Source organism: Nocardia sp. CA-135953 (assembly GCF_050955735.1).
In the GTDB taxonomy this organism is placed as follows: Bacteria; Actinomycetota; Actinomycetes; order Mycobacteriales; family Mycobacteriaceae; genus Nocardia.
Window position 1 is genome coordinate 2,862,914 of the sequence record NZ_CP192082.1, and the last position, 111,471, is coordinate 2,974,384.

The 111,471-nt window shown below is 65.4% G+C and carries 111 protein-coding genes and 3 pseudogenes (1 of these 114 running past the window's edge); 59 read left to right on the forward strand and 55 right to left on the reverse strand.

Annotated features, from left to right (window positions below; all coding sequences use genetic code 11):
- Positions 1–169: 169 nt before the first annotated feature.
- The 6 genes from ACQPXH_RS13035 to ACQPXH_RS13060 all read left to right on the forward strand — a co-directional run bounded on the left by ACQPXH_RS13035 (position 170) and on the right by ACQPXH_RS13060 (position 5,438).
- Entirely contained in the window at positions 170–1,600 is a 1,431-nt protein-coding gene (locus ACQPXH_RS13035; RefSeq protein WP_433602598.1) for an ATP-binding protein, read from the forward strand.
- Positions 1,600–2,028 carry a roadblock/LC7 domain-containing protein gene (locus tag ACQPXH_RS13040; protein ID WP_433602599.1) on the forward strand — a complete coding sequence of 143 codons (429 nt, stop codon included), beginning with the start codon at positions 1,600–1,602 and terminating at the stop codon, positions 2,026–2,028. The genes ACQPXH_RS13035 and ACQPXH_RS13040 overlap by 1 nt, the downstream gene beginning before the upstream one ends.
- Positions 2,025–2,375 (forward strand): DUF742 domain-containing protein, encoded by a 351-nt coding sequence (locus ACQPXH_RS13045; protein WP_063037917.1) that lies wholly within the window; start codon positions 2,025–2,027, stop codon positions 2,373–2,375. Before ACQPXH_RS13040 ends, ACQPXH_RS13045 begins: the two co-directional genes overlap by 4 nt.
- Entirely contained in the window at positions 2,350–2,955 is a 606-nt protein-coding gene (locus ACQPXH_RS13050) for a GTP-binding protein (protein WP_433602600.1), read from the forward strand. Before ACQPXH_RS13045 ends, ACQPXH_RS13050 begins: the two co-directional genes overlap by 26 nt.
- 193 nt (positions 2,956–3,148) lie before the next feature.
- On the forward strand, positions 3,149–4,207 hold the full coding sequence (locus tag ACQPXH_RS13055; protein WP_433602601.1) for a cytochrome P450: 1,059 nt from the start codon (positions 3,149–3,151) through the stop codon (positions 4,205–4,207).
- Positions 4,208–4,220: 13 nt separating this feature from the next.
- Positions 4,221–5,438, forward strand: coding sequence for a cytochrome P450 family protein (locus ACQPXH_RS13060; RefSeq protein ID WP_433602602.1), 1,218 nt, complete (start codon positions 4,221–4,223; stop codon positions 5,436–5,438).
- A 63-nt stretch (positions 5,439–5,501) separates the two neighbouring features.
- Here ACQPXH_RS13060 and ACQPXH_RS13065 read toward each other — a convergent pair whose 3' ends face one another.
- Complete coding sequence (locus ACQPXH_RS13065; protein WP_433602603.1) at positions 5,502–6,446, reverse strand: hypothetical protein; 945 nt, start codon at positions 6,444–6,446, stop codon at positions 5,502–5,504.
- A gap of 108 nt (positions 6,447–6,554) precedes the next feature.
- Here ACQPXH_RS13065 and ACQPXH_RS13070 point away from each other — a divergent pair, with 108 nt between their 5' ends.
- Positions 6,555–6,884 (forward strand): hypothetical protein, encoded by a 330-nt coding sequence (locus ACQPXH_RS13070; protein ID WP_433602604.1) that lies wholly within the window; start codon positions 6,555–6,557, stop codon positions 6,882–6,884.
- Positions 6,885–6,908: 24 nt separating this feature from the next.
- Here ACQPXH_RS13070 and ACQPXH_RS13075 read toward each other — a convergent pair whose 3' ends face one another.
- Both ACQPXH_RS13075 and ACQPXH_RS13080 read right to left on the reverse strand, forming a co-directional pair.
- A complete protein-coding gene (locus tag ACQPXH_RS13075; RefSeq protein WP_433602605.1) occupies positions 6,909–7,100 on the reverse strand; it encodes a hypothetical protein in 192 nt (63 codons plus the stop codon).
- 80 nt (positions 7,101–7,180) lie between these two features.
- On the reverse strand, positions 7,181–8,005 hold the full coding sequence (locus ACQPXH_RS13080; protein ID WP_433602606.1) for a class I SAM-dependent methyltransferase: 825 nt from the start codon (positions 8,003–8,005) through the stop codon (positions 7,181–7,183).
- A 168-nt stretch (positions 8,006–8,173) separates the two neighbouring features.
- Between ACQPXH_RS13080 and ACQPXH_RS13085 the strand changes: the two genes are divergently transcribed.
- Together ACQPXH_RS13085 and ald are read left to right on the forward strand one after the other, a co-directional pair.
- On the forward strand, positions 8,174–8,914 hold the full coding sequence (locus ACQPXH_RS13085; RefSeq protein WP_433602607.1) for a PP2C family protein-serine/threonine phosphatase: 741 nt from the start codon (positions 8,174–8,176) through the stop codon (positions 8,912–8,914).
- Between the two features lie 290 nt (positions 8,915–9,204).
- Complete coding sequence (gene ald, locus ACQPXH_RS13090; protein WP_433602608.1) at positions 9,205–10,311, forward strand: alanine dehydrogenase; 1,107 nt, start codon at positions 9,205–9,207, stop codon at positions 10,309–10,311.
- A gap of 25 nt (positions 10,312–10,336) precedes the next feature.
- On the opposite strand, the gene ACQPXH_RS13095 is transcribed toward ald, so the two are convergent.
- The 5 genes from ACQPXH_RS13095 to ACQPXH_RS13115 form a co-directional block, all read right to left on the reverse strand.
- Complete coding sequence (locus ACQPXH_RS13095; RefSeq protein ID WP_433603432.1) at positions 10,337–10,840, reverse strand: Lrp/AsnC family transcriptional regulator; 504 nt, start codon at positions 10,838–10,840, stop codon at positions 10,337–10,339.
- A gap of 410 nt (positions 10,841–11,250) precedes the next feature.
- The gene (locus ACQPXH_RS13100) at positions 11,251–12,639 is read right to left on the reverse strand and encodes an amidase (RefSeq protein WP_433602609.1); all 1,389 of its coding nucleotides are present in this window, start codon (positions 12,637–12,639) and stop codon (positions 11,251–11,253) included.
- A gap of 187 nt (positions 12,640–12,826) precedes the next feature.
- Positions 12,827–12,922, reverse strand: coding sequence for an RbsD/FucU domain-containing protein (locus tag ACQPXH_RS13105; RefSeq protein ID WP_433602610.1), 96 nt, complete (start codon positions 12,920–12,922; stop codon positions 12,827–12,829).
- Entirely contained in the window at positions 12,915–13,859 is a 945-nt protein-coding gene (locus ACQPXH_RS13110) for a ribokinase (RefSeq protein ID WP_433602611.1), read from the reverse strand. Before ACQPXH_RS13110 ends, ACQPXH_RS13105 begins: the two co-directional genes overlap by 8 nt.
- 52 nt (positions 13,860–13,911) lie before the next feature.
- Positions 13,912–14,136 carry a hypothetical protein gene (locus ACQPXH_RS13115; RefSeq protein WP_433602612.1) on the reverse strand — a complete coding sequence of 75 codons (225 nt, stop codon included), beginning with the start codon at positions 14,134–14,136 and terminating at the stop codon, positions 13,912–13,914.
- Positions 14,137–14,485: 349 nt separating this feature from the next.
- Here ACQPXH_RS13115 and ACQPXH_RS13120 point away from each other — a divergent pair, with 349 nt between their 5' ends.
- Positions 14,486–14,749: a transposase gene (locus ACQPXH_RS13120; protein WP_433602613.1), complete on the forward strand. Its 264-nt coding sequence runs from the start codon at positions 14,486–14,488 to the stop codon at positions 14,747–14,749.
- On the opposite strand, the gene ACQPXH_RS13125 is transcribed toward ACQPXH_RS13120, so the two are convergent.
- The gene (locus tag ACQPXH_RS13125) at positions 14,706–15,110 is read right to left on the reverse strand and encodes a hypothetical protein (protein ID WP_433602614.1); all 405 of its coding nucleotides are present in this window, start codon (positions 15,108–15,110) and stop codon (positions 14,706–14,708) included. The genes ACQPXH_RS13120 and ACQPXH_RS13125 overlap by 44 nt on opposite strands.
- Positions 15,111–15,448: 338 nt before the next feature.
- Between ACQPXH_RS13125 and ACQPXH_RS13130 the strand changes: the two genes are divergently transcribed.
- Positions 15,449–16,117, forward strand: a complete 669-nt coding sequence (locus ACQPXH_RS13130) for a cyclase family protein (RefSeq protein ID WP_433602615.1) — start codon at positions 15,449–15,451, stop codon at positions 16,115–16,117.
- 165 nt (positions 16,118–16,282) lie between these two features.
- Here the strand turns inward: ACQPXH_RS13130 and ACQPXH_RS13135 are convergent, their stop codons facing one another.
- The 3 genes from ACQPXH_RS13135 to pruA form a co-directional block, all read right to left on the reverse strand.
- Positions 16,283–17,716, reverse strand: coding sequence for an amino acid permease (locus ACQPXH_RS13135; RefSeq protein ID WP_433602616.1), 1,434 nt, complete (start codon positions 17,714–17,716; stop codon positions 16,283–16,285).
- Between the two features lie 164 nt (positions 17,717–17,880).
- Positions 17,881–18,840, reverse strand: a complete 960-nt coding sequence (locus ACQPXH_RS13140; protein ID WP_433602617.1) for a proline dehydrogenase family protein — start codon at positions 18,838–18,840, stop codon at positions 17,881–17,883.
- Positions 18,840–20,486, reverse strand: a complete 1,647-nt coding sequence (pruA, locus tag ACQPXH_RS13145) for an L-glutamate gamma-semialdehyde dehydrogenase (protein WP_433602619.1) — start codon at positions 20,484–20,486, stop codon at positions 18,840–18,842. Before pruA ends, ACQPXH_RS13140 begins: the two co-directional genes overlap by 1 nt.
- A gap of 180 nt (positions 20,487–20,666) precedes the next feature.
- Between pruA and ACQPXH_RS13150 the strand changes: the two are divergent.
- Positions 20,667–21,863, forward strand: a pseudogene (locus ACQPXH_RS13150) (PucR family transcriptional regulator); the annotation flags it as partial.
- 83 nt (positions 21,864–21,946) lie between these two features.
- On the forward strand, positions 21,947–22,561 hold the full coding sequence (locus tag ACQPXH_RS13155; RefSeq protein WP_433602620.1) for a dihydrofolate reductase family protein: 615 nt from the start codon (positions 21,947–21,949) through the stop codon (positions 22,559–22,561).
- A gap of 10 nt (positions 22,562–22,571) precedes the next feature.
- Here ACQPXH_RS13155 and ACQPXH_RS13160 read toward each other — a convergent pair whose 3' ends face one another.
- Together ACQPXH_RS13160 and ACQPXH_RS13165 are read right to left on the reverse strand one after the other, a co-directional pair.
- Positions 22,572–24,956: an ATP-binding protein gene (locus ACQPXH_RS13160; protein WP_433602621.1), complete on the reverse strand. Its 2,385-nt coding sequence runs from the start codon at positions 24,954–24,956 to the stop codon at positions 22,572–22,574.
- A gap of 43 nt (positions 24,957–24,999) precedes the next feature.
- Positions 25,000–26,550 carry an amino acid permease gene (locus ACQPXH_RS13165; protein ID WP_433602622.1) on the reverse strand — a complete coding sequence of 517 codons (1,551 nt, stop codon included), beginning with the start codon at positions 26,548–26,550 and terminating at the stop codon, positions 25,000–25,002.
- Positions 26,551–26,721: 171 nt separating this feature from the next.
- On the opposite strand from ACQPXH_RS13165, the gene ACQPXH_RS13170 reads away from it, so the two are divergent.
- Positions 26,722–28,251, forward strand: a complete 1,530-nt coding sequence (locus tag ACQPXH_RS13170; protein ID WP_433603433.1) for a phytoene desaturase family protein — start codon at positions 26,722–26,724, stop codon at positions 28,249–28,251.
- Between the two features lie 625 nt (positions 28,252–28,876).
- On the opposite strand, the gene ACQPXH_RS13175 is transcribed toward ACQPXH_RS13170, so the two are convergent.
- Both ACQPXH_RS13175 and ACQPXH_RS13180 read right to left on the reverse strand, forming a co-directional pair.
- On the reverse strand, positions 28,877–29,209 hold the full coding sequence (locus ACQPXH_RS13175) for a hypothetical protein (RefSeq protein ID WP_433602623.1): 333 nt from the start codon (positions 29,207–29,209) through the stop codon (positions 28,877–28,879).
- Positions 29,210–29,494: 285 nt separating this feature from the next.
- Positions 29,495–30,127: a DNA-directed RNA polymerase subunit beta gene (locus tag ACQPXH_RS13180; protein WP_433602624.1), complete on the reverse strand. Its 633-nt coding sequence runs from the start codon at positions 30,125–30,127 to the stop codon at positions 29,495–29,497.
- Between the two features lie 26 nt (positions 30,128–30,153).
- Between ACQPXH_RS13180 and ACQPXH_RS13185 the strand changes: the two genes are divergently transcribed.
- Positions 30,154–30,576: a helix-turn-helix domain-containing protein gene (locus ACQPXH_RS13185; protein WP_433602625.1), complete on the forward strand. Its 423-nt coding sequence runs from the start codon at positions 30,154–30,156 to the stop codon at positions 30,574–30,576.
- Here the strand turns inward: ACQPXH_RS13185 and ACQPXH_RS13190 are convergent.
- Positions 30,573–31,895 carry a family 1 glycosylhydrolase gene (locus tag ACQPXH_RS13190; RefSeq protein WP_433602626.1) on the reverse strand — a complete coding sequence of 441 codons (1,323 nt, stop codon included), beginning with the start codon at positions 31,893–31,895 and terminating at the stop codon, positions 30,573–30,575. The genes ACQPXH_RS13185 and ACQPXH_RS13190 overlap by 4 nt on opposite strands.
- A 176-nt stretch (positions 31,896–32,071) precedes the next feature.
- Positions 32,072–32,854: an IclR family transcriptional regulator gene (locus tag ACQPXH_RS13195; protein WP_433602627.1), complete on the reverse strand. Its 783-nt coding sequence runs from the start codon at positions 32,852–32,854 to the stop codon at positions 32,072–32,074.
- A gap of 101 nt (positions 32,855–32,955) precedes the next feature.
- Here ACQPXH_RS13195 and hutH point away from each other — a divergent pair, with 101 nt between their 5' ends.
- The 5 genes from hutH to hutI all read left to right on the forward strand — a co-directional run bounded on the left by hutH (position 32,956) and on the right by hutI (position 39,110).
- Entirely contained in the window at positions 32,956–34,518 is a 1,563-nt protein-coding gene (hutH, locus tag ACQPXH_RS13200) for a histidine ammonia-lyase (protein WP_433602628.1), read from the forward strand.
- Between the two features lie 130 nt (positions 34,519–34,648).
- Positions 34,649–36,301, forward strand: a complete 1,653-nt coding sequence (gene hutU, locus ACQPXH_RS13205) for a urocanate hydratase (protein WP_433602629.1) — start codon at positions 34,649–34,651, stop codon at positions 36,299–36,301.
- A gap of 70 nt (positions 36,302–36,371) precedes the next feature.
- Positions 36,372–36,512, forward strand: coding sequence for a hypothetical protein (locus ACQPXH_RS13210; RefSeq protein ID WP_433602630.1), 141 nt, complete (start codon positions 36,372–36,374; stop codon positions 36,510–36,512).
- Between the two features lie 73 nt (positions 36,513–36,585).
- Positions 36,586–37,890 (forward strand): formimidoylglutamate deiminase, encoded by a 1,305-nt coding sequence (locus ACQPXH_RS13215; protein ID WP_433602631.1) that lies wholly within the window; start codon positions 36,586–36,588, stop codon positions 37,888–37,890.
- Positions 37,891–37,940: 50 nt separating this feature from the next.
- Positions 37,941–39,110 (forward strand): imidazolonepropionase, encoded by a 1,170-nt coding sequence (gene hutI / locus ACQPXH_RS13220; RefSeq protein WP_433603434.1) that lies wholly within the window; start codon positions 37,941–37,943, stop codon positions 39,108–39,110.
- 11 nt (positions 39,111–39,121) lie between these two features.
- On the opposite strand, the gene ACQPXH_RS13225 is transcribed toward hutI, so the two are convergent.
- Positions 39,122–39,772: a TetR/AcrR family transcriptional regulator gene (locus ACQPXH_RS13225; RefSeq protein WP_433602632.1), complete on the reverse strand. Its 651-nt coding sequence runs from the start codon at positions 39,770–39,772 to the stop codon at positions 39,122–39,124.
- A 146-nt stretch (positions 39,773–39,918) separates the two neighbouring features.
- On the opposite strand from ACQPXH_RS13225, the gene ACQPXH_RS13230 reads away from it, so the two are divergent.
- Positions 39,919–40,608 (forward strand): hemerythrin domain-containing protein, encoded by a 690-nt coding sequence (locus ACQPXH_RS13230; protein ID WP_433602633.1) that lies wholly within the window; start codon positions 39,919–39,921, stop codon positions 40,606–40,608.
- A 6-nt stretch (positions 40,609–40,614) separates the two neighbouring features.
- Here ACQPXH_RS13230 and ACQPXH_RS13235 read toward each other — a convergent pair whose 3' ends face one another.
- Positions 40,615–41,697, reverse strand: coding sequence for a PQQ-dependent sugar dehydrogenase (locus ACQPXH_RS13235; RefSeq protein ID WP_433602634.1), 1,083 nt, complete (start codon positions 41,695–41,697; stop codon positions 40,615–40,617).
- A gap of 290 nt (positions 41,698–41,987) precedes the next feature.
- Between ACQPXH_RS13235 and ACQPXH_RS13240 the strand changes: the two genes are divergently transcribed.
- The gene (locus ACQPXH_RS13240) at positions 41,988–42,209 is read left to right on the forward strand and encodes a hypothetical protein (RefSeq protein WP_433602635.1); all 222 of its coding nucleotides are present in this window, start codon (positions 41,988–41,990) and stop codon (positions 42,207–42,209) included.
- Here ACQPXH_RS13240 and ACQPXH_RS13245 read toward each other — a convergent pair.
- Positions 42,206–42,574: a DUF1304 domain-containing protein gene (locus tag ACQPXH_RS13245; protein WP_433602636.1), complete on the reverse strand. Its 369-nt coding sequence runs from the start codon at positions 42,572–42,574 to the stop codon at positions 42,206–42,208. The genes ACQPXH_RS13240 and ACQPXH_RS13245 overlap by 4 nt on opposite strands.
- 99 nt (positions 42,575–42,673) lie before the next feature.
- Positions 42,674–44,404, reverse strand: coding sequence for a serine/threonine-protein kinase (locus tag ACQPXH_RS13250; protein ID WP_433602637.1), 1,731 nt, complete (start codon positions 44,402–44,404; stop codon positions 42,674–42,676).
- Positions 44,405–44,884: 480 nt separating this feature from the next.
- Between ACQPXH_RS13250 and ACQPXH_RS13255 the strand changes: the two genes are divergently transcribed.
- The 4 genes from ACQPXH_RS13255 (at position 44,885) to ACQPXH_RS13270 (ending at position 51,818) form a co-directional block, all read left to right on the forward strand.
- A complete protein-coding gene (locus tag ACQPXH_RS13255; RefSeq protein WP_433603435.1) occupies positions 44,885–45,436 on the forward strand; it encodes an LppP/LprE family lipoprotein in 552 nt (183 codons plus the stop codon).
- Positions 45,391–45,783: a hypothetical protein gene (locus ACQPXH_RS13260; protein WP_433602638.1), complete on the forward strand. Its 393-nt coding sequence runs from the start codon at positions 45,391–45,393 to the stop codon at positions 45,781–45,783. Before ACQPXH_RS13255 ends, ACQPXH_RS13260 begins: the two co-directional genes overlap by 46 nt.
- 246 nt (positions 45,784–46,029) lie before the next feature.
- Entirely contained in the window at positions 46,030–48,054 is a 2,025-nt protein-coding gene (locus ACQPXH_RS13265; RefSeq protein WP_433602639.1) for a CocE/NonD family hydrolase, read from the forward strand.
- Positions 48,055–48,371: 317 nt separating this feature from the next.
- A complete protein-coding gene (locus ACQPXH_RS13270; protein WP_433602640.1) occupies positions 48,372–51,818 on the forward strand; it encodes a DNA-directed RNA polymerase subunit beta in 3,447 nt (1,148 codons plus the stop codon).
- On the opposite strand, the gene ACQPXH_RS13275 is transcribed toward ACQPXH_RS13270, so the two are convergent.
- Complete coding sequence (locus ACQPXH_RS13275) at positions 51,807–52,727, reverse strand: LLM class F420-dependent oxidoreductase (protein WP_433602641.1); 921 nt, start codon at positions 52,725–52,727, stop codon at positions 51,807–51,809. The two genes, ACQPXH_RS13270 and ACQPXH_RS13275, sit on opposite strands and share 12 nt — an antisense overlap.
- Before the next feature lie 143 nt (positions 52,728–52,870).
- Between ACQPXH_RS13275 and ACQPXH_RS13280 the strand changes: the two genes are divergently transcribed.
- Together ACQPXH_RS13280 and ACQPXH_RS13285 are read left to right on the forward strand one after the other, a co-directional pair.
- The gene (locus ACQPXH_RS13280) at positions 52,871–53,374 is read left to right on the forward strand and encodes a gluconokinase (RefSeq protein WP_433603436.1); all 504 of its coding nucleotides are present in this window, start codon (positions 52,871–52,873) and stop codon (positions 53,372–53,374) included.
- 368 nt (positions 53,375–53,742) lie between these two features.
- A pseudogene (locus ACQPXH_RS13285) lies at positions 53,743–54,288 on the forward strand (phosphatase PAP2 family protein); the annotation flags it as partial.
- A gap of 17 nt (positions 54,289–54,305) precedes the next feature.
- On the opposite strand, the gene ACQPXH_RS13290 reads toward ACQPXH_RS13285, so the two are convergent.
- Both ACQPXH_RS13290 and ACQPXH_RS13295 read right to left on the reverse strand, forming a co-directional pair.
- On the reverse strand, positions 54,306–55,106 hold the full coding sequence (locus ACQPXH_RS13290; protein ID WP_433602642.1) for a M50 family metallopeptidase: 801 nt from the start codon (positions 55,104–55,106) through the stop codon (positions 54,306–54,308).
- 51 nt (positions 55,107–55,157) lie between these two features.
- Positions 55,158–56,204, reverse strand: a complete 1,047-nt coding sequence (locus ACQPXH_RS13295) for a Gfo/Idh/MocA family oxidoreductase (RefSeq protein WP_433602643.1) — start codon at positions 56,202–56,204, stop codon at positions 55,158–55,160.
- Between the two features lie 91 nt (positions 56,205–56,295).
- Here ACQPXH_RS13295 and ACQPXH_RS13300 point away from each other — a divergent pair, with 91 nt between their 5' ends.
- Both ACQPXH_RS13300 and ACQPXH_RS13305 read left to right on the forward strand, forming a co-directional pair.
- Positions 56,296–56,694, forward strand: coding sequence for an SRPBCC family protein (locus ACQPXH_RS13300; RefSeq protein WP_433602644.1), 399 nt, complete (start codon positions 56,296–56,298; stop codon positions 56,692–56,694).
- Positions 56,687–57,124 carry a MarR family winged helix-turn-helix transcriptional regulator gene (locus tag ACQPXH_RS13305; protein ID WP_433602645.1) on the forward strand — a complete coding sequence of 146 codons (438 nt, stop codon included), beginning with the start codon at positions 56,687–56,689 and terminating at the stop codon, positions 57,122–57,124. The genes ACQPXH_RS13300 and ACQPXH_RS13305 overlap by 8 nt, the downstream gene beginning before the upstream one ends.
- A gap of 5 nt (positions 57,125–57,129) precedes the next feature.
- Here the strand turns inward: ACQPXH_RS13305 and ACQPXH_RS13310 are convergent, their stop codons facing one another.
- The 3 genes from ACQPXH_RS13310 to ACQPXH_RS13320 form a co-directional block, all read right to left on the reverse strand.
- Positions 57,130–57,324 (reverse strand): hypothetical protein, encoded by a 195-nt coding sequence (locus ACQPXH_RS13310; RefSeq protein ID WP_433602646.1) that lies wholly within the window; start codon positions 57,322–57,324, stop codon positions 57,130–57,132.
- A 126-nt stretch (positions 57,325–57,450) separates the two neighbouring features.
- Positions 57,451–58,125: a response regulator gene (locus ACQPXH_RS13315; RefSeq protein ID WP_433602647.1), complete on the reverse strand. Its 675-nt coding sequence runs from the start codon at positions 58,123–58,125 to the stop codon at positions 57,451–57,453.
- Complete coding sequence (locus tag ACQPXH_RS13320; RefSeq protein ID WP_433602648.1) at positions 58,107–59,807, reverse strand: ATP-binding protein; 1,701 nt, start codon at positions 59,805–59,807, stop codon at positions 58,107–58,109. The genes ACQPXH_RS13315 and ACQPXH_RS13320 overlap by 19 nt, the downstream gene beginning before the upstream one ends.
- A 148-nt stretch (positions 59,808–59,955) precedes the next feature.
- Between ACQPXH_RS13320 and ACQPXH_RS13325 the strand changes: the two genes are divergently transcribed.
- From ACQPXH_RS13325 to ACQPXH_RS13335, 3 genes are read left to right on the forward strand one after another with little or no spacing between them, the layout of a single operon-like run.
- On the forward strand, positions 59,956–60,762 hold the full coding sequence (locus ACQPXH_RS13325; RefSeq protein ID WP_433602649.1) for an ABC transporter ATP-binding protein: 807 nt from the start codon (positions 59,956–59,958) through the stop codon (positions 60,760–60,762).
- Positions 60,752–61,639, forward strand: a complete 888-nt coding sequence (locus ACQPXH_RS13330; protein WP_433602650.1) for an ABC transporter permease — start codon at positions 60,752–60,754, stop codon at positions 61,637–61,639. Before ACQPXH_RS13325 ends, ACQPXH_RS13330 begins: the two co-directional genes overlap by 11 nt.
- Positions 61,600–62,694, forward strand: a complete 1,095-nt coding sequence (locus ACQPXH_RS13335; protein ID WP_433602651.1) for an ABC transporter substrate-binding protein — start codon at positions 61,600–61,602, stop codon at positions 62,692–62,694. Before ACQPXH_RS13330 ends, ACQPXH_RS13335 begins: the two co-directional genes overlap by 40 nt.
- Positions 62,695–62,754: 60 nt before the next feature.
- Here the strand turns inward: ACQPXH_RS13335 and ACQPXH_RS13340 are convergent, their stop codons facing one another.
- Positions 62,755–63,519: a siderophore-interacting protein gene (locus ACQPXH_RS13340; RefSeq protein ID WP_433602652.1), complete on the reverse strand. Its 765-nt coding sequence runs from the start codon at positions 63,517–63,519 to the stop codon at positions 62,755–62,757.
- 111 nt (positions 63,520–63,630) lie between these two features.
- Here ACQPXH_RS13340 and ACQPXH_RS13345 point away from each other — a divergent pair, with 111 nt between their 5' ends.
- Positions 63,631–64,458 carry an NADPH-dependent oxidoreductase gene (locus tag ACQPXH_RS13345; protein WP_433602653.1) on the forward strand — a complete coding sequence of 276 codons (828 nt, stop codon included), beginning with the start codon at positions 63,631–63,633 and terminating at the stop codon, positions 64,456–64,458.
- Between the two features lie 97 nt (positions 64,459–64,555).
- A pseudogene (proY, locus tag ACQPXH_RS13350) lies at positions 64,556–64,801 on the forward strand (proline-specific permease ProY); the annotation flags it as partial.
- A 17-nt stretch (positions 64,802–64,818) separates the two neighbouring features.
- Here the strand turns inward: proY and ACQPXH_RS13355 are convergent.
- Entirely contained in the window at positions 64,819–66,204 is a 1,386-nt protein-coding gene (locus ACQPXH_RS13355; protein ID WP_433603437.1) for a flavin monoamine oxidase family protein, read from the reverse strand.
- A gap of 163 nt (positions 66,205–66,367) precedes the next feature.
- On the opposite strand from ACQPXH_RS13355, the gene ACQPXH_RS13360 reads away from it, so the two are divergent.
- The 3 genes from ACQPXH_RS13360 (at position 66,368) to ACQPXH_RS13370 (ending at position 68,824) form a co-directional block, all read left to right on the forward strand.
- Positions 66,368–66,577, forward strand: coding sequence for a hypothetical protein (locus ACQPXH_RS13360; RefSeq protein ID WP_433602654.1), 210 nt, complete (start codon positions 66,368–66,370; stop codon positions 66,575–66,577).
- A complete protein-coding gene (locus ACQPXH_RS13365; protein ID WP_433602655.1) occupies positions 66,574–67,326 on the forward strand; it encodes a hypothetical protein in 753 nt (250 codons plus the stop codon). The genes ACQPXH_RS13360 and ACQPXH_RS13365 overlap by 4 nt, the downstream gene beginning before the upstream one ends.
- A 616-nt stretch (positions 67,327–67,942) precedes the next feature.
- The gene (locus tag ACQPXH_RS13370) at positions 67,943–68,824 is read left to right on the forward strand and encodes an SDR family oxidoreductase (RefSeq protein ID WP_433603438.1); all 882 of its coding nucleotides are present in this window, start codon (positions 67,943–67,945) and stop codon (positions 68,822–68,824) included.
- Positions 68,825–68,836: 12 nt separating this feature from the next.
- Here the strand turns inward: ACQPXH_RS13370 and ACQPXH_RS13375 are convergent, their stop codons facing one another.
- Positions 68,837–69,586, reverse strand: a complete 750-nt coding sequence (locus ACQPXH_RS13375) for an LGFP repeat-containing protein (protein ID WP_433602656.1) — start codon at positions 69,584–69,586, stop codon at positions 68,837–68,839.
- A 158-nt stretch (positions 69,587–69,744) separates the two neighbouring features.
- Between ACQPXH_RS13375 and ACQPXH_RS13380 the strand changes: the two genes are divergently transcribed.
- Positions 69,745–70,761 (forward strand): NADP-dependent oxidoreductase, encoded by a 1,017-nt coding sequence (locus ACQPXH_RS13380; protein WP_433602658.1) that lies wholly within the window; start codon positions 69,745–69,747, stop codon positions 70,759–70,761.
- 15 nt (positions 70,762–70,776) lie between these two features.
- On the opposite strand, the gene ACQPXH_RS13385 is transcribed toward ACQPXH_RS13380, so the two are convergent.
- The 5 genes from ACQPXH_RS13385 to ACQPXH_RS13405 form a co-directional block, all read right to left on the reverse strand.
- The gene (locus ACQPXH_RS13385; RefSeq protein WP_433602659.1) at positions 70,777–71,763 is read right to left on the reverse strand and encodes a zinc-binding dehydrogenase; all 987 of its coding nucleotides are present in this window, start codon (positions 71,761–71,763) and stop codon (positions 70,777–70,779) included.
- A gap of 15 nt (positions 71,764–71,778) precedes the next feature.
- Positions 71,779–72,201, reverse strand: coding sequence for an organic hydroperoxide resistance protein (locus ACQPXH_RS13390; protein WP_433602660.1), 423 nt, complete (start codon positions 72,199–72,201; stop codon positions 71,779–71,781).
- 17 nt (positions 72,202–72,218) lie between these two features.
- Positions 72,219–72,653, reverse strand: a complete 435-nt coding sequence (locus tag ACQPXH_RS13395) for a MarR family winged helix-turn-helix transcriptional regulator (protein WP_433602661.1) — start codon at positions 72,651–72,653, stop codon at positions 72,219–72,221.
- A gap of 81 nt (positions 72,654–72,734) precedes the next feature.
- On the reverse strand, positions 72,735–73,094 hold the full coding sequence (locus ACQPXH_RS13400; protein WP_433602662.1) for a hypothetical protein: 360 nt from the start codon (positions 73,092–73,094) through the stop codon (positions 72,735–72,737).
- 48 nt (positions 73,095–73,142) lie between these two features.
- Positions 73,143–73,991 (reverse strand): SAM-dependent methyltransferase, encoded by an 849-nt coding sequence (locus ACQPXH_RS13405; RefSeq protein ID WP_433602663.1) that lies wholly within the window; start codon positions 73,989–73,991, stop codon positions 73,143–73,145.
- 278 nt (positions 73,992–74,269) lie between these two features.
- Here ACQPXH_RS13405 and ACQPXH_RS13410 point away from each other — a divergent pair, with 278 nt between their 5' ends.
- The 3 genes from ACQPXH_RS13410 (at position 74,270) to ACQPXH_RS13420 (ending at position 76,614) form a co-directional block, all read left to right on the forward strand.
- Positions 74,270–74,545, forward strand: coding sequence for a hypothetical protein (locus ACQPXH_RS13410; RefSeq protein WP_433603439.1), 276 nt, complete (start codon positions 74,270–74,272; stop codon positions 74,543–74,545).
- Positions 74,546–74,630: 85 nt separating this feature from the next.
- Entirely contained in the window at positions 74,631–75,626 is a 996-nt protein-coding gene (locus ACQPXH_RS13415; protein ID WP_433602664.1) for a pyridoxal phosphate-dependent aminotransferase, read from the forward strand.
- A 523-nt stretch (positions 75,627–76,149) separates the two neighbouring features.
- Positions 76,150–76,614 (forward strand): hypothetical protein, encoded by a 465-nt coding sequence (locus tag ACQPXH_RS13420; RefSeq protein ID WP_433602665.1) that lies wholly within the window; start codon positions 76,150–76,152, stop codon positions 76,612–76,614.
- Here the strand turns inward: ACQPXH_RS13420 and ACQPXH_RS13425 are convergent.
- The 8 genes from ACQPXH_RS13425 to ACQPXH_RS13460 all read right to left on the reverse strand — a co-directional run bounded on the left by ACQPXH_RS13425 (position 76,571) and on the right by ACQPXH_RS13460 (position 85,451).
- On the reverse strand, positions 76,571–76,864 hold the full coding sequence (locus tag ACQPXH_RS13425) for a hypothetical protein (protein WP_433602666.1): 294 nt from the start codon (positions 76,862–76,864) through the stop codon (positions 76,571–76,573). The genes ACQPXH_RS13420 and ACQPXH_RS13425 overlap by 44 nt on opposite strands.
- 76 nt (positions 76,865–76,940) lie before the next feature.
- Positions 76,941–78,752: a fatty acid--CoA ligase FadD11 gene (gene fadD11, locus ACQPXH_RS13430; RefSeq protein ID WP_433602667.1), complete on the reverse strand. Its 1,812-nt coding sequence runs from the start codon at positions 78,750–78,752 to the stop codon at positions 76,941–76,943.
- Between the two features lie 12 nt (positions 78,753–78,764).
- Positions 78,765–79,691: an alpha/beta hydrolase gene (locus ACQPXH_RS13435; RefSeq protein WP_433602668.1), complete on the reverse strand. Its 927-nt coding sequence runs from the start codon at positions 79,689–79,691 to the stop codon at positions 78,765–78,767.
- Entirely contained in the window at positions 79,688–80,551 is an 864-nt protein-coding gene (locus ACQPXH_RS13440; protein WP_433602670.1) for a short-chain dehydrogenase/reductase, read from the reverse strand. Before ACQPXH_RS13440 ends, ACQPXH_RS13435 begins: the two co-directional genes overlap by 4 nt.
- The gene (locus ACQPXH_RS13445) at positions 80,548–82,005 is read right to left on the reverse strand and encodes a flavin-containing monooxygenase (RefSeq protein WP_433602671.1); all 1,458 of its coding nucleotides are present in this window, start codon (positions 82,003–82,005) and stop codon (positions 80,548–80,550) included. Before ACQPXH_RS13445 ends, ACQPXH_RS13440 begins: the two co-directional genes overlap by 4 nt.
- Positions 82,006–83,487, reverse strand: a complete 1,482-nt coding sequence (locus tag ACQPXH_RS13450) for an aldehyde dehydrogenase family protein (protein ID WP_433602672.1) — start codon at positions 83,485–83,487, stop codon at positions 82,006–82,008.
- A 30-nt stretch (positions 83,488–83,517) separates the two neighbouring features.
- A complete protein-coding gene (locus ACQPXH_RS13455) occupies positions 83,518–84,558 on the reverse strand; it encodes a PDR/VanB family oxidoreductase (RefSeq protein ID WP_433602673.1) in 1,041 nt (346 codons plus the stop codon).
- Complete coding sequence (locus ACQPXH_RS13460) at positions 84,558–85,451, reverse strand: metal-dependent hydrolase (RefSeq protein ID WP_433602674.1); 894 nt, start codon at positions 85,449–85,451, stop codon at positions 84,558–84,560. The genes ACQPXH_RS13455 and ACQPXH_RS13460 overlap by 1 nt, the downstream gene beginning before the upstream one ends.
- A 98-nt stretch (positions 85,452–85,549) precedes the next feature.
- On the opposite strand from ACQPXH_RS13460, the gene ACQPXH_RS13465 reads away from it, so the two are divergent.
- The gene (locus ACQPXH_RS13465) at positions 85,550–86,170 is read left to right on the forward strand and encodes a TetR/AcrR family transcriptional regulator (protein WP_433602675.1); all 621 of its coding nucleotides are present in this window, start codon (positions 85,550–85,552) and stop codon (positions 86,168–86,170) included.
- Between the two features lie 325 nt (positions 86,171–86,495).
- Here ACQPXH_RS13465 and ACQPXH_RS13470 read toward each other — a convergent pair whose 3' ends face one another.
- Positions 86,496–87,080, reverse strand: a complete 585-nt coding sequence (locus ACQPXH_RS13470; protein WP_433602676.1) for a TetR/AcrR family transcriptional regulator — start codon at positions 87,078–87,080, stop codon at positions 86,496–86,498.
- 96 nt (positions 87,081–87,176) lie between these two features.
- Between ACQPXH_RS13470 and ACQPXH_RS13475 the strand changes: the two genes are divergently transcribed.
- The 7 genes from ACQPXH_RS13475 to ACQPXH_RS13505 all read left to right on the forward strand — a co-directional run bounded on the left by ACQPXH_RS13475 (position 87,177) and on the right by ACQPXH_RS13505 (position 93,437).
- Complete coding sequence (locus ACQPXH_RS13475; protein ID WP_433602677.1) at positions 87,177–88,316, forward strand: acyl-CoA dehydrogenase family protein; 1,140 nt, start codon at positions 87,177–87,179, stop codon at positions 88,314–88,316.
- A 386-nt stretch (positions 88,317–88,702) separates the two neighbouring features.
- Positions 88,703–89,974: a glycosyltransferase 87 family protein gene (locus tag ACQPXH_RS13480; RefSeq protein ID WP_433602678.1), complete on the forward strand. Its 1,272-nt coding sequence runs from the start codon at positions 88,703–88,705 to the stop codon at positions 89,972–89,974.
- A gap of 261 nt (positions 89,975–90,235) precedes the next feature.
- Positions 90,236–90,568, forward strand: a complete 333-nt coding sequence (locus ACQPXH_RS13485) for a hypothetical protein (protein ID WP_433602679.1) — start codon at positions 90,236–90,238, stop codon at positions 90,566–90,568.
- Between the two features lie 66 nt (positions 90,569–90,634).
- Complete coding sequence (gene ppk2, locus ACQPXH_RS13490) at positions 90,635–91,570, forward strand: polyphosphate kinase 2 (RefSeq protein ID WP_433602680.1); 936 nt, start codon at positions 90,635–90,637, stop codon at positions 91,568–91,570.
- 179 nt (positions 91,571–91,749) lie between these two features.
- Positions 91,750–92,403: a hypothetical protein gene (locus tag ACQPXH_RS13495; RefSeq protein ID WP_433602681.1), complete on the forward strand. Its 654-nt coding sequence runs from the start codon at positions 91,750–91,752 to the stop codon at positions 92,401–92,403.
- A 4-nt stretch (positions 92,404–92,407) separates the two neighbouring features.
- Positions 92,408–92,809, forward strand: a complete 402-nt coding sequence (locus ACQPXH_RS13500; protein ID WP_433602682.1) for a hypothetical protein — start codon at positions 92,408–92,410, stop codon at positions 92,807–92,809.
- A gap of 88 nt (positions 92,810–92,897) precedes the next feature.
- On the forward strand, positions 92,898–93,437 hold the full coding sequence (locus tag ACQPXH_RS13505; protein ID WP_433602683.1) for a MarR family winged helix-turn-helix transcriptional regulator: 540 nt from the start codon (positions 92,898–92,900) through the stop codon (positions 93,435–93,437).
- A gap of 20 nt (positions 93,438–93,457) precedes the next feature.
- Here ACQPXH_RS13505 and ACQPXH_RS13510 read toward each other — a convergent pair whose 3' ends face one another.
- The 7 genes from ACQPXH_RS13510 to ACQPXH_RS13540 form a co-directional block, all read right to left on the reverse strand.
- Entirely contained in the window at positions 93,458–93,952 is a 495-nt protein-coding gene (locus ACQPXH_RS13510) for a phosphoribosyltransferase (RefSeq protein WP_433602684.1), read from the reverse strand.
- Positions 93,953–94,090: 138 nt separating this feature from the next.
- Complete coding sequence (locus tag ACQPXH_RS13515) at positions 94,091–96,778, reverse strand: fumarate reductase/succinate dehydrogenase flavoprotein subunit (RefSeq protein WP_433602685.1); 2,688 nt, start codon at positions 96,776–96,778, stop codon at positions 94,091–94,093.
- Positions 96,775–97,581 (reverse strand): ABC transporter ATP-binding protein, encoded by an 807-nt coding sequence (locus ACQPXH_RS13520; RefSeq protein WP_433602686.1) that lies wholly within the window; start codon positions 97,579–97,581, stop codon positions 96,775–96,777. The genes ACQPXH_RS13515 and ACQPXH_RS13520 overlap by 4 nt, the downstream gene beginning before the upstream one ends.
- Positions 97,578–98,471, reverse strand: a complete 894-nt coding sequence (locus tag ACQPXH_RS13525) for an ABC transporter permease (protein WP_433602687.1) — start codon at positions 98,469–98,471, stop codon at positions 97,578–97,580. The genes ACQPXH_RS13520 and ACQPXH_RS13525 overlap by 4 nt, the downstream gene beginning before the upstream one ends.
- Positions 98,468–99,895, reverse strand: a complete 1,428-nt coding sequence (locus ACQPXH_RS13530) for an ABC transporter substrate-binding protein (protein WP_433602688.1) — start codon at positions 99,893–99,895, stop codon at positions 98,468–98,470. The genes ACQPXH_RS13525 and ACQPXH_RS13530 overlap by 4 nt, the downstream gene beginning before the upstream one ends.
- Positions 99,896–99,911: 16 nt before the next feature.
- A complete protein-coding gene (locus ACQPXH_RS13535) occupies positions 99,912–100,139 on the reverse strand; it encodes a 4Fe-4S dicluster domain-containing protein (RefSeq protein WP_040689749.1) in 228 nt (75 codons plus the stop codon).
- Positions 100,139–100,924, reverse strand: coding sequence for a GntR family transcriptional regulator (locus ACQPXH_RS13540; protein ID WP_433602689.1), 786 nt, complete (start codon positions 100,922–100,924; stop codon positions 100,139–100,141). Before ACQPXH_RS13540 ends, ACQPXH_RS13535 begins: the two co-directional genes overlap by 1 nt.
- Before the next feature lie 467 nt (positions 100,925–101,391).
- On the opposite strand from ACQPXH_RS13540, the gene ACQPXH_RS13545 reads away from it, so the two are divergent.
- The 4 genes from ACQPXH_RS13545 to ACQPXH_RS13560 are packed head-to-tail and all read left to right on the forward strand — an operon-like array spanning position 101,392 to position 105,125.
- Positions 101,392–102,993: a hypothetical protein gene (locus ACQPXH_RS13545; RefSeq protein WP_433602690.1), complete on the forward strand. Its 1,602-nt coding sequence runs from the start codon at positions 101,392–101,394 to the stop codon at positions 102,991–102,993.
- Entirely contained in the window at positions 102,990–103,430 is a 441-nt protein-coding gene (locus tag ACQPXH_RS13550) for a hypothetical protein (RefSeq protein WP_433602691.1), read from the forward strand. The genes ACQPXH_RS13545 and ACQPXH_RS13550 overlap by 4 nt, the downstream gene beginning before the upstream one ends.
- Positions 103,431–103,461: 31 nt before the next feature.
- Positions 103,462–104,580, forward strand: coding sequence for a hypothetical protein (locus ACQPXH_RS13555; RefSeq protein ID WP_433602692.1), 1,119 nt, complete (start codon positions 103,462–103,464; stop codon positions 104,578–104,580).
- Positions 104,580–105,125 (forward strand): hypothetical protein, encoded by a 546-nt coding sequence (locus tag ACQPXH_RS13560; RefSeq protein WP_433602693.1) that lies wholly within the window; start codon positions 104,580–104,582, stop codon positions 105,123–105,125. Before ACQPXH_RS13555 ends, ACQPXH_RS13560 begins: the two co-directional genes overlap by 1 nt.
- A 3-nt stretch (positions 105,126–105,128) precedes the next feature.
- Here ACQPXH_RS13560 and ACQPXH_RS13565 read toward each other — a convergent pair whose 3' ends face one another.
- On the reverse strand, positions 105,129–106,925 hold the full coding sequence (locus tag ACQPXH_RS13565) for an acyl-CoA dehydrogenase (RefSeq protein ID WP_433602694.1): 1,797 nt from the start codon (positions 106,923–106,925) through the stop codon (positions 105,129–105,131).
- Between the two features lie 110 nt (positions 106,926–107,035).
- Here ACQPXH_RS13565 and ACQPXH_RS13570 point away from each other — a divergent pair, with 110 nt between their 5' ends.
- On the forward strand, positions 107,036–107,644 hold the full coding sequence (locus tag ACQPXH_RS13570) for a QsdR family transcriptional regulator (RefSeq protein ID WP_433602695.1): 609 nt from the start codon (positions 107,036–107,038) through the stop codon (positions 107,642–107,644).
- On the opposite strand, the gene ACQPXH_RS13575 is transcribed toward ACQPXH_RS13570, so the two are convergent.
- Complete coding sequence (locus ACQPXH_RS13575; RefSeq protein WP_433602696.1) at positions 107,629–108,621, reverse strand: 1-aminocyclopropane-1-carboxylate deaminase/D-cysteine desulfhydrase; 993 nt, start codon at positions 108,619–108,621, stop codon at positions 107,629–107,631. The genes ACQPXH_RS13570 and ACQPXH_RS13575 overlap by 16 nt on opposite strands.
- A 198-nt stretch (positions 108,622–108,819) precedes the next feature.
- On the opposite strand from ACQPXH_RS13575, the gene ACQPXH_RS13580 reads away from it, so the two are divergent.
- Positions 108,820–109,368 (forward strand): GNAT family N-acetyltransferase, encoded by a 549-nt coding sequence (locus tag ACQPXH_RS13580; RefSeq protein WP_433603440.1) that lies wholly within the window; start codon positions 108,820–108,822, stop codon positions 109,366–109,368.
- On the opposite strand, the gene ACQPXH_RS13585 is transcribed toward ACQPXH_RS13580, so the two are convergent.
- Positions 109,319–110,656, reverse strand: a complete 1,338-nt coding sequence (locus ACQPXH_RS13585; RefSeq protein WP_433602698.1) for a helix-turn-helix domain-containing protein — start codon at positions 110,654–110,656, stop codon at positions 109,319–109,321. The genes ACQPXH_RS13580 and ACQPXH_RS13585 overlap by 50 nt on opposite strands.
- 186 nt (positions 110,657–110,842) lie before the next feature.
- Between ACQPXH_RS13585 and ACQPXH_RS13590 the strand changes: the two genes are divergently transcribed.
- The 3 genes in view from ACQPXH_RS13590 to ACQPXH_RS13600 are tightly spaced (at most 2 nt apart) and all read left to right on the forward strand, a layout consistent with a single transcriptional unit that may run on beyond the window.
- Entirely contained in the window at positions 110,843–111,169 is a 327-nt protein-coding gene (locus ACQPXH_RS13590) for a hypothetical protein (RefSeq protein ID WP_433602700.1), read from the forward strand.
- Positions 111,166–111,432 carry a hypothetical protein gene (locus tag ACQPXH_RS13595; protein WP_433602701.1) on the forward strand — a complete coding sequence of 89 codons (267 nt, stop codon included), beginning with the start codon at positions 111,166–111,168 and terminating at the stop codon, positions 111,430–111,432. Before ACQPXH_RS13590 ends, ACQPXH_RS13595 begins: the two co-directional genes overlap by 4 nt.
- A gap of 2 nt (positions 111,433–111,434) precedes the next feature.
- A protein-coding gene (locus ACQPXH_RS13600; RefSeq protein WP_433602702.1) for a hypothetical protein crosses the window boundary here: on the forward strand, positions 111,435–111,471 show its start. 356 nt of this gene lie beyond the right edge of the window; only the first 37 of its 393 coding nucleotides appear in the window; its start codon is at positions 111,435–111,437; its stop codon lies off the right edge, out of view.

Below are 111,471 nucleotides of genomic sequence, written 5' to 3' on the forward strand. Positions count from 1 at the left end.
GCTCGATCCGCCCGGTTGGTGATTCTTCGAATCGCTTGCCGTGCGGGCACTCTGGGGTTGGTGCCGGTGTCGATGTGGCCGCATTCGACGAATGTTGATCCTGGTCGGCGTCGCGAGGAAGGCGAGACAACGCGCAGTGACACCGGCTGTCGCAACGACGAGAGAGCTGATGAATCAAGATATCGCCGTGGTGCTTTCATGGATCCTCGCCCCCGCTCTCATTATTGCCGTGGCGGCGGCGTTGTATGTAGCGCAATACGCGAAACAACAGAAGATCCGCGCCGACACCCTCAATAGAGCGAATCGGGCGCAGGAGGAAACCCTCGAGCACTTCGCCGGCCAGACACTGCCGGCGATGACCGAGGCGGTGCGCCGCTTCGAGGCACCGGTTTCGGCCATCGAGGTGCCGACAGGTCAGGAGGCTTCCCGGTTCACCCAGTGCCTGCAATGGATTTCCGAGCGGTACGCCGAGGACCTGCGCATGGTGCAGTCGGAGGCGCACGAGCAGGCCGTAGGTGAGGCCGAGGAAAAGGCGCAGCAGGCGATCAAGGCGACCGAGGAGGGCACTCGAGCCGAGATCGAATCCGCCTCGCGGGCCGCGACCAGTGCGGCGGTGCGTTCCTTCGGCACCTCCGTGGTCAGCCTCGGCGCGGATGTCAGTCAGGTGGTGAGCTCCGCGCTGCGCGAGCACCGCGACGACGAGGTCTACGCCACCCTCACCCGCATCGACCACACCGTGCAGCAGATGCTGCGGCAGGCCCAGTCGTATGTGATCGTCTGTGGTGGTCTGCCGGGTCGACGCTGGCCCGCGCAGTCGCTCACCGATGTAGTCGGCGGCGCGGTCGGGCGTGTGCGTGACTACCTGCGGGTGCGGGCCAACCAGCTCGACCGCATCGTCATCAGCCGCGCGGTGGAACCGCTGGTGCACACGCTGGCCACGCTGCTCGACAACGCGCTGCGCTACTCCCCGCCGACGTCGTATGTGGATGTGACCTTCCAGGAGGGCCACCACGGCGTCACCGTCATCATCGACGATGCCGGTGTGCGGATGAACGCGGAGCAGATGGAGGAGGCCAGGCAGGTTCTCGCCAATGAGCGCCCGATCGACATCCACCAGCTCGGCCCGTCCCCGCGCGTCGGTTTCCCAGGCATCGCGGCACTGGCCCGACGCTACGGATTCACCGTCTACATCGATGGCCCGAACGTCTACGGCGGTATGCGGGCGATGGTCTACATCCCCGAGGCGCTGCTCGTCACCACGGTGGCCAACGCCGAACCGGCTGTTCCCGCCGTCACCCCGGCCCCGGAACCCGTGCCGACCGCTATCGCCGAGGATAAGCCCTTCGAATTATCCCCGGTTCCGGTCTTGGCCGGGGTGGGCGAACAACCCGCCGAGAACGAGGAGTTCGCTGTGCACGAGATCACCAGTGGCGGTCTACCCAAGCGACGCCGTCGGGCGGTGTCTTCGGTGCCCGCGCAGACCAGCACCGAATCCGAAGCGGGACAGGCTCGTCCCGAAATCGCCTCCGCCTGGCAGACGGGTTCCAAGAGCGGCCGTGAGGCTGCTGCCTCCGATAACAGCGAAGGGATGTCATCCTGATGAGCACACCGGTGACCGACAGCAGCAATAGGCTGGGTTGGCTACTCGAGGATCTCAGCAACGTTCCCGGCGTCCGGTTCGCGGTGCTGCTATCCGACGACGGACTGCGGATCGCGCACTCCGACGGTGTCAACAAGGATGATGCCGAGCGTTTCTCCGCGGCCGCCTCGGGTCTTCGCTCACTAGGTAAGGCGCTCGGCGAATTCTGTGGTGGCTTCGACAATGGTGTGCGCCAGAACATGACCGAATACGACCAGGGCATGATCCTCATCACCGCGGCGGGCGAGGGTGCACTGCTCGGTGTTTCGACGACGCCCGAGACCGATATCGGGCTGGTCGCGCACCGCATGAACGAACTCGCCGGGCGGGTCGGGCACGAGTTAGGCGCCCAGCCGCGCGGGAGGGTTGAGGGCGGCTTGACGTCATGACGAGGTCCCGGCGAGACCCCGACTTGGTCCGGGCCTACGTGCGCACCGGGGGGCGAATCCGTCCCAGTCGTGAGTTGGACCTGGTCACCCTGGTCGTCGCCGCCAAAGATCCGGCACCTGGTGCGACACCCGATGCGCGCCAGGTACTCAACCTGTGCAGCCGTCGCAGTGCCCTGTCCATTGCCGAGATCGCCGCCTATCTCGACCTGCCGCCGTCCGTGGTGAAGATCGTCGTCGCCGATCTGCTGGACAGCGAACATCTGGCCACTCCGACCCCGGCCGAAGTCATGCCGGAGATCACCCTGCTCGAGGAGGTACTCAATGGGCTCCGCGCTCTCCCGGCCTGAGCGCACTGTCGACTATGTGCCGGAGACCGTGACCCGGTCGGTAAAGCTCTTGGTGGCAGGCAATTTCGGTGTCGGCAAAACGACATTCGTGAACAGCGTTTCGGAGATCCGGCCGCTGCGCACGGAGGAAACGATCACCGAGGCCAGTGTCGGCGTCGACGATATGGCCGGGCTACCCGGCAAATCGCAGACGACCGTGGCGATGGATTTCGGCCGAATCACGCTGAATCCCACACTCGCGCTCTATCTTTTCGGGACGCCGGGACAGCGGCGTTTCGTCCCGCTGTGGGAGGAGTTGGCGCGTGGTGCGCTCGGCGCCCTGGTCCTGGTGGACACCCGGCGCATCGAGAAGGCCGACGAGGTGCTGTCCGTGCTCGAGGAGCGCGGGGTGCATTATTCGGTCGCGGTCAACCAGTTCGAAGGCGCTAAGCGCTATTCGCTCGAAGAGATCCGGGACGCGCTGGATCTCGCTCCGGATACTCCGTTGACCTCGCTCGACGCGCGGCAACGCAGCACCTGTCTGCGATCGCTGATCACGCTCGTCGAGTTCCTATTCCATCGCCAGGAGTCTCGGAAGTAACTACGCATTGCATACTGATACAACAAAGCCCGGCCCTGTCGCGTTGGGGTCGCCGATCGATGCCGACGGCCCGCGCGTACCGCTCTACTCAGAGGAGTTCGCAGCAGATCCGCACCGCGCGTACCGTGACATGCGCCGCCAGTTCGGATCTCTGGTACCGGTTGACCTATCGCCCGGTGTACCAGCGACTTTGGTGATCGGCTATCACACCGCCGTGCGAATCCTCAACGATCCCGTCCACTTTCCGGCAGATCCGCGCATCTGGCAGCAAAAGATTCCCGGTGAATGCCCGGTGTTGCCGATGCTGGAATGGCGGCCGAATGCCTTGCGCAGTGCGGGTAACGAGCATTTGCGCTATCGACAGGCGAATGCGGCAAGTCTGGCCGAAGTCGATCTGCACGCACTACATGCCGTCGTCGAAGGTGCCGCCATTCCACTGATCAATGCCTTCTGCGGTGACGGTGCGGCCGATCTGATCAGCCAGTACGCATTTCCGCTCACCTTCCAGGTGTTGAACGAGATGCTCGGTTGTCCGGCGGAGATCGGTCAGCAGGTCGCCACCGGGATGGCGGCCATCTTCGAAGGTGTGAACGCCGACAAGGGCAACGCGATGCTCACCGACGCCCTGTTCGAACTCGTCACGCTGAAGCGCAGCGTTCCGGGCGACGACATCACCTCGCGGCTGATCGCGCATTCGGCGGTGCTGTCGGACGAGGAGATGATCCACCAGCTCGTCACCGTCTACGGCGCGGGCATCGAACCGCAGCAGAACCTGATCACCAACACACTGCTGCTGATGATGACCGACGACCGGTTCGCGGGCAGCGTGCACGGCGGAAGTCTTTCCACCCGTGACGCACTCGACGAAGTGCTGTTCACCGACCCGCCATTGGCGAACTACTGTGTCTCCTATCCGAGACAGCCGATCCTCATCGACGGCGTCTGGCTGCCCGCTCACCTACCGGTCGTCATCAGCATGTCCGGATGTAATAACGATCCCGCCGTCGGGGTGAGCGAATTCGGGCCCAACCGTTCGCATCTGGCATGGAGTGTCGGCCCGCATTCCTGCCCGGCGCGGTCGGTCGCCTATCTCATCGTCCAGGACGCCATCGACCAGCTGCTCGACGCACTTCCCGAAATGCGTTTGGGGACAGAGCCCGAACAACTCGCCTGGCGGCCGGGGCCGTTCCACCGGGCCTTGGTATCCCTTCCAGTCACTTTTCCCAAATCCCCTCCGCTAGCCATGCTGTAAGGAGATTTCTGTAGTGCAACAACCTATTACCTTGGATCTCACGGGAACCGATATCCAGGGCGAATCCGCACGCCTGCGCGAGCGCGGGCCGGTGGCGCTCGTAGAATTGCCCGGCGGTGTACGGGCCTGGTCGGTAACCGATGCCGGGTTGCTCAAGAAGCTGCTCGTCGACGCGCGGGTATCCAAGGATGCGAGCCGGCACTGGCCCGCGCTCATCAACGGCGAGATTCCGCAGGACTGGCCGCTTTTCCTGTGGGTCGGGGTGAACAACATGTTCACCGCCTACGGCGCGGACCACAAGCGGCTGCGCAAGTTGGTCGCGCCCGCGTTCACCCATCGGCGCACCGAGGCGATGCGCGGGCGGATCGAGCGGATCACCGAGGAACTGCTCGCCGAACTCGCCAAGACGCCTGCGGGCGAACCGGTCGATCTGCGTGAGGGTTTCGCGTATCCGCTGCCGATCCAGGTCATCTCCGAATTGATGGGTGTGCCCGAGGAACTCAATCCGGGCTTGCGCAAATGCGTCGACGGTATTTTCGACACCTCGCTCGGTCCGGAGGAGTCGCAGGCGAACTACATGGAGATGTATCGGATCCTCGGTGAATTGGTGGCGTATCGGCGCGACCATCCCGGCGACGATATGACCAGTCTGCTGATCTCACACCGCGACGAGGACGACGGGTCCCAGCTCGCCGAGCAGGAATTGATCGATACGCTGCTGCTTGTCATCAGCGCCGGGCACGAGACCACGGTCAATCTGCTCGACCAGGCGATCTTCGCGCTGCTGACCAATCCGGAGCAGCGCGCCGGACTGGTCGCGGAGCGGGCGGCGTGGGCCGATCTGGTCGAGGAAGCGTTGCGGTTCGAGGCGCCGATCGCGCATCTGCCGCTGCGGTTCGCGGTCGACGATATCGAGATCGACGGGGTGCATTTCGCCAAGGGCGAGGCGATTCTCGCCTCCTACGCGGCCGCGAACCGTGATCCGAAAGTTCACGGCGACACCGCCGATCAATTCGATCTGGCCCGAGACAGTAAAGACCACTTGGCTTTCGGCTACGGGGTGCACCATTGCCTGGGGGCGCCGTTGGCTCGGCTCGAGGCGCTGGTGTCGTTGCCCGCGATCTTCGCGCGCTTTCCGAATATGCGGTTGGCGGCGGATCCGTCCGAGTTGGGGACGGTGGTCAGTTTCATCTCGAATGGGCATGCCAGGTTGCCGGTTACGCTGGATTAGTCCACCTGAAAAGCCGGGCCCCCTTCCGATTTCGATCGGGAGGGGGTTCGTGTCTTTCCGGGGTCAGCTCGAGGCGTCGATGCGGCCCTGTTTTCGGGCTCGGGCCAGTCCGCGGCGGGCCATCAATCCGTTGGCCAGCAACAGCAGTGTCTTGTTGGGTGGTGCGATGAAACCGGACTCGGTGTGGGGTGCGTAGGTCGCATCGGTGCCGTCGATTTCGATCCAGCCGGTGTGCTGGCGGCATTCGAGGCCGACGAGCTGTGGGCGGTAGCTGTGGGCGAGCAGACCCGCGCGGCGGCCGCCCTGGGCGATTTCCGCTGGGACCGTGAGGTTTACCCCCGCCTCGCTCGAGCCGGTGACTTGCGCGGGGACGACCGCTGGGTAGCCGTCGGACTGGCGGTAGGCGAGCAGACAGTGCGGCAGTTTCGTGGCGCGCGCGGCGGCCTTGGCACTGTCCACCCGGGGGCCGGTACCTTTTGCGGGCGGCTTCTGGGAATCCACGGTGGCGGGCAGCGGTTCGCCGAATACCTCCGGTTCGCCGGTCGCATCCAGATTCGGCCAGGCGATGATCCGGGTGACCGCGACCGTCACCAGCACCCGATCGGTGTAATACGCGCTGAGCCAGCGATCCCAGAAGAGGCCGCGCCGTGGTGCGCCGAGATAGGGCGTCGCCTGCTCGCCGACTCGGTCGAGGGTGTCGGGGTCGGGCTCGGCGTCGAAGGTGGCGATGCCCTGTACCAGTACGAAGCGTTGATTTTTCTGGTCGCCGAGACCATGCTCACGTGCGTGATATGCGAGCGCGACCTTCGGCTCGCGTTTGATCCGCTCCAGCTTGCGACCGAAGCCGAGCGAGGTCGTGAACCCGACCGTTCCCAACTCTCGGTCCCGCATCCCGATCGGCGATACCGCCGTCACCACCGCCCCACCGGCCGGAGTGATATAAGCCGATCCGACGGTGAGATCACCGTGCAGGACATCATCGATTTCATCCGGCCACTCAACTACCATGCGCCGGAGATTAGTCCTGTTGCCCGGGCCTTTTGTCGCTTATGCGTAATCGGCGGTGATTCGGTTGCTCCGGACGGCGATTCGCATGCCGGAGCAAAGGTGCCCCGGGTGGCGCCGCAGCGCACCTCGAGCCAACCGATCGGCGGTATTTCGCGGCACACGGACCGAGCGACCAACTACGGTACCGACTGCCCGGCCACTGCCGAGGCCTATGTCAGCAATGCCGCCGAACCGGTCTCCTTTTACGACAACGGCGTCCTGTTCGGAGTGGTCCGACCGCTGGGCGGTATCGCCCTGCTGACCTGGATCCCGAAGACCACCGGCCCGCACACGCTCAGCGCCGTGCAGGCCCCGGATGTCACGCCTATCGGAACGGTCGACGTCCGGGTCGGCACCGGCGCACATGTCGGCTTCGCCTGCGTCGTCTTCGGCAACTGATTCCGGCTGTTCGGCCTCGGGCGCTCAAAGCACTCCGATGGCTTTGAGTAATAGCAGGGTCAGACCGGCCGTACCCACGAAGGCGACGCCGCCGTCACGAATCACGATGCCCGAGGGCGAGCCGCTGACCTTGGAGAGAATTCCGGATATCACCGCGACGATAATGCCGACGAGCACGGCGACGACAACGAACAAGACCTGGACGGTAGTGGACACTCGACGCTCCCTCGATGTGGATCGTCGCAGTGTAAGGAGTGCAGCGCTATCGCGTAGCAAAGTTGCGGGATATGCTGCGGCTAGGCCGGTTTGGTTGCCGCCAACCCATACAGCAACGGAAGGATAGGGTCCGTCGGCGGGAGCCGGAACCAGTCGTTGTCGGTGCGGATCATGCGGGACCAGCGCGGCCACGGCAACATCTCGGTTTCGGTGAGATCGACAATGCGCAGCCCCGCGCTGATCAGGGCATTGATCACTTCGCCGAGCCCATGGCGCCATTCGTATACCGTCGTGTTGCTGGTCAGTGCCGGGCCATCGGTGTAGGTGTGGTCGCTGTCGCGGCGCTGCGCACCACGCCCATCGAGGTAATCATCGTGCAGGACAAGTGAATCCGGATCTACGCCGGCCGGTGGCGTCGGTCCGAGGGAGTGCAGCAGCGGGTGGAATTCGACGATGTATACGAGGCCGCCGGGACGCAGCAGTTCGGCGAGCACCGCCGCCCAGCGCGGCAGGTCGGGCAGATAGCAGAGCGCACCCTTGCCGGTGTAGACGATGTCGAATTGCCTGTGCCCCAAAGCATTCGGCGCATCGTAGACATCGGCGCACACGTACTCGACGGCATCGGCGGCGAGTTCTCGGGCATGCCTCATGGAGGCGGGGGAGAAGTCGAGACCGACCGCCGTTGCGCCGCGCTTGGCGAATTCGATTGTCTCGGTACCGAGATGGCACTGCAGATGCAGCACATCGCGGTCGCGCACATCGCCGAGGACATTCCATTCGAAGGGTGCGAACCAATACGACGAATCGCGATCGCGATAGAACTCGCTGGCCGCGTGAATCGGGGCACGGGCATCCCAGTTACCGCGGTTCGCCAGCATTTGATCGAGGCCGTCGTCGCTGTCCACCGAGCCATCGTATTTCGGCAGTCGGATGCCGTTGGCGGGTCCGTCGACGATTCAAAGGATTCTCTCACGTAATTTTGGCACGGTACACGGAAAACCGAGGTTCACTGGAGTTACAGAGTTGTGCGGATCGGCAGTGTTGGGGCAGGTCCAGCCCAAGGAGGTCAGACCTTGCAGACAACCGCTTCGATCGCCATCGTCCGTCCGGATCCGGCAAAGCTCGGCGGTATCACGCCCGGTGTGGTGAGCACCCGTGGGCGGCGCTCGCTCAATGCCGACGCCTTCGCCACCTACACCGATCCCGCTGTCGGGCGTACCGCGTTCGTTGTCGCCGACGGGGTCGGCGACAACCTGCCAGCTGCCAGGGCGGCGCGGACCGCGGCCTCGGTCGCCGCGCGGATCGGTGCGGGCAACGGCGCGCTGGCTGGCGTGGTCGCGGCCCAGCAGGAGTTGCTGCGTGAATTCCCGGAAGAGCAGGCCGACAGCGTGCTCGTGATCGCTGTGCTCCCCGCCGCTGATCAGCCCGACGGGCCCTGCGATATCGCCTGGGTCGGGGACTGTCGCGCCTACCGTTGGAACGGCCGGGTGCTGCACCAGATCACCACCGACCACACCGTGGCGGAGTTCATGCGTGCCAGAGGGGTTCGCCCGGCGAATCGCATGGACCACCTCGTCACCACCTCCACCCGCACCGCGAGTCCGGATGTCATCGGCCGCGCCACCACCGGATCGAGCCAGGGCCGTCTGCTGTTGAGCACCGACGGCGTGCACAAGCGGCTCGATATGGTCGAGATCAAGTCGATACTCGTCGCAGGGAAAACTGCGGCCAAGGCTGCGGAGACCTTGGTGGACAACGCATTACGGGCTGGTAGCACCGATAATGCGACGGCACTCGTCGTGGACTGCCGCTGACCCGTTTACTGTCGTTGGAGTGGGGCAAGTGCTCCCATGTGATGAGCCACGAGTGGGCCGACCGAATCGGTGATCAGTCGGATCCCGGAGCGTTGGTCCCTGGCTCCGAATATGTTTCGGATCAATCGCCCCGCAGATCCATGAAAGTAAATATCAGGATGTAAAAGTTCTGAATTGGAGAACTATCTTCACCAATATAGACCTGATCTTGAATGATCTTCATACTCGCACTGAGGCGATCGAACGGATCACATGTCGCCAATCCGCCGGATCGACGTACAGGAGTGTTGATGAAGATCGGAATTCCCCGAGAGGTCAAAAACCACGAGTACCGGGTCGCGTGCACACCCGCCGGTGCGCATGAGCTGGTTTCGCGCGGACACGAGGTGTACATCGAGGCCGGTGCCGGTCAGGGGTCGGCGTTCGAGGACATGGCGTACGCGGCCGTCGGGGCGCGGGTACTGGACACCGCCGATGAGGTCTGGGGCACCGCGGAAATGGTGCTCAAGGTGAAAGAGCCGGTGGCCGAGGAGTATTCGCGCATGCGCGAGGGGCAGCTACTGTTCACCTACCTGCATCTGGCGGCATCCAAGGAGTGCACCGACGCGTTGCTGAACTCCGGGATCACCTCGATCGCCTACGAGACCGTCACCGGTAACGGCGGCTCGCTGCCGCTGCTCGCGCCGATGAGCGAGGTCGCGGGCAGGCTCGCGCCGCAGGCCGGTGCGTATCACCTGATGCGCAGCGGCGGCGGTCGCGGCGTGCTGATGGGCGGTGTGCCGGGTGCGCGTCCGGCGAACGTGGTCGTGCTGGGCGGTGGTGTCTCGGGGAGCAATGCGATCGCCGTCGCGGTCGGCATGCACGCGGCCGTGACCGTGCTGGATCTGAATATCGCGCGACTGCGTGCGCTGGACGAGCAGTATCGCGGTCAGGTCCGGACCATCATCTCCAACACCTTCGAGGTGGAGAGTCTGGTCCGGGAGGCGGATCTGGTGATCGGTGCGGTGCTGGTGCCCGGTGCGAAGGCGCCGACGTTGGTGTCCAATGACCTCGTCGCACAGATGAAGCCGGGTTCGGTGCTGGTCGATATCGCCATCGACCAGGGCGGTTGCTTCGCGGATTCGCGACCCACCACCCATGCCGAGCCGACCTACCAGGTGCACAATTCGGTCTTCTACTGCGTCGCCAATATGCCCGGCGCGGTGCCGTATACCTCGACCGTCGCGCTCACCAATGCCACACTGCCGTATGCGATTTCGCTCGCCGAGCGCGGCTGGCGCGAGGCGGCCGCTGCGGATCCGGGCCTGGCCGCCGGTCTGAGCACACACCGCGGCCACCTGCTGTCCGAATCCGTTGCGGCGGCACACGATTACGCCGCCGAGAGGCTGGCCGCCTAGGGATGGCACCCGGCGGGTGGGCGAGCTAAGCCATCGGGCTGGTTCGCGGGCGCACGTGCTCGAAGATGAGGATCGTCTCAGTGGAGGCGACCGCGGGATGTGCGCTCAGATGTTCCAGTACGAAGACCCGGAGTCCCTCGCTGTCGGCCGTGGCGACATGGATCAGATAGTCGTCGGCGCCCGCGATGAAGTACACGTTCAGCACTTCGTCGAGTACGGCCAATTGCTCCCCGAACTCGGCGAGGTGCGGACGTGCGTTGGCATGCACCCGAACCGCGATCATGGCCTGTAGATTCCGGCCGAGCGCCGCCGGATCGATATCGGCGTGGAATCCGCGAATTACGCCGCGCTCCACCAGCGACCGCACCCGCCCCAGGCAGGTCGACGGCGCGATCCCCGCGACATCGGCGAGCGCGCTATTGGTCATGCGCCCGTCCCGTGCGAGCTGATCGAGCAGGATTCGGTCGATATCGTCCAACTGCACCGCCGGACGGGGCGTGGACCGCACGGCACCGACAGCAGGCCCGATCGGTGAATCAATCTTCCTCACCAGGCCAACTGTATCGAAGATCATTCGATCCAGGGCGGGTCATTGCGCTAGGATCGTCGGCCTCGGTGAAGTTCGGTCGGCCGCCCTCGTGGCGAGAAGCCGGAACGCTGCGCTCGACGAGGTAGCTGAATTCGTGCGGCGCGTCGTAGCCGGTGATGCGTTCGCGGAACCAGCCGATGCCCAGGTCAGGATTCGGACGGCATCGAGCCCGTACGGCGCCGTCTCGCCCTGCTGGATCAGGCGCTCGCGCAGCACAATTCGCGCTGGTAGGGGTACATGACCTCCAGGTCTTCGGCCGCGTCACCGGTGATCAGCAATACGCTTGTCACGGCACATCACCTCCGGTGCGAATTTTATCGACAATGGCAGCGCAGGCACGGGCTTTCGAGTCATGCGGGACGGGGGTGCGGGCGGATCTGTTCGAGTTGGGCGGCAACGGACAGGATGGTGGTCTCGCCATTCGCCGGTCCGACCAGTTGAACCGCCAGCGGGAGCCCATCGCTGGCCATGCCCGCGGGAAGCGAGGCGGCGGGATGCCCGGTCACATTCCAGAATCCGGTGAAGGCGACCATGGGGACCGAGGCGAGTTGTGCGCGGACAGGGTTCGTATTGTCGAGGACGCCGACATGCGGCGGACGGTGCGCAATGGTGGGGGTCAGCAGCAGATCGCACTTGTCGAAAATGCGGTCGGCCTTGCGCGCCAAGGCTTCACCGCGACGCATGGCCCATTCGACGACCGGCCGGCGAGCCCAGGAACCGAGCATCAGGTTTTGCCGAGTGCGGCGTTCGAGCCGTTCCGGATGATCGACGAGCGGGATCTCGGCATGCACACCCCCGTAGAACTGCGGATAGAAGGCGGCCGTGAAATCGGGGTAGGCCGGATCGATCTCGGTGACCGTATGCCCCAGCTGGGCAAGGAGTTCGGCGGTGTCGTGCACCGCGCGCACATGTTCGGGCACCGCCTTCGCGAGCACGGTCTGTGATTTCGTGGTGTAGCCGATGCGCAGGCTGGTCGGTGTGCGCCGGGCGGCCTCCTCGAACGACAGCTCCGGATCGGGGGCGCGGAACCGGTCGGCCGGTGTGGCGCCGCGGATGACGTCGTAGACGATCGCCGAATCCCGCACGCTTCGGGTGAGCGGGCCGATGACGCCCAACGCCCACCACAGATGTTCGTTCGGTGCGGTCGGTACACGTCCACGCTGGGTTTTCAGGCCGAAGAGTCCACAGCAGGCGGCGGGAATTCGGATCGAGCCGCCGCCGTCACCGCCGAGCGCGGCGGGCACCAGTCCCGCCGCTACCGCCGCTGCGGAACCACCGCTGGAGCCGCCGGCCGAGCGGGTCTTGTCCCACGGATTGCGGGTCAGCCCGTAGGTGGTGGATTCGGTGTAGGGCCATTGCCCGAACTCCGGCATGGTGGTCTTACCGACGATGACCGCACCCGCCGCCCGGAGCCGCCGCACCACCTCGGCATCGGCGACCGCCGGGGTGAGGTTGGCACGGGTGCCGAAGGTGGTCGGGACGCCCGCAACGTCGATCTCGTCCTTCACCGCGATCGGGACGCCGTGCAGCGGTCCGCGCGACGCGACGTCCTGCTGATCGCGTTCGATGGCTTCGGCGACGGCTTGCTCGTGCAGGACGCTGGTGAAGGCATTGAGTTCACCCGCCTGGTCGATCCCGTCGAGGGTCGCCTCGATCAGTTCACGGGCCGTCAGCACCCCTTGATCCAGCAGCTGTCGCTGCTCCCACACACCCGCGGACACGACCTCGCGAAGATCCATCTCTACCGCTCCCTCCGACCCACACGTCATGTCGATGCGAGCTGCGAGCAGTCGCCGAGCTGGCGTGACCTGTGAATCAGTCGTTGATCCGAGCACCCGACAGGAGATAGTCAACTGACCATTCCGCAATCGATACGGGCCGCACGCGCGCTGGGTTCAATGTTGCAGGTAACAATATTTCTGAACGCTACAGCCAGGGCACCCCAGCCCGCAGCAACACGTTGGCATACGGGCGGCCCTCACCGGTGCGCACCACGAACCGGCAGGCACCGGGGTCAGACAAGTGGCTGGGCCACGGGGATGGCCGCGAGCGCCGTGACGATCTGGTCCCCGGTGGGGTAGGAGGCGTGGGTTCCCGGCGTCTGGACGGCGAGCGCACCAGCCGCGGTGGCGTAGGCCACGGCGCCGCCCAGCGGCATACCATCGGCGAGTGCGATGGCCAGCGCACCGACGAAGGCATCGCCCGCGCCGGTGGAGTCCACCGAATTCACCTGTGGCGCAGCCTGATATCCGCCCGCAACCGGTGCGGGCACATCGCAGCGTTGCGCCCAGACCGACCCGGTGGCGCCCAAGGTGGCGACGACGGATTCCACCCCGCGCAGGCACAGTGAACGGGCCAGGTGGAATGCCTGTTCGGGTGTCCGCGCGGCGGCCCCGGTCAGTGCCGACAGTTCGGATTCGTTGACGATCAGCGGGTGGCAGCGGCGCAGCAGCTCATCCGGCAGCACCGTCGCAGGCGCGGCATTGAGGACGAAACGGCGCGCCCGCCGCGCGGCCCATTCGACCACGTTCGGCGGCACTTCCAACTGTGCGACAACGACTTCCGCCGACCGCAGCAAATCGGCCTCGGCCATGGTGTCGAGTTCGGGCTCGGGTTCCCAGCGGAAGTTGGCGCCCGGATCGACCACGATCTGGTTCTCGCCGTCGGCGACGGTGATATAGGCCGTGCCGGTCCGCGCGTCCCGCACCTCACGCAATGCGGTGAGCTCGACACCATACTCGCGTAGCGATTTCCGCAGTCCGGGGTCGGCATCACGACCGATTCTGCCGATGAATTCGACCCGGCCGCCCGCTCGTGCCGCCGCGACGGCCTGATTGGAACCCTTGCCGCCCAGGTTGGTTCGCGAGCGCAGTGCCAGCACGGTTTCGCCGGGCCGTGGCAGCTGCTCGACCTCACAGACGATGTCCTGGTTGACCGAGCCGAGGACGACAACCGTCACGACTCGGCTCCGTTCGCGGTGACGTCCAGATTGCCGGGCGCGGCACCGGTGATCAGGGCGACCAGCCGGTCGCCGTCCACCCCGTCGATCCGATGTGCCGCAACGGATCTGCCGCGCCGCGGCACCACCACGTTGTCACAGATCGCATGACCTGTGCCAGATCGTGGCTGATGATCAATACGGTGATCCCGCGCTCGGGCAAGCCGCGCATCAACTTCTCGACCGCCGCGGTCTCCCGCACGCCGAGTGCGGTGGTCGGCTCGTCCATGATCACCATGGATTGCACGCCTGAATCGAGCATTCATCGTGAGTTCGACCTATCCATCTCAATGGGCGTCCGGGAACTCTCCTCAGCGGTGGCGGGTTGTCGGTGAGTTCGGTGGCGCCGGGTTCGGTGAATGTGGTTGGGGATGAAGGATATTCGGTCCGGCGTGGCGGAGGCTGAACATGAAGAACTCCTGGTAGATCAAACGGTTGTCGAGACCACGTTCCACCAGGAGTTCGTGTGCCCATTATCGCCGAGTTGTCTGTGTTCGTCATGCCCGGCCCACGGCGAGTCGCCTACGCCGTGTCCGGCGTATCCGTCCTCGTGATGCGACGAGCAGTGGACGCTGCTCGAACCGCTGTTGCCCGCTCCCGGCAATGCCGTAGGCAACAAGGCGGGACGCAGCGAGAACCATCCCCGCCGCCTGGTCCTGGACGCGATCTTCTATCTGGTGCGTGGCGGCATCGCCTGGCGGGGGCTGCCCACCGGTTTCCGCTCCCGACGAGGGTCTACGACGTCTTCTGCCACTGGACTTCCCGTTCACACCGACGGCCGCGAGGCCGTCGGTGGATCGAGGCTCGTTATCCGCAGTGGACTCCGAATTCTTCCCAGAGGTCGTCCTTGATGCGGCCGCCCCAGTCGATGCACTTGCCTTCGGCCTCGACCTTCGCGTACGCGTAGTCGGAGAAGACACGGTCGTCGTTTATGACCACCTGGGAGTGGTCCTTCGACTGCCGCACAGCGGCGCCCATCGAGATCGGGTCGCCCGGCTTGTCCCGCACGGTGACCACGCAGTTGGTCCTGCCGTCGTAGGTGAGAAAGACCGTGCCGCCCTTCAACTCGTGCGAGTCGATCACCTTGAAGCCTGTACCACACTGGCCGTCGTATGTTGCCGCGGACGCAGTGGCTGGGAGGAACACCGCCATCCCGGCAGTGATCCCGATTGCGGCCGCTGACACGGCGATCGGCTTCTTGGCGTTGATCAAGGTTGAACCCTTTCGTCTTTCATGTGGCATCTGGCGTTCGGTTTTTTACCCGCTCGCGCTGCACCGAAACTTGCGTTGCCGGCACGCCGAACCTACGGCGGCAGTTGGTGACTGGGTATTTGCCGGCCTCCCAGATCTGGGAGGCCTTGCACCGCATCAGGGCGAGCGCTATCTCGGCGTCCCTGGCCGCGCCCGTAGTCGTCGGATCGCGGTGCCGATGTCCTGGGTGACCGGATGGTCGAGGGCTCGCGCCGCGACGGCGGCGATCGTCATCGACGGATTGCAGGCCGCGGCATTACCCGGCAGGAGCGCCGCCGACTGCGGGTACGGTCTCTAACATGAGCAAGGCGATAGTCGAGCTGTCTCATCCGATCTCGGACGGGATGCTCACCTATCCCGGCCTGCCTGAACCGCGAGTCACCACACACATTGCACGTGACCGGTCGGCGCTGATCGATATGACCTACGAAATCGCGCGCGTGGATACCGTAGGCAATACGGGGACGTATATCACCGCGCCCTTCCACTTCCATGCCGATGGCGCCGATATCGCCGAGCTGCCGCTGGAACGGCTGTTCAACGTGCCGATCGTAATGATCCGCGCGGCGGGAGTCCGCGCTGTCGGGCCGGATGTGATCGGCGACCCGGCACGGCTGTGGGGCAAGGCGGTGCTCGTGCACACCGGATGGTCGGCGCGATGGGGATCGTCGGAGTATCGAGGCCCCGGTCACCCGTTCTTGGTCGGCGAGGTCGCCGATGCGCTGGTCGCCGCCAATGTGGCACTGGTGGGCATCGACTCGCTCGACGTCGATGACACGTCCCTGCCGACGCGGCCGTGCCACCACACGCTGCTCGGGGCGGGAATCCCGACCATCGAGCAGCTGACGAACCTGGACGCGGTCCCCGACACCGGTGCCAGGCTGGTCGCACTCCCGGCGCCGGTGCGTGGGATGGGCTCGTTTCCGCTACGCGCGGTCGCCTGGACCGATCTCTCAGTATCTGGGTGAGGTCGGCGGCTACGCGGGATCGACCATGCGCATGCCCGCAATATCATCGCGATTGTGCCACTGCGGCAAGGCTTTCCAGGATAGTGGAGGTGCTCGAGCGCGTCCGTATCGAGTTGGATGCCTAGGCCGGGTGCGTGGGGGACGGTGACGGCGCCACCTTCGGGCCTACTTCGCCAGCGAGACATCCCCGTCGCGCTCCAGCTTGGAATGCATCCGCGAGTACCCGAAGTACACCGCGAGTCCGATCACCAGCCACACCGCGAAGCGCAGCCAGGTCTCCCACGGCAGCGACCAGATCAGGTAGATCGAGAAGCCGATGCCGACCAGCGGCACCACCGGCATGAGCGGCAGCTTGAACGCGCGCGGCTCGTCGGGTCGGGTGCGGCGCAGCACCATTACCGCGACCGAGACCACGATGAATGCCATCAGAATGCCGATATTCGTCAGCTCGGCGACCACGGTGATATCGAGCAGACCGGCCATCGTCGCGGATCCGATGCCGACGATCCAGGTCACCCGGGTCGGCACCTTGCGGACCGGATGCGTTTTGGCGAACCACTCCGGCAGCAGCCCGTCGCGGCTCATCGCGAACCACACCCGGGTCACGCCGAGCATGAAGGTGAGCACCACGGTGACAATGCCGACGATGGCGCCGATCGCGATGATATTCGCGACGCCCGGCATGCCGACCGACTCGAAAGCGGTGGAGAAACCGCTGGTCGGGCTGATCTCGGTGTACTTCTGCATCCCGGTCAGCACCAGCGTTGCCAGCACGTACAGCACCATCGCGATGGCCAGCGAGTAGATGATGGCCTTGGGCAGATGCTTCTTGCCGTCGACAGATTCCTCGGCGGCCGTGCTCATCGCGTCATAGCCGAAGACGGCGAAGAAGACCGTCGCCGCACCGGTCCACACCGCGCCCACACCGAACGGAAAGTACGGGGTGTAATTGGAGCTGTCGATCTGGAAGACACCGAGCACGATGATCAATACGACCAACGCGACCTTGACGCCGACGGCGATCGTCTCGAAGCGGCCGACGCTCTTGATGCCGCGCGAAAGCAGCCACGCGGTGCCCAGACAGAACAGCACCGCGAAGACGTCGATCACATGACCCGATCCGGTGCCGTGCGCGCCCATCATCCAATCGGGCAGCGTGATATCTACTTGTCCCAGTAGGAATTTGAAGTATCCGGAGACGCCGATCGCGACCACCGCCGCCACCGCGATGTACTCCAGCAGCAGATCCCAGCCGATGAACCAGCCCGCGATCTCGCCGAGAGAGACATAGCCGTAGGTGTAGGCGGATCCGGCCTTCGGCACCATCCCGGCGAATTCCGCGTAGCACAGCGCCGCGCAGGCGCTGGCGACACCGGCGATCAGGAACGAGATGAGCACCGCCGGGCCCGTGACGGAATGCGCGACCGAACCGGCCAGGGCGAAAATGCCCGCGCCGATAATGCCGCCGACGCCGATCGCCGTGAGTTGCCACAGTCCGAGTGACCGCTTCAGTTGCTCGTCCGCGGGCCCGGTCTCCTCCTCGATCTGCTCGAGGGGTTTGCGGCGCAACATCTGGCTGCGCAACTCCGCGAGGGACATAGGTCTTCCTTTCGTCCTCTGCGCTACCCGACAGCGCAGTAACGCAGATCACATCTGAGCGGCACTCAGCTAATCGGACCGCAAACGCGCTGTGATCGGCGAGTTGGATAAATAAACTTCCGAGGCCTTGTCCGACTGCACAGACAAGGCCGCCGAGCTGGGGATCAGCGCCGGCTGCCCGGTCGCAGCGAGCGGAGGAAGAACGCCACGTTGGCGGGGCGTTCGGCGAGTCGGCGCATGAAGTAGCCGTACCACTGATCGCCGTAGGGCACATAGACCCGAACGTGCCGCGCTTCGCGGACGAGTCGGCGCTGTTCAGCGTCGCGGATGCCGTAGAGCATCTGGAACTCGAAATCGTCGGAGCCGCGCCGGGTCGCCGTGGCGAAAACCCCGGCGGCCTCGATGAGTGCCGGATCGTGGGTCGCGACCATCGGATAGCCGTCGCCGTTCATCAGCACCCGCAGACAGTCCAGATAGGACTGGTCGACCTCGGCCCGGCTCTGATACGCCACCGACGCCGGTTCGCGATATGCGCCCTTGCACAGGCGAATTCGCGAGCCCGAGCCGGAAAAGTCCCGGCAGTCGGCCTCCGTGCGTCGTAGATAGGCCTGCAGGACGGTACCGAGCGAGGGGAAGTCGGCGCGCAACTCCCGCACGATCGACAGGGTCGAATCGGTGGTCGTGTGATCTTCGGCGTCGATGGTGACCAGCACGCCCGCATCCGCTGCGGCAGTGCAGATCTGGTGCGCGTGCTCGCGAGCGATCGCGTGACCGTCCGCGGGCAACGATTGACCGAGCGCCGAGAGCTTGAGCGAAACCTCCAGCGGTCCAACGGCTCCGGAATCACGGAGCAACGTGAGTAACGACAGCAGCGACAGATAGTGCGTCACCGTATTGCGCGCCTGCTCGATATCTGTGGTGTCCTCGCCGAGGTAGTCGACGGTGATGTAGCGACCCGAACTCAGCAGATTCTCCACGGCCGCGACCGCATTCGGCTCGGATTCCCCGGCGACGAAGCGATCCACCAGTTTCTTGGTGGTCGACATGCGGGTGACGGTGCGCTCCATGCGCGGCGAGCGCGAGGCGGCGAGCATGGCGGGGCGAAGCAGACCGGAAATTGCCATCAGATCTCCTCGGGTGCCTGGTGCGGATAGGTGTGCTCGGTCGGCGGAACGAAGGTTTCCTTGATAGTGCGGGCGGAGGTCCAGCGCAACAGATTCTGCGGCGAGCCTGCCTTGTCATTGGTGCCCGACGCGCGGGATCCGCCGAAGGGCTGCTGACCGACGACCGCGCCGGTGGGCTTGTCGTTGATGTAGAAGTTGCCCGCGGTGAAGCGCAGACTTTCGGTGGCCTTGGCCACGGCACTGCGGTCATCGGCGATGATCGCGCCGGTCAGGCCATACGCCGAACCACCGTCGACCAGTTCGAGGGCAGCCTCGAAGGATCTGGCGACCGAATCGTCGTAGACGTGGACCGAGAGAATGGGGCCGAAGTATTCGGTGCTGAATGCCTCGTCGGTGGGGTCGTCGCCGAGCAGGATGGTCGGGTCGACGAAATATCCGACGGTGTCGTCGGTATGTCCGCCCACCGCGATGGTCAAGCCCGAGGTTGCCTTGGCGCGGGCGATGGCATCGACATTGCGATCGAAGGCACGCTGGTCGATGACCGCGCCGCCGAAGTTGGCGAAATCGGTGACATCGCCGTAGCTCAGCGCACCGACCTTCTCGATGAGATCGCGTCCCATTTCGGCCCACACCGACTTCGGGACGAATGCGCGCGATGCGGCCGAGCACTTCTGGCCCTGATAGTCGAAGGCGCCGCGGATCAGCGCGGTGGTCAGTACCTCCGGATCCGCTGAGCTGTGCGCCAGCACGAAATCCTTACCGCCGGTTTCGCCGACCAGGCGCGGATAGGTGTTGTAGTCGGCGATATTCATCGCCACCGAACGCCACAGGTGCTGGAAGGTCGCGGTCGAACCGGTGAAGTGAATGCCCGCGAGCCGTCGATCGGTCAGCGCGACATCGGAGATCTTCGGGCCCGCGCCGTGCACCATATTGATGACGCCGGGCGGCAGCCCCGCGGCCTCCAGCAGTTTCATCGTCCAATACGCGGCCACCGCCTGGGTAGGCGATGGCTTCCACAGGACCGTATTGCCCATCAGGGCGGGCGCGGTCGGCAGATTGCCCGCGATCGCGGTGAAGTTGAACGGGGTGATCGCGTAGACGAAGCCCTCGAGTGGGCGATACTCGACCTTGTTCCATACACCCGGGGTCGAGATCGGCTGGTCGGCCAGGATCTGCCCGGCGAAATGGACATTGAAGCGCCAGAAGTCGACCAGTTCGCACGGTGCGTCGATCTCGGCCTGGTAGGCGGTCTTGGACTGCCCCAACATGGTTGCGGCGGCGATGGTTTCGCGCCACGGGCCGGATAGCAGATCCGCGGCGCGCAGGAAGATCGCGGCGCGATCCTGGAAGGACAGCGCCCGCCAGCCGGGTGCGGCGGCGGAGGCGGCGGCGATCGCATCCTCGACATCGCCGGCCTCGGCGGTGGTGAGGGTGCCGAGTACAGCGGCATGGTTGTGCGGCTGCACGACGTCGATGCTCTTACCCGAAGTGCGCCGGTGCTCGCCGCCGATGACATGGTGGATCTCGGTCGGCGTCGCGGCGAGTTCGGTCAGTTTCGCCCGCAGTCGTGCGCGTTCGGCGCTGCCCGGTGCGAAGGTGCCGACCGGCTCGTTGGCCGGGCGTGGCGTGGACACGATGGCGTCCATGAGTCCTCCTGGGTTGTTTCGAGCGATCTGCAAGCAATCGCTAGCGGTGCCGGTGTATGACGGTGAGCCGAAGTCAACACCGCAAAACAGCCCGCAGAATCGGACAAGCGGACAAAGATGGGATGACCGGATTGGCGAGTCGTATGAAAGTGGGCTGTGGTCGTGGCTAGCGAGGGTGAGTTGGTGGCCGCGGACCTGGACCTGTTCGGATTGGCGCAGATGGTCGCCCAGAATGCGGGCGGGATGGTGTCCATCGAGGACCCGCAATCGCATGTGCTCGCGTATTCGGCCTCGGATCAGGCGGCCGACCAGCTCCGGGTGCTTTCGATCCTCGGCCGGGAGGGGCCGCGCGACTATCTGCGGGTGCTGCGCGAGTGGGGAGTGTTCGATCGGCTGCGCGGTACCGACGATGTCATCGACATACCGGCGCACGAGGAGCTCGATATCAAGCGCCGCCTTGTGGTGAGCATTCGCGAGCAGGCCGAGGGGAGTGCGCCGCGGGTGCTCGGCGCGATCTGGTTGCAGCAGGGCGACCGGCCGTTCGAACCGGATGCCGCGGAGATCCTGCGCGGTGCGTCGGCCATTGCCGCCCGGCTGATTTCGCGCAGTCTGGACGCACCCTCCACCGAGGCGCTGCTGATTCAGCGGCTGTTCGGAACGGGTGGTGGCACCGCCGATGTGCCCGCCGTGGCGAGTGCGTTGAATCTGTCGCTGACCGGTCCGGCCGCGGTGGTCGGCTTCGCGGGCGCTCCCGGTGTGAAGTCGCCCGCCGCCTTCGGCAATGTGCTTCGCTTGCGCGCCAGCTCATTTCGCGGGGATTCGGTGACGACCATCGTCGGCGATCGGGTGTATGTGCTACTGCCGCAATACCGTTCGGCACATGCCGTGACCGCGTGGACTCGTCAGCTGGTCGAACAGCTCGAAGTCAAATTCGAATTGCGCGCCGCCATCGCCTGTCCCATACCGGATCTGGCCCATGTCGCGGGCGCGCGCGCCGAGGTGGACCGGGTCCTCGACAGTACGGCCGCGACCTATCCGCGCGGCCGCGTGACCACGCTGGCCGAATCGCGCACCGCGGTTCTGCTCGGCGAAATCCTCGATCTCGTCGGCACGCGGCCGGAACTGCACGATCCGCGCCTGCGCAAGCTATTGGACTACGACCGTAAGCATTCCGCGAATCTGCGCGAAAGCGTCGAGACCTATCTGCGTGAACACGGCGATGTGCGCAATGCCGCGACGGCGCTGCAGGTGCATCCGAATACCCTGCGCTACCGGATCCGCCGGGTCGAGGACATTCTCGGGATGGACCTGACCGATCCCGCCGATCGTCTGCTGCTCGAACTCCAACTCGCGCTGCATCGCCGATCGCCCGAATAGGTGAGCACGCGAGCGATGATTATTCCGGCTTCCGTCCGTCTGATCTGGTGACGCGACGTCAACCACCGACCAAGGAGATACCGATGCGGAAAATCACCGCCGGACTGTTCATCGCACTCGACGGCGTCGTCGAGAACCCCCAGGATTGGCACTTCCCGTACTTCAACGAGGAGATGGCCACGGCTGTCGACAGCCAGCTCGGCGCGGCCGACACGCTGCTGCTGGGCCGCAAGACCTACGAGGGGTTCGCCGGGGCATGGCCGGAGCGGGAGGCCGCAGGCGATGTGGATGCCGCGATGGCCAAGAAGCTCGGCGACGCGCGCAAGATCGTGGTCACCCATCAGGATCTCACCTTGACCTGGCGCAATTCCGAAGTGCTGAAAGGTGATCTGGCGGATGCCGTCGCGGCGCTCAAGGATGAGCCGGGCGACGCACCCATCGGAATCAGCGGATCGGTATCGGTTGTCCGCCAACTGCTCGAGGTCGGGCTCTTGGACGAACTGCACCTGCTGGTGCACCCGATCGCGGTGCGCAAGGGCCTGCGATTGTTCGAGGAGACCGACGCTGCGCTTCCGTTGCAACTGCTTTCGTCCAATACTTTCAAAACCGGTGTCGTCCACCTGGTGTACGCCAAGGTGGCGGCCGAAGGTGACGAAGGGTACGAGTACGCGAAACAGTTCCTGCCCCAAGAGGATTGAGATTGGTTGGTCAGCACATGCCGGCGCGGGGGATCGTCAGGGACCAAGCGGTTTCGGTGGGTATGGGCGTAGTGACCGTCAGGTTTGCGCCGTAGCCGACAAGGGTTTCCGACAATGGTTCGGGCTTATGCTCCGATATTGCGAGATCGGTTGGCGTCCAAGTGATTTCGTGCATGACGATGGCGAATTGGCGGTCGTCGAGGATGACGTTGACCCGGATATCCTCGGCGACTGCCCGCCGGCGCATTGTCTGCAGGACCCGTTCCACGACTTCGAGCGCTGCGGATGTGAGAGCCGGATCGAGGTCGTTGACCGGTCCGGCGAAGCCGACTTGGGACTGTGCGCCGAGTGCCTCGGCGGCCTCGCTGGCGAGTTCCATGACTTCCGTGCGGAATGGGGTCTCGATTTCGACTTCCGAGGCGAGTTCCGCGACCGTGTCGCGGATGTGATCGATGACGGCGTCGAGTTCTTGGACCGCGTCGTCGATGCGGGCGGTGACGGCGGGCACACGGGCCAGCGGACGGATCCCGCTCAAACGCATCCCGATGCCGAACAGTTGATCGATCACCGTGCGGTGCAGTTCGTGGGCGATGCGGTCGCGTTCGTGGATGATCCGTAAGGTCCGCAGTCGATTCTCGGCCAGCCGGAGGTCGACCAGATTGTCCACCCGTGCTCGGAGTTCGGCGACCTCGAAGGGTTTCCGCAGGTAGTCGTTGGCGCCGGCACGCAGTAGCTCCAGCCGCGACCGCTCGTCTGCGCGTGCGCTGACGATGAGTACCGGGGTGTTGCGCAGCTCGTGGTCGGCACGGATCTTGTGCAGAAGTTCGTCGCCGCTCATGCCTGGCATCATGAGGTCGCACACGATCAGATCCGGCTTGTGTGCTCGGGCCAGCCGCAGTCCCGTACCGCCATTGTCGGCGGCGGTGACCCGATAGGACTCGGAAAGCGCTTCCTGGATCAGGGCGTTGAGGTCGGCATTGTCCTCGACGACAATGACCGACGGTTTCGGTTCCGACTCATCCGATCCGGTATCCACGCGTGTGGTGCGTTCGCCGCTCTCGGGCATCAGCTCGGCGATCAGCGCGTCGGCGGCATTACCTGCGCGAATCGGTGTGGGCTCGGTGGCCGAGCGGCGGACCGGGGTGCCCGCTGGCGCGGCTCGCGGCAGCTCGATCACGATCATCGCGCCACCTTCGGGAGCTTCGGTGATAGTGATGTCACCGCGCTGCAAGCGCACCAGGTCACGGACAATGCTGAGGCCCAAACCGGTGCCGCCCACCGCGCGGGTCGCCGCGCCATCGACCTGACGGAACCGCTCGAAGACCACGGCGCGGTGCGATGCCGGTATGCCTGGGCCGCTATCGGCGATCTCGATGACCACGTCGTCATCGGCAGGGCGCACGGTGCAGCGGACCATGCCACCTTCGGGGACGAATTTGAAGGCGTTGGAAAGCAGGTTCAACAGAATGCGCTGCAGGTGGTCGGGATCGAGTGCGGCGGGGACGGGCTGCGGCGCGTCGACGGCCAGGCGGATACCCCGGTCGACCGCCATGGACTCGAAGAAGGCCGAGCCCAGCCGCACCTGCTCGGTGACATCGACCCAGGCATAATCGGGTCGTATCGCACCCGACTCCAGCTTCGAGGCGTCGAGCAGATCATCGATCTGACGCTGCAGTATGCGCGCGTTGCGCAGGATCAGCTCGAGCTCATCGCGGTCGGCGGGCGTGCACCGGTCGAGCAACTTCCGGGTCGGCGCCAAGATCAACATGAGCGGGGTTCGCAGCTCGTGGCTGATATTGGCGACGAACTGGCTCTTCAGTTCGTCCAGTTCCTTCGCGCGAGCGTACAACTGAGCCAGCTCGATGTTGGCCTCCTTGAGCTGCCTGCTGGTTTCGGCGACCTCACGGACTCGGGCGAATACCTCCTGTTCCATTTCCTGGCTCGAAGCCCGCAGTGCGGCCGTTTCCTCTCGTTTCGCCGCGTCGGATGCTTCGAGCCGGACGAAATCGGTGACATCCTCCACGCGGTGGATGACATAGCGCAGCTCGCCGTCGGTACCGAGGACCGGAGAGTTGCTCGGACTCCAGAATCGGGGTTCGAAGGCGCCGTCGGGCTTACGGATGTCGTAGCGCTGAACCGGCATCGCGTCGGTGACCCGGTCCCGCAGCACCCGTTCCAGCGATACCCGCAGGTTACGGACACCTTCTGCCGACGAATCATCCGGATTGTCCGGAAACGCCTTGAAAATGTCCTTGCCGAGGAGGTCCTGTCGTTCGGTCATCGTCGCGGCGGCATATGCGTCGGTCACCGCGACAATGCACAGGTCGGCATCGAGTACCAGGTACAGACCTGGTCCGGACTCGAAAACGGCGCGGAAATCGATTTCCACGGACACATGTCGACTCTATCCCGAACGTGCGGCCACCGATATGAGCAGGTCAGGCCTGTACCGGCGCCTCGGACTCACCCGTCTCGACGACCGTTCGCCTGGGGCCGGTGAACCAGTGTCTGGCCGACGCGAGCCACCAGATGCCGATCGCGCCCACCACGCCGACCAAGGTGATCGGTGCGTAGTTGACGGTGTTCCAAGTGAATTCACTGTTCCATGGATAGCCGCGGTCATCGGTCGGCAGGATGAACAGCAGGCTGATCAGCACGATCCAGATCAGGGCGATGATGCCGACGGGTCGATACCAGGGACCGAGTTGCCAAGGGCCGGTGTGGAATCGGCCGCCGTGCAGTTGGCGCAACAGTATCGGGATGCCGTAGGCGATGTAGAGGCCGATGGTGGCGACGGAGGTGGCCGCCGCGTAGGCGGTCGGCGCGTTCTCCGCGGGCACCAGCATCGACGGAACCAGCAGCACGAACGAGAAGAACGAGATGAACAGCACCGCGTGCACCGGCACCTTGCGGGCCGAAAGTCGGGACCAATAGGCCGATCCCGGCACAGCGCCGTCGCGGGAGAAGGCGAACAGCATGCGTGAGGCCGAGGTGACCGAGGCGTAGCCGCAGAACAACTGCGCGATCGCGGCGATGATCAGCAGCAGCCCGGACCAGAACGAATTCAGCGAGTTCTGCAGGATGTAGATCACCGGGTAGCCGCTGTTCTTCGTCGGATCGAGCGCATCGTCGAGATTCGGAATGGCGAAGGTCACCGCCATGATGAGCAGATAACCGGCGACGGCCGAGACGACAATGGTATTGATAATGCCCTTGGCCGCCGTGCGCGCGGCATCATGGGTCTCCTCCGACATATGCGCCGATGCGTCGTAGCCGGTGAATGTGTACTGCGCGTGCAGCAACCCGAGCAGAAAGCTGAACGCCACCCCGCCGAAGCCGACCGCGCTGTTGTCGACGGTTTCGGTGAAGACGAAGCCTACGCTCTGATGGTGGCTCGCACCGAACCCGAGCACCACGACGAAGATCGCCACACCGCCGACATGCCACCAGGCGGAGATGTTGTTGATGACCGCGGACAGATGCGGGCCGATCGCATTCAGTACGGCATGCAGGATCAGGATCGCGGTGAAGACCAAAAAGATTGCGGTGCGGTCGGTTCCGATATCGATGCCGATCACATTGAGCACCGCGGTGGTGAAGATGGCCGCGCCGTAGTCGATGGCGGCGGTCACCGCGATCTGGCCGATCAGGTTGAACCATCCGGTGAACCAGCCCCAGGCCGGCCCACCCAATTCGGACGCCCACCAGTACAGACCGCCGGAAGTCGGGTAGGCCGAGGCCAATTCGGCCATGGCCAGGCCCACGAACAACACCATGACCGAGACCAGCGGCCACCCCCACGCCATGGTGATCGGGCCGCCGTTGGCCAGACCGATGCCATAACTGGCCAGTCCGCCGGTCAGGATGGAGACGATGGTGAAGCTGATGGCGAAGTTGGAGAACCCGGACCAGGATCTCGCCAGTTCCTGTTTGTAGCCGAGTTCGGCCAGGCGCCGTTCGTCATCGGATGGTGTGGTGGCTTCGGTCATGATCGCTCCCAGGTGAAAACGCCGCCCTCATACAGCGTTTGCCAGAAGCTAAGTGTGAAGTGAGCGCTGGTCAATCGCAGGGAAATATGGAAACCGGGCCGTAATCTCTCGGCAATCGCACATTCGGAGATCGATCCGCGGAATCCGTGGTAGGCAGGACGGATGCGACCGATGCGCTCCTCCTATGACGTGGTGGTGGTCGGTGGTGGTCACAATGGGCTGGTGGCCGCCGCATACCTGGCGCGAGCCGGGCGTTCGGTGCTGGTGCTGGAGCGGCAGGAGCACACCGGCGGGGCTGCGGTTTCGGCGCGGGTGTTCCCAGGCGTCGATGCGCGATTGTCGCGGTATTCGTATTTGGTGAGCCTGCTGCCGCGGCAGATCGTCGAGGAACTCGGGCTGCGTTTCGGGACGCGGCGTCGGCGGATCTCGTCGTATACGCCGGTCGGGGACGGTGGACTGCTGGTCGATACCGGTTCCGAGGCCAGAACCAGGGACAGCTTCGTGCGGCTCACCGGTTCGGACCGGGATTTCCGGGCGTGGCAGGAGTTCTACGGTGCGACCGGGCGGCTCGCGCAGCGGATGTTTCCGACGCTGACCCAACCGTTGCCGACGCGGTCGGAACTCGAGCGGGTTGTCGACGATCCCGCCACCTGGGCGGCGCTGTTCGAGCGGCCGCTGGGGGAGACGGTCGAGTCCACCTTTGCCGACGACACCGTGCGCGGGGTCGTGCTCACCGACGCACTCATCGGGACCTTCACCCATGCCCACGATCCTGAACTGCGGCAGAACCGGTGCTTCCTCTACCACGTGATCGGTGGTGGCACCGGCGACTGGGATGTCCCGATCGGCGGTATGGGCGCGCTCACCGACGCACTCGCCGACGCGGTTCGCGCCGCCGGTGCCGAGCTGATCACCGGCTGTGCCGTGACCGAGGTCGAATCCGACGATTTCACCGCCGAAGTGCGCTACACGGACGGTGTGATCAGCGCGCGGCATGTGCTCATCAATGCGGCACCGCATGAGCTCGCGCGGTTGCTGGGCATACCCGGGGAGTCGAAACCCGAAGGCTCCCAACTGAAAGTGAATATGGTGCTGCGGCGGTTACCTCGGTTGCGTGACATTTCTACAGATCCGCGCGAGGCATTCGCCGGGACGTTTCATATCGCCGAATCGTATTCGCAACTGGAGCAGGCATATCGCGAGGCGTCCGGCGGACGGATCCCGTCGGCCCCGCCGTCGGAGATCTACTGTCACACCCTGACCGATCGCTCGATTCTCGCGCCCGGCTCCGATCTCCACACCCTCACGCTGTTCGGATTACACACTCCGGCAAGGCTTTTCGAGTCCGATCCGGAGGCGGCGAAGACGATGGCCGTGAAAGCCGCACTGGCCCAACTGGATGCGGTACTCGCCGAACCGCTTGTCGATTGCCTCGCGCTCGACGAGGACGGTGCAGCGTGTATCGAGGCCAAGTCGCCGGTAGACCTGGAACGTGAGGTGGCCCTACCCGGCGGGCACATCTTCCACCGAGACCTGGCCTTTCCCTATTGCTCCGACGACCCCGATACTCCGGCGGCTCGCTGGGGTGTGGCGACGGACGTTCCCAACGTCTTCATCTGCGGTGCGGGCGCGATCCGCGGCGGTGGTGTCAGCGGCATTCCCGGCCACAATGCCGCCATGGCAGTTCTCGAAACGCGCTGACCGGCAAGCCCGCTCGGTCCGCGACGCACCCCGGCAGGCACCCCGCACGCAGGGTTCCAGGACTTGGGCAGCCGAATCCGGCACAGCGGCGGACCGGCGCAGGCAAGGCATTCGGTGGAGTAGGACTCCTTCCATGTTTTACGTCCATGCCGTCGCGCTTGATCGTCGGTCCCGTCCTGACTGTCGAAATGGCCATGTTGGGCTTCGTTTTGAGCGCTATTCGCCTCGGTGTCTGCCTTCACGTTCGCGTTCGGGGCGTTCGCGTTCGGGGCGTTCGCGTTCGCGTTGCTGATGTATTGCCCGTTCTCGTTCCGCGTTGTCATGGGTTCGCGCGGGTCTTGCTTCCTCTCCCGGTTGGGGGCGACCCAACTCGTACACGCGCCAAACCTCCGGCGACATCCCCGCTCTTACTGCTCGCTCACGCATTTCTCGCACTTGTTGGCGTTGTTTCTCGATAGCTTCCCGTTCGGTCCGCTCTTTGCCTTTACGTGCGAGGGTAGAGCCCGATGTTCTGCAACGAAGACCAATGCGGCGGTAAGGCACGCGGCGAAGTCGAATCGTGCACCGTGCAGGAACACGCTCAGGTGTACGTCGGGTACGTCCGGTCGCGGGGAAGCCTGTTCACTCATGACGGACTCTGTAATCGGTCGGCGCTGGTGCAGGCCACGAACTTGGTAGGTGTGATCAGGTCACACGCCACAGCGATAGCCCGTGCGCGGCTACTGAAATGGGCCATGCTCGTCGCGATGACCGCTACTGCCCCCTTGCTGCATGCCGTCCCCACGATCAGCGTGGTCGGCATGAACGTGTCGTCACCGATGGTGACCAGCCCGGTCAGGGTGTAGCCGCGTCGCTGCGCCAACTCGGTGATCACCCGTTCATCCCGCAGCAGGTGCGGGCTGGTCACGTCAAGGGGCAGTACACTAATTGCCTTGGGAGCCAACGTATTTACGGTCATGGCCGCTCCACCTTTGGCGGCGGGACTGATGCCGAGTCGTCGGGTATGAAGTCGTCAATGTCGTTCACAACCCGCACCCCGATCCACGGACATGGCAACGGTGACAACATGTCTGTGATGCCGTAGTGGTCGCCGATCTTCCCGTCGACCAGCGGTGCCATGGTCATGCAGAACCGCGACGGGCACTGTGCCGATTCCAACTCCCCGGTCGTGCCGTTGAAGCTCCCAATCCCCCACATCGACAGCTTGATCCACGGTCCGCAATCCCATTCACACATGAGCGGCTCACCTCCGCATCGGATACCGACCTGAGCACGCCCGGATCGCATCGACCACGACGAGCCCGGATGGGCGGAATGTGCAGCGGGGTGGTTCGATCCAGCGTCGGAACTGCGCGCCCTTGTCGGCTGGCGACGGCAACGCCACGGTGCCGCCCGCTCGTACCACCTGAACATCGAGCCGGTACATCTCGGCGAACAGACGCGTGTCATCGGGGATATCGGGTCGGATGAGGTATGCCCACCTGTTCTGGCGTGGATGAGAGCAGACCGGGCCAAGGTCCGAACCACATTGCTGCATATAGGTTTTCACGGACTGACCAAGGTGGGCGGGCATGGTCAGCGCCCCCACATGCTCGACCTTCATCACGATTCGACCGAGCTGAGGCGGGTCGACGTTCGCGGGCAGATCACACACCCGCCTGTAGAAGTGACAGCGCGACAGCGGAGTATCGCCAAAACCTATGTAGCCCATCGGTTTTGAGACCTCTGTGTCGGGTTGCTCAGTGCTGGTTGGTTCGGTTGGCAACGCACGTAGAGCGTTGATGTACTGCTCGAGAACATCGACACGGCACTCAACCGGCCACGGGATAGGCGGACCAACGAACGATCGGCGGTGCGGTAGATCTGGGTTCAACATCGTGACCCCTCAGTACGGCGGCTCAGGTGCGCCCGGCCCCGACAACCCCGGAATGTCCCCAGGACGGGTGGGCGCTGGGTCCTAGCGTTGCGCGGAAATCTCCATCCCGGAGAGCGGAAACGTCTACAGCGCGTCTACAGATCGGCTTACGATCCACTCATGGGACTGACGGCGGGGATTTGCAGCCCGACATAGGGGAGCGGCTGCGAGCTACGAGGCAGGCCGCGGGGCGGTCGCTGGCCGAGTTAGCTGCGCGGATCCCGTTCTCACGAAGCTATCTGGGCCATATCGGCGGCGTGCCTCGCGTACACCCGCTCGTGGCGTCATGCCGCCCAACCGATGCTGGACGAAGAGTGACCTGTCGCATCAAACAGCGGAATTCGGCGAAGGCTGGGCTGAATCAGCCGGTCGAATCCGGATCGGGCGAACTCCGATCCAACCTCAGCTAGGGAACGGCGACGGTTTCGTCGCAGCTGTCGGGTGGGTCGACCAATCCGCATTCGACCGGTGGGCGGGTCGGTCGATAGCTGGTGGGTACGCCGCCGGATTGGATGATGCCGCGGTAGGCGTCGACTGCGTCGGTGGGATTGCGGGTAAGGGTGGGATCGGTGCGGGCGTCGACGGTGTAGAGGCCGAAACGTGGTGTGTAGCTGCCCCATTCGTAGTTGTCGGTCAGGCTCCAGTAGTTGTAGCCGACGACATTCATGCCGTCGGACTTGGCGCGCTGGAGCCAGTAGACGGTGTCGCGGAGGTGGTCGGAGCGGGTGTATCCGTCGGCGCGCGGTTTGCCGTCCTCGGTGGGCATGCCGTTCTCCACGACATACAGTGGGCGGTCGGGAAACAACTGCGCGTAGTGGCGCAGCGCGTAGTAGATGCCCTCGGTATGAATCGGGAGCTCCCAGATCGCCGGACCCTCGTTCGAACCACCCTGGACCGCTTTGTTCGTTTCCGCCAGTGGCGCGAAATAGTAGTCGACGCCGATGAAATCGAGTTTGTCGGCGATCCGGTCCACAAGCGGCTGATTCACCTCGGTCTCGGCGCCTGCGACATAGCCGAGATTGCTGGTGACCTGTGCTTCGGGCAGATTCTGATGGATGGTGTCATAGATTGAGTTGTGCGCCTGGGCGATTCGGTCCAGCATCGCGGGCGCCTCGTCCGGCGTGATCGCGCCGATGCGCAATTCGGTGCCGATGTAGGCGGCGGGCTCGTTGAAGGTGACCCACAGCGGATTGCGAGAGGCATAGCGGGTCACCACCTTTCGCATATTTGCCAGCCAGTCCTCGACCATGCCCGGATTGCGCCAGCCGCCGCGATCGGCGGCCCAGCCGGGATACACCCAGTGATCAAGGGTGAGCATCGGCCGCATACCAGCGGCGAGGATGCGCGCGATCACGTTGTCGTAGAAGCCGAATGCCGCCTCGTCCCAGGTATCGGGTTGCGGCTGTAACCGCGCCCATTCGATCCCGATACGATACACCCGGACCCCGAGATGTGCGGCGAGGTTGATATCGGAGATGTAGCGCTTGTAGAAGTCGACCGAATTCTCGTAGTCGTCCCCGGCCTTGCCGGTTTCGATGTAGCGGGTCCAATTGCTGTCCGGCGCACGGCCTTCGGATTGGAAGCCCGATGATGCGACGCCCCAGAGGAATTCCCGGCCGAATGGTGCGATGGTGGCCTGTGCGGTCGGCATGGCGAGGCTCGGCAGCATCAGCGCGCTCGCGATGATCGCGAGCCCGGCCAGGGCGCCGCGGCGCATCGGTGTTCGCATCGTGCTCCTGTCCCCATCCGGCACTGTTGGTCGTGCGTCACCCGGCGAGGCATTGCCCCGGTCAGTGATCCACAATTGTAGCTGTCTGATTGCTGAAATCTCAGCAGCCGGTCGGTGTGTCGCGACTGCAGCCGAAAGACCTGGAATTTCGTCGGGATTGCTATCTATTCGCGCCGTCAGCTCACCCGCCCGCCGATGCGACGGGTGAGATCGTCAGCGGTGGACCGCACCTGGGCGGCGAGACCGGACCAATCAGCGGCACACGGGATCTGCTCGCAGTGGTGCCGCAGCGTCACGCTGATCGCCGCGATCGGCCGATGGTCGTGATCGAACGCCGGATAGGCGACCGAGGCGAAGCCGGCGGTGACATGTCCGTCCTCGCTCGCCCAGCCGCGCCGACGCTCGGCGGCCAGGATGGTGCGCAGCGCCGCGAGGCTGGTCGGCCCGCGATCGGTGCGGCGTACGAAGGCCGCCGCCGACGGGAACAGCGCACGCACATGGGCGGCGGGCAGATGCGCCAGGATCGCCCGGCCCGATGCGGTCAACTGTGCAGGCAGGCGGACGCCGACATCGGTCACCAGCGTTTCAGGGCGTGCCGGGCGTTCTTTGATCAGATACAGCAGTTCATTGCCGTGCAGGACCCCGAGGTGCGCGTTGTGTCCGACCCGTCCGGCCAACTCGCGCAGCAACGGTCCGGCCACCCGCTCCAGTGGATCGTGGCGCAGATAGGCCGAACCGAGTTCGAAGACGGCGATACCGAGTCCGTAGCGCCGTTCGGCGGGCAGCCGGGTGACGAAGCGGGCTTGCTCCAACTCGGCCAGCAGGTGATAGGTGGTCGAGCGGGGGATGTCGAGTTCGCGCGCGATCGTGGATGCGGAGACCGGTCCGGCCCGGGTCGCCATCAGCTGCAGTACGGCCAGGCCGCGCCGCAGCGCCGGGATGTCGCTGCTCGTTCCCATGCCACTTCCTCTCGCGCCGACTGGGCCGTGCGTCTTGGATACCAGACAGATCCTGGCCCCGCCTCATTCTCCACCGGCCCCGGTGGCGGTGGAATGGGTCTATGTCGGAAACCACGCAGTTACCGCCCGTGGAACTGGACGGGCCGCTGACCGTCGAACGCCTCGTCGCCGTTGCTCGCGACGGCGCGGAAGTTCGATTCAGCGAGGCCGCCGAGAAGCGGCTGGCCGACGCACGCGAGCATGTCGACGCGCTGGCGGCGGGCACGGTCCCGACCTACGGTGTGTCCACCGGCTTCGGTGCACTGGCCACCCGGCACATTCCGCCGGAGAGCCGGGCCGCGCTACAGCGGTCGCTGATCCGCTCGCATGCCGCGGGAGCGGGCGCGGCGGTCGAGACAGAGGTAGTGCGCGCCATGATGCTGCTGCGGCTGCGCACGCTGGCCACCGGGCATACCGGTGTGCGACCAGAGACGGCGCTCACCTTGGCTGCCTTGATCAATGCGGGCATAACGCCGGTGGTGCACGAGTTCGGATCGCTGGGCTGCTCCGGCGATCTCGCGCCACTGGCCGCGATCGCGTTGGCGCTGATGGGGGAGGGCGAGGTCACGGATTCCGCTGGAAACGTGGTGGCAGCGGCGGAAGCCTTGCACGCCAAGGGAATCAAGCCGGTGACCCTTGCCGAGAAGGAAGGTCTCGCGCTGACCAACGGCACGGATGGCATGCTGGGCATGCTGGCGCTCGCGATCAATGACCTGCGCCAACTCCTCGACGTCGCCGATATCACCGCCGCCATGAGTGTCGAGGCGCTGCTCGGCACGGACCGGGTCTTCGCCGACGACCTGCAGGCGCTGCGTCCGCATCCCGGCCAAGCCCGCTCGGCGCGGCGCATGGCGGCCGCGCTCGCGGGATCGGAAATCGTTGCCAGCCATCGGGGCCCGGACTGCAACCGGGTGCAGGACGCATATTCGTTGCGCTGCGCACCGCAGGTGCACGGCGCCGCCCGCGACACCCTCGCGCACGCCGAACTGGTCGCCGAGCGCGAAATGGCTTCGGCGATCGACAATCCCGTCGTGCTCGCCGATGGCAGGCTGGAATCCAACGGCAACTTCCATGGAGCTCCGGTGGCGTATGTCCTGGACTTCCTGGCCATTCCGGTCGCTGATGTCGCCAGCATGGCCGAGCGGCGCACCGACCGGATGCTGGATGTCGCACGCTCGCACGGCCTTCCGGCCTTCCTCGCAGCCGATCCGGGTGTCGATTCCGGCCATATGATCGCGCAGTACACCCAAGCGGGAATCGTCAGCGAGCTCAAGCGGCTCGCGATGCCCGCCTCGGTGGATTCGATTCCGAGCAGCGCGATGCAGGAAGACCATGTGTCGATGGGCTGGTCGGCCGCGCGCAAGCTGCGCAGGGCCGTCGACGGTCTGGCCACCGTGCTCGCCATCGAATATCTCACGGCCGCGAGGGCATTGGACTTACGGGCACCACTGCGTCCCGGCCCGGCAACCGCGGCGGCCCTCTCGCTGCTTCGCACCGAGGTCGACGGCCCGGGACCGGACCGACACCTCGCCCCGGAAATCGCCGCCGCGGCGGAACTGGTCCGTTCCGGCGAACTGCTGCGCGCGGTCACACCCCACCTCGCTCAGGGAAGTGAGCTCCCTTGACAACACCCGAAGAAATCCGGTTCCCACACAGCGAATCAGGCTCGCGCACATGGCCATACGAGGTCGCCAGTAGCTATGCGACACCGACCTGCCGGGCGGACGGGAAATTCGTCGATATGGAGGCAATCCGATGACACGGACAGTGCGCGCGGCACGTGGCACGCAACTGACGGCCAAGAACTGGCAGACCGAGGGCGCACTCCGGATGCTGCAGAACAATCTCGACCCCGAGGTTGCGGAGCGCCCGCAGGACCTGGTCGTGTACGGCGGTACCGGCAAGGCGGCGCGGAACTGGGCAAGCTTCGATGCGATCACCCGCACGCTCACCACACTCGAGGCCGATGAGACCCTGTTGGTCCAGTCGGGTAAGCCAGTCGGCGTATTCCGGACGCACGAATGGGCGCCGCGGGTACTGATCGCCAATTCGAATCTGGTGGGGGACTGGGCGACCTGGCCCGAGTTCCGCAGACTGGAATCGCTCGGCCTCACCATGTACGGGCAGATGACCGCGGGTTCGTGGATCTACATTGGCACCCAGGGCATTCTGCAGGGGACCTACGAGACCTTCGCCGCGGTGGCGGATAAGCATTTCGGCGGCACTCTCGCCGGAACTCTCACGCTCACAGCGGGTTTGGGTGGGATGGGTGGTGCACAGCCGCTGGCGGTCACCATGAACGGCGGTGTGGCCCTCGTCGTCGAATGCGATCCGGCGCGTGCCGAGCGGCGGGTACACGACCGCTATCTCGACGAGATCGCCACTGATTTCGATGATGCGGTGCGTCGGGTGTCGAAGGCGCGCAAGGAGCGAAAGGCATTGTCGGTCGGCCTGATCGGCAATGCCTCCGAGGTAGTGCCGAGGCTGTTGGCGGCAGGAGTCGACATCGATATCGTCACCGACCAGACCTCGGCGCACGACCCCCTCGCATACCTGCCGCGTGGTGTCGCACTCGAAGACTGGGCCGATTACGCCGCGAAGAAGCCCGACGAATTCACCGACCGCTCCCGCGAATCCATGGCCGAACACGTCGATGCGATGCTAGGTTTCCTCGATCGCGGTGCCGAGGTCTTCGACTACGGCAATTCACTGCGCGGCGAGGCGGTACTCGGCGGTTGCGAGCGGGCCTTCGACTTCCCGGGATTCGTGCCCGCCTACATCCGGCCGCTGTTCTGCGAGGGCAAGGGACCGTTCCGCTGGGCCGCGCTGTCCGGCGATCCGGCGGATATCGCCGCGACCGATCGCGCCATGCTGGAACTGTTCCCGGAAAACGAATCCCTGCGCCGCTGGATCACCATGGCCGGGGAACGCGTTGCCTACCAAGGACTTCCGGCCCGCATCTGCTGGCTCGGCTACGGTGAACGGCACCTGGCCGGACTCCGCTTCAACGAGATGGTCGCCAATGGCGAGTTGCAGGCTCCGGTGGTGATCGGCCGTGACCACCTCGACTCCGGCAGCGTCGCCTCGCCGTATCGCGAAACCGAGGCCATGGCCGACGGGTCCGATGCCATTGCCGACTGGCCGCTGCTCAACGCACTGGTCAACACCGCTTCGGGCGCGAGTTGGGTGTCGATCCACCACGGCGGTGGCGTCGGCATGGGCCGGTCCATCCACGCCGGACAGGTCTGCGTCGCCGACGGAACCGCGCTGGCCGGGCAGAAGATCGAGCGCGTACTCACCAATGACCCCGGTATGGGCGTGATTCGGCATGTGGATGCCGGGTACGAGCGGGCCGACGCGGTCGCGGAGGAGCGTGGTGTGCGAATCCCGATGCAGGAGAACAAGTGACAGCGAACGGACTGCTCGCCGAAATTGCCGATGTGGGCCGGGATACGCGGCGCGGCGGATACGTTTCGGGGTGCCGTGTCTGGGATCCAGACTGCTCACCGGTGCCATCGACGCCGACCGCGCTCGCGGACTGCGCGACGCCGCCGGAATCACGCAGGTGGAACTCGGTGCGGAGAGCCTGGCTCGCGTGCTCGAGGACTTGACCACATGAGCGCGCAGCGCTGGGCGCGGTTTCAGATGTCGGATCGGCGTGACCGCAATCCGATGCGCGGGAGTTCGGCCGAATGAGCGTCTATTGGGCCGAATATGCCTGGCTACCGGACGGATTGGCCGAACGGGTGACGATCGACGTCGCCGGATCGGCGATCCGCTCGGTGGTCGTCCAAACCGCGCCGAACGGAAACATATTGCGCGGCTTGACCATTCCTGGTTTCGCGAATGCGCACTCACATGCCTTCCATCGCGCCTTGCGCGGGCGTACCCACCATGGGCGGGGCTCGTTCTGGACGTGGCGGGAACGGATGTACGCGGTCGCGGATCGACTGGATCCCGACTCCTATTACCGGCTCGCACGTGGGGTGTATGCGGAGATGGTGCTCGCCGGATACACCAGCGTCGGTGAATTCCACTACCTGCATCACGCCCCTGGCGGCGTGGCCTATACCGATCCGAATGAGATGAGCGCGGCCCTGGCAGCAGCGGCGCAGGAGGCCGGAATTCGGCTCACCGTGCTAGATACCTGTTATCTCAGTGGCGGATTCGGTCGACCGCCGGACGAACGCCAGCTTCGTTTCAGTGACGGTGATGCGGAGGCGTGGGCCCAGCGTTGCGCCGCGTTCAAGCCGGAGTCGGAACTGGTGCGCACCGGTGTGGCCGCACATTCGGTGCGCGCGGTGCCCCCGCGAGCACTGGCCGTGGTCGCTCGACAGGGCGAGGGTCGGCCGGTGCACGTCCACCTCTCCGAACAACCCGCCGAGAATCGTGATTGCCTTGCCGCACACGGGCTTACGCCGACCGCGCTGTTGGCGGACAATGGGTTGCTCGGGCCGGATACGGTGGCCGTGCATGCCACGCATGTGAGCAACGCCGATATCCAGATGCTGGCCGAGGCAAGGTCGCGGGCATGCTTCTGCCCGACCACCGAACGCGATCTCGGCGACGGTATCGGCCCCGCACGCGAACTTCTCGACGCCGGAGTCCGGCTGTGCCTCGGCACCGACAGTCACGCGGTCGTCGACGGCTTCGAAGAGTGGCGTGCGCTGGAGTTGAACGAACGTCTCGCCTCTCACACTCGCGGACGATTCGAGATTGCGGAGTTGTTCGGTGCGGCAACAGATCACGCATCCACCGGCTGGCCGGAGGTGGGTCGCATCGAAGCGGGCGCGGCGGCCGATCTGGTCACCGTCGAGCTCGAATCGATCCGGACCGCGGGCACCGAACCCGCGGCCGCACTGTTCGCGGCTTCGGCCAGCGATATCCGCGAGGTGCTGATCGCCGGGCGGCAGGTGGTCTCCGATGGCCGCCATGTACTGGTGGAGAGTCCCGAAAACAATCTGCGAGAAGAGATTCGGGCCTTGTGCTCACCCTGATCGCGCGCGGCGACGAACAGACCGGAATGTTCACCGGCAGAAAGGGCACCGTGTCGACCCTCATCACTGGAATCGGCGAGCTGACCACCAACGCGACGGACGGCCCGCTGCACGATGCCGCAGTTGTGCTCGAGGATGATCGGTTCGCCTGGATCGGTCCGGCGAAATCCGCACCGGCAGCCGATGATCGGGTCGATATCGGCGGCCGCGCGGCGTTGCCGGGGTGGGTCGACAGCCATACCCACCTGGTCTTCGCCGGTGATCGCACCGCCGAATTCGAGGCCAGAATGGCCGGTCAGCCCTACCGTGCCGGTGGTATCGCAACGACTGTCGCGGCCACCAGAAGTGCCTCGGACGACCAGCTTTCGGCCAACCTGCGTCGCCACGTCACCGAGGCCTACCGCCAGGGCACCACCTGCCTGGAGACCAAAACCGGATACGGCCTGAGCGTGCCCGACGAGGCACGCTCGGCTCGCATCGCCGCCGCCATCGCCGACGAGGTGACCTACCTCGGCGCACACCTGGTGCCGCCCGGTACCGATGCGGAAACCTACGTGGACCTGGTCTGCGGCGATATGCTCGACTCCGTCGCACCGCATGTGCGCTGGGCCGATGTCTTCTGCGAGACAGGCGCTTTCGACGAGGGCCAGTCCGATCGCGTCCTGCGCGCCGCCGCCGCACGCGGCCTCGGTCTACGCGTGCACGGCAACCAATTGGGCACCGGCCCCGGCGTGCAACTGGCCGTCCACCACGGCGCGGCCAGCGTGGATCACTGCACCTACCTCACCGACGCCGATATCGAGGCGCTCGCCGCCTCGGACACCGTCGCCACCGTCCTGCCCGCCTGCGACCTGTCCACCCGCCAACCCCTCGCTCCCGCCCGCGCACTGCTCGACGCGGGTGCGACCGTCGCCCTGGCCACCAACGCCAATCCAGGCAGTTCCTACACCACATCGATGGCCTTTTGCGTCGCAACGGCCGTACTCCAGATGGGCCTCTCGATCGCCGAAGCGGTGTACGCGGCCACTGCGGCGGGCGCGAAAGCATTGCGCCGCAACGATGTCGGGGTCATCGAGGTGGGCACCCGAGCCGATCTCCAGGTGCTCGACGCTCCCTCGGTCACCCATATTGCCTACCGTCCGGGCGTTCCTCTGACGCTGGCCGTCTGGCGTTCGGGCCGACGCATACCAATGGCTGAATGGCCGGGTGCCGCAGGATGACCCGGTGCGGCCTATGAGTTTTCGAGCGAGCGTAGCGCGGCATCCACGAGAGTCGTTGCGGTGCTGGCACATACCTCGACGGCGGCATCGGGCTCGAGCCCGCGCACATCGATCAGCACGATGAAAGCCTCCCAACCCACCACGAGCGCGATACTCGACACGAGATCGTCGAACTGCCGCTGGGGCATGCGGTCACGCAATGGTTCGAGCGCCCATTCGATCCAACGCACCCGGCGATGCCCACGTCGTGGTGCGTCCTCTGTGGGCAGGTCGACAGTGAGTTTCACCAACCGCCGTCCCATCGGCAGCAACTCGGTGATCTCCGCGCCCATCGCCCGCACCAGTTCGGCGATACGCACGCGCGGGTCCGCGGAATGGATATTCGTCAGCGCCTCATCGGTATTCGCGCTGAGCAGGCCGATGGTGGCGTCGAGCATCAACTGGTCGAGAGTGGGGAAATGCAGGTAGACGGTGCGTCTGGACACGTCCGCAGCGGCGGCGATGTCGTTGACCGAGGGTTCGATGCCGCGGTTCAGCAGCGTCATGGAGGCGTCGACGATGGCTTTGCGGGTGCGTCGGCGCTGGGCGACGCGGCCCGAAGTGAGCTGGGCGGTTTCCTCGACCTGGGTGGTTTCGCTGACCCGGGCGCGGTGCTCGGTCATTCGCTGTGAGTCCTCCGCGTGACATCTTGACAGTGTTACCTCGCCCAAAACTATACTAAGTTGCACTTATTGCACAGGAGTGCATTTAGTATCGGGAGGAACTAAATGACTATCGGGGATCTTGTGTCTGCGCTGGAGCAGGTGTTATGAGCCGCCGGGCGACCGAGCCGCCGGGTTGTGATACCCACGACATGGTGCTGGTGCACCGCGTGTTCCGACGCGAATTCCGTTTGCTGGCAGACATTGTCGAGGCGACCTCGCCCATGGATGCCGACCAGGTAGCGCGGGTGAGCGCACATGCGCGCGAGATGCTCGCCGCCCTGCATCATCATCACAGCAATGAGGACGAGCTGGTTTGGCCGAAACTGCGTTGGGCGGAGTTGGATTCGACGCTGATCAATCGCATGCAGACCCAGCACGAAGAGGTCGATGCGCTCATGCGCCGCGTCGATTCCGAATTTTCCGAGTGGGAACATCAGGGCGGTGCGGAAACAGCGGATCTGCTGGTCGAGGGGCTACGTCGACTACATGAGGCGCTCACCGAACATCTTCGCCTCGAGGAAGATTCGGTACTGCCGATGGTTGCCGAGACCTTGACCGAGTCGGAGTGGGCCGAAGTCGGCAAGCGCGGTATTGCGTCGTTTTCGAAGGGGCGGGCCCTGGTATTCCTCGGTCATATCGCCGAGGAGGCCGATGAGCGCGAGTGGTCGGAATTCGCCGGACATATCCCGGCTCCCGTCCGGCTGCTGTATCGAGTATTCGGCCGCCGTGGCTACGCCAGGGAGACCGCACTGTTGCGCCGGGATCTGCGTTCGGTCGGAAATGTTGTCAAATAAGGGAACTCAGCGCGCCGGGAAGCGGATGATCCGATCGTCACCGGCACGGACGTCACCGCGGCCGTCCGTGTTGGAGGTGGTCAGCCACAGCGCACCGTCCGGGGCAATTGCCACCGTGCGCAGGCGGCCCAGGTCGGGCACCTGGGCCTGCGGTGTGCCGAGTGTGCCGTCGTGTAGTGGAACCGTCCACAATCGCTCGCCGCGCAGCGCCGCGACATAGAGGGTGTCGCCGGAGATGGCAATGCCGGACGGCGATGCCTCCGACGGTTTCCAAATGACTTGGGGGTCGGTGAATCCCCGTTCGGTGCCGCCATTGCCTTCGACGATCGGCCAGCCGTAGTTGCGACCCGGCTCGATCAGATTGATCTCGTCGAAGGCGTTCTGGCCGAACTCCGCGGCGAAGAATCTGCCTGCCCGATCCCAAGCCAGACCTTGTACATTGCGGTGGCCCAGGCTGTAAACGGGCGAACCGGACGTCGGATTGCCCGGTGCCGGAGCGCCATCGGGTGTCAGCCGCAGGATCTTGCCATTGGGGCTCGCCGGATCCTGAGAGCTGGCGCCCTGTCCCGCATCTCCGGTTCCGACATACAGCATGCCGTCGGGCCCGAACGCGATCCGGCCGCCATTGTGGTTCCCGGCCTTGGCAATACCGGCGAAGATGACCTCCGGTTGCCCATCGAGCCGGAATCGCACGATCCGATTGTCATCGGCAGCGGTGAAATACGCATAGACATAACGTGTTTCGGCATAATCAGCAGCGACGGCAAGCCCGAGCAGACCGCCCTCGCCGCGCGCGACCACACCCGGAACCTGGTACACCTGCTCGGGCTCGCGGCCGGACACCACCCGCATAATTCGGCCGGTATCCCGCTCCGCGACCAGGACCCCGCCTTCGGGCAGGAAGGCCAGCCCCCACGGCACGTCGATACCGTCTACGATTTCCTCGCCCGCGGCCAGATCGGGCACACCCGACGGCGTGCTGGGCGCCGTGCTCGTGACAATGTCCGGCCCGGCGCCGGAATCGCTGCCGCATCCGGCCACCGCGCCGATCATCAGCACGGCGATCGCGAATCCGATGAATTTCCGCATGCGTATCCCTCCGACTGATCGTTCGGCGGTGCTGTCTCGATCGTGCCTGTTCTTGCGTGGGCCCGCCATCCGTCGCACCATCGGGCCTGTTTGTGAGCGAGCACCAGCAAATGAGCCATCAGCACAATGCGCCCGACGTGAACCACCTCGGTACGCGTTGGGTCGGTGCTTTTCGTCGCCGTCGGAATTCTCGAGGGTTCGTCACCGCCGCGCCCGTCTCCGCTGGAATCGACCTCGGGTTTGGTTGGCGGTGAGATCGCGGGTAAGACCAGGCCAAGGCGATCCAGCTGATGATCGAATGCGATCCCCAGCCGCCCTTCGGCAGCGGTCATATGAGCAAGGCGAGTTCGGCGACGCGGCGCAGGGTGACCGGTCTGGTCGGTCGCGAAGGAGCCGATCTGCTCACGGCCGATCCGCATTCCGTGGTGCGGGAGGCGAGTGCCATCGCGAAGCTGTCCTGGGCGGCGGCCATCGAGCGAGTTCGCGCGCGTCGACGGTTCGGGAAGCGTTAGTTGCTGCCCGCGATCAGCACCGCGACAAGGGCGATCGCTCCGGGCAGCGCTTGGATGAACAGGATCCTGCGGTTCGCGGTCACCGCACCGTAGATCCCGGCGACGACAACGCATGCGGTGAAGAAGATCATCGCGGCGAACCCGACCGGGTCCGAGGCGATGATGCCCCAGATCAGGCCGGCCGCCAGGAAGCCGTTGTAGAGGCCCTGGTTGGCGGCAAGAACCTTGGTCTGCTCGGCGAATTCGGCGGTGCTGCCGAAGGATGCGCGCACCCGCGGCGTGGTCCACAGGAACATCTCCATGACCAGGATGCAGATGTGCAGCAACGCCACCAGGCCGACCAGCACCTCGGCTACTACGCGCATTCGAATGATCCCTTCACACAGATACAGCTCGTTGTCGGTCTACAGGATGGACGATCGGTGTCGCAAGCGTCGGAAGGCGCGCCCGACGAAGCACGCCCATCAGTTCTTGTGCAGCGTGCCGGTGACGTCGCCCAGCACACCGCTGAAACCGCCGCTGAAGCTGTAGGTGACCGAACCGTCCGGCTGCAGGATGACCTTCGAGGTCGACCCTTCGTCCATGCACCCACTCGCACCACCGCTGAGCCGTGCCACGAAGGTGAGCTGGGTGTCGGTGGCATTGGTCAGACGTTCGGCGCGTTCACATCGGCTGCGCGATGCCTGGCCGGTATTGGTCGAGGTGGCGATCTCCTCGCCGACTTTCCCGTCGTGAATGGTCAACTCGATATCGAAGGTGGCGAGCGCATCCCGTGCGGTGCCGGTCCACTTGCCGACGAGCGCTTCGGGTACCGCCGAGTCCGTGGCCGCCGCCGAAGTGCTCGTCGCGGTGGTCTGCGTCGTCGCGATGGTCGTGGGAGCGACGGAGGTGACCACCGCCGAAGTGCTCACTGTCGCGGCCGAATCGGAGGATTTGTCGGTCAGCTGCGTCCCGATGAGGAATGCGCCGCCCGCGACGATGAGACCGGTCACTACGGCCGTGATGATCCATGCGTTCCGATGCGAACGACTTTTCCGCGCAGTCGGCGGGTAATAGTAGGCGCCTTGTTGCCCCGACTGGTCCTGCGCGGGCGGATACGGCGCGGGCACCTGGCTCGAATTGGCTTGCGGCCCAGGGGGTCCGGATTGCCATGCGGTATTTCCGGATCGCCAAGCCACCGTATCGGCCGTAGGCCGGGACAGCGTGTGCAGCCCCGAATTCGATTGCGGAAACGGCCGCGAAATCGTCGCCGCCGACCGTGCCGGATCCGGCCCGACCGCCTCGACCGGCCCGGATTCCAAATCGAGCAGCGCAACCGCCCGCCTGCTCACCTCTTCGAGCACCGGCGCGGGCAGCCAGCCGCCACGTTCCGGAACCCCGAGTTCGGCAAGCTGATCTAGCAACTGCTGCGGTGTCGGGCGCGCCGCCACTTCCTTGTTCAGGCACGCCGCGATGAGCGGTCGCAGCCGGTCCGGCACGGCCGTCAGCCGCGGCTCCTCGTACACCACCCGATACAGCATCTGCACGGTCTCGCCGGCGCCGAACGGCCCCTGCCCGGTCGCCGCGTAGACGAGCACGCCGCCGAGCGCGAATACATCACCTTCGGGACCCATGGTCGGTCCGACCACCTGCTCCGGACACATGAATCCCGGTGAGCCGATGACATTTCCGGTGGTCGTCAATGCGCTGTCCTCGGCGCCGCGCGCGATGCCGAAGTCGATCACCTTCGGACCGTCCACGGCCAGCAGCACATTGGACGGTTTCAGATCGCGATGCACGATCCCCGCACCGTGCACGGCGATCAATGCCTCGGCCAGACCGTGCGCGAGCACCAGCAGCGTGCTCTCGCTGAACGTGCCGAACTGCTCGACGGCATCGGTCAACGAGAATCCGGCCACGTAGCCGGTCGCCAGCCACGGTGGCGTCGAATCCACATCCGCGTCGAGCACCGGCGCGGTGAACTTTCCACCGACCCGCCGCGCCGCGGTGACCTCGCGCCGGAACCGCTCCCGGAACTCGTTGCCGATCATATCCGGTCGGATCACCTTCACCGCGACGGTGCGGCCACCTGCGCTGCGCCCGAGGTACACCCGGCCCATACCGCCCGCACCGAGCAGGCCGAGTAGCCGGTAGTCCCCGATCCGTCTGGGATCGTCTGTGCCGAGCGGTCGCATCGCGAACTGGGGTCCTCTCACCTGACGTCGAACACGCAAAGGCTACCCAGGCCACGCTCGGTCGCCCTAGCCGGTGGCAGCCGGAATCGGTGTGGGAGCCGCCCGGCGAGGCGACGAGCAGCATCACCCCGACGGCCAGCGCACCTCGAGCCGGAACAGGTAGACCAGACCCAGGCAGATCGCGGGCAGCACGATCATCTGGCACACAGCGCGACCGCCGCCGCCTTGGGATACCGCAGCACCCTGGCGAAATCGTCGACGGTCGAGGTCAACCCGAGTCCGAACATCACCAGCGCCAGGGGAGGAACACGGCGAAAATCGTTGAACCTATTCAGATCTTCTCATCAGGACTCGGACGGATAGCGACGTTATCGACTCACCGTCCGGGCGGCGACCCCACCCGTGGGAGCCCGGCCGCAGCGATCGCCGGATCAGACGATGCGATGATGGTGTACGGAGCGCGATCGAGATACTCGTCCGACCTGAAGGGGCCTTCCCTTGATGCAGATCTATCGGCTCGTATTGCTCACCCTCGGTATCGGACTCCTCGGTCTGACCGCGTGCGGCTCAGGCGACAACCATGGCGGGATAACCGATTACGGACCGACCACTACGGCGGCGGCGACCACGCCGAGTGCCGCGCCTACGGCGAAATGCGGCGTCGACCTGACCGCGCCGGTGATCGGTGCCGCCATCGCCACGCTGCCCGCCGATCCGATAACGAAGGTGCCGTGGTCCACTGATCCGGCCGGATTCGAGGGCACCTTCGATCCGTGCGTCACGCTGTCGGCCGTGATCATTACGGTCGAGGGCGCGACCGGTAGTTCGCCGAATCAAGTGCTGCTGTTCCACATGGGCGAATTCGTCGGTACCGGCACGCGGGAGAGCCTCGGGTTCACTTCGCTGGATCCGGGGCACACGAGCGATGACACCGTCGGTGTGGTCTACAAGACGCCCGGCAGCTGCAACGCATGCCCCGACGGCACGCTCACGCCGGTCCAATTCCATTGGGATGGAAGGCAAGTCCAGACCATCGGGACACCGCCGAGATAACGTCATCGCAGTATGCGATCCAGCGCGGCGTTCAGCTCGGTGGCAGGCTCGATATCGCCGCCGACGATATGATGCTGATCACCGCCGCCGTGGACGGCCATCTCATCGGCGCCGCACTGCAACTCGCCGAGGAGAACCGCCGACGAGCCCGTTCCGGACTGCGCACCGACGACGAGTTGGCCGCCGCCGCGCAACCAATGCCGGCCCCGATCCTCGCCGACGGTCGCTACCCGGCCTTCGCCCGCTGGCTCGCCGCGCGTACCACCACCAGCGGCGCAGACCCCGTGGAATGGACGCTGACCAGCCTGCTCGACGGCATCACGGATCGCCTCGAACTTCCGAAATAACTCAGTTCGCGGGCGGAGCGTGGATCGGTAATTCGACGTAGATCGGTCACGGTTCGGTCACACAGTGTTGTGGGTCCAGCGAGTCTGCGGGGAAATTCGACGAACCGAACGGACCGTACCTAGCGGAATATTCGCCAACAGGTTGCTATGGTCGTCGCGCGTCGAATCGGACGATCTTGTCTACATGCTGCGTACCAGTCGAGAGGGGATCACGAGTTGTCGGGGCATGGAGTTGCACCTGCGCTTATGCGTTTGACTCGACTGGCGACCGTTGTCGCGGCCGTGGTGGCACTGGCTTCGAGCGGCGGCCCCTCCGCGACTGCCGAGCAAAGCATCGACACCACCCTCGGCGAGCGATGGACCGCTATGCACGACGGCCCGCAGCAGTATCCCGATATCCATATCGACTGGGACGTCCCGATTCGCATGAGCGATGGGGTCGTACTCAAGGCCAATGTGTATCGGCCCGTCGATGCGGCCAACAATGTCGTCGGCCAGCCGTTGCCGACGATCGTGAACCTCACGCCCTACACCAAACTCGTGAGCAATCTGGTCGATTCGGCATTCGCCGTGCCCGGGCTGCAGCCGTTCACCATGGAGATCGTCCGGCGCCTCAATCTGTCCGGCACGCCGATCAGCGGATTCGGCGAGCTGATGCAGGCACTCGACGGCGGCATGATCCAGACCGTGCTCGGCATCGACCGCAATCTCATCCGCAGCGGGTACACGTTGGTAGTCGCGGACGTCCGCGGCACCGGCTTCTCCCAGGGCAACTGGAACACGCTCGGCAAGCGTGAACAATTGGACACCCGCGAGGTGATCGATTGGGCCGCGAAGCAGCCGTGGTCCAACGGCACTGTCGGCATGAGCGGCGGCTCCTACGCTGGCATCAATCAGCTGCGCGCGGCCGAAAACGCTCCTGCCGCGCTGAAAGCCATCTTCCCGGTGGAGGCTGGAAGCGATCTGATGCGCGATGTCGTCGCGCCGGGCGGCGGTGTCGGCACGACCTTCCTGCCGTTGTGGTTGAACAATGTGAACCAGACGAAGTTGATTCCCGACGTGCAGTCCATGCTCAACGGCACCTTCGACTGGAAATGGCTCCAGGCCAGGATGGCAGATCCGGCAACCAATTCCGATCTGCTGGCTCAGGCGCTGCTCACCCCGTCGCTGGACCGGGTGCCGACGACACTGGCCGCCGCGCTCGACGACGACAGTGAATTCCGGCAGGGGATCCTCGGGCATCCCGACCGAATTACGGTGCCCACCTTCATGTATGGCGGCTGGCACGACATCTTCGCCAACAGCGCGGCCAAACTCTACAACGTGATCCCACTGCCACAGGCGAAGAAGCAGTTGCTGATCGGCGATACCTATCATGCGAATCCGGGTGCCGGTACGGGTGGTGTCGGCGCGCCGCCGCGGCTGGATGTGCTGCAGCGGGTGTGGTTCGACAAGTGGCTCAAGGGCATCGATAACGGCATCGGCGACTTCGGGCCGATCACGCTGTGGGAGCAGGGCTCGGGCTGGAAGACATTGGGGCAGTTCCCGGAAACCGGTGTCACGCATCGCCGTGTCTACCTGTCCGCTGCGTCGAGCGATACCGCAGAGCATGCGGTGCACGACGGCTCGCTGTCCTCGACTGAGCCGAAGGAGCGGATCGCACTGCAGGTGTCGCCGGGGGTGACCATGGCGTGCTCACGCGATGCCGCTCAGGGCTCCGCCGGTCTGGCCGCGCCATTCGATATCTGCGCCAAGGACTCTCGCATCGCCGAGGGTAACGGGCTGACGTTCACCAGCGCGGAGATGAGTGAGCCGACGGTGATCTCCGGGCCGATCAATGTGCACCTCAACGCGGTTCACGATGCGGCCGACGGCTATTGGGACGTCACCGTCAACGATGTCTCGCCCGACGGCACGTCGACCGTGTTGACCACCGGCCAGCTCACCGCGTCGCTGCGCGCGGTGGACGAGGCGCGGAGTATGCGCTCGGCGAGCGGTGATTACACCGCGCCGTACAACCCGATCACCCTGGAGAGCATGCTGCCCGTCGTGCCGGGAATGCCGATGACGCTGGATATCGCGGTCATCCCGACGCAGGCCGTCTTGTTGCCCGGCCACCGGCTGCGGGTGGATGTGTTCGCCGGAAACATGCCGAAGGCATTGGCTTTTCGGCCGATGCTCAACGCCACCGAACTCAAAACGCAATACCTGCAGCTGGATCCGGATGCGCCCAGCTTCGTCAATCTGCCGACGGACCGGCCCATCGCCTGAAATGCGGCGAAAAGCTTGACGTAGGCGGGTTCCGCAAGTTATTCTATAAACGGGAAGCAATTCAGCGTGGGTTCGACGTAGCCCAAAAACACTGGCTTCTATTCTGATTCCGCACTCGACATTCAGTGAGTGCGAGTGTAATTTTGGACGTTGCGCTGGTTGCCTCCTGTCCACCTCACGAACCAATCGTTGTAAACATCATCCGCTGCGGTGATGTTTCCTTCGTGGTGCGCGAGTTTCGTTCGGGTGCGCGGCCGGGGCGGAATTCGTCAGTAGACAAGCGATGTTCGCGCATTGCGTGAGGGGAAGGACGCACCTTGTCAGAATCGAGCCGGACGGTCGGTGCACCGAAACGGATTTCCTTCGCCAGGATCCGGGAGCCACTGGAGGTCCCCGGCCTACTCGACGTGCAGACCGATTCGTTCGCCTGGTTGATCGGCGGCCCGGAGTGGGAAGCCCGCGCCGCCGAGCTCGGCGTGGGTAGTTCGACGGGCGGACTGCAGGAGGTGCTCGAGGAGCTGTCGCCGATCGAGGACTTCTCCGGGTCGATGTCCCTTTCTTTCTCTGATCCTCGTTTCGAGGAGGTCAAGGCCTCTGTCGACGAGTGCAAAGACAAGGACATGACCTACGCGGCGCCGTTGTTCGTGACCGCCGAGTTCATCAACAACAACACCGGTGAGATCAAGAGCCAGACGGTCTTCATGGGTGATTTCCCGATGATGACCGATAAGGGCACGTTCATCATCAACGGCACCGAGCGTGTCGTCGTCTCGCAGCTGGTGCGTTCGCCGGGTGTGTATTTCGATCACAGCGTCGACAAGGGCACCGAGAAGGATCTGCACAGTGTGCGGGTCATTCCGTCGCGTGGCGCTTGGCTGGAGTTCGATGTCGACAAGCGCGACACCGTCGGTGTGCGCATCGACCGCAAGCGTCGTCAACCCGTGACGGTTTTCCTCAAGGCGCTCGGCTGGAGTTCCGAGCAGATCACGCAGCGCTTCGGTTTCTCCGAGGTCATGATGTCCACCCTGGAGAAGGACCATACAGTTGGCACCGACGATGCCCTGCTCGATGTCTATCGCAAGCTGCGGCCGGGTGAACCGCCGACCAAGGAGTCCGCGCAAGCGCTCCTGGAGAGCCTGTTCTTCAAGGACAAGCGCTACGACCTGGCGCGCGTGGGTCGCTACAAAATGAACAAAAAGCTCGGTATCAGCACCACCACGGACCAGGTGCTGAGCGAAGAGGATCTCATCGCGATCACCGAGTACCTGGTCCGGTTGCACGCGGGCGAAAAAACCATGACGGTGCCCGGTGGTGTCGAGGTTCCGGTCGAGGTCGACGACATCGACCATTTCGGCAACCGTCGCCTGCGCAGGGTCGGCGAGTTGATCCAGAACCAGATCCGGATCGGCATGTCGCGGATGGAGCGGGTGGTCCGCGAGCGGATGACCACCCAGGACGTCGAAGCCATCACACCGCAGACGCTGATCAATATCCGTCCGGTCACGGCGTCGATCAGGGAGTTCTTCGGGACTTCGCAGCTGTCGGTGTTCATGGACCAGAACAACCCGCTGTCGGGCCTGACCAATAAGCGTCGGCTCTCGGCGCTGGGTCCTGGTGGTTTGTCCCGGGAACGCGCCAGCCTCGAACTGCGCGATGTGCACCACAGTCACTACGGCCGGATGTGCCCGATCGAGACCCCGGAAGGCCCGAATATCGGCCTGATCGGCTACCTCTCGGTGTACGCACGGGTGAACCCTTTCGGGTTCATCGAGACGCCGTACCGCAAGGTGGTCGACGGCAGGGTGACCGATGAGGTCGAGTACCTCACCGCCGACGAAGAGGAACGGTATGTGCGTGCGCAGGCCAATTCGCTGACCGACGCGGACGGATACCTGGTGGAGGACAAGATCCTGGCCCGACGCCTCGGCGAGGAAGTCGAGTCGGTTCCGGCCGACGAGGTCGACTATATGGATGTCTCACCGCGCCAGATGGTTTCGGTCGCGACCGCGATGATTCCGTTCCTCGAGCACGACGACGCCAACCGTGCCCTCATGGGTGCGAACATGCAGCGCCAGGCCGTGCCGCTGGTCCGCTCCGAGTCACCGATTGTCGGCACCGGTATGGAGTTCCGTGCCGCCCTCGATTCGGGCGATGTTGTCGTCAATGTGAAAGCCGGTGTGATCGAGGAGGTTTCGGGCGACTTCATCACCGTCATGGCCGATGACGGCACCCGCAAGAGCTACCGGTTACGCAAGTTCGCCCGCTCGAACCAAGGCAATTGCGTCAATCAACGCCCGATCGTGGACGAGGGGCAGCGCGTCGAGTCCGGTCAGGTGCTCGCCGATGGTCCCTGCACCGAGAACGGTGAGATGGCTCTCGGCAAGAACCTGCTGGTGGCGATCATGCCGTGGGAGGGTCACAACTACGAGGACGCGATCATCCTGTCGCAGCGCCTCGCCGAACAGGATGTGCTCACCTCGATCCACATCGAGGAGCACGAAGTCGATGCCCGTGATACAAAACTCGGTGCCGAGGAGATCACCCGCGATATCCCGAACGTCTCCGACGAAGTGCTCGCCGATCTCGACGAGCGCGGCATCATCCGCGTCGGTGCGGAGGTGCGCCACGGCGACATCCTGGTCGGCAAGGTCACTCCCAAGGGAGAGACCGAGCTGACCCCGGAGGAACGATTGTTGCGGGCGATCTTCGGTGAGAAGGCGCGCGAGGTGCGCGACACCTCGATGAAGGTGCCGCATGGTCAATCGGGCAAAGTTATCGGTATTCGGGTGTTTTCGCGCGAGGACGACGATGATCTGCCGCCCGGCGTCAATGAACTCGTGCGCGTCTATGTGGCGCAGCAGCGCAAGATCCAGGACGGTGACAAGCTGGCCGGTCGCCACGGCAACAAGGGTGTCATCGGCAAGATCCTCCCCACCGAGGACATGCCGTTCCTGCCCGATGGGACCCCGGTGGACATCATCCTGAACAGTCACGGTGTGCCGCGTCGTATGAACATCGGCCAGATCTTGGAGACCCACCTCGGGTGGATCGGCAAGGCGGGCTGGAAGATTCAGGGCACACCCGACTGGGCGAGTTCACTGCCCGAGGAGATGCGGGCCGCGCCCGCGGACAGTAATCTCGCCACCCCGGTCTTCGACGGTGCGCGTGAGGAAGAGCTCAGCGGGCTGCTCGGCTGCACACTGCCGAACCGCGACGGCGAAGTGATGGTCGGCGCGGATGGTAAGGCGACCTTGTTCGACGGACGTTCCGGTGAGCCCTTCCCGTACCCGGTCGCGGTCGGCTACATGTACATCCTGAAGCTGCACCACCTGGTCGACGACAAGATCCACGCCCGTTCGACCGGTCCGTACTCGATGATCACCCAGCAGCCGCTCGGTGGTAAGGCGCAGTTCGGTGGTCAGCGCTTCGGTGAGATGGAGTGCTGGGCCATGCAGGCCTACGGCGCCGCTTACACGCTGCAGGAGCTGCTCACCATCAAGTCCGACGATGTCGCGGGCCGGGTGAAGGTCTACGAGGCGATCGTCAAGGGCGACAATATTCCGGAGCCGGGCATTCCGGAGTCGTTCAAGGTGCTCCTGAAGGAACTCCAGTCGCTGTGCCTCAATGTCGAGGTGCTGTCCTCGGACGGCGCCGCCATCGAAATGGGCAGCGCCGACGAGGACGATATCGATCGGACGGCGGCGAATCTGGGAATCAACCTGTCCCGCAACGAATCCGCGACCGTGGACGATCTACAGCTGTGACATCACCTGGGCCGCGATGAGTTCCAGGTGCGCCAGATCGTCGAGATCGAGGATCTGGAGATAGAGACGGGTAGCGCCGATTTCGGCGTAGCGGGCGATCTTGTCGACGACCTCGGCGGGGGAGCCCGCGAGCCCGTTGGTCTTCAGTTCCTCGACCTCACGGCCGATGGCGGCGGCCCGGCGCGCCACCTCGGCATCGGAGGCGCCGACACAGGCCACCAGGGCATTGGAGTAGACCAGATCGTCGGGGCGGCGGCCGCGAGCCTCGGCAGCGGCGCGTACGCGGTCGAACTGACGGGAGCTGTCCTCGGGCGAGGCGAAAGGCATATTGAATTCGGTCGCGTAGGTGGCGGCCAGGCGCGGGGTGCGGGTCGCACCGTGTCCGCCGATCAGCAGCGGCACCGGATCCTGCACCGGCTTCGGCAGGGCAGGGGAGTCCGTGATCGCGTAATGCGCACCTTCGAAGGTGAACCTATCGCCGGCCTTGGTCGCCCACAGGCCGGTGATGATCGCCAGCTGCTCCTCGAATCTGGTGAACTTGTCCTGCGGAAACGGGATGCCGTAGGCGGCATGTTCCTCGGCGAACCAGCCGCTGCCCAGTCCGAATTCGACTCGGCCGCCGGACATCTGATCCACCTGGGCGACCTGGATGGCCAGCGGTCCGGGTAGTCGGAAGGTGGCGGCTGTCACGAGGGTGCCGAGCCGGATGCGCTTGGTCTCCCTGGCCAGCCCGGCCAGGGTGATCCAGGCGTCGGTCGGTCCGGGCCGGCCGTCCAGGCCGCCCATGGCGAGATAGTGGTCGGAGCGGAAGAACGCGTCGAAACCCAGATCCTCGGTGGCTTTGGCGACGGTGAGCAGCGTGTCGTAACTGGCGCCCTGCTGCGGTTCGGTGAAGATGCGTAGATCCATGCCGACCATGGTGCCCGAGATTGATCTTGTCGGTCGGGTCTGATCCGCCGGCGCTTATCATTGGCCCTGGTCGGCGCATGGGCACCGGCTGGGCGCGCGGCGTAGCGCGGGCTACCGATAGGGTCGGCGTGGTGAGCGCAGGCATGACATATCGGCCGGTTGTCGTCGTGATGGGCGTCTCCGGATGCGGGAAGTCCACGGTCGGTGCACTGCTTGCCGAGACATTGCAGGTCGAATACGCCGAGGGCGACGATTTCCATCCGGCTTCGAATATCGAGAAGATGGCGGCCGGTGTGCCACTGACGGATGCGGATCGCGCGCCGTGGCTCGATATCGTCGCGGCGTGGCTGGGGGAGCGGCGCGAGCGCGGCGGGGTGGTCAGCTGCTCGGCGCTCAAGCGCGGCTATCGCGATCGATTGCGTGCGGCCGCACCCGAGGCGTTCTTCGTCCATCTATCCGCATCGCGCGCGGAACTGGCCCGCCGGATGGAGACGCGCCGTGGCCATTTCATGCCCGCGACGTTGCTCGACTCGCAGCTCGCCGCGTTGCAGCCTTTGGGCCCGGATGAATTCGGCGTCACCGTGGACGCGACCGCGGATCCCGCCGAGCTGGTCCGCGAGGCGGTAACCGCGTGGGAGTCGAGCTGACTCGGGTGTCCGTGCGTCGCCGCACGACCCGGGTCACCAGCCAGACCATGCCGAGTATGAGCAGTGGGGTGAGCAGCAGCAGCGGGACCGTCGCCGCACCCGCGAGCGGATGCAGCCAGCCCGCGACGGTATCGCATATCGCGTCGATCAGGGCGCGAGCCAACTCGGCCACCGGCGAGTGCTCGTCCGGTCCGGTGCTGGCGTGGTCCGGCCATCGATTCACGGCCAACACCCTACGACATCGGATCGGTATATCCATCCGGTAGATCCACGGCCGGACACTCAGCAACCTCACAGCTGCGATCTGGCATCGTGGAGGTATGACAAATCGCCCGCTACCGGTACGGAGCATCGCGGTGCTGACCGCGATGGTCTTCGTCATTACCGGCAGCGTGCTCGGACGCGACGGCATTACCGCGATAGATCAGCCGGGGACCGATTGGGTGATCCAGCGGCGCGCCGGGCTGGTCACGCCGGTTGCGATCGGGGTCAGCGACTTGGGCGGCACGCTGGCGATGGCGGCGCTGGCGATGGTCCTGTGTCTCGTGCTGGCCTGGCGTCGGCGGTGGCCGGAGGCGGTGCTGGCCGGTGTCGCGACCGCCGGCGCGGGCGTGCTCGTCGTGGTCGGCAAACATTTGGTCGGGCGTACCCGCCCGCCCGAGGCGGATCGCCTCGTCACCGAGACCAATCAGGCATTTCCGTCCGGACACAGTCTCGGATCGATTGTGGTGATCGGAGTCCTTGCCGCGGTAGTGCTTACGCGACTGCACCGACCGTCCGCTCGCCGCATCGCGGTGACCGTCGCTGCCGTATTTGTTGTGGCTGTTGGTCTTTCCCGCTGGTATCTGGGCGTGCACTGGCCGACCGATGTGCTCGGCGGCTGGTGTATCGGCGCGCTGTGGCTCGCGCTGTGTCTGGCGGCGTACCGGGCCTATCTGGTCGGCAGGGCCGGTGCGGCGCACTCCCCGCCGGAGACATTGGGAATACAGACCCCTGCGGCTTCGGACAGCAGCAGCGCCCCGCCGACCAGTGCGGCCACCGCGATCGCACCGAAGACGAACACCCACAGCAGCGCGGGGACATGAGTGAGCCGGGCGAGCTGATCGGCGTCGGAGTCCGCGCCCTGCGGCATATTCCAGCGGCGGACTCGCCCGCGCTGCAATTCGATCACCGGCCGGGTGCCGGCGAGCAGTAAGAACCACGCGCCGAGATACGCGAAACCGGCCTGGACCGTATCGGTTCCGAACCAGGACACCGCGAAGACGATGGCGCCCAGGCCGAATACCGTCAGCATTCCGTAGACATTGCGCACTTTGATCAGGACGGCGGCGAGCAAAGCGATCGCGGTCCAGAGCATGAGGGTGATCCGGTTCGCACCGAGCAGTGCGGCGAAGCCGAGACCGAGCAGCGGCGGCGAGGGATAGCCCGCCATCGCGGTCAGAATCATGCCGAGGCCGTAGGGTTTTCCGCTCGATACGGTCAGACCGGAGGTGTCGGAGTGCAGCGTGATGCTGTTGAGCCTGCGGCCGGTGAGCAGTGCGGTGAGCGCGTGGCCGCCCTCGTGCGCGATGGTGACCACATTGCGGGTGAACCGCCACAGCGGGCTGTATCCGACCAGAATCAGGGCCGCGACTGCTGTCGCGATGACCAACCACCATGGTGGCGCGGCCTGGGTTGTGGTGAGCCGGTCCGCGATGGAGGCGCCGCGCTCGACGAATTCCGCTGTTTGCACCGCCGCACCTTATCCGGCCATGGCGAGCTTCGCTGAGTCGTCGCGAGCCGGTCAGGTGGTGACGAGCTCGCCGAGATCCGCCGATCTGCGGGCGGCTTCGAGCAATCGCAAGGTGGTGACGGCGTCGCGGGGGTCGACCGGAACGGGTGTGCCGTCCAGGAGTGCGGCGGCCATGGCGTTGTAGAACGCCGGGTAGTCGCCCGCTAGTGTGGGGATCGGTTCGATGTCGGGATCCGCGCCTACCGTTCCCCACCGATCGGGTTCGATTGTGCCCCAAGGATCGTCACCGGGGCGATGGCCCGACCGCAATGCGTTTTCCTGCGGATCCAATCCGTAAGTGAGGTAACCGGCTTCGGAACCGAGCACCCTGAATCGGGGTCCTAGCTGTGGAGTTACCGCGCTCATCCAGAGGTGCGATCGCACACCCGAGGTGTGGGTGAGTGCGATGAACACGTCGTCATCGGTCTGGATATTCGGCCGCCGCCGGTCCAGTTCGCCGTACACCGAGCGCGCGGGACCGAACAGTGTCACCGCCTGGTCGATCAGGTGGCTGCCGAGGTCGAACAGCAGTCCGGCGCCGTCGTCGGCGGAACCGACTTCACGCCAGCCGCCCTTCGGCACCGGACGCCACCGCTCGAACCGGGACTCGAAACGGCGTACTTCGCCGAGCCGCCCGTCCTCGATCAGCTGCCGCACTGTCAGGAAGTCGCCATCCCAGCGCCGGTTCTGGAAGACCGACAGCGCCAGACCGGCGCGCTCGGCCCGCGCGATCAGATCCTCGCCCTCGGCCACGTTCACCGCGAACGGCTTGTCGACGACCACCGGCAGCCCGGCGTCCAGCGCTTGCCGAGCCAGCGGCGCATGCGTTCGATTCGGCGTCGCGATGACGACGAGATCGATACCGGTTGTATCGGCGAACAGTTCGTCCGCACTCCCAAGCACCCTAACCCCGGGATGCTCGCGCCGCGCCTGCTCCGCTCGCTCGGCCGACCCCGTAACCACCGCCGCCACCCGCATCCGCGGCTGCGCGGCGATCAGCGGCGCATGGAACACCGACCCGGCCAATCCGTACCCGACGATGGCGACCTGCAGGCTCATCGTTGCGACGCTACCGTATTCTCTTGACTTGTTGTTGCGACAACAGTTACTGTTGTCGCAACAACAATCAGCGCGGACCGGGAGTGCTCCGATGTACGTGATCTATGAAGAAGCCGTTATTTCCGGGGAGATCGAGGAGATCTGGCGGGCCGCTACCGACGTGGCCAACTGGCCGTCCTGGGATCCGCACGAGGAGAAGGCGCGGATCGATGGGCCGTTCGCGCCGGGAACCACGGGCTGGGTGAAACCCAAAGGCGCACCGGCTGGTCCGTTCACCATCACCGCCGTTGATTCTGGACGCTCGTGGACAAGTGAGGCCGGGATTCCGTTCGGCACGATCCGCGGTCACTACACCTACGAACCGCTCGGCGACGGAACCGTGCGCGTCGCGAAGCGGATGGAGGTGCACGGCCCGTTCCGACCGATCTTCCGGCTGACCATCGCGGCGCTGGAACTCGAGGCACGGCGACTCGGGGTCGAACATGGCTGAACCGCATGGCCCACTCATGAGTCCGGGCTTCTGGCTGCATCACGCCGCGCTGGAATGGCGCGCCACCGTCGAACGCAACCTGCGCCCCCTCGGCCTCACCCTGACCCAGTTCAACCTGCTCGCCTCGGCCGGTTGGCTCGGCAGCCAGGGCGAACCGCCGACCCAACAGCAGGTAGTCGACATGGCAGGCGCCGACCGCATGATGGGCTCCCGCGTAATCCGCGTCCTGGAAGACCGCACTCTCCTGACCCGCTGCCCCGACTCCGACGACGCCCGAATCCTGCGCATCGAAGTCACCTCGGAAGGCCGCACCCTGGCCCGCCGCGCCATCCGCATCGTCGTCGACACCGACGAACAATTCTTCGGCCCCGATAGCGACCCCCTCCGTGACCGCCTCAAAACGATTGCCGCGCAACGTATTGGGATATGACCGGTTTAGTCCACCGCAAGCACCGCGCCGAAGCCGAGGACCAGCGATGCCAGATGGATGAGCAACGCCGCATGGTGCAGCGCTGGCGTGCAATGCAATTGGGTCGACAGCCAGATCGCCGTCGCGAGCGCGGTGCAGGTGGCGACCGTCCGGATTGCGAAACCGCGCCGGGTTTGTACCCCGCCCACCAGCGCCGTCATCGGCGCCGCTCCAAGTCGCGGCCCTGCATCATCGATCCTCACTCACACCAACTCACCCAACCTAGTTAAGGTTAGGCACGCCTAATGCTAGTGTCTCCGATTTCGGTCGAGATCGACAGGGGGTATTCAGCGGCGGCGTGGTACGGCGGTGTATTCCTGTTCGGGGCGGCCGGTAGTGCCGTAGCGCAGACGCATCTGGACCGTGCCCGCGGCGACCAGGGTGGCGAGATAGCGCTGAGCGGTGGCGCGGGAGATGCCTATGGCGGTGGCCACCTCGGCGGCGGACAGCGGTGCGGTGGCCTCGAGGATGGTGTGCAGGACTAGGTCCTTGGTGGGGGAGGCGATGACGGTGGTCGCGGTGGGCGTCGAGGTTGGGCGCAGCGCTTGGAGTGCGGCTTCGATGTTCGTGTTATCGATCTGGGGTGCGGCGAGGGTGCGGCGGTAGCGGGCGTATCCGGCCAGGCGGGCCGCGAGCATGGTGTGTGGGAAGGGTTTCACCAAGTATGCGAGTGCGCCCGCGGCGAATGCGGCTCGGACGGTGGCGCTTTCGGTGGCGGCGGTCAATACCATGGCGTCGCAGTGCAATTCGCGCACCAGGTCGATGCCCGAACCGTCGGGCAGGTATACATCGACCAGCGCCAGTTCGATCGCTTTGGCGGCGTCGAGTTCTCGCGCGGCGGCCAGGGTGTGGGCGGTGCCCGCGACGGTGAAACCCGCGATGGATTCGACTATCCCGGCGTGCAGATTGGCCACGCGGAAGTCGTCGTCCACCACCAGCACGGTCAGATCTGTTGCGGCCATGGCATCTCGCTGTCTACCAGTACTCCGGGGATTCGGGCGATGAATTCGGCGCCGGTGAGTGGCGGCGCACCACCGCGCGCACTGGCGAGCCGGACATCGCCGCCGTGCGCGCGGGCGATCTGGCGGATCAGCGCGAGGCCGACGCCGCGTCCGCCCGGCACACCGTGATCCTCGCGGGTGGAGGTGCCCTCGGTGAACATGGTGTCGATCATCTCGGGTGCGACACCGTCACCGCTGTCCGCGACCGCGATGTGCAGCGTCGAATTCTCCTGCACCAGTTCGACTTCCACCTGATTGATCGCATTGTCGGCCACGCGCGCTGCCTCGATCGCATTGTCGAGCAGATTGCCGAGCACGGTCGTGACATCGACGGGTTCGGCCAGATTGCCGTCCACCCAGGTATTCGGGCCGAGTACGAGTTCGACGCCGCTCTCGCGCGAATGTGCCGCCTTGGCCGCGAGGAAGGCCTGCAGATACGCGTCATGGATCGCATCGATGCCGGGCGTCGCAGCCCCGAGCGGGCCCGCCCCGATCAACTCATCGATGACATGTGACGCCTCCTCGGTGCGCCCGCCGTGCAGCAGTCCGCTGAGCAGGTGCATCTTGTTGGAGAACTCGTGGCGCTGGGCGCGCAGCACGGTGCTCATCGATTGCACCGCATCGAGTTGGCGGGTCAATGCCTCGACATCGGTGCGATCGCGCACGGTGAGCACGGCGCCGAGATTGCGTCCGTCGCGGGTGACCGGCCGGGCCGCGACCACCACGATATGCGAGCCGATGGTGGCGGGTGTCGGCTGTTCGTCGAGCGCACGGAAAACCTCCAGCACCCGTGGCGTCAAACCGATCTGGTCGACCGGAGTACCGATCTCGGCGCTGATCCCGAGCAGCCGCCGTGCCTCGTCATTGACGAACGTTGTGCGCCAAGCGGAATCGACGGCAAGCACACCGCGGCCGATGCCGTGCAGCACCGCCGCCTGACCTTGGACGAGTTCGGCCAGTTCGGCGGGTTCGAGGCCGAGGGTCAATCCGCGCCATCGCCACGCCAGCAATGCCGAACCCGCGACGCCGATCAGTAGTGCGGCGGCGATGAACAGCGCCGCGGTGCGCAGATCGGAGAGCAACTGCCCGCGAATCGCGGTGGTCGAGATACCGACGCTCACCGCACCGACAATTCGATCCGAACCAGCCTCCACCACAGGAACTTTCGCACGCACGGAAGGTCCGAGCGTACCGCGCTCCTTGACGATCACCTCCCGGCCCGCCAGCGCCTCCGATGGATCTGTGCTCACATGTTCGGTCAGTCGCGCCTTGTCCGGATGTGCCAACCGGATTCCGGCGTCGTCGGTGATCACCACGAACAGCGCGCCCGTGCGCTGCGTCGTATCGATGGCTATCCGCTCCAGCGGTCCCGCGGTGAGTTGCGATCGCAACTCGGGCGTCACCGTGCCCGGTGCGTACCTGGCGACCTCTTCGCGCACCACCGGTTCGGCCGCGATGCTGCGCGCGATGGCCAGCGCACGCTGCCCGTACTGATCGTTGAGCCGTTGGCTGCTGACATAGCCGAATACCGCGAAGGCGGCGGCGAGGGTCACCGAGACGATCACGATCTGCAGCAGCAGCACCTGGGTGCGCAACCGGAAGTGTCCGGTCGCGCGCCGCGGTGTTCTGCCGTCGTTGGCCATTTCCGCAGAATAAACCACGCGGACGGGGCGTGAGCAGAATGCGCACAACCTTCGAATCGCCTCGTTTGCGCCGGTTGTGCGCACAAGCCTCGAAGTGTGACCCGGCCCACGTAGGTTCGCTCTACCTGATCCGCTAGGAGCAAGAAAAATGACCGAACCACTCATCGAGCTGCGGAGCGCGACGAAGCGCTTCCCCGGCACCGGCGGCGGAATCCACACTGCCGTCCGCAATCTCGATCTCGCGGTGCAACCCGGCGAATTCGTCGCCGTGGTCGGCCCGACGGGCTGCGGAAAGTCGACGACGCTGTCGTTGGTCTCCGGGCTGGAGCCGGCCTCGGCCGGGCGGACGCTGGTGCGCGGCAAGGATGTCCACGGCATCCCGGACGGCATCGGCTACATGTTCCAGCAGGACGCGGTGCTGCCGTGGAAGAGCGTGATCGATAACGTCGCCCTCGGCCCGCGCCTGCGCGGCAAGTCCAAGGCCGAAGCGCGTGAACAGGCCCGCGGCTGGGTGCGCAAGGTCGGTCTCGCCGGATTCGAGAGCTACTACCCGCATCAGCTCTCCGGCGGTATGCGCAAGCGCGTCGCACTGGCGCAGACCCTGGTCAACGATCCCGAGATCCTGCTGATGGACGAGCCGTTCAGCGCGCTGGACGTGCAGACCAGGCAGCTGATGCAGGACGAACTGCTGCGCGTGTGGGCCGGCACCGGCGCGGCCGTCATCTTCGTGACCCACGATCTGGAAGAGGCGATCGTGCTCGCCGACCGGGTCGTCGTCATGACCGCCAGCCCGGCGACGATCTGCGGCAACTTCCCGGTCTCGCTGGAACGTCCGCGCGATGTCGAGGAGGTCCGGCTCACCAACGAATTCCGGGATATCTACAAGGAAATTTGGGAAACGCTGCGCGATCAGGTCGAGGCAGCCCGAGGCGAGGGAGCCTCCCGTGTCGCATAACGTGCTCGAAGACGTGGCGAAGTCCGCGCCCGAGGTCGAAATCGAAACCGAGGAGCAGATTCTCGCGCGCGTGCGAACCAACCTCCGGCGCAACCGGCTGCGCACCTGGGGCCTGCGCATCGCCCTGATCACGGTCTGGCTGGGCGCATGGGAGCTCACCGCAACGCTGTGGATCGACCCGTTCTTCTACTCCAAGCCCTCGCTGATCTGGGACCGCCTGGTCGAATGGTTCACCGAAGGAACGCAATTCGGCTCGATCTGGCTGCAGATGTACACCACCGTGCAGGAGGCGGTGCTCGGCTTCGTCATCGGCGCGGTGGCCGGTGTCGTACTCGGCACGCTGCTCGGCCGCAGCCGGTACTGGGCCGAAGTGCTCGCGCCGTTCATCAAGGCGCTCAACGCCGTTCCGCGTATCGTGCTGGCGTCGCTGTTCATCATCTGGTTCGGTCTCGGGCTCAGCTCGAAGGTCGCGACGGTCGTGGTGCTGGTGTTCTTCGCCGTATTCTTCAACGCGTTCACCGGTGCGCGTGAGGTCGACGGCAATGTCATCAATAACGCCCGCATTCTCGGTGCGAGTAAGCGTCAGGTGCTGAGCTCGATCGTATTGCCCAGCGCGACCACCTGGATCCTGTCCAGCCTGCACACCGCATTCGGTTTCGCGCTGATCGGTGCGGTCGTCGGTGAATACGCCGGTGCCAGCAAGGGTTTGGGTCTGCTGATCAGCAATGCCCAGGGCACCTTCGATTCGGCAGGTATTTACGCGGGCATGATCATCATCACCGTCATCGCGCTGCTGGCCGAATGGGCGATCAGTGCGGCGGAGGCACGATTGCTGAAATGGCGTCCGTCGCAGGCGACTTCGAATCACGGGATCTGATCATGCGGTACGTCAAACATCTGACGATCATTGTCGGAGTCATCGCGGCACTGCTGCTGGCGACCGGTTGCCGGGATTCCCGAACCATTCCGATGGCCAACGGCCGGCCCCAGATCACGATTATGGTCGGCGGTCTGGAGAAGGTGATCTACCTGCCCGCCATGCTCACCGAGAAGCTCGGCTTCTTCGAGAAGAACGATATCGACGTCAAACTGCTCGGCGAGCAGTCCGGCGCTAGTGCCGAAACCGCGCTGCTGACCGGCGATGTGCAGGCCGTGGTCGGCTTCTACGACCACACCATCGACCTGCAGGCCAAGGAACAGTGCCTGACCTCGGTGGTCCAATTCGCCGATGTGCCAGGCGAAGTGGAACTCGTATCCAAGGCGGATGCTGCCGGTATCAATTCGCTGGCGGATCTGCGCGGCAAGAACCTCGGTGTGACTTCGCTCGGCTCTTCGACCGATTTCCTCACCCAGGCGCTCACCGGACAGGTCGGTATGACCACCGCCGATTACACGCGCGTGAAAGTCGGTGCGGGACAAACCTTTATCGCGGGCATGAACCACAACGGCATCGATGCGGGCATGACCACAGACCCGACGGTCGCCACCATGGTGAACTCCGGTGACGCGAAGATCCTGGTGGATATGCGGACCGAGGAAGGCACCCGGGCGGCGTTGGGCGGGCTGTATCCGGCATCGTCGCTCTACATGCGCTGCGATACTGTCGAGGCGCATCCGGATATCGTGCAGAAGATCGCGACCGCCTTCGTGCAGACGCTGCAGTGGATCAAGACGCACACCGCCGAGGAGATCGCCGCCAAGATGCCCTCGCAATACGCGAGCGCGGGCCGCGACCTCTATGTCCAGTCCATCCGCGACTCGATCGGCATGTTCAACGGCACCGGCCTGATGAAATCCGAAGGCGCCGAGAATGTGCTGAACGTGCTCGGCAAATACTCGAAGAATGTGGCGCCCGTCAAGGACCGCATCGATCTGTCGAAGACCTACACGACCCAGTTCGTGCAGGAGGCGCTGCGCGCGAATCAGCAGTAGCGACACCACGAAATCCCATGGCGACCGGCGAACATCCGGTCGTCATGGGATTTCGGCCGTTCACCTGTTCGGCGCATCCTCGGTCTCCTGGGCTTTGAATTCGGCCTTCCATTCGCGGAAGCCCTCCTCGGTGCGGCCGCGCCGCCAATAGCCGGAGATCGAGTTCGCCCATTCGGCGGAAACGCCACGTTCGCGGCGAACGTAGCGGCGCAGGTCCTGCATGACGGCGCGAGCCTCGCCGTGAATGAAGACCTGCACCTGACCCTCGCGCCATGTCGCCGCGCGCACGGCTTCGGCCAGCACATCGCCCGGCACGCGTGCGCCGCGATGCAGCCAGGTCAGTTCGATGCCGGTTGGCTTGTCCAGTTTCAGTTCGTCATCGGGTCCGGCGACCTCGACGAAGGCCTGCCCGACCGCATCGGCGGACATCGCCTCCAGCGCGGCCGCGATCGCGGGCAGCGCCGCCTCGTCGCCTGCGAGCAGGTACCAGTCGGCATCGGCACGCGGCGCATAGGCTCCGCCCGGTCCGAAGCAGTCGATGGTGTCGCCCGGCTGCACCGAAGCGGCCCACGGACCGGCAATGCCCTCGTCCCCGTGGTAGACGAAGTCCACTGCCAGCTCACCGGCATCCGGATCGACCGAGCGCACGGTGTAGGTGCGCAGCACATCGATACCGTCGCGCGGGTAAATGAACTTCACATACGAGTCGGTGAACTCGCTCGGCCGAAACGCCGCGAATCCGGGTCCACCGAAATACACCCGGATCAGATGCGGGGTCAGCCGCTCGGTGCGCTGCACCGTCAGGGTGGTGCGGGGTCGTGCCAAGGTAACCTCCACTAATTGCTAATTAGGCTTGCCTTACCAACCGTACCCGGTTCGGTTCATGCTGAGGGTTACCGCAGACGGGCGCGCCGTAGATGGCACAGGATGAACGGCATGACGCAGACCGTGCCGAGCCCCGCCCACGCCGTCCAGCAACGCTATCGGGATCCGAATCCGACCGCGCCCGCCGAGTGGAATCCGGTGTTGCAAGTACTGCACGAGCACCGCTCGGTGCGCCGCTACCTCGCCGATCCGGTCTCCGACGACACCCTGCGATTGCTCATCTCGGCGGCCCAGTCCGCCCCGACCTCCTCCAATCTGCAGGTGTGGAGCGTCGTCGCCGTCCGCGATCCGGCGCGCAAGGCCCGCCTGGCCGCGCTGGCCGGCGGGCAGGCACATATCGAACAGGCGCCGGTGCTGCTGGTCTTCACCGCCGATTTCGCCCGGCTGCGCCAGCTCGCCGACGACCGCGAAGCGCCCCTGATCGGAGCCGACTACCTCGAATCGAGCTACGTCGGCGTCATCGATGCCGCCCTGGCCGCGCAGAACGCGGTCGTCGCCGCGGAATCCCTCGGCCTCGGTACCGTGTACATCGGCGCGATCCGCAACAACCCGGAACAGGTTGCGGCGGAACTGAAACTGCCCGAACAGGTCTTCGGGGTCTTCGGACTCGTTGTCGGACACCCGGATCCGAGCGAGGACGCGCGCGTCAAACCGCGCCTCCCGCAACCGGCCGTCCTCCACCACGAAACCTACGATCTCCCCACCCAACGCACCCATGTCGCGGCCTACGAAGACCGCATCGCCGAGTTCTACGCCGAACAGCGACTTTCGCATTCCTGGACCGAGCGCGTCCTGGCCCGCCTGGCCTCCGCCGCCAGCCTCAACGGACGCCACCGGCTGCGCGAGTCCCTGACGAATCACGGCTTCCGCCTGCACTGATCGCGGTGTGGTTCGGGTCGCGCGACCGTCCGGTGGTGCGGCCGGTAGCGTGACGGGCTGATCGATCTCGAGCTCCAGGGGAAGGACCGCACGATCCATGACAGGCTCCGACCGTCAGCTCCAAGCTGAATCGGTGCTCACCGACCCGGCCGTATCCGGTGAAGAGGGATACTCCCGGGGGCTGAGCCCGCGGACCATTCAGATGATCGCGATCGGTGGTGCGATCGGCACGGGTCTTTTCTATGGTGCGGGCGGTGCGATCGAGCAGGCGGGGCCTGGGCTTATCCTGGCCTACCTCGCGGCGGGTCTGGCGATCATCGTGATCATGCGGGCGCTGGGGGAATAAGCAGCACCGGAGGGTCAGATGACCGCTGTGGGCTTGCGGTCCCCTCCGACCAACGCGGTGATCTCGGTGGCGGCACGTTCACCTGAGCGGATCGCCCCGTCCATATAACCCATCCACACTGTCGCGGTTTCGGCTCCGGCCCAATGGATTCGGCCGATCGGTGCGCGGAGGGCCGGGCCGTATTCGGTCCAGGTATTGGGCGGCATGAAGGCTCCGTAGCAGCCGCGGGTCCACTCGTCGGCCGACCAGTCCTTCTCGATGTAATCGATCGGGGTGGCCGCTGCCGGGCCGAAAAACCTTGTGAGGCTGGAGATCACGATATCGCGCCGTTCCTCGACGGGGAAGCGGCCGAGTCGCCGGGCATCGCCGCCTTCCAGGAAGGCGAGCAGCACGCCAGGGTTCCCGTCCGGCGGGGAGTTGTCGAAGGTGACCTTTACCGGTCCGGTGGCAGCAGTGACCTGTCCGGACAAGCCATCCGCCCGCCAGAAGGGCGCGTCGTATACGGCCATGGTCTTGATGACCGAGCCGTTCGGCATACGCTGAGTGAGCTGGTCACGATCGGCGGGTAGCGCAGGGGAGTACACCAGCCGACCTGCCAGGGCCGGGCTCATCGCCACGATCACGCGGCGGGCCAGAATCCGGGTGTCATCGCCGTGCACGACTACGGAACCCTGGGACTGCTCGATCTTGCGCACCGGCGTATTCAGCAGTACGTGCTCGCCCAACTGCTCCGCCAGCGTCATCGAGATTCGTTGCGAACCACCCACGATGCGGGTTTGCTGTGCGCCACCGTCGGTTTCGATCATCGAATCCACACCGCCACCGGCATTGAGATAGGCCAGCAGATGCAGCAGTGATACGTCGGCTGGATCGGCGGCCCACACCGCCTTGCAGACCATCGTGATGGCCCGGCGCCCGATCTCCGAATGCAGATTGCGTCGCATCCACGACGCGACGGTCTCGGTATCCCACTGCTTCGCCCGCGCCGCCGACCACGGCGCGTCCGCTGGTACCACGCGCGACATCCGATCCAACCGTTGCAGACCGATGTAGGCATCCAGCAGGGCGGCCGAGGCGATCAACGGAATCCGACCGCGATAGCGCCGCAGCTTCCCGCGATGTTCGAACAGATGCCGCCCGGCGGTGTAGGTGGGAAACGTCTCCAGCCTCAATTCGTCGATCAGCGCCAGTACCCGGTCCTGACCGGGCCCGATCCACTGCCCGCCGACCTCGACGATCTTGCCGTCCCCGATCGGGTGGTTCAGTGTGCGACCACCTACCCGATCCCGCGCCTCGACGACCAGCGCATCGAATCCGGCGCGACGCAACTGGCGGGCCGCCGCCAAACCGGCCAGTCCGGCGCCTATCACCGCGATATCCACCGTGCGCTCGACACCCATGGCGACCACCGATCCACCCGTGACCGATCGACTCGGTCGTATGCTCCGACGGTAGGACCGGCGCGCCACCGGCGTCAATGACCACGAACAGCGCTGTTCCTCGCACCCAGCCGCGAGTCGTCCCAATGTTGATCACGAGCCGATGCGCCCGACGGAGGCAACCATGGCAGAGCACACACTGGCGGAACTGATATCCGATGATCTACCCCCTGGCATTGCCGCGCTGAGCTCGGAGCATCAAGCCGAACTCGCCCAGGCGATCGAGGATGCCCGATGGCGGCAGGCGGGCGAACTCAAGGCCGCGGCCTTCGGCATGCTCGACTTCTTGCCGCGCTTCCTGCGCGGCCCGGTCAAGAAGGCAGCCGGATTGTGACGGCCCCGACGGCGCAATTGCTGAAACTCGCACGGACACTGGGTGTTCCGGTCGAACAGCTGGCCTATCTCGGCGACGTATCCGATGCGGATCTGCGCGCGTTTCGGCGCCAGGTCACGGATCTGTTCGTGGCCGGACAAGAAGCCGGACTGCGGCGGGTGGCCCAGGCATCAAAGGTTATTCCGACGGCGATTACCGCGAAGATGGTGGCGCGCAGTCGCGGCGCGCTACTCGCGGCCCGGATGTCCGGCGTGCTCGACCCGTCGCACGCGGTGGATGTCGCCAAGCGACTGCCGGTCGATTTCCTCGCCGACATATCCGCGCTGCTCGATCCGCGGCATGCCGCGGCCATCAACGGCGCTCTGCCCGAGGCGACCATTGTCGCGGTCGGCAAAGAGCTTGCCGCACGCGAAGATTGGATCACCCTGGGCGAGCTGGTCGCCTCGATATCCGATACGTCGGCCCGCGCCACCGAGGCGGCCCTCGACGGCACCGCACTCGTCCGCTCGGCCTTTCTAGTCGACGACGCCGCACAGCTGGAACGCTTCGTCGATCTGGCCTCTCAGGATAAGCTCGTCGAAATGCTCTGGGCCACCGCAGAATGCGATCTATGGGCGGAATTTCGCGCCACGCTGGATGTGCTCTCCGAATCCGCGATCGATGTAATCCGCGCCGCCGCCGAAAAGTTGCCCGTCGAGCAGCGTGATCGCGCGCTGACCGAAATCGCCGATCGACGTTCTACCTGGTAACGACAGATCTGACCGGTCACTCGGCGAGTACCGTTTCGGGTGTCACCTGTCCGTGGGCGGGCGCTGCGCACGCTGAGGGCGCGACCGTTGTCGCGGGTGGCCGCGACTCCCGTTGCGAAGCCGACAGTCGCGGTGCACTGGTCGAAGGCGGAGCGACGAACCGGCCGAGTACCGTGCCGAATCCGGGTGCGTACGCGCACCCGGCCCGGCCGTTCAGCGCGGGTGCGCACCAGCCCGGCACCGAGTACCCGACTATTGCGTCGGCAGCCAGCTCGTCGATGGCGCGGACGATGTACCGAGTGGTCGCCGACGGCAGCGGCGGGCTCTATTGGAAGGCCGCGCGGGCCCGATTTCGGACTGGACTTTCGACCCCGATTTCCCGTGCCCCGGGGCCGTCGTCGAGGACCGCGAGTCTGTGTTACGAGGGAAACCTGACTTGATCGGGTAGTCAGCGAAATACGGTGGGACGCAAGGCAAGTGCCCCGCCGTTTTGCTAGCTGACCGGTCCCCCCGGGCGCATTCCCCAAATACGGCCCACCTGGTGCCAGGTCGCGAACCCGTGACGATCCGGCAATGTGGATGCTGCCAGGTAGCGGACGGTTTAGAATTCAGGACCATGACTGCCTTCACCGGCAAGGTCGTACTCATTACCGGCGGCGCGAGCGGCATCGGCGCAGAGGTCGCCCGGCGGTTGCGTGCGCAAGGTGCGCACCTCGTGCTCATCGATATCGACTCGCCCCGGCTGCGAGAACTCGCGGCCGAACTCGGCGGCGACGAGCATGTCTGGGCCATTTCCGCCGACGTGCGCGACTTCACCGCGATGCAGGCCGCGGTAGCGCAGGGGATCGAGAGGTTCGGCGGCATCGACATCGTCGTCGCGAACGCGGGAATCGCCAGCTATGGGTCGGTCCTGACGGTAGACCCCGCCGCCTTCCGGCGGGTGATCGAGGTCAACCTTGTCGGTTGTTTCCACACCGTCCGCGCCGCCCTGCCATCGGTCATCGAGCGGCGCGGGTACGTGCTGATCGTCTCCTCCCTCGCGGCCTATCTGGCGATGCCGGGTATGGCGGCCTACGACGCCTCCAAGGCCGGGATCGAGCACTTCGCGAACGCGTTGCGGCTGGAGGTCGCGCACCGCGGCGTCGATGTCGGGTCCGCGCACATGTCCTGGATCGATACCCCGCTCGTTCGGGAAAGTTTCGCCGACTTGCCCGCGGTCGGGCGAGCGCTCGCCGCACTGCCGAAACCGATCCGCAAGACGACCTCGGTGCAGCAGTGCGCCGCCAGATTCGAGCGGGGAATCGAGCGGCGCGCCAGACGGATCAACGTGCCCGCCTGGGTCGGCGTGCTGCGTTGGCTGAGGCCGCTGCTGCAAACGCCCTCCGCCGAGTGGGCGGGCAGCAAGACCACCCCGGCGTGGCTGCCTGACATGGACGCCGAGGTGGCCGGGCTGGGCCGTTCGCTCAGCGCCCGGACGCAGGCGCTGGGCGAGGACTAGGTTCTGTTTTCATCAGGGCTGCCAGGTGATCCGACCGCCTTGGAAGTCCTGTGCTTTCCCGCCCTCGTAGTCGTATTCTTCGCCCGTGGGGAACCCGTACCGCCCGGATTCCGCGCCATTGGAAACCCACAGATCGCGGATCGCACCCCAGACGACATGCGCACTGGTGCGCGGGGACCAATAAATCGCGCCACCCGGAAACAGGTTGTAGCGCCCGTTGTCCGCGCGCGCGGCCGCCTCGTCGGTCAACGGAAACCCGAGCGCACCGCTCTCCCAGCCATAGGCCGCCCACTTATCGCGGATCGCGCCGCCGATCTGGTGCGCGGCGGTGCCGAGTGACCAATAGATGGACCCGCCCTGAAAAATGTTGTAGGCACCGGATCCCGACGGTGTGGATTGCTGACGGGTGACGGGGTAGCGCAGCACGCCCGTCTCCAAGCCGAGGTCACGCCATTTGTCGCGGATCGCGCCGCCGACCGCATTGGCGCCGGTATCGGGATGCCAATAGATCGCGGCATTGCGTTCGAAGGTCTGATAGCGGCCGCCGTTGGCGGCATCGGCTTCCGGTGCGGTTGGGTCGCCGAGCGCGCCGGGGCCGCCCACCTGGTCGTATTCGACCTCGATGGCGCCCCCGACGTCGATCGGACCGACGGGGCGAGCGGTTGCGGTGCCGAGGCCGGCGCTCAATAGCAAGGCCAGTGCGGCGGTGGTCGACGCGAGTGCTGCCCGCGCGGGGCGTGCGGTGCGAAGTTGCGGTGCCAATTGAACTCCTGAGCAGGTCGTAGTCGAATACGAACGTCGGTGAAGCCGCGAACTGTCGTCAGGGGAGTCGACAGTCCTCTATCGGTGGCAGCGCGATATCCATTAGCCAACCTAGCGATTCCGTGCTTCGCCGAGTGGCCAGCGATAGGGTAAAGCATATGGTCGAGTCGACGAGGATTGTGCTGGCATCCCGGCCGGAGGGCGCACCCACCCCGGCGAATTTCCGCATCGAGACCGCGGCGCTTCCGGAGCCCGGCGAGGGCGAGGTGCTGCTGCGCACCCTGTATTTATCCCTCGATCCGTATATGCGCGGGCGGATGAGTGCCGCCAGGTCGTATGCGGCGCCCGTGGAGATCGGCGATGTGATGGTGGGCGGCACTGTCGCCGAGGTGCTCGAATCCGGCGCTCCGTCGATCGTGAAAGGTGATGTGGTGCAGGCCTATTCGGGCTGGCAGACGCATCAGGTCGCGGCCGCGTCGGGGCTGCGCAAGCTGGATCCGGACAAAGCGCCGATATCGACCGCGCTGGGTGTGCTGGGTATGCCGGGGTTCACGGCGTACTCCGGGCTGTTGAAAATCGGGCAGCCGAAGGCGGGGGAGACTCTGGTAGTCGCCGCGGCCAGTGGCCCGGTCGGTTCCGCCGTCGGCCAGATCGCCCGTATCAAAGGTGTGCGGGCGATCGGCATTGCGGGCGGCCCGGAGAAATGCGCCTATGTGCGTGAAGAATTGGGCTTCGAAGCCGCAATCGACCATCGCGCACCGGATTTCGCAGATCAACTGCGCGCCGCGGTGCCCGACGGCATCGATATCTATTTCGAGAATGTCGGTGGCGCGGTGGCGGACGCGGTGTATCCGCTACTGAATACCCATGCGCGCGTACCTGTTTGCGGACTCATCGCGAATTACAACGCGACCGGCGCGCCCGAGGGACCGGATCGTCTGCCCGGCTTCTACGGTCGCATTCTGACCAAGAGCCTCACGGTGCGCGGATTCATCCAGACCGAATTCGTCCGGGAGATGTACAGGGACTTCCTGCACGAGATGTCCGGCTGGATCGCCGAGGACCGGGTCCGCTACCGCGAGGACATTGTCGACGGCCTCGAGCATGCACCCGAGGCGTTCATCGGCATGCTCGAGGGCCGTAACTTCGGCAAACTCGTGGTGCGGGTCGGATAGCGGACCCGGATCGGATTACACCGGCTGCGGCGACAGCACGATCTTGGCCGACCGGCCCGGTGTTTCGCTCGCGGCGGCGGCATCGGCGGCGGACTCCAGCGGATAAACGGCCTCGACATCGAGGCGCAGTGCACCCGTCGCCGCCATTCCGACGAGTTCACCGATGAGGCGCCGCATCTCCTCGCTGCTGGTCTGCTCGGCCCGCTTGGAACCCCAGAAGCCCTTGACCACAGCCTGTTTGAAGATCAGCGGACCCGGATTGATGGACAGCGGCTGACCGGACAGCGCACCGAACGAGATCAGTTCACCGTCCTGGCCGAGCAGCGAAAGCAGCGCATCCGCGGCCCGCCCACCGACCTGGTCAACGGCGCGCACGATCGGCGCACCCGCCGTCGTCGCGACTGCCCGGTCGAGCCAGCCCTCGGATTCGGTATCGAAGACCGGTTCGAAACCCAACTCCTGCAGTGCCTTGACGGAAGCCGGGCCGCGCACCAGGTTGAGCACATTGAGACCGCGTTGCCGCGCAAGCACATTCACCAGGCGACCGACCGCGCCATTGGCGGCATTGATCGCAATCCAGTCGCCCGGCGAAACCTGCAGATCTTCCAGCAGCATCAGTGAGCTGAGCGGCATCGCCAGCAATTGCGCCGCCGTCTCATCGGAAATGCTGTCCGGCAGCGGAACCACCTGGGTCGCCTTGGCCACGAAATACTCGGCCCACGCATTGTGGATGCCGGAAATGCTCACGCGCTGACCGACTTCCAGGCCGGTCACCTCCGATCCCAGTGCATCGATCCGGCCAACGGCCTCGGTTCCCGGAATCGCGGGTAGCGACGGCTTGTAGCCGTAGACCCCGCGAATGGTCGCCAGGTCGTGGTTGTGAATGGGCGCGAGGATCAGCTCGATCCGCACCTGTCCGGCACCGGGTTCGGGCGTCGGCTGCTGTGCGGTGGTGAGCACATCCTTCGGCTCGCCGAAACTTTCGATGACTACGGCACGCATGGTGGATTCCTTTCCTCAGTCGTCGGCGAGGGTGACCTGGACGTCGATATTGCCGCGGGTCGCGTTCGAGTACGGGCACACCTGGTGCGCCTTGTCGGCGATGGTCTGCGCGTCGGCGGGGGACAGGTGCGGCAGCGAGATCTCGAGGATGACGGTCAGCTCGAAGCCGCCCTCGTCGTTCGAGCCGATGCCGACCTTCGCGCCGACGGCGGAATCGTCGACATTCGCGCCTTCGCGCTTGCCGACCATGCGCAGCGCGCTGTGGAAGCAGGCCGCGTAGCCCGCCGCGAAGAGCTGTTCCGGGTTGGTGCCCACGCCGCTGCCGCCCATCTCCTTGGGGATATCCAGTGCGACGTCGAGCTTGCCGTCGGAGGTGCGGGCGTGGCCGTTGCGTCCGTCGCCGGTCGCGAGGGCTTCGGCGGTGTACAGGGTGGTCATGTCTGACTCTCTTTCGATCAGGGGTGGGACATCAGCGCATCGGCAAGTCGCCGAAGGGTTTCGCGCAGGACGATGAATTCGTCGGGGGTCAGGCCGCTGGCCTCACCCATTTCCGTTGGTAGACAACGGGCTTCGGACCGCAGTTCGCGGCCGCGTTCGGTGAGTTGGATATCGACGCGACGTTCGTCCGCCGCTGCCCGGCGCCGTTCGACCAGGCCTGCCGCCTCCAACCGCTTGAGCAGTGGCGACAGTGTTCCGGAGTCGAGTAGCAGTGCTTCGCAGAGGTCGCCGACGCTGCGACCGTCACGTTCCCACAATGCCAACATCACAAGGTACTGCGGATAGGTGAGCCCGAGGCGCTCCAGCTTCGGGCGATAGACCGCCGTCATCGCCCGGGACGCGGCATAGAGCCGGAAGCACAGCTGCTCGTCGAGGGTGAGGTGATCGGTCATGTCCATAACAGTAGTGGACAATTAAATTGTGCACAACCAAATTGGCTGTGCGTCACGTCACCCCTGGTCGTCGCCTGCGGCTCAGCCGGCGACGCTGCCGCCGCCGATGCCCAGGTAGACGATCATCATGGTGAACAGGAACCAGCCCGCGCCCTGCCAGATCGGCCAACTCCGGCCGCGCCGCCACACGCGATAGGTCTGCACGAAGGCGCAGATACCGCCGAGCATCAACACCACGGTCGGACCGATCAGGATCGCGGTTTTCGCCGTGGTGTCACAGAGCATCGTCTCCGCGGCCGCGCAGGCCGTCCGTTCGGCCGCCCATATCGCGGTGATCACGAAGACCACCGCGGCCACCGCGAGCACCGCCGCCACATAGATCGCCACCCGGCGAAAGGTCTGCTCGTCCGCCGTCCATCGCTTCTCCAGATCGTTGACCATGATCGATCACCTCATGGGTGGAGTTGCCGACGGGCACAGACCCAAACGTCAGGCCTTGCGTCCCACGCCCGCCCAGTACCACGCGGACTCCGGATCCGCCGGAATGGCTTGCATGCGACCCGATTGGTCGCCGATCAACTCCGGATGCCAGGTGACGACGGGGACAACGCCCGGTTCGACGATTTCGGTTCCGGCGAACAGGGTTTCGGTTTCGGCGCGGCTGCGCGGATTGAAGGTGATGCCTGCGGATTCGGCCGAGGCCACCACCCTGGCCATGGCGCGGGCGTCGAAATCGGCGGTGGGATGGGTGATCACGATAAAGCTGCCGGCGGGAACCGATTCCAGCAGGTTCTCGATGATGGCGTGCGGACCGTCGCTGTCGCGGAAATACATCATGATCGCGACCAGCATGACGGCGACCGAACGGTTCAGGTCCAGGGTCGCGGTCAGGGACGGATTGCGCAATATCGAGGCCGGATCGTGCAGATCCGCATGAATAACGGCCGTTTTGCCCTCACGGGTGCTGGACATGAGTGCCCGCGCGTGCGCGAGGACGATGGGGTCGTTGTCCACATAGACCACGCGCGCATCCGATGCGATGCCCTGGGCGATTTCATGGGTATTGCCCGCGGTGGGGATTCCGGTGCCGATATCGAGGAACTGGGTGACGCCCGCATCGACGATGTAGCGCACCGCGCGGCCGAGGAAGGCCCGGTTGGCGCGGGCCATACTGCGGATTGCCGGAATATGGGTGGCTATCGCGTCGCCGAGTGCCCGATCGGCCGGGTAATTATCCTTTCCGCCGAGCCAATAATCGTAAACACGAGCTTCATGCGCCACACTCGTGTCGATTTTGGTCGGCAATCCGGTGGCGGTTTCAGCCCTGCTATCCCGCATGACGATTCCCTCCTGTGGCGGACGGGCCGTCGGGTGCCCGCAACCGCCGAGCCACCCACGGTCGGCGGCCTGCTCCGTCGAATTTTCCTCGCTCAGGATAGGGGTGGCGAACGTCCGGCATGCCGGGATTCGGACTGCATTAGGGGATCGAATCCGGTGTGTCGGCTGCATCACGTGATCTTGATGATGTTGAATCATGAGGTCAACGCGCTGCAGCCGTTCATTGCGAAGTCTGTTCTTTCCCAGCACCGGCATGCGACAAGGAGCATGAAGTGAGCATGATTCTCGCCGCGTTACACGACACTGTGCTAGCCGAGGTCAGTAATCCGGAACCGGAGGCGCCGCCGGTGGCGGACAAACTGATGCAAATGGGCCGGTATTTCACCTGGCTGATTCAGTTGTCCGGGGTTACCGCCATTACCTATGGCGGCGGACGGTTCGCCTGGGAGAAATGGTCCGGAGGCGGGCTGCAGTCGCCGAAGATGATTGCCAGTGCGATGGCCGGTGGCGCGGTCGCCACCAGTGCGGGCACGATCATGAATACCGTGCTCTAGCGACCGCCCGAGTATCCGTTCGAATCGAGCGCCCGCACGAATAGTCGTGCGGGCGCACTCATCGACGCTGAGCGAGGGATTCGATATGTCGCCGACCTCGGAACTGGAGCATCGGCTCGCGCTCCACGAAAACCCTTATGGTCCTTTACCATCCGTGCGTGCCGCGCTGCAAGGCGCGCGGATGGCGGCCAACCGGTATCCGGAATACCTGCCGCGCAGGCTGCCCGGAATGATCGCCGAACGGCTCGGCGTGCCGCCCGACCAGATAGTGGTCGGAGCGGGTGCCACCGGGGTCATCGCGTATGTCCTGCGGGAGTTCGTCGCGCCCGGCGACGGCGTCGTGATGGCGACGCCGACCTTCGACGGATTTCCGTTGCTGACCGAGACCATCGGCGGCCGGGCGGTGCAGATTCCGCTCACCGCGGACGGCCATCAGGATCTCGACGCGATGGGCGATGCCTTCGATGCGCGCACGCGGGTGGTTGTGCTGTGCAGTCCGCACAATCCGACCGGCACCTGTATAGCGCAGGCCGAACTCGAAGGGTTTCTCGCTCGGATCGATCCGTCGGTCACAGTCGTGCTCGACGAGGCGTACATCGACTTCGTCGCCGTGGCAGATCGGGTGGACACGGTTGGTCTGTTGGCGCGGTATCCGAATCTGGTTGTGACGCGGACCTTCTCGAAGGCGCACGGGTTGTCGGCGCCGCGGGTCGGGTATGGGATCGGGGCGGTCCCGATGATCGCGCGAATTCGACGGTGGCAGTTGCCGTTCGGGGTGACCGCGCTGGCCGAGACCGGGGTGCGGGCATGTTATGACGCCCAGGCGGAATTGGCGGTGCGCACCGCCGAGATCGCCCGCGAATGCGGTCGGCTCACCGAGGGGTTGCGCACACTCGGCTTCGCGGTGCCGACGAGTACGGCGAATTTCGTGTACCTCGGTCGCTGCCGTGCCACCGAAATCGACCGGCTCCGTACGGCTTTCGCGCGGGACGGCATAGCGGTCAAGGATTACGGCACGGGTATCAGGATTACGGTCGGCGATGCGGCGGCCACTGATGCGGTGCTTGCCGCGTCACGCTGAGTCCGGTCGCTGGGGAGTGTGGCCCGAGGTCACCCGGGCTAGGGACTTCGGTCCCATGACGGACATCCGGTTGCGGACCATAGTGGCATTCGTAAAGTTCGATTCCACCGTGCAAGGGAGGGGCCGCCGCCATTCGGATCCGTGCCTCCGATACGGCTTCGACGCGTCGACCCCCGATCCGTGGAGCGCGGGAGGAGATTCGACAACCGCCGACCGCTGACCGGCACGACGGCCGACCGCCCCCTGACGGTGGCCTCCTCGCAGGCTGGGCTCGATGCGCTCGTCGACGGCCTTGCGCAGGCATGTGCCGAAGCTCATGCTTCATGAATAGGAACACCATAAATAGAACACCGCGCACGTCGAGGGCGATCGATTCGCCGAATCGACTCCGGCGGATGGTGCCGACGGCGGGTGCCGGCGTGCTCTACGGCGTGCGCGAATACCCCGAGGAGGACCTCGCTCGGATAGTTCTCACCTCCTGGATCGAACCGCGACCCGTCACCCCCGAAGCAAAGGAGCAACGATGTCTACCCTCCACTTCAAAGAGACCACGACCTCGACACCGGAGCAGTTCGTGGCGGCGCTGACCGATTTCGGGCCGGGCCGCTCGCAGGTGTTCGGCAACAGCGCCGACGCGTATCTCGAGGTGCACGACCAGGGCCGACGTGATGCCGACGTCACGGAGGGCTCGCGCGGCATCTGGGAACGCCTGCACTACGACTGGTCGAATCCCGACCGCGTCGTCATGACCACCACCGACTCGAACGTATGGGGCGGCCACTCGGGTCACACCTATACCTTCACGCGCAGGACCGACGGGAAGACCGACGTGGATGTGGTCGTGGTGCGCGAGGGCAAGAACCTCAAGGGCCGGGTCCTCGGAGTCGTGGTCGGGACCGTCGGCAAACGCGTCCTGAAACAGGCCCTCGACAAGACCGTCAAGGCTATCGAAACCCGCGACAACGGCGGGGGAACGGCAGAGCGCTAGTAACCCGCCCGCTCCACCTCGCACCGCTCGCGGGTGCCAGGGCGCTCGCCACCGGCCGCGAACGGACGTCCCAGCGGTAGAAGCGTTCCCGTAGTGCGGCGGCGTCGCGGCCGACGGTGACCTCGCGACGGGTGCCGATACCGAAGGGGCGCGGTGTGATCCAGTCGACGCCGGTGATGCCGCGAGCCCAGGAGACCAGGGCGTCGGCGGCGGTGAGCACTTGCCAGACGCGTTCGGGTTCGGCGGGCACGATCACGCTGTGGCGGAAGCGGATCGGGCCGTTCTGGATGAGGGTGTCGTCGCTGTCGGCGAGGGGAACCAGCGAGTCAGCGGGAGACGGTCTCCCTCATGGTGGGGGTGTGCACACCGGCGGGCTGCGGGTCGGTGTAGAGCAGTTCGATGTCGGCGGCGTACATCTCGGCGATGGGTTTGCGCCGCAGCTTCATGGTGAGGGTGAGTTCGGTGCCGCCGGGTTCCCAGAAGGTCGGCAGCAGCCGGAAGCGTTTGATCTGCTCGACGCGGGAAAGGACCTGGTTGGCGGAATCGATGGCGGCGCAGACCCGTTCGATGATGTCCGGATGCCCGACGAGTACGTCGGCGGTGACCGGCAGTCCGTGCTCGGCGGCGAAACTCGCCGCGGTGTCCGGATCCAGTGTCACCAGTGCGGTGACATAGGGGAGTGCGTCGCCGACCGCGACGACGGTTCCGATCAGACCGGAGGCCGCGCGTACCGCGTTCTCGATATTGGCGGGAGACATATTCTTTCCGGACGCATTGATGATGAGTTCCTTCTTGCGATCGACGACGCGCAAACAGCCGTTGTCATCGCAGGTCATCACATCGCCGGTGGCGAGCCAGCCGTCGCCGTCGATGGCTTCGGCCGTCTTCTCCGGTTCGGCGCGGTACCCCTTCATGACCAGCGGACCGCGCACGAACAGCTCACCGTCGTCCGCGAGCCGCATCTGCATACCCGGTACGAGACGCCCGACGGTGCCGAGTTCAGTCGGGGCATACGGGGATACGCTGGCGATGCAGGTGAGTTCGGACATGCCCCAGATTTCGGAGATGGGCAGTCCGAGTGCGGCGAAGAAGGCGAGGGTGTCGGCGGGGATCGGCGCCGCGCCGGAGACGGCCCATTTCAGCTCGTCGAAGCCGAGTTTCGCGCGTAGCGCCGACAGCACAGTGGCATCGGCCTTCTCGAATTCGGCGGTCAGGTCGGCCGGAACGGGCTCTCCGGCGCGCAGCAGGTCCATGCGCTTGCGTGCGGTGTCGAGGGCCCAGCGCATGGCCGCGGCACGCATGGGAGCGGGTTCGTCGGCGACGCCGAGTTCTATTGCGGCCTTCAGCTTCTCCCACACCCGCGGTACCGCACCCCAGATGGTCGGGCGGCAGTCCGGCAGCGCGGCCGCGATGAGTGCGGGTTCGGCCACCACCGTCACCTGCGTGCCGAACACGATCTGCAGGTAGAGCGCGGTCAACCGGTCGGCGATATGGGCCGAGGGCATGAACGAGGTGATCCGGTCGCCGAATTCGATCGGCAGTACCTGGGCCAACGCGGAGGCCTCGAACAGCAGATTGGCGTGGGTGGTTTCGACGCCCTTGGGGTTGCCGGTGGTGCCGGAGGTGTAGATGAGGGTGGCAACGTCGTCGGGCTTCGTGTCTTTCCAGGACTTCTCGAAATCGAAGTCGCTGGTCCCGAGCGTCTGCAGCTCCTGGAGGGTCATTGTGCCCTCGACCGGGTCGCCGTCCAGTACGACAATGTGCGCGGGGGCCGCGCCGGAGCGCCGGATGCGGTCGAGGTATTGCGCCTCGCACACCACCGCCGACGCCCCCGCATTGCTGAGCACATGGGCGATCGCCTCAGGCGGCAGTGTGTTGTAGATGGAGAAGGACGTGGCTCCAGCGTGCAGCGCGCCGACGTCGATCGGGTAGAACTCCACCCGGTTGCCCATCATCAGGGCCACGGTGTCATCGCGGCCGATGCCGAGCGCGGCGAAGCCGGCGGCGATGCGGCGCACCTGGGCGGCGTATTCACCCCAGGTGAGTTCCTGGGTGCCGCCCACAGTGCGCACCGCGACAGCGTCGGGATCGATGGCGGCGGTGTGCTGGAAGGCGGCGCAGAGGGTATCGGGGCGCATAGCGTGCTTCTTTCAGATTGCCTGTGCGGCGGAGGGTTCGAGGGACTCGATGACGAACCGGCCCGATGCGCGGTATGCGGTTCGGGATTCGGGCACCAGCGCCGCGAGAGTGTGGAAGACGTGCATTTGGTCGGGCCACAAGCGCAGGTCGCAGGGTGCGCCCGCAGCGCTGAGGCGGTCGGTGAGCGCGATCGCGTCGGCGGCGAAGAGTTCATCCCTGCTGGCATGAATCAGCGTGGGCGGCAATGGCGTTCCCGAGCGGGGACGCAGTTGCCGCGGCGCGTCGGTCAGGTGGGCGATGGCGGCGTGCGCGGTGGCCAGGTCGAACAGGGCATCGCGGCGAGCGCTGCGGTGTGCGAGTTCCAGTGCCAGGTCGGCCATGGGCGAGAACAAAAGCAGGGCAGCCGCGCACCTACGACCGCGATCGGCGCTGTCGATCACGAAATCGGTGGCCAGGTAGCCGCCCGCGGAGTCGCCCGCGATAACTATCCGGTCCGGGGTGAATCCCTGTTCGCGCAGTAGACGATAGGCCTTTGAGACATCGGATGCCGCTGCGGTGTAGGTATTTTCGGGAGCCAGCCGGTAGTCCACCGCTAACACGGGCAGCCGGGTCGCGGTGGAAAGCCGTGAGGTGACGCCGCGATACGAGCGTGCGGATCCGGTGATGAAACCGCCGCCGTGCACATACAGGATGGCGGCATCGTCGCGGGTCGCGCGCGGACCGCGCACCCACTCGGCGCGAACCGGACCGTCCTCGACGGCCTCGATCGCCGTGCCGTTCAGCACCGGCGCGACCGCACGCATTACCTGGTCGATAGCTTTCCGAGCCGCCGGTAGCGTGTGCGTGTTGACCGGCAGGGCGGCCAGCAGCGGACGCAGAGTGTGACTCGAGATCTGCCGTAGAGCGCGAGCCCGGCGGGACGCGGGTTCGGCGCTCATATCCGGACCCGCGCTTCCACCGCGCGCACCAGGTCGTGCACGCGCGCGTCGCGGGTGAGGCGGGTGTCGAGCACCGCGTTCACCGCTCCGCGCAGCAGCGCGTACGCGCTCCAGCCGGTCGCGGGTGCGATGGTGCGCGGAGCGCGTCGTTCGATACCGTCGGCCACCGACTGCGCGGCCTGTGCCGCGGTGATCCGTCGGTTCAGTGGCCACGGGAGCAGATCGTCGAGGGCGCGACCGAGATCGTCACCGTCGAGGGTGTCATGGGTCATAGCGGTGTCGACAATGCCGAAATAGGCGATACCCGCGGTCGCGCCGAACGGTGAAAGCTCCACGCGCAGTGCCCGTCCCAACTGCTCCACGCCCGCTTTGCTGATCATGTAGGGCGCACCCGCCATCCCCGGTGCGAAAGCTGCGCACGAGGACACCACCACGACATGGCCGCGGGCGGTGACTATGTGATCGAGTGCCGGGCGCACGGTGTTGAATACGCCGGTCAGGTTGATATCGATGACGCGGTCGAAGTCCCGGCCCTCGAGTGTGCGCAGGGTGGCGGGGCGCGGCACCACACCGGCGTTGGCCACCACCACGTTCAGACACCCGAAGTGATCGACAGCGTCCGCGACCACCTGGCGCATGGCGTCTCGATCCGCCACATCGGCAGCGAGCGGCAGGGCGCGCGGGCCGAGGGCAGTCGCGGCGGCGGCGACGCCCTCCCCGTCGATATCGACCAGCACGACCGATGCGCCGCGGGCGTGGAGAACGTCCGCCAGTTCACGGCCGATCCCCTGGGCGGCGCCCGTGATCAACGCGACTTTGCCGTCCACGTCGTAGCGGCCCGGCATTACCCCGATCGTCATTTGGTCACCTCGTAAGCGTCGGCGTCGAAAGCGCGTGTGCGACGTCGGTATTCGAAACTCCAGTTCGGATACAGCCCGGCATTGAGCCCGTCGGGTGTGGTGTAGTAGCTCGTGCAGCCACCGGTGAGCCAGACACTGGTCGAACTGCGCTGTGCCATTTCGGCGAGGAATTGCTCCTGGGCTCCCGGACGCACCTCGACGCGGCGAACTCCGTTGCGGCGCACCGATTTCAGAGCATCGACGATGTAGGCGATCTGCGATTCGATCATGTAGATGGCCGACTGGTTTCCGGCCGCACCGAAGGGACCGAGCGTGCAGAAGAAATTGGGAAATCCCGCGACGGCCGCACCGAGGTAGCTCTGCGGTTGCTTGTGATAGAGCTCGGCGAGCGAGATCCCGTCCCGGCCGATGAGCCGTTCGTAGGCGGTGGGAATCGAGGTGAATCCGGTGCCGTGGATTATGGTGTCGACTTCGTGTTCGGTGCCGTCGCGCAGCACGATCGAATGCGGACGCACCTCGGCGATACCCTGCGTGACGACCTCGACATTGGGCCGGTCGAGCGCGGGCAGATACGCGTCGGAGAAGATCGCGCGCTTGCAGCCGATCACGTAGTCTGGCGTCAAGGTCCTGCGCAACAGCGGGTTTCGCACTTGCCGCAACAGCTGCAGCCGTGCCAGCCCCTCGTAGGGATGCCGGAAGCGCTGGTCCACCAGCGAGATCAGTCCGAAAGCCTCGATGGCCGAGTACCACAGACCACGAACGGCCTTCTGTGCCAAGGGGACACTGCGCAGCAGATACCGCTCGGCGGGCAGTGTCCTGCGATCCATGCGCGGCACGATCCACGGCGCGGACCGCTGGAACAGCAGCAGTTTGCCGACCCGGGGCTGGATTTCGGGAACGAACTGCACAGCGGAGGCTCCGGTGCCGATGACCGCGACGCGCTCGCCGGTGAGATCGTGGTCGTGGTCCCAGTGCAGCGAGTGAAAGCTGTTGCCCGCGAAGGTGTCCAGACCCGGCAGGTCGGGATACTTCGCCTCGGCGAAGATTCCCGCCGCCGATACGAGGAAGTCCGCGGTGCGCGAACCCTCCGTTGTCTCGATGCGCCACAGCGATGCGGTCTCGTCCCAGCGGGCGTCGAGCACCTCCGCGCCGAAGCGAATGAAGCGGACCACATCGTGGTCGACGGCCACCGACCGGAGGTATTCGAGGATCTCGGTCTGCTTCCCGTAGGTGCGCGACCAGTCCGGATTGGGCGCGAACGAGTAGCTGTACAACTGCGAGGGAACGTCGCAGGCGCAACCCGGATAGGTATTGGCGCGCCAAGTTCCGCCCAGATCGTCGGCGCGTTCCAGGATGACGAAATCCTCGAATCCGGCCTCCCGCAGTTTCACCGCGAGCCCGATACCGCCGAATCCCGCGCCGACGACCGCGATATGGGTGTGTTCCGCGTTCATTTATCGGCTCCTTGCATGCAGCAGTGCCACCAGCCGGTCGGCTACCGCGTCTACCCGGGTGGTGCGCCGGAAGGTGGTCAGTGGCAGCGGCGATGGAAACAGCTGCCTGGTGGTCGCTTTGGCGTAGGTGAATTCCTTGAGCCCATCGGGTCCGTGTACCCGGCCGAACCCGGAGTCGCCGACTCCACCGAGCGGCAGCGTCGGGATGGTGGCATGGGTGACGAACGAGTTGATCGAAACGCCGCCGGCGCGAATGCGATCCGCGATGGCGCGGCCGTTGTGCCGCGAGAACACGGTGCCGCCCAAGCCGTAGGCGCCCGCGTTCACCTTCTCGATCGCTTCGTCCATATCGCGCACGCGGGTGACCGTGAGTGTCGGGCCGAAGGTCTCCTCGGTAATGGCCGCGGCATCGTCGGGCACATCGGCCAGGATCGTGGGCTGTACGAATTGCCCGGGCACAGTGTCGATTCCACCGAGCAGGATGCGGGCGCCCCGAGTGATCGCGTCCTCGAGATGGTGTCGGATGACGTCGAGTTGCTTGGGCATGGTGATCGGTCCGACCTTGGATTCGGGCCGACCGGCGTCGATCGTGCTCGCGAGCGTCACCAGTTTCTCGACGAAAGCGTCGTATACGTGGGCGTGCACGTAGACGCGCTCCACAGCGAGGCATGTTTGGCCCGCATTTGAGAACCCGCCCCACATCGCGGCCTCGGCGGCCGCGTCCAGATCGGCATCGGCATCGACGACGAGCGCGTCCTTGCCGCCGCACTCCATCAGCACCGGGGTCAGATTCTCGGCACAGGCCGCCATGACCTTCTTGCCGGTGGCCGTGGAACCGGTGAACCCGATCTTGCCGACCCTGCTGCGGCACAGCGCGTTTCCGGTCTCACCGAGACCGGTGACCACCTGCAGCACCGGTCGCTCCGCAGTGGTGCGGGCGAAGGCATCGGCGAGCCACACTCCCACACCGGGCGTGTACTCGCTCGGCTTGAACACCACGGCGTTCCCAGCGGCCAACGCGAACGACACCGAGCCGAGCGGTGTGAAGACCGGGTAGTTCCACGGGCCGATCACCCCGACCACGCCGAAGGGCCGGTATTCGACCTGCGCGGCATGGTTCAGCGTGAGCAGGCTCGACCGCACGCCGCGGCGGCCGAGCACACGCTCAGCGTTGTGCGCGGCCCAACGCAGATGTTCGAGCGCCATGGCGATCTCCAGTTTCGCGTCCGAGACCGGCTTGCCCATTTCTTCGTGGATGATCCGGGCCAATTCGTCACGGCCCTTGGCGATTTCGGCGCGCCAGGCGTCGAGTCGTCGACCGCGCTCGGTGAATCCGAGTGCCGCCCACCAGATTCCCGCTTGGTGCGCGGTGGCGACAGCATGGTCGACTTCGGTCTGCCGGTGGATGGGGTAGTGGCCTACCGTCGTGCGGGTGGCCGGATTGCGCACCTCGAACGTTGTCACTGCTCCAGGGGTTTTCATCGATGTAGCCATCAGTTGGTCTCCGGCCGTTCAGAGGTCGAGTACGAGCGCGTCGCCGGCGGCGCGCGATACGCAGGCCAGCATGTGATCGGCTCGTTCGGATTCGGTGAGCAGGCGGTCGCGGTGCTCGACGGGGCCGGCGGCGACGCCGACCTTGCAGGTGCCGCAGAAACCCTGCTGGCAGGAGTAGGCGATATCCGGGAGCCGGCGGCGCAGCGCGGTCAGTGCGGTCTCGTCCGCGGCGACGCGAACGGTGCCGCCGGTGCGCGCGAGGGAGATATCGAATGCGCGGCCATCGATGACCGGTAGCGCCGAGAATCGCTCGGTGTGCAGCGACCCGCTCGGATTCAGCTCGAACATGCAGCGCTGCGCCGCCGCCAGCATCGGCGGCGGTCCGCAGACGTAGACGGCCGCACCGGGCTCCGCGCCAGCAATGATTTCGGCGACATCTGTGACACCGAATTCGTCGTCGGGACGGATATCCGCGCCGGGCAACTCCTGCAGGAACGGCATGGTGTCGCGCGAACGGCCGAGGTACACCAGCCGCCCGCGGGCGCCCGCCGCCTTGACCATCGGCAGGATCGGTGTGATGCCGATGCCACCGGCGAGGAACAGATATGACGGGGCGTCGACGAAGGTGAATGCGTTGCGGGGGCCTCGAATGCGGAGCCGGTCATCGGCGCGCAGCGTCTCGTGTACCTCCCGGGAGCCTCCGCCGCCGTCCGGGATGAGGCGCACCGCGATCCGATAGCGGAAGCGATCCGACGGGTCACCGCACAGCGAATACTGCCGCTGCCGTCCGGTGGGCAGAAATACATCCACATGAGAACCCGGCCGCCATGTCGGCAGCGGGCCACCCGCTGCCGTGCGCAGGGTCAGACTCACCACATCGGCTGTCTGGCGTTCGATGCTCTCGACGCGCACGTCCAGCTCGAATCCCGTGCGCCGCACCGGCTTCGGTCGCGAAAGCAGCGGCGCGGCGCCGCCTTTGACGAAGACGCTCTTGTAGGCGTCCATGATCCCGTTGAGCATCCGCAGACTCACCGGTGCGGCATCGGCAGGCTTGTCCATCAGTGACCCACCGCCCGTGCGGCCGGTGAGTGTCCGAGATACCGCAGCGCTTTGTCCATCGGACCCAGCTGCGAGGGGTGGAAGCCGGGCCGCAGATAGCGGGGGATCTCGGTGAGGAACACTGTCCAACTGGGGATCACGCCGCGGCGGGTGGCACTGGCGAACTGTCGCAACCAGAATTTGCCCTTATCGGCCTCCGGATCCTTTCGGTACATGTACGCCGTCGACACGATGAACAGCGGCAGCAGGGTCAGGCTCGCCAGGATCGCGGTCCGTGCCCGGCGTGCGTAGCTGCCGTCGACGTACATGAACGCGTCGTAGACCACGCTGCGGTGCTCGACCTCCTCCGCACCGTGCCAGCGGACCAGATCCAGCATGGCCGGATGCATGCCCTTCTCCTCGAGAATATCCGCGTTGAGCAGCCATTCGCCGAGCACGGCGGTGTAGTGCTCCATCCCGGCGAACAGGCCGAGGCGTTCCTTGAGCCATTCGTCCTTCGCTCGTCCGGTCAGGCCGTGATCACCGAGAACGCGGTCGACCAGCCACGCCACCTTGCGGACATACGAATCCACGTCCAGGCCGGTGGACAGCAGATGTATTCGCGCGGCCTCATGGCTGTTGGCGTGCATGGTCTCCTGCCCGACGAACCCGATCACTTCCTCCCGCAGCCGCTCGTCGTGGATATGCGGCAGTGCCTCGGACAGGGCCTGCGCCATGGCTCGCTCACCCTCGGGCAGCACCAGATGCATGACGTTGACGATGTGGGTGGCCAGCACCTCGCCGGGGATGTAGTGCATAGGCACGGAATCGAACTCGAAATGGACATCGCGTGCATTGATCGCATGCGCGTCGTCGCCGTAGGTGCGCTTCGTCGCGCCAGCGGTGTCAGCCATGCCCAGACCGTACAGCGCCACAAATTTCATTGCAATGTTGCGGCAACATTTTTGCTTGGATTGTTGCACGACCGGTGTTGTCTGCTAGCGTCGAACGAGTGAAGACGGCGTCGAAAGCAGCCCTGAGCCGCGATGATGCGGACGATCTCGAGACGCGGATCCTCGACGCCGCCCTCGTGCAGTTCGCGAAGGTCGGCGTCAAGAAGACGACGATCGAGGACGTCGCCCGGCAGGCCGGGGTGGATCGTGTCACGGTCTACCGGCGGGTGGGCTCACGCGATGATCTGGTACAGGCCGTGATCAGTCGCGAAGTCGCGACGCTGCTCACGGAACTCGCCGCAATGCCCGAACGGCACGACAGCATCGACGATCTCGTCGCCGACATATTCGTCACGGTCGTCACGCGCTGGCGCACGCATCCCATGGTCGAACGGATGCTGGCGATCGAACCCGAGCGAGTGATCATGAAACTCACGGTCGACGGCGCCACCACCTTCGCCATGTGCGTCACCGCAACCGCCACCACGCTCGAACGCGCGGTCCGGTGCGGACTACTCGCCGACTCCGACGACCTGATGACCCGCGCTGAAATCGTCTGCCGCGTAGTCCATTCCCTCATCCTCGCCCCGCACGGCACGACACCGCTGCGGTCCGACGACGAGCTCGCCGAGTTCGCACGCGGGTATCTGGTGCCGGTCGTCACCAACGCCCGCGGCTGACGCTCTCGTGCTGCGGCTGACCCAGTCGGAGAAAGCATTCGATCGCCGACAAGCGCGTCAACGAGGTTGCCTCCGCTCCCGTGATGCCGGATCCGATTGCTGGGCAACGAGATTCGGATCGGGCGTGGATCCGGCGGCGGCATCGGGTTGTCCGCGGCACTGACGACAAGGCGCGCGGGTCAGCGCAGGCGTGGCGCGATGGTGGTAGCGATGTCGATGCTTTTGGCGCAGTAGTCGCAGATCCAGATCCCTTGTGCGCCCTCGCCTTTCGAATATCGAGCGAGTGGTGGTGTCGGTGGAGCGGCTGTGGCAGCCCTGGGTGAGGCTAGGCGCTGATGCCCGCGGTGAGGATGGCGGCCAACTCGCGGTAGGCATCGGCATCGTCTAGTCCGGTGTGCTCGCGCACTCCACCCTGCTGGATGCGGACCATCATGGTCGCGGCCATATCGGCGGCGAAGGCGGCGTGGACGTCACGGAATTCACCCGCCGCGACGCCTTCATCGATGAGTTCGCGGACCCGTCGGGCGGCGATCCTGGTGTTCTTCTCGTAGATCTCCCGTGCGGGCGCGAAACCGCTCAGGTCGGCCATGAACCGGTCGGAGGCGGCGGCCAGGGCGGTACCGACCGCGGACAGGTAGGCGGTGATGCGCTCACGGGCATCGGTGATCGGCGCGATGCCGGTCTCCACATCGTCGGTGGCGCGGCGGAAGAAGTGCACGGTGGCGGCCCGGACCAGCTGTTCCTTACTGCCCGCGAGGGTGTAGAGGGTCGATTTGGAGCAGCGCAGCCGCGCGGCGATCTCGTCGAGGGTCAGATGTGCGAATCCCTCGGTCAGAAACAGATCGACCAGCGCGTCGAAGAGTTCGGTACGCCGCCGGGTGGCGAATCCTGCGCGCGCGAGCTGCTCCATATCAGCGAATAGTACTGGTAAGGCACTTGCAGTACTGGGGTGCGCACAGTACTGTGATCGGTAATTCAGTACTGTTATTCGTAGGCGAGGAGTCTTGTGGCCGTCGAACGTCTGCTGCCCACCACCGAAGCCCGGGAATTGATCCAGCTCGCCCGAGACATCGCCGACAAAGTCCTGACGCCGATCGTCGATGAACACGAACGGGCCGAGACCTATCCCGGCGGTGTGTTCGCCACGCTGGGGGAGGCCGGATTGCTGAGCCTGCCGTATCCGGTCGAATGGGGCGGCGGTGGCCAGCCGTACGAGGTGTACCTGCAGGTTCTCGAGGAGATCGCGGCGCGGTGGGCGGCGATCGCGGTGGCGGTCAGCGTGCACAGCCTGGCCTGTCATCCGCTACTGGCCTTCGGCACCGAGGAGCAGAAGCAGCGCTGGCTGCCGGAGATGTTGGGCGGCAATACGATCGGCGCGTACAGTCTGTCCGAGCCGCAGGCCGGGTCGGATGCCGCCGCAGTGGCATGCAAGGCCGCTCCCGTTGACGGCGGATATCTCGTCAACGGCACCAAGGCCTGGATCACCCATGGCGGCATCGCCGACTTCTACAACGTTTTCGCGCGCACGGGCGAGGGGTCGCGCGGCATCTCCTGCTTCCTGGTGCCGCGTGCGACCACCGGCCTGACTTTCGGCAAGCCCGAGCAGAAGATGGGGCTGCATGCGGTGCCCACCACGACCGCGCACTACGACGACGCGTTCCTGCCCGTCGAGCGACGGATCGGTACAGAGGGGCAGGGCCTCCAAATCGCTTTGAGCGCACTGGATTCCGGCCGACTCGGCATTGCCGCGGTCGCGACCGGACTGGCCCAGGCCGCGCTCGACGAAGCCGTCGCCTATGCCAAAGAGCGCACGGCATTCGGCAAGCCGATCATCGACCACCAGGGTCTGGGGTTCCTGCTGGCCGATATGGCCGCCGCGGTCGACTCGGCCCGCGCCACCTATCTCGATGCCGCGCGGCGACGCGATGCGGGGCTGGCGTACTCACGCCAGGCGAGTGTGGCCAAACTGATCGCCACCGATGCGGCCATGAAGGTTACGACCGACGCTGTTCAGGTACTCGGTGGCTACGGCTATACCCGCGACTTCCGGGTCGAGCGGTATATGCGCGAAGCCAAGATCACGCAAATCTTCGAGGGCACCAACCAGATTCAGCGACTGGTCATCGCACGCGGCCTCGCACAGTGACCGGTCGGATTCCGGTCCGCCGCCCTACCGCTGGAACTGCCGATACACGCCGACGAGGCCGAGCCACGGAGCTTGGGCGAGCGGATAGCCAGGACGAGTCGGCGCTCTGCGGTGTGAACGCCGGATCAGCGATATCCGCCGTAGTTCTGTCGATTCCGGTCGTAGTCGTACCGTTTGTGGCCGGACTGCTGTGATTCCGGTTGTGCGCCTGACGTTTTCGCTCGAACGGCCACGCGTGCGGTCAAGTGCTCGTCATGCGCGCAGCAGCGTATCGGCGGTAGCGCCGGACCGGTCCCGGCGCTGGGCTGTGCGTGACGATGTTCGCGCCCGGTGTCGCATGAGGGTCGCGGTGGTTAGGCTGCGGCCTTGTGCGCAGGCTGTCGTCGGTGTCGAAATTGTGGTTGGTGTGGGTGGTTACGCGGACACTGATGGTGGTGTTGACCGGGGTGACGGTGCTGCCACACAGCGTTTGGGATGCCTCGGCCGCGGACTTGACGCTGTATCGCGGATGGGCCGAGCAGATCGCGTACCAGAACATTTTCCCGATGGCGGACGAGCGCTGGCAGTATCCGCCAGGGGCCGGTGCATTGCTCGTCGTACCCCGACTGCTCGGCGGCGGCCTCGGTTACAACTGGTTGTTCTTCGCGCTGGTCGCCGCCGCGGATGCGAGCGTACTCGGCTTGTTGATCCGGGCCGCGCGGCGCGACGGCTGGGAGACTGCGCAGACCGGTCCGTGGGTGTGGACGGTGGGTGTGGCCATGTTGGGCAGAGTCTGCTATGGCCGATTCGATTTGATCGTGGCCGCGACCGCGGTCGCGGCACTGCTGTGGGCGACGCGCCGCCCAGCGGCGGCGGGCGCGGCCGCTGCCGTCGGCGTGCTGTTGAAAGTCTGGCCAGTGCTGGTTGTGCTGGGTTTGCGCTGGCGAACCCTGCGGCGGATGAGTGCGGGCGCGGCCGGTGTCGGTATCGCCGCGATCGTGGGATCGACGGCGTTGGGTCCGGGGGCATGGTCGTTCCTGGAGTTCCAGTCGAAGCGTGGATTGCAGATCGAATCCGTGGCTGCCACACCACTGTTGATCGCTCGACTGCTGAACGGCCGCTGGACCATCGTGCATCGTTATGGGGCCGACGAGTTGTCCGGGCCAGTGGTGTCCGCGGTGGCGTCGGCGTGCGTGGCGGCGACGGTCGTGGGCGGCGCGGTGTTGCTGTTCATCTGGTGGCGTGTGCGGCCTCCGGCGACCGATCTGGTATTGGCCGCAGTGCTGCTCGCCCTGGTGACCAGCCGGGTACTCAGCCCGCAGTACCTGGTGTGGGCAGTGGCGGTCGCGTCGGTCTGCGCGCTCGACTCGCGCAGCACACAGCGGCCAGTGCTGGTGCTGGTGCTGGCGATCGCGTTCATGAGCCAAGTGGAATTCCCCTTCCTCTACGACCGGGTAGCCACCGGGAGCTGGCCGGGAGTGGTGGTGCTGACAGTCCGCAACGGCATGCTGCTGTGCGCGACCGCGTGGTCGATCGTTCGGCTGTGCCGCAACGGTCTCGATCATCCGAGATCACCGCTCGGCCAACTCGCTGGTGGATATCGGTTCGGTAACGCCAGTGGGCCTGCGCGCTCTCCCGGTCGGGTCCGAATTCCGCCATCTCGACAGTTGTTTCCCTAGTTCAGGACCATATCCGCGAGCTAGGTCACGATTCGGTCACGCGCGTACGCATCGAGTCGTGTAAGGAAAGGGTCTTTTTTCGACCTTGAATAACTGTCACGCTATCGCTGGCTAATAGTTAGCCTTCATAAATGTCGGGGAGCGGCAATCGCACCGCATGACAGGACGGATCGGTCGCCGATCACGGTGATCACCCGTGTTGCGCCATTTCCATATCGAATCGCTACCTTGGTCGATCGCCGTATCGGCCCGGAGAACGCTATGGCTAATCCAGCGTCCATACCCAATCCCTTCGATACACGTCGCACCGGTAGTCCCGCTGCCTCTCAGCCGAGCTCGAGGGGCGCGGCAGATTCGGCGCGGTCCGCCCGCGTTCTCCTCGATGAGCAGCTCGCGCCGCTGCGGATCCCGGCACTGGTGCTGGGTGCATTGCTGATCTGCCTCGGTGTGGCGGCGCTGCTGCCATTGCGGGGATGGCTGCACGACTACGGAGCCGAACTTGTCATCGCCGCCTACCTGCAATACATGGCGATCGCGACAACCCTCGAGGTATGGGGTCTGCGCATGACCAGGAAAGGTCCACACCGCACGTGATACGCGCACGGTGAGGTGCTTCGGCTGTTCACCTTTCGGTCAGAATCCGTCGATAGTGTCCCGGAAATGACCGACTTCGCGACACGGCAGCCATTGCCCGACTTCAGTTCGATCGGCGACCTCGAGTCCGTGGTCGACCTTTCCGACACTGCCGGTTTCATCGTCGACGATTTCGATGACGACGACCCGATCCTGATCACCGCCCAGGGCGGTTTCGCCGTCGACACCTGGCGTGAGGGCTACCCCTACGAGGAGCGTCTGGCCCGCGATAGCTACGAGGCCGACAAGCGCCTGCTGCAGATCGAGCTGCTCAAATTGCAGAATTGGGTCAAGGCCGAGGGGCGCAGGCTGGTGATCGTGTTCGAGGGCCGCGACGCCGCGGGTAAGGGCGGAACCATCAAGCGCTTCATGGAGCACCTCAACCCGCGCGGTGCACGCGTGGTGGCACTGGAGAAGCCGACCACGCGCGAGTCGACGCAGTGGTACTTCCAGCGCTACGTCGAACACCTACCCGCGGAAGGGGAGATCGTGTTGTTCGACCGCTCTTGGTACAACCGTGCCGGAGTCGAACGGGTCATGGGCTTTTGCACCCCTGAACAACATCAGCGATTCCTCGCCCAAGTTCCGCTCTTCGAGCGCATGCTCGTCGACGACGGCATCGACCTCGTCAAGTTCTGGTTCTCGGTGTCCCCGCTGGAGCAGCGCACTCGCTTCGCCATCCGCCAAGTCGACCCGGTCCGCCAGTGGAAGCTGTCCCCGATGGACCTGGCCTCGCTCGACAAATGGGACGACTACACCGCCGCCAAGGAACAGAACTTCGAGCACACCGATACCGACTACGCTCCCTGGACCGTGGTCAAGAGCAACGACAAGAAACGCGCCCGCCTCAACGCGATGCGCCACGTCCTCGGTCTGTTCGACTACGACAACAAGGACCCCGAGATCGTCACCCCGGCCGACCCACTCCTCGTGGGGCGAGCTTGCGACGTCATCGGCTCCTGACCCCGCAACGGACGCCGCTCGCCCAGCCGTCGGGCCCTGAATTCCATGCACGGCAACCACATCCGGAGTGCATGAGCGCTTGAAGCTGTGACGCGAGATCCCCGCCCGCTCCTGTTGCCCGATTCTCTGACAAACGGGGCCGACATGGCATTCGACCAGTGAACGTTTAGCATTCCGGTATGCGCCGTCGGAGGTGGCTACGGGCCGCACTGTGTTTGGTCGTACTGAGCGCCGGCGGCTGTTTCGGGGCGGTCGAGCGCGGCGACTTCGAACAGAGTTTGCGGGCGCGGGGCGGGGGACTTGTCAACGGGTTGACGGATTCGGCGGTTACCGCGGTGCGAGAGCGCTTGGGAACCACTGATTTTCAGGCGAATGTCATTCTGCTGACCGCTCCGGATTCCATGCGGTTCCGCCTGGTGCTGTCCGATCAGCCAAACCAGGTGACTCGATTCTTCTCCGCGTGGCCCGATCCCACCGCACGGCAGGCAGTCGTGCGATTGCGGGTGCGCGACCCGGACGGTTCCCGTCGGCTCGACGACTACTCGTTCACGCTCGGTGCGCTGAGTGCGCCACAGCCGGTGCGGGTTTCGGCATTCGACGATATCGACAGCGAGGGCTTCATGGTCAGTGAGGTGCCGGGACTCGCGCATATCGAGGACATCGTCGATACCACCCTGGCTCGCAGCGAACTCGCCGACGGCCAGGTCACCGTGATCGTCGTGAGTCGCTTCAGCCGCGAGATCCGCATCGTCGCGAACGTCAGCTCGCCGCGGACGGATATGGTCGCCGAGTTCGACCGCACCGGCGCATTTCTTCGAATCCAGCAGGTGTGAGGCCATGGCGAGACTGCTTACCACCGCATTGTCGACCGGTGTCGGCGTCGGCATGTTCAGTACCGTGGTGCCCGTATCGATCTGGCCCGGTGAAGCGAAACTCACCGGGCCACTGTTCTGTTCGGACCCCTACCACGAACCCGTGGTGGTATCGGACACCTTCCACGACTCCGAGGGCACTTCGGTCAACTACACCCTCTACTGTGTGACCGACCGCGGCGCGGTCACCGACGAGGGATTCGTCCTCCCCTTCTTCGTCTTGATGGCGGCGCACATCGCGATCATCACCACTGTGGCGTTCCTTGCCGGACTGTGGATCCGTCACAGCACCCCGCCCCCGGCCGATCCACAGACCACGGCATTCGAACCACTGACCTACGGACCACACGAGCCCGACCCCATCTGAATACTCCGTCATATGGGCTCGGGGCCGGGCGGGGCAACGCTTGACGGCGGCAGAAAACACAGCGAATTCGCTGGGATACAGTGTCCTAATGCCCGAAGAAGCGCATCCCACACCCGTGGTGCGTGTCGGGGCGGCCGCGGGGTCCGATGGTGCTTCCGCAACCGTCGGGGGAACCGATGCCGACCTGCTCTCGCTCGCATCACAGCTGTGCTTTGCTCTGTACTCCACATCCCGATCGATGACCGCGGCGTATCGGCCGTTTCTCGAGGCGATGGGTGTTACCTACCCGCAGTATCTGGCCCTGCTGGCTTTATGGGGACGGCCTGCGATGACCATGAAGGAACTCGGCGAACAATTGCAGCTGGACTACGGCACGGTGTCACCGCTCATCCAGCGACTCCAGGCACATGGTCTGGTCGAGAGCGTCCGGAGTTCCAGCGATCGCCGGGCTGTCGAACTGCGTGCGACCGAAGCCGGACGCGCACTGCAACCACAGGCCCGGCAGATGATCGAGGCGGTCATGGCGGAGGTCGGCTATCCGATCGAGCATCTCATCCGGCTGCGCGACCAGGTCAACGCGCTCGGCGCCCGCCTCGACGCCGCCGTCGCCGAGCGTTCTGGCCGGTAAGAACCGGGCGCGCCGGTGGCTCAGGCGTCGAGCACTCGGGTCTGCCGGTCGACGACGGGTGGTTCGGTAGACCAGGGGAAGTTGATCCAACGGTCGGTGCGCCGCCAGACGTATTCGCAATCGACCTCGGAATGCGGCTTCTGGTACACGACCGCGCAGCGCACCTCGGCGACATGGTCGATGCAGAAGTCGCGCACGAGTTTGAGAGTGGCGCCGGTATCGGCCACATCGTCGGCGACCAGGACCGTCGCACCTGCCAGATCGACCGCCTGCGGGACCGGTGGCAGCATGACCGGGAGATCGAGGCGCTGATCGATGCCGGTGTAGAACTCGACGTTCATCACGTGCAGGTTCTTCACGTCCAGTGCGTAACCGAGCGCTCCGGCGACGAATAGGCCACCGCGTGCGATCGAGAGGATCAGATCCGGTTCGAACCCGTCCTTGGCGATTTCGGTGGCGAGCTCGCGACTCGCCGTCCCGAATAATTCCCAGGTCAGCACTTCCCGATCCGCCATGGATCCTCCATCTCCCTCGATACCGCTGGGCATAGAGCATACGACCAGCTACGCGGCGGCGTTCCCACTCTCTGTCCGGGAATTGGGCCGGGTCGGGTGCGGATATATCTGGCCGGCTGCTGATGCGGAAATGCGCGGCTACGACAATGGGCGCACGCGGTCCGACGCGCGGCGCGCATAGGCGCGCACATCCGCATCGCTGTCATCGATCGCCAGCTTCAGCGCATCGTGCGCCGCCGCACTGTGCGGCCAGGTGGCCAGCGACAATACCGCTGCCTTGCGCACATCGAGGTGTGGATCGTGCAGGGCCTCGGAAAGCGGGGTGACGCCGAAATCGGGGTTCGCGCCCGCGAGGCCCCGCGCGGCACCCACCCGGACCTGCCAGGCAGAGTGTCCGAGCGCGCCGACAAGTAGCGCCGCGTCATCTTGCGCAACAGCGAGATTCGCGAAGGAAGCCAGGGCGGCGGCGCGCACGAGCGGATCCGGATCCTCGGCAAGAGCGCGCGCCGTTTCGGTGCCATGCCCGCCGATCGCCGACAACCCGTGCGCGACGGCAATGCGCACCTCACGGTTCTCATCGGTCGCCGCCGACGAGACGGCCTGCCAGTCGTCGAGCGATACCAGAGCCCGTACGGCCTCGATGCGCACCCGGTGGTCTGAATCAGTCAGTGCCGCAACGAATTGTGCTGCCGTTCCGGCGCGCAGCGCGCGTAACAGATCCACGACGGTCGCCCGGACGACCGGGTCGAGGGAGTCGAGTCGATCGGCGAGGCCGGTCGAATCGGGAAGCACCTCCACGAGTTCGCGCAGACTCGCCGCGGCTGCCGCGCGAACGGATGCTGCGTCGTCGTCGAGCGCGCCGATCAATACCGATGTGAATCCCTCAGGGGTGTTCTCGGTCAGCACCGACAGCGCCGCCACTCGGACACCGGCATCGGCATCGGACAGATAGGTCCAAAGGTCCTGCACCGTAGGCGAATCCAGGGCAAGCAGGCTGACCAGCCGCGGTGACGGCGGGGTCGTCGATGTGCGGACGGTGCGCGGTGCATCGGCCGGTGCGCGCCCGCCGATGAGTTCCGGTTGCGCGATCGGGACCACAGTGGCGTCGGTAGAAGGCAGGTCATCGAGACCGGGCACCGGTACCAGATACGGCGCAACCGGCCGCCTGAGGAATTCCATCCTGCCATCGGAGTTCTTACGCAGGTTCAGGTGGTAGCGCCACTCGTCATCGTCGCGCCGCGGCAGGTCGGCGCGTTCGTGGTAGAGCCCCCACCGTGATTCGGTGCGGGTCAGTGAACTGCGCGCCGCCATTTCGGCGCAGTCGCGGATGAAGGTGACCTCGACCGCGCGCATGAGTTCATGAGGTGTGCGAGCACCGATTTCGGCGATTTCGCCGCGCATCCGCTCGAAGGTCTCGATCGCGATCGACAGTTTCGCGGCCGTCTTCGGCGGCGCGACATAGTCGTTCACGAATCGGCGCAGTTTGTACTCGACCTGCGGCTGCGGTGGGCCGTCCGGCTGCCGTAGCGGTCGATAGATCAGTTCATATGCCTCGGTCAGTTGGTCGTCCGGAAGTTCGATGGGTGCAGCGACTTCGGACAGTGTCGATGCGGCGTGGCCGCCGGCCAGATCGCCGAAGACGAAAGCGCCGATCATGTAGTTGTGCGGCACGCACGCGAGATCACCGGCCGCGTAGAGTCCGGGCACGGTCGTGCGAGCGTGTTCGTCGACCCATACGCCGGATGCGGAATGTCCACCACATAAACCGATTTCCGAGATATGCATCTCGATATCGTGGGTGCGATAGTCATGGCCGCGATTGGCGTGGAAGGTGCCACGGGTCGGGCGTTCGGTGGTGTGCAGAATGCCTTCGAGCGTCGTGAGGGTCTCGTCGGGCAGATGCGACACCTTGAGGTAGATGGGTCCGCGCGCGGATTCGATCTCGCGCTTGACCTCCGACATCATCTGTCCGGACCAGTAATCCGAGTCGACGAAGCGTTCGCCCCTCGCGTTCACCTGGTACCCGCCGAACGGATTGGCCACATAGGCGCAGGCCGGACCGTTGTAATCCTTGATGAGCGGATTTATCTGGAAGCATTCGATACCGCTGAGTTCCGCGCCGGCGTGATAGGCCATCGAATACCCGTCGCCCGCATTGGTCGGATTCTCGTAAGTGCCATACAGATAACCCGATGCGGGCAACCCCAAGCGGCCGGACGGACCGGTCGCCAGGATTACCGCCTTGGCACCCACCGCCACGAACTCGCCGGTGCGCGTATTCAATGCGGCCGCACCCACTGCGCGGCCCGCATCGGTGAGCACCCGCGCCGGCATGAGCCGGTTCTCGATCCGGATCTTCTCGCGCATCTTGCGTTGGCGCAGTACGCGATACAGCGCCTTCTTCACATCTTTGCCCTCGGGCATGGGCAGCACATACGACCCGGACCGGTGTACCCGGCGCACCGCGTACTCGCCGTACTCGTCCTTCTCGAACTTCACGCCGTAGCGTTCGAGGCGCTGCACCATGGCGAAGCCTCGGGTGGCGGTCTGATATACGGTGCGCTGGTTGACGATTCCGTCATTGGCCCTGGTGATTTCGGCGACGTAGTCCTCGGGTTCGGCCTTGCCAGGAATCACCGCGTTGTTGACCCCGTCCATGCCCATGGCCAAGGCACCGGAGTGCCGCACATGCGCCTTCTCCAGCAGTAACACATCGGCGCCTGCCTCGGCGGCGGTCAGTGCGGCCATGGTCCCCGCCGTGCCGCCGCCGATGACGAGCACATCGCAGTCGAGCCGGATCCGATCGGATAGCGCGGGAATTTTCACAACTTCTCCAGGATTTCGGCCTTGACCGACCGACGATCCGCCGGTGTGCGGGGCTCGGGCACATCGACCAGGGTGTGCAGCACGCCGCCGCCCAGCCCACTGTCGCCCAGCCCACTGTCGCCCAGCCCACTGTCGCCCAGCCCACTGTCGCCCAGTACCGCGATGCGGTCGCCGAGCAGTAGCGCCTCGTCCAAGTCATGGGTGACGAATACGACGGTGGTGGGGTGAGCGCGCCAGGTGTCGATCAGCAAGCGCTGCATGGTTGTCCGGGTCTGGGTGTCGAGTGCGCCGAACGGTTCGTCCATCAGCACCGCGCGCGGCGATCCGGCGAGACTGCGCGCCAACTGGACTCGCTGCCGCATGCCGCCGGAGAGATCGCGCGGGAGATAATCGGCGTAGCCGGTGAGTCCGACCTCCTCCACCCAATGCCGGGCGCTGGCTTTGCGTTCGGCCCGCGGCACTTTGCGCAATTGCAGTGCGAGCTCGATGTTCTGGCGCACAGTGCGCCACGGCAGCAACGCATCGTCCTGGAAGACAAGGGCGCGGTCGGCGGATGGCCCGGTCACCGCAATGCCGTCGGCGCGGATCACGCCTCGATCCGGCTTGCGCAGTCCGGCGATCGCCCGCAGCAGCGTCGACTTGCCGCAGCCGGATTTGCCGACCACGACCAGGATTTCGCCGGGTGTGATGGCCAGCTCCAAGTTCTCGAGCACCGTTTTTCCGCCGTAGGCGATGCGAATTCCGTCCAGGCTCAGCCGCATTCCGGTTGTGGTCGGGGTGGCGGGTGCGGTTGTCGTGGTCATTCGGCGACCTCTCTCGGCAGCCAGCGGGTGATCCGGCGTCCGGCCAATTCCACGATTCCGGAGGTGCCGAAGCCGAGGATGCCGATGGTGATCATGCCGACGAATACCGCCGGATAGTCGACGATCGTGTAGGCCTGCCAGGTCCGGTAGCCGATGCCGAGCCGTCCGGAGATCATCTCGGCCGAGATGAGGCAGATCCATGCCACACCCATCCCGACCGACAGACCGCTGAATACGCCGGGCAGGATGCCCGGAAACACCACTCGCACAAGGACATCAGCGCGCGACGCACCCAGGGTGCGCAGCGCATCCTCCCAGATGGTCGGCAGCGCGCGTACCGCGTGCCGGGTGCTGACCAGCACCGGGAACAGTGATGCCATGAAGGTGATGAAGACGATGCCCGATTCGTCGCTCGGGAACAGCAGGATCGCCACCGGCACCAGCGCGATGGCCGGAATCGGCCGCGCCAATTCGGTGAGCGGTCCGAGCACCGCGGCGAAGAGCCCGGACCGGCCGAGACCGATACCCGCGACCACACCGACCACGGCCGCGAGCCCGAATCCGGTGAGAATACGGATCAGCGATTGCCCGACATCGACGTAGAACTGGTCCGACTGCAGCTGCTTGCCGAATTCACCGATGATCTCGGTGACCGTCGGTAGTGTGTCGAAGCGCAGCCACCACCGCACGTTGTTGGCGGTGAGCAGCTGCCACAGTCCGATCGCGGTCGCCACCGACGCCACCTGAAGTATCCGGGTGCGCCATGCGGAATTCCCTCGTACTTCGCCGGTTTCATCACCGTCGGCCACGGTCGCGCTGACCGGGGGCGCGGGTCGCTCGCCCGTCGCTCGGCCGTCCTGCAACAACGAAGCGCTGTGCGATGCTGTCATGGTCGGACTTCCGTGACGGCTTGGTCATAGGAGATCGCAGTGGCGGCCGGGTGCACCTGCCGATAGCGCTGCGCGGCTGCGGGGGTCGTGAACGGCAGGAAGCTGTCGCCGTCGCGCAACCACACCGCCTTGTCGGCGAACCAGCGCGTGCCGAGTTCGGCATCGGGCACATACGCGGCGCGGATCGCCTTGCCCTGCGCCTTGGCCGCCTGGACCGCGCGCAGCAGGCAGGTCGGATCGGCGGCGGGCTGTGGTCGATCCGTGCCGTCGAGCCACAGCTCACCGGCTTGCGCGGCATTGCTCACGGGACGCGCGCAGACCGGGTCGGTGCCGGTGACGCGGCTGGGGTTGACGGCCGCCGACACCGCCTGGTCGTAGTCGCCCGCGCCGTTGTCGGCGAAGGCCTTGCGCAGCGGCGCGGGATCGACGAACTTATCGATATCGAGTTCGGCGAAGTCGCCGATCGACTTCAGGTACTGCACGTCGCCTTTGAAAGCATCGATCAGACTGGGCTCGAGCGTGGTATCGAAAGACGTTCCGCCGGGCCCGTTGTAGAGGTACACGACTTCCTGCGGCAATCCGGAACCGTCGGCGACGATCTCGGCGGCTTCGAAGGGCTTCTCGTTCAGGAACTTCGTGGCGTCGAGCTGGGCCGCGAGGAAGGCCTGTAGCACTTCGGGATGATCGGCGGTGTAGGAGCGTCGCGCGACCACGCCGTGGAAGGTCGGCACACCCAATTCCGCACCGTCGTAGAGCAGTTTCGCCTTGTTCTGGAAGACCAGCAGTCCGGGCCAGGCCACGAACTGCGCGAGCGCGCCGACCTGATGCGATTCCAATGCGGTCGCCCCGACCTGTGGCTGCTGGTTGAGTACCTCGACGCCCTTGGCCGGATCGACGCCCGCCCGCGAGAGCGCCTGCACCAGGGTGCCGTGCCCGGCCGAGCCGACGCTGGCCGAAATCTTCTGCCCGGCCAGATCACCTACCCCGGTCACCGTCGAATCCTGGGGCACCACAACCATATTGAGCGCACCCCTGGGGTTGTAGCCGGTCACCGATACCAGCGCGGTTTTCGCGCGCTCGTTGGACTGGGTGCGAGATCCGTTGATCAGCAACGGATAGTCGCCCATCGACCCGATATCGATCTTCTCGGCGAGCATCTGCGCGGTGATCGGCGCGCCGGTGTCGTAGTCCTGCCACTCGACCTGGTACTTGGCACCCCCGCTGTCGGTGATCTTCTGTAGCCGCTGTTCCAGATAGCCCTGGGCGCGCAGCAGGGTGCCCGCGGTGACGGTATTGATGGTCTTGGACTGGTAGCCGACGACGACCTTGACGGTGCCTTCGGGGGTGTTGTCCGAACTCTGCAGTGAGCAGCCCGCCGCGGCGAGTGCGACAGCGAGGAGCAGGGGAGCAAGGCGTTTCTTCATGGGACTTCCGGATCGTTCAGCGCAACAGATAGGGCATATTGACGGTGACGGCGCCCGTGGGACACCGGGCGGCGCAGGGGCCGCAGTACCAGCACTCGTCGACGTGCATGAAGGCCTTGCCGTTTTCCGGATTGATGGCCAGCGAGTCGAGCGGGCAGATTTCCACGCACAGCGTGCAACCCTGGATGCACAGTGATTCGTCGATGGTCACCGGAATGTCGGTGCGTTGGTTCGCAAGTGCCATCAGATGACCTTCCATTCGGATGTGCTGCGGATCAGGCTGCCGCGCATGGTGATTCGATCTCCGCGCATCCGGATGTATTCCAGATCCACCGGTCGGCCGTCGTCGAGCCGGGTCAGCCGTTCGAGCATCAGTAACGCCGCGCCCTCGGGTGCTTCCAAGGTGGCCGCGGTGTGCGCGTCGGCGGTAATCGCTTCCAGCGCGAGGTCGGCCGAGCCGAGCGGTCCGCCGCTGATCTGTTCGATGAGTACGAAGATGTCGTTGGTCTCGAGATCGTGGCCGAGAACCTCGGTGCCGATATCGGGTGCGAGATAGGTCAGATCCAGGCTCAGCGGTAGGTCGGCGAGATAGCGCAGTCGTTCGATATAGACCACGCGCTCACCGGGATTCAGCCCGAGCTTGCGTGCGACGGCGGGTGGTGCGGTGATATGCATTGCCGCGCGCACCTCGTTGCGCACCGTGCCGTGGCCCTTGAGGGTTTCCTGCAGCCCGAGCAGTGCGTCCAGCCCGTGATCGTATTTGCGCCGAGCGACCCGGGTGCCCACCTTCGGCACTCGATCGATCAGCCCTTCGTCCTTGAGCAGCGCGAGTGCGTCGCGCACGGTATTGCGCGATGTGTCGTATTCGGTGACCAATTCCTGCTCGCTCGGCAGCACATCGTCGAACGCACCCGCATGTATCTGATGACGCAGCACGTCGGCTATCCGGCGCGCCTGGTCGGCCCGCAACCGTCGTACGGGCGTCGCCTCGGCTCCCACCTCCGCCGCCTTTCTCTCGCTGACCTGCATGGATAGCGACGATAGTTGCCGCTCGGAGGCCTGAATGCGCGCAAACGAGCGCGATAAATCAGCGGATGTTATTGCGCCGCTCCCTACTAGCCCTGACCTGGGCGAATGGACCTCGGACTGGCCATTGCGCCACCCTGTTCGCGGCCGACGAGTTTCGATCACACAGATTCGAATGACGGGTCGAGTGCGGTGGTGCGGGTACAGCACCGCGCTCGGCTGTCCCGGGACAGCTTGTTCCGCGCCGCGGTCCGGCCACTACGGGTTGCGCTGATCGAGCGTGTCCACGCTGCTGCTGCGGCCATTGTCGTTGGCGGCCCATCTCCGCACGTCGATCGGCGATCGAATGAGCAGGTGGCTTCGGCGGCGAACTGGGGATTGTCCGGATGCCGGAATAGGGCGCCATCACTCCGGCGGGGGAGGCGGAATCCCCTCTGGGGGTGATGTTCTCGTAGGCACGCATCCCTACCATGGCGGATGTGGCTGTTGTCGCCGGTGTTGGTCGCGCTCTGCTGGTCGCGGGGGTGTGTGCGTTGTTGGTGTCGATCGGGGTGGGTTCCGTGTCGGCGGATTCGGCGTCCTCCGGTTCGGATATTTCGGTCGCGCAGTCGCTCGGTGATCGCGAGCTCACGATCATCTTGCGCCGGGTGACCAGCGTGCCGGGGCCATTACGGGTGGATGTGGTCACCCATGCCGGCACCGCGCCGGGGCAACTCACGCTCGCGGCGACGCCGACGGGGGTGTCCGAGAAGTCGACACAGCCTGCACCCGGAGTGCCGACCACCGAGGCCGTTCTCGATCTCGGCGGCACTCCCGGGATGTACTCGGCGACGGTCCGAATGGACCGTGCCGGGCCATGGGAACTGGTGGTCGGCGACGGTATGCGGGTGGCACGGATTCCGTTCATCGTGCCCGCGCAGGTGACCTCGCCACCCGAGCGCCTGGTCTACGGCGGATTTCTGGTGGCGGGCGTACTGCTGCCCGTCGCGGTGGTGATCGCGATTCGTGCTCGACGCAGTATGTGGGCGCTGGTTCCGGCCGCCGGGATGGTGGCCGGTGTGGCGGTCTCGGTGACCGCCGCACTGCTTTCGGCATCGCTGCCGCTGCCACCACAACCCGGCGGTCAGCTCGATCCCACGCTCGACAATGTCACCGATCCCTACGCTGTGCACCAGCCGTTGATTTCGGACTTTTCGCGGCCGCCGGTACTGCTCACAGTCGCGGGTGGGCCCGTGAACGCCGGGCAGCCAGGCGATCTCGACCTCGTTTTGATCGATGCCGCCACCGGTGCACCCGTCGACGATCTGGTCGTGCACGACGGTGCGCTCATGCATCTGCTGATCGTCGGCCCGAGCGGCCGCCTGTCGCATCTGCATCCGATCCGGATCGGGCCCGGACGGTTTCAGGTTCATCTGGCCGCGCCCGAGGCCGGTCGGTATGCGCTGTCCGCGGAGTTGGCGCGGCGCGGCGGTGGTGTGCAAATGGTACGCGCGCCAGCCGGTTTCACCGTCCCCGGTGCGGCGGTGCCGGAATCCTCCAGCACCACTGTGCATCTCGGTGATGCGGACAAGACCGCGTCGACTGTCATCGACGGTAACCCGGTCATCCTCAGGACGACTACTCCGGTAGCAGGGGCACCGACCACCATCACCGCCGAATTCGGCGATGCCGCCGATCTGCAACCGTGGCTCGGCATGGTCGGCCACCTGATCATGGCGGGTCCACTACCCGGCGACCCGGATATTGCTGCGGCCGTTCAGAACTCACCCATCTGGGGGCACAGCCATTCGATGGGCGCGACATCCGTGCAGGAGATGTCCGATATGCCGGGGATGGATATGCCCGGCCTGGATCCGACCGAGTCCGCCGCGAGCCGCGGCACCATGCTCATGCCACCCGCCAATGGCGAAAGCGCGCCCGACGAGACGGTCGCCGCATACGGCCCCGATGTGCCGTTCACCTACACCTTCCCGCTCGCGGGCCGCTATCGTCTCTGGATTCAGGTCGAACGGCGGTACACCGTGCTTACCGTCCCCGTCGTCCTCGATGTCGCGACGGGAGCGCGACCATGACCGAGCGCGCGAAAAACCCAGCCATATCCCGGAAAAGCGTTCGTCTCGCCGCGGGAGCGGTGATCATCATCGTGCTCGCCGTCATCGCCTGGTTCGTCTGGCCCCGCCCATCCGGTCCGCTGGTGTTGAAAACCGGCAGTCCACAACACCTCGTCACCATCTCCATCGACAGCGTCCGAATTGGCAGCACCGCAATCGATATCGCCGTCACCGACCGCGCTGGCGTGACGAAAGAGCATGCCGCCGTATGTATTCAGGCGAACCAGCTGCTCATGGGTCACGCCGGACAGCCGATCGCTGCGACGGCCACCGGTCCGGGACACTTTTACGCCGCATCGGTACCACTGATGATGACCGGCCCATGGGAGCTTCGACTGTCGATCGACGAGCACGACGGCATCGACGAACTCGCGGTGCCGATCTGGGTCGGCGGCTGAAACCATGCACAGATCAGGAGGAATGATCACCATGACCACGGCAGCACCGGTCGGAACCGACACCGGATCCGAGATCTCCGATGACAGCACCGCCGCCCGCATCGGCGCCTGGGGTGTATTACTCGGCACCGCGGTCACATTGGTCGGCCTGAGCTGGGATATTCAGTGGCACAACGAGGTCGGTCCGGACACCTTCTTCACCCTGCCGCACCTGTTCCTGTACTCCGGCAGCGCGATATCCGGCTTCGCCGGCCTGGCCATGGTTCTCATCGCGACGTCCGCGCAACGGGCTGGTAGGCCCGTGCCCCGCCTCGGCGGCACCCCAATTCGAGTCTTCGGCAGCAACCTGACCGCACCGCTCGGCTTTATGGTCGCCGGAGCCGGTGCGGCGCTATTCCTGCTCTACGGCCTGCTCGATCTGGAGTGGCATTCGATCTACGGCTTCGACGCGGTGCTCAATACCCCGTCGCATGTGGCGCTGTTCCTGTCCAACGCGCTCACCATGATCGGCAGCATCATCGTTTTCGCCGCCCACCGCGATCACCGCTGGGGCCGGATCGGCATCGCCGTCGCGATTCCGATCCTGATCACCTTCGCCCCGATTCCCACCAATGCGTTGAACAACCTGCATCTGCCCGTGGACCCGACCATCCTGGGTATCGTCCTGTTCGGGCCGCTGCTGCTCATCCTCGGCGCCGCGCTGTTGGCCCGTGCTGGCGCGGCCATTGCCATCGCGCTGTCGCTCGGTGCGATGCAGGCGTTCCTCTGGTGGTTCTCGCCCTGGGCCGCGGAAATCTATGCGTCGGCGATCGGGCTGCCGCTGCGTGACGGTCTCACCGGACGGCCGCCGGATCTGCCCGTCATGATGCCGATGTTCCTGATTGTCGCGGCGATCGCGGTCGAGGGGTTGTTCTGGCTGTCGCGTACCCGTGGTCTCGACGCGCGCAAGATCGTGCTGGTGGCCGGTGTGGTGACCGGTGTCATCATCGGCGTGACGTTCCCGCTGCAATTGAACCTCGTCCGCGCCACCTCGCATATCGCGGTCGGCGACATCGTGACGATCTCGCTGCTCGGCATTCCGCTCGGCCTGCTCGCCGGATTCCTCGGCGGCCGATTCACCACCATGCTGCCCGCAACGAAGGATGCGTGATGTCCGTACTCCGCAGGCTCGCCGTGACCGTGCTGGCCGTGATCACCCTGTCGCTCGTCGCCGTCGGCCCCGCCTCCGCCTACGCACCGGTCGAAATCGTGCACACCGAGCGCGTCCAGGTGGGGCCGTACGGCCTGACTGTCGGCTTCTCCACCTGGCCCATCCGCGCGATGAAATCGCTGGACTTCACCTTCGTGCCCGATGGCGGCATCGCCGACAAATCCGGGACGCTGCGCTTGACCGGACCAGCCATCAGGCCCGGTCGCCGCGCCACACCCCTGGTCCGCCATCCCCGCAAACGGGACTCCTGGGGCTTGGACGTCCGGGCCTTCGACGCACCCGGCATCTACACCTTCACCTTCGCGATCGACGGCCCGCTCGGACACGGCGAAGGAACCCTCGGCAATGTCACGGTGCTCGACCAGCCCGGACCGCCGTTGCCGCTGAGCTGGGCGATCGGCACCCTGCCGCTGGTCGGCCTGCTGGTCTTTCTCGTGGTTGCGTGGCGTCGCACCCGACCCGGGCGGCAACCACTGGTCGTCTGACGGTCAGAACCAGGAGTCGCGCATATCCAGCGTGGTCCGGTCCATCAGCTCCAGCAGATCCAATTGCGGTGTGGTCTTGGGCAATTCGTAGCGGAAGAAGTAGCGGGCCGCCGCGCGCTTGCCGTCGTAAAAGTCGCCTTGTTTGCCGTGCGCCGCCAGTGCCTGCTCCAGCCAGATCCAGGCGACCACGACGTGCCCGAAGGCCTCCAGATAGATGCTGGAATTGGCCATGGCGGCGGCGATATCGCCGGAGGCGAACATCCAGCCGGTGACGGTGAGCAGCCGCTGCCAGACCGCGTCGAGCTGGCCACCGAACTCGGTCCACTCGCCGCCCGCCTCGGTGGCCGCGAGTACGGTCCGCTCGATCTGTGCGGCCAGTAGCCGCAGGCTCGCGCCGTCGTGCTGGATCACCTTGCGGCCCAACAGATCCAGACCCTGGATGCCGTGCGTGCCTTCGTGGATCGGGTTGAGGCGGTTGTCGCGGTAGTGCTGTTCGACGTCGTATTCGCGGGTGTAGCCGTAGCCGCCGTGCACCTGGATGGCAAGGCTGTTGGCCTCCAGACACCATTGCGACGGCCAGCTCTTCGCGACGCCTGTGAGAATTTCCAGCAGCAGCGTGTGCTCGCGTTTGGCCCCCGGGTCCGTAGTGGTGCGTTCCAGATCGACGAGGCGGTTGCAGAAGAGCAGCAGAGCGAGCGCGCCCTCGACATAGGCCTTCTGCGCCAGCAGCATTCGTCGCACATCGGCATGCTCGATGATCGGCGCCTGCGGTGCGGACGGATCCTTGGCGGTGACCGCGCGACCTTGGCGGCGTTCCCGGGCGTAATCGAGCGATTTCAGATATCCGGTGTAGCCCAACGCCGTCGCGCCCAGACCGACGCCGAGGCGCGCCTCGTTCATCATGTGGAACATGTAGGACAGGCCGCGATGCGGTTCGCCGACGAGGTAACCCACCGCGCCGGGCGCGCCGTCCGGATTGTGCTTGCCCTCGCCGAAATTCAGCACCGTATTGGTGGTGCCCCGATATCCCATCTTGTGGTTCAACCCGGCCAGCACCACATCGTTGCGCGCGCCGAGCGAACCGTCCTCGGCCACCAGGAATTTCGGCACGACGAACAGCGAGATGCCCTTCGTTCCGGCCGGTCCGCCCGGAATCTTGGCCAGCACGAGGTGCACGATATTGTCGGTCAGTTCGTGATCACCGCCGGAGATCCACATTTTCGAGCCGAACAGCCGGTAGGTGCCATCGGCCTGCGGTTCCGCGCGGGTGACGATATCGGCCAGCGATGAGCCCGCCTGCGGTTCGGACAGGCACATCGTGCCGGTGAACCGGCCCTCGACCATGGGCTTGACGAAGCGGTCGATCTGCTCCGGGGTGCCGTGCGCGGCGAGGAGATTGGCATTGCCGACGGTCAGGAACAGATAGCCGGTGGTGCCGACATTGGCGGCCTGGAACCAGCAGAATCCGGCGGCCTCCACGGTGGCGGGCAACTGCAGCCCGCCGATCTCCTCGTCCATCGCGGCGCCGATGAGATTGGCCTTGGTGAAGGCCTCGATCGCGGCCTTCACCTCCGGGATGATCGTGACCTTCGCACCGTCGAAGGTCGGCTCATTGTTGTCGTTGTGCTTGTTGTGGGGGGCGAAGTGCCGGGTGGCCAGATCCTCGCAGAGGTCGAGGAAGCCGTCGAAGGTATCCCGGGAGTGCTCGGTGAACCGGGGCAGCGCCGTGAGCTGCTCGACCCGCAGCCATTCGTAGAGCAGGAAGTCCAGGTCCCTACGGGAGATCAGGGTCGAGCGCACGGGCACATCCTCTCGGGTGGGGGAGCACTGGCCCAGATGGGGCGCGGTACTCGCTCGAATCAATTTGGTACGTTACTACGCATGTGTCGCGAATCGATCCCAGGGCTGGGATGACCACAACCTCAGGTGCCGCCCGTCCCGTCGGCCGTCCCGCTGCCGCCTCCCAGGACCAGGTGCTCGCCGCCGCGAGCGCCCAGTTCCTGGCCTGTGAGCGGGTCGATGTGCAGGCGATCGCGGCGGAACTCGGATTGTCGCGTGCGACCATCTACCGCTGGTTCGGTTCGCGCGACGGCCTGCTCGGCGCGGTCATGGTGTCGGAATTCGAGCGGATGGTCGTGGCCGCGCAGACGAGCGACGACGGCACCGGCGCGCCGCGGGTACTCGCCTTGCTGGACCGGGTGGCGCAGTGGATGACGCGCAGCGAGGCCTACCGCTATTTCATCGCGACCGAACAGGCCACCGCGGGCCGCATCATCGCCACCAGCGATGGACCGGTCCAGCCGAAAGTGGTCGGGGTGGTCGCCGAAATTCTGGATACCGCGATGGCGGAGGGTTACCAGAACCGGGTCGATACCCAGACCTTCGCCTATGCGCTGGTCCGGCTCATCGAGGCCTTCCTCTATCAGGATGCGGTGACCGGCCTTCGCGGCGATGTGGAGCGGTTGCGCGCGGTGCTGGCGGTGATCCTGGGACTGGATCCGGATCAGCGCGGCCCGTAGGTATCGAGGAACAGAACCGGTCCGTTGCCGAAGTCGCCGCGGGTATCCATCTCCAGGAGTCCGGCCAAAGCCTTTGCGGTGTAGACGGTTTCCAATTCCAGCCCGTTCGTCGCGGCGAGCTTCTTCGCGGCAATGGCGGCCGGGGTTTCACGGCCGTAGCCGGGGCCGAGCCAGTCGCGCACCATCGTCAGGTCGTCCGGGCGCAGCTCGGGAGCAAGGAATTCCGCGCCGCGTGCGCGCAGTACCATCGCGGCGCGGTTCGCCAGCCCGACAATGTGTCGCGCGTCGAGGGGGAGCCAGTCGTTGACGACGACACCGACGACACGGGTGCGCAGTCCCGCAAGCCGTAGGCCGAGGGCCAAACCCGCTGCCGTGCCACCGGATCCGACGGCGGTCACCAGATGTGTCGGTTGCGGTAGTTCGCCCGCCGCGATCTGCGCCGCCAGTTCCAATGCGACCTCGACATAGCCGAGCGCGCCGATCGGCGACGATCCGCCGACGGGTAGCAGATACGGTGGGGTGAGCCCGTGCATATGCCGCAGCAGCAGCCACGGTGCGGCCAGGACGGTGCGCAACTTGCTGTGCGTGAAATGTAGGGTGGCGCTGGAGTTTTCCAGTCGTCGCAGCTGCGCGCGGACGTGGTCGTCCACCGGTTGGTCGACCAGCGCCAGCGCGGTGTCGATGCCGAATTCCCGGGCGTAGAGCGCCGTGGCCAGACCCCAATTGGTTCCGGTGCCGCCAAAGGTGAGAATGCTCCGGGCACCGCGCCGTCGGGCCTCTGGCAACAGCCACTCCAGCTTGCGGATCTTATTGCCACCCCAGCCGCCGGAGCCGTACCCGCTTTCATCCTTGCACCACACAGTGCTGTAAGTGCCGAGGTCCAGCGGGCGGACCGGTGTCGGCGCGATACCGAGCCGGGCGAACGGCAGTGTGCCGGCCAGTTCGGGGAAGCGCTGGTGGAGCAGGGGTTCGGTCATGGTCCGACCATTATCGCGGTTCAGCTCCCTTCGGTGAGTAATTGGTCGAGGGGGCGGCGCAGACCTGGGAGAGATCGTCCGTGCCGAGATGGCTGGACATGGGCAGCAAGTGGACGGAAAGTAGGGGCGGGCGAAGCGAGGGAGCACATGTTGGTGGACCTGCCGGAAGTGAATCGCTGCGATACCCCGCGCGCGGTGATGTTGGCGGACTCGGTGTGTGCGCTGTTCGACCGAGCATTTGCCCTTCCACCACACCGGTGGTCCACGGCGGAGTCAGTACGACACCGCGATGTATTCGCATCACTGCTCGCCAGGCCAGGCTTTGTCCTGGTGACCGCCGAGATGGACGCTGTCGTGGTCGGCGCGGTATATGGGTATCCGCTCGAGTCGGCGGACGGCTGGTGGGACAAGGTAGAGGCGCTCTCGCCTGAGTTCACGGCGGAGTCGGGCAGTCGAACCTTCCTGATAAGTGGTCTGGCGGTCGATCCGGATTGGCAGCGGAAAGGTATTGGGCGGAAGGTGATCCAGCGCCTTCTCGCCGATCGACCTGAGCAGCGAGTTGCATATTCGGTGCTGCCCGGGGCGACCGGTGTTCACTCACTGATCGGGCGGCCGGAGACAAAACCCGTTGGCTATCGATACTTCCCACCCGAGGCGCCGATCGAATCGCTCGAATTCTATACGCTGCCGCTACCGATCAGAGAAAACCGTGAGTTGCGAGTTTCTGGTCCAACTCCCGAACCGTGATCGAATCCTGCCACGGAGCCAAGTCGGATCGGGCATCGCGCAGCGCTTCGACCAGACGGCCGCTCTGGTTCTTCTTGGCCAGGCTGGCGGCGTCTGCGATCGCAGCCGATGCGGCTTCGATTTCCCGCTGGACGATGTAGGCATTGCCGAGGTCAAGCACCGAGAACGCGCGGTCCCGTACAAACGTCGGATCGATCAATTTCAGCGACTCCTGCGCTGCCGCTTCAGCTTTCGTGGAATCGCCCAGTCGACGCATGCAGTGACTTCGGGCTGCTGCGCTGAGACCGGGACCGTAGAAATAGGCGAGCGAAGATACGGGCTGATGGGGTCCGACCGAATCGGCAACCGCCGCCGAGTTCTCATCCAAGATCGCAAGACAGGCGGTTTTCTCGCCGATTTCGGCATAGGCACGAGCGCCCATCTCCGCCGCGTCTGCTACCAGCAGTTGATCATCAGTCTGTCGCGCCCAGTTCAATGCGGCAGTGGCGTGATCGACCGCAAGTCGCGGGTATCCCCGCCATAGGGCGAGATGGCTTAGGTGCGAGAGCGTGAACGCCGCTAACTTTACGTCTCGGGCTTCATGGGCAGCGGTGCGCGCCTCCTCGTAAAACGAGCAGGCGGAAGCCAAATCGCCCATGTCGAAGTAAAGCCAGCCAGCGAAACGCGTCAGGTTCGCGAACACTGACAGCAGTCTCGGACGCAACTGCGACGGACAATCTGGCAGCAGCGACGCGACCAGGCTCCGCTGAGTCAACACTGAGCGGAGCACAAGCCATGGGCCGAACTGATCGTCAGTGTCCATAGCCTTCGCCAGCATCGCCTCTATGCCGCTTATGACCTCTTCATCAACACGGAGGTCCGCTCGGCCCAGGACCGGCTTGTCCATGACCATGTTCTCGGTTGCGGCGGGTGCGGATATCTGAGCGGCGACGATGCCCATCAGCCGAACAAATTCTCGTCGCTCCACAATGTCAAACGGTAGACCTTCCACATCGGCTGCGCGAGTATTTGATTCGACCTCCTTCGCGTCGAATTCGCGCGCGATCGGTGCATCGATACCGACAGAAAGTGCCGCATCGAATCGCTCCCGCTGATCGATGTCGAGTTCGGACAGCACCCGATACAGCAACCGTCGGCTGGCCGCTCGCAGGGTCGTTGTCCGTTCGGTCTCCCAGCAGACCAGCGTCCGACGAGTGACCCCCAGCTTTCGGGCGAATTCGATCCGACTCAGGCGCAACGCCTCTCGCAACGCAACGACCTCCCCAGCCGTCCACTCAATCTCCGGCACCGGACTCCCCACTTCCACCGCAGCTAGTGACTACTCGGGCAAAAGTACCGCTTTCTGCACAGTTTGGGCACTTTTTCGACCTACCCCACGGCGGCGACGCTAGAACCGGCACCCGGTGCTGGGTGTATTCCGCCCCAGCACCGGGCGCACACCAATACGGAACTACGTACCCGGGGGTATCGTTCAATGCCCGCTGATCTTGTCACAGCCATGGTTGTCGCCGCCGCAGTGATGTTCTTCCTGTGGCTCGTCTTCTACGCCCTTCCCTATCTGCTGGGCTCTGGTGCCGTCCCGGACGACGCGGTCCCGGCGACCGATATCCTCGAGCGCGTTACCAGTGAGACCTGGCGTATCCATCCCGCACCACCCGGCGGTTATACCGTCGAGGAAGCCGGCTACGTCCTGCAAGAACACCTCGAGTGCAGTCGCGAGATCTGCGACGCGAAGAACACCGCCTACTGGGTTCGCGCTGAGGCGGGCAAGCTTCAGCCGACGCGGGAAGTCGTCCGGTGAGCGGGGTGATCGAGTTCGGCGATGGCACATTCGGTTTCCTCGGTGAGGATGGGTGGGTCGATGAATTCGACGCTGTCGACACCCCGGAGTTGGAAGCCACTCCCGTGTTGGGGACGGGATCCATCGACGTCGACGCCGCGTCTGTCATCGATACCGGACTGCCGCAACGGATCGCGTTCGTCGGGCCGCCCGCGCCGGTGGATCTGCCGGTCGAGCTGGTCGAACGCATCGCAGACGCGGTCCGCGAGTGGGCCGATCAGTGAGGATGCCCGCCAACCGGATGCCGACGGCCACCGCTTGCC

Excerpts from the sequence above, each read along its gene's own strand:
- ACQPXH_RS13470 (WP_433602676.1), bottom strand. The coding sequence starts at position 87,080 with ATGGAGCAGCTCGCGCGCGCAGGATTCGCCACCCGGCGGCGTACCGAA.
- ACQPXH_RS13115 (WP_433602612.1), bottom strand. The coding sequence starts at position 14,136 with ATGGTGATCATGGACGAGCCGACCACCGCACTCGGCGTGCGGGAGACC.
- pruA (WP_433602619.1), bottom strand. The coding sequence starts at position 20,486 with ATGGACGCCATCGTGTCCACGCCACGCCCGGCCAACGAGCCGGTCGGC.
- hutU (WP_433602629.1), top strand. The coding sequence starts at position 34,649 with ATGACACGGACAGTGCGCGCGGCACGTGGCACGCAACTGACGGCCAAG.
- ACQPXH_RS13180 (WP_433602624.1), bottom strand. The coding sequence starts at position 30,127 with ATGTTGAACCCAGATCTACCGCACCGCCGATCGTTCGTTGGTCCGCCT.
- ACQPXH_RS13500 (WP_433602682.1), top strand. The coding sequence starts at position 92,408 with ATGGCGAGACTGCTTACCACCGCATTGTCGACCGGTGTCGGCGTCGGC.
- fadD11 (WP_433602667.1), bottom strand. The coding sequence starts at position 78,752 with ATGCGCCCCGATACCCTCTGCGCCGCCTTCCAGCACACCGCCGCCATC.
- ACQPXH_RS13530 (WP_433602688.1), bottom strand. The coding sequence starts at position 99,895 with ATGAAGAAACGCCTTGCTCCCCTGCTCCTCGCTGTCGCACTCGCCGCG.
- ACQPXH_RS13295 (WP_433602643.1), bottom strand. The coding sequence starts at position 56,204 with ATGAGCCTGCAGGTCGCCATCGTCGGGTACGGATTGGCCGGGTCGGTG.
- hutH (WP_433602628.1), top strand. The coding sequence starts at position 32,956 with ATGTCGGAAACCACGCAGTTACCGCCCGTGGAACTGGACGGGCCGCTG.
- ACQPXH_RS13175 (WP_433602623.1), bottom strand. The coding sequence starts at position 29,209 with ATGACCGTAAATACGTTGGCTCCCAAGGCAATTAGTGTACTGCCCCTT.
- ACQPXH_RS13255 (WP_433603435.1), top strand. The coding sequence starts at position 44,885 with ATGCAGATCTATCGGCTCGTATTGCTCACCCTCGGTATCGGACTCCTC.
- ACQPXH_RS13300 (WP_433602644.1), top strand. The coding sequence starts at position 56,296 with ATGTACGTGATCTATGAAGAAGCCGTTATTTCCGGGGAGATCGAGGAG.
- ACQPXH_RS13360 (WP_433602654.1), top strand. The coding sequence starts at position 66,368 with ATGGCAGAGCACACACTGGCGGAACTGATATCCGATGATCTACCCCCT.
- ACQPXH_RS13495 (WP_433602681.1), top strand. The coding sequence starts at position 91,750 with ATGCGCCGTCGGAGGTGGCTACGGGCCGCACTGTGTTTGGTCGTACTG.
- ACQPXH_RS13445 (WP_433602671.1), bottom strand. The coding sequence starts at position 82,005 with ATGAACGCGGAACACACCCATATCGCGGTCGTCGGCGCGGGATTCGGC.
- ACQPXH_RS13435 (WP_433602668.1), bottom strand. The coding sequence starts at position 79,691 with ATGAGCGCCGAACCCGCGTCCCGCCGGGCTCGCGCTCTACGGCAGATC.
- ACQPXH_RS13245 (WP_433602636.1), bottom strand. The coding sequence starts at position 42,574 with ATGCGCGTAGTAGCCGAGGTGCTGGTCGGCCTGGTGGCGTTGCTGCAC.
- ACQPXH_RS13100 (WP_433602609.1), bottom strand. The coding sequence starts at position 12,639 with ATGGATCTTCGCGAGGTCGTGTCCGCGGGTGTGTGGGAGCAGCGACAG.
- ACQPXH_RS13370 (WP_433603438.1), top strand. The coding sequence starts at position 67,943 with ATGACTGCCTTCACCGGCAAGGTCGTACTCATTACCGGCGGCGCGAGC.
- ACQPXH_RS13405 (WP_433602663.1), bottom strand. The coding sequence starts at position 73,991 with ATGCGGGATAGCAGGGCTGAAACCGCCACCGGATTGCCGACCAAAATC.
- ACQPXH_RS13545 (WP_433602690.1), top strand. The coding sequence starts at position 101,392 with ATGGCGGATGTGGCTGTTGTCGCCGGTGTTGGTCGCGCTCTGCTGGTC.
- ACQPXH_RS13305 (WP_433602645.1), top strand. The coding sequence starts at position 56,687 with ATGGCTGAACCGCATGGCCCACTCATGAGTCCGGGCTTCTGGCTGCAT.
- ACQPXH_RS13165 (WP_433602622.1), bottom strand. The coding sequence starts at position 26,550 with ATGACCGAAGCCACCACACCATCCGATGACGAACGGCGCCTGGCCGAA.
- ppk2 (WP_433602680.1), top strand. The coding sequence starts at position 90,635 with ATGACCGACTTCGCGACACGGCAGCCATTGCCCGACTTCAGTTCGATC.
- ACQPXH_RS13045 (WP_063037917.1), top strand. The coding sequence starts at position 2,025 with ATGACGAGGTCCCGGCGAGACCCCGACTTGGTCCGGGCCTACGTGCGC.
- ACQPXH_RS13235 (WP_433602634.1), bottom strand. The coding sequence starts at position 41,697 with ATGCGGAAATTCATCGGATTCGCGATCGCCGTGCTGATGATCGGCGCG.
- ACQPXH_RS13535 (WP_040689749.1), bottom strand. The coding sequence starts at position 100,139 with ATGGCACTTGCGAACCAACGCACCGACATTCCGGTGACCATCGACGAA.
- ACQPXH_RS13510 (WP_433602684.1), bottom strand. The coding sequence starts at position 93,952 with ATGGCGGATCGGGAAGTGCTGACCTGGGAATTATTCGGGACGGCGAGT.
- ACQPXH_RS13380 (WP_433602658.1), top strand. The coding sequence starts at position 69,745 with ATGGTCGAGTCGACGAGGATTGTGCTGGCATCCCGGCCGGAGGGCGCA.
- ACQPXH_RS13580 (WP_433603440.1), top strand. The coding sequence starts at position 108,820 with ATGTTGGCGGACTCGGTGTGTGCGCTGTTCGACCGAGCATTTGCCCTT.
- ACQPXH_RS13485 (WP_433602679.1), top strand. The coding sequence starts at position 90,236 with ATGGCTAATCCAGCGTCCATACCCAATCCCTTCGATACACGTCGCACC.
- ACQPXH_RS13345 (WP_433602653.1), top strand. The coding sequence starts at position 63,631 with ATGACGCAGACCGTGCCGAGCCCCGCCCACGCCGTCCAGCAACGCTAT.
- ACQPXH_RS13395 (WP_433602661.1), bottom strand. The coding sequence starts at position 72,653 with ATGACCGATCACCTCACCCTCGACGAGCAGCTGTGCTTCCGGCTCTAT.
- ACQPXH_RS13130 (WP_433602615.1), top strand. The coding sequence starts at position 15,449 with ATGAGCAAGGCGATAGTCGAGCTGTCTCATCCGATCTCGGACGGGATG.
- ACQPXH_RS13280 (WP_433603436.1), top strand. The coding sequence starts at position 52,871 with ATGACATATCGGCCGGTTGTCGTCGTGATGGGCGTCTCCGGATGCGGG.
- ACQPXH_RS13420 (WP_433602665.1), top strand. The coding sequence starts at position 76,150 with ATGTCTACCCTCCACTTCAAAGAGACCACGACCTCGACACCGGAGCAG.
- ACQPXH_RS13240 (WP_433602635.1), top strand. The coding sequence starts at position 41,988 with ATGATCGAATGCGATCCCCAGCCGCCCTTCGGCAGCGGTCATATGAGC.
- ACQPXH_RS13225 (WP_433602632.1), bottom strand. The coding sequence starts at position 39,772 with ATGACCGAGCACCGCGCCCGGGTCAGCGAAACCACCCAGGTCGAGGAA.
- ACQPXH_RS13035 (WP_433602598.1), top strand. The coding sequence starts at position 170 with ATGAATCAAGATATCGCCGTGGTGCTTTCATGGATCCTCGCCCCCGCT.
- ACQPXH_RS13460 (WP_433602674.1), bottom strand. The coding sequence starts at position 85,451 with ATGGCTGACACCGCTGGCGCGACGAAGCGCACCTACGGCGACGACGCG.
- ACQPXH_RS13335 (WP_433602651.1), top strand. The coding sequence starts at position 61,600 with ATGGCGTCCGTCGCAGGCGACTTCGAATCACGGGATCTGATCATGCGG.
- ACQPXH_RS13550 (WP_433602691.1), top strand. The coding sequence starts at position 102,990 with ATGACCGAGCGCGCGAAAAACCCAGCCATATCCCGGAAAAGCGTTCGT.
- ACQPXH_RS13065 (WP_433602603.1), bottom strand. The coding sequence starts at position 6,446 with ATGGTAGTTGAGTGGCCGGATGAAATCGATGATGTCCTGCACGGTGAT.
- ACQPXH_RS13400 (WP_433602662.1), bottom strand. The coding sequence starts at position 73,094 with ATGGTCAACGATCTGGAGAAGCGATGGACGGCGGACGAGCAGACCTTT.
- ACQPXH_RS13525 (WP_433602687.1), bottom strand. The coding sequence starts at position 98,471 with ATGACAGCATCGCACAGCGCTTCGTTGTTGCAGGACGGCCGAGCGACG.
- ACQPXH_RS13385 (WP_433602659.1), bottom strand. The coding sequence starts at position 71,763 with ATGCGTGCCGTAGTCATCGAAAGTTTCGGCGAGCCGAAGGATGTGCTC.
- ACQPXH_RS13320 (WP_433602648.1), bottom strand. The coding sequence starts at position 59,807 with ATGGCCAACGACGGCAGAACACCGCGGCGCGCGACCGGACACTTCCGG.
- ACQPXH_RS13570 (WP_433602695.1), top strand. The coding sequence starts at position 107,036 with ATGACCACAACCTCAGGTGCCGCCCGTCCCGTCGGCCGTCCCGCTGCC.
- ACQPXH_RS13560 (WP_433602693.1), top strand. The coding sequence starts at position 104,580 with ATGTCCGTACTCCGCAGGCTCGCCGTGACCGTGCTGGCCGTGATCACC.
- ACQPXH_RS13590 (WP_433602700.1), top strand. The coding sequence starts at position 110,843 with ATGCCCGCTGATCTTGTCACAGCCATGGTTGTCGCCGCCGCAGTGATG.
- ACQPXH_RS13315 (WP_433602647.1), bottom strand. The coding sequence starts at position 58,125 with ATGGCCGCAACAGATCTGACCGTGCTGGTGGTGGACGACGACTTCCGC.
- ACQPXH_RS13140 (WP_433602617.1), bottom strand. The coding sequence starts at position 18,840 with ATGGCAATTTCCGGTCTGCTTCGCCCCGCCATGCTCGCCGCCTCGCGC.
- ACQPXH_RS13415 (WP_433602664.1), top strand. The coding sequence starts at position 74,631 with ATGTCGCCGACCTCGGAACTGGAGCATCGGCTCGCGCTCCACGAAAAC.
- ACQPXH_RS13310 (WP_433602646.1), bottom strand. The coding sequence starts at position 57,324 with ATGACGGCGCTGGTGGGCGGGGTACAAACCCGGCGCGGTTTCGCAATC.
- ACQPXH_RS13455 (WP_433602673.1), bottom strand. The coding sequence starts at position 84,558 with ATGGACAAGCCTGCCGATGCCGCACCGGTGAGTCTGCGGATGCTCAAC.
- ACQPXH_RS13540 (WP_433602689.1), bottom strand. The coding sequence starts at position 100,924 with ATGCAGGTCAGCGAGAGAAAGGCGGCGGAGGTGGGAGCCGAGGCGACG.
- ACQPXH_RS13450 (WP_433602672.1), bottom strand. The coding sequence starts at position 83,487 with ATGAAAACCCCTGGAGCAGTGACAACGTTCGAGGTGCGCAATCCGGCC.
- ACQPXH_RS13520 (WP_433602686.1), bottom strand. The coding sequence starts at position 97,581 with ATGACCACGACAACCGCACCCGCCACCCCGACCACAACCGGAATGCGG.
- ACQPXH_RS13505 (WP_433602683.1), top strand. The coding sequence starts at position 92,898 with ATGCCCGAAGAAGCGCATCCCACACCCGTGGTGCGTGTCGGGGCGGCC.
- ACQPXH_RS13195 (WP_433602627.1), bottom strand. The coding sequence starts at position 32,854 with ATGGGAACGAGCAGCGACATCCCGGCGCTGCGGCGCGGCCTGGCCGTA.
- ACQPXH_RS13170 (WP_433603433.1), top strand. The coding sequence starts at position 26,722 with ATGCGCTCCTCCTATGACGTGGTGGTGGTCGGTGGTGGTCACAATGGG.
- ACQPXH_RS13355 (WP_433603437.1), bottom strand. The coding sequence starts at position 66,204 with ATGGGTGTCGAGCGCACGGTGGATATCGCGGTGATAGGCGCCGGACTG.
- ald (WP_433602608.1), top strand. The coding sequence starts at position 9,205 with ATGAAGATCGGAATTCCCCGAGAGGTCAAAAACCACGAGTACCGGGTC.
- ACQPXH_RS13575 (WP_433602696.1), bottom strand. The coding sequence starts at position 108,621 with ATGACCGAACCCCTGCTCCACCAGCGCTTCCCCGAACTGGCCGGCACA.
- ACQPXH_RS13325 (WP_433602649.1), top strand. The coding sequence starts at position 59,956 with ATGACCGAACCACTCATCGAGCTGCGGAGCGCGACGAAGCGCTTCCCC.
- ACQPXH_RS13155 (WP_433602620.1), top strand. The coding sequence starts at position 21,947 with ATGCGGAAAATCACCGCCGGACTGTTCATCGCACTCGACGGCGTCGTC.
- ACQPXH_RS13410 (WP_433603439.1), top strand. The coding sequence starts at position 74,270 with ATGATTCTCGCCGCGTTACACGACACTGTGCTAGCCGAGGTCAGTAAT.
- ACQPXH_RS13215 (WP_433602631.1), top strand. The coding sequence starts at position 36,586 with ATGAGCGTCTATTGGGCCGAATATGCCTGGCTACCGGACGGATTGGCC.
- ACQPXH_RS13135 (WP_433602616.1), bottom strand. The coding sequence starts at position 17,716 with ATGTCCCTCGCGGAGTTGCGCAGCCAGATGTTGCGCCGCAAACCCCTC.
- ACQPXH_RS13040 (WP_433602599.1), top strand. The coding sequence starts at position 1,600 with ATGAGCACACCGGTGACCGACAGCAGCAATAGGCTGGGTTGGCTACTC.
- ACQPXH_RS13390 (WP_433602660.1), bottom strand. The coding sequence starts at position 72,201 with ATGACCACCCTGTACACCGCCGAAGCCCTCGCGACCGGCGACGGACGC.
- ACQPXH_RS13230 (WP_433602633.1), top strand. The coding sequence starts at position 39,919 with ATGAGCCGCCGGGCGACCGAGCCGCCGGGTTGTGATACCCACGACATG.
- ACQPXH_RS13440 (WP_433602670.1), bottom strand. The coding sequence starts at position 80,551 with ATGACGATCGGGGTAATGCCGGGCCGCTACGACGTGGACGGCAAAGTC.
- ACQPXH_RS13275 (WP_433602641.1), bottom strand. The coding sequence starts at position 52,727 with ATGGATCTACGCATCTTCACCGAACCGCAGCAGGGCGCCAGTTACGAC.
- ACQPXH_RS13190 (WP_433602626.1), bottom strand. The coding sequence starts at position 31,895 with ATGCGAACACCGATGCGCCGCGGCGCCCTGGCCGGGCTCGCGATCATC.
- ACQPXH_RS13050 (WP_433602600.1), top strand. The coding sequence starts at position 2,350 with ATGGGCTCCGCGCTCTCCCGGCCTGAGCGCACTGTCGACTATGTGCCG.
- ACQPXH_RS13265 (WP_433602639.1), top strand. The coding sequence starts at position 46,030 with ATGCGTTTGACTCGACTGGCGACCGTTGTCGCGGCCGTGGTGGCACTG.
- ACQPXH_RS13555 (WP_433602692.1), top strand. The coding sequence starts at position 103,462 with ATGACCACGGCAGCACCGGTCGGAACCGACACCGGATCCGAGATCTCC.